Annotated in this window: 103 protein-coding genes (2 of these 103 cut by a window edge); 41 read left to right on the forward strand and 62 right to left on the reverse strand. The window is 57.9% G+C overall.

All coding sequences use genetic code 11. From position 1 onward, the window contains the following. Together hslO and pckA are read left to right on the forward strand one after the other, a co-directional pair. Positions 1-721, forward strand: the 3' portion of a protein-coding gene (gene hslO / locus BBB56_RS09030) for an Hsp33 family molecular chaperone HslO (protein WP_123800627.1). 152 nt of this gene lie to the left of the window's left edge; 721 of the gene's 873 nt are visible here — the last part of the coding sequence; its start codon lies beyond the left edge, outside the window; its stop codon occupies positions 719-721. A gap of 278 nt (positions 722-999) precedes the next feature. Next, the gene (gene pckA, locus BBB56_RS09035; protein WP_123800628.1) at positions 1000-2619 is read left to right on the forward strand and encodes a phosphoenolpyruvate carboxykinase (ATP); all 1620 of its coding nucleotides are present in this window, start codon (positions 1000-1002) and stop codon (positions 2617-2619) included. A 34-nt stretch (positions 2620-2653) separates the two neighbouring features. Here the strand turns inward: pckA and envZ are convergent, their stop codons facing one another. Together envZ and ompR are read right to left on the reverse strand one after the other, a co-directional pair. Further along, positions 2654-4006 carry a two-component system sensor histidine kinase EnvZ gene (gene envZ, locus BBB56_RS09040; protein ID WP_123800629.1) on the reverse strand — a complete coding sequence of 451 codons (1353 nt, stop codon included), beginning with the start codon at positions 4004-4006 and terminating at the stop codon, positions 2654-2656. Further along, positions 4003-4722, reverse strand: a complete 720-nt coding sequence (gene ompR, locus BBB56_RS09045) for an osmolarity response regulator transcription factor OmpR (RefSeq protein WP_001157751.1) — start codon at positions 4720-4722, stop codon at positions 4003-4005. Before ompR ends, envZ begins: the two co-directional genes overlap by 4 nt. 532 nt (positions 4723-5254) lie before the next feature. Between ompR and yjbE the strand changes: the two genes are divergently transcribed. From yjbE to BBB56_RS09065, 4 genes are all read left to right on the forward strand, one after another. After that, on the forward strand, positions 5255-5494 hold the full coding sequence (gene yjbE, locus BBB56_RS09050; protein ID WP_123800630.1) for an exopolysaccharide production protein YjbE: 240 nt from the start codon (positions 5255-5257) through the stop codon (positions 5492-5494). A gap of 157 nt (positions 5495-5651) precedes the next feature. Continuing rightward, complete coding sequence (gene greB, locus BBB56_RS09055; protein WP_123800631.1) at positions 5652-6128, forward strand: transcription elongation factor GreB; 477 nt, start codon at positions 5652-5654, stop codon at positions 6126-6128. A 100-nt stretch (positions 6129-6228) separates the two neighbouring features. Beyond that, on the forward strand, positions 6229-8559 hold the full coding sequence (locus tag BBB56_RS09060; RefSeq protein WP_123800632.1) for a Tex family protein: 2331 nt from the start codon (positions 6229-6231) through the stop codon (positions 8557-8559). Positions 8560-8693: 134 nt separating this feature from the next. After that, positions 8694-10385 carry an alpha-amylase family glycosyl hydrolase gene (locus BBB56_RS09065; RefSeq protein WP_123800633.1) on the forward strand — a complete coding sequence of 564 codons (1692 nt, stop codon included), beginning with the start codon at positions 8694-8696 and terminating at the stop codon, positions 10383-10385. Here BBB56_RS09065 and BBB56_RS09070 read toward each other — a convergent pair whose 3' ends face one another. Both BBB56_RS09070 and bioH read right to left on the reverse strand, forming a co-directional pair. After that, positions 10386-10655, reverse strand: coding sequence for a YdgH/BhsA/McbA family protein (locus BBB56_RS09070; RefSeq protein WP_123800634.1), 270 nt, complete (start codon positions 10653-10655; stop codon positions 10386-10388). 168 nt (positions 10656-10823) lie between these two features. Beyond that, entirely contained in the window at positions 10824-11600 is a 777-nt protein-coding gene (gene bioH, locus BBB56_RS09075) for a pimeloyl-ACP methyl ester esterase BioH (RefSeq protein ID WP_123800635.1), read from the reverse strand. Positions 11601-11635: 35 nt separating this feature from the next. On the opposite strand from bioH, the gene gntX reads away from it, so the two are divergent. Together gntX and nfuA are read left to right on the forward strand one after the other, a co-directional pair. Further along, on the forward strand, positions 11636-12316 hold the full coding sequence (gntX, locus tag BBB56_RS09080) for a DNA utilization protein GntX (protein WP_123800636.1): 681 nt from the start codon (positions 11636-11638) through the stop codon (positions 12314-12316). Positions 12317-12374: 58 nt separating this feature from the next. Next, on the forward strand, positions 12375-12950 hold the full coding sequence (gene nfuA / locus BBB56_RS09085) for a Fe-S biogenesis protein NfuA (RefSeq protein WP_123800637.1): 576 nt from the start codon (positions 12375-12377) through the stop codon (positions 12948-12950). Positions 12951-12983: 33 nt separating this feature from the next. Here the strand turns inward: nfuA and malQ are convergent, their stop codons facing one another. The 4 genes from malQ to glpE form a co-directional block, all read right to left on the reverse strand. Continuing rightward, complete coding sequence (gene malQ, locus BBB56_RS09090) at positions 12984-15056, reverse strand: 4-alpha-glucanotransferase (RefSeq protein WP_123800638.1); 2073 nt, start codon at positions 15054-15056, stop codon at positions 12984-12986. A 240-nt stretch (positions 15057-15296) separates the two neighbouring features. Then, a complete protein-coding gene (locus BBB56_RS09095; protein ID WP_123800639.1) occupies positions 15297-16055 on the reverse strand; it encodes a DeoR/GlpR family transcriptional regulator in 759 nt (252 codons plus the stop codon). Between the two features lie 32 nt (positions 16056-16087). Then, a complete protein-coding gene (glpG, locus tag BBB56_RS09100; RefSeq protein WP_505541173.1) occupies positions 16088-16915 on the reverse strand; it encodes a rhomboid family intramembrane serine protease GlpG in 828 nt (275 codons plus the stop codon). A 29-nt stretch (positions 16916-16944) separates the two neighbouring features. Further along, positions 16945-17271, reverse strand: coding sequence for a thiosulfate sulfurtransferase GlpE (gene glpE, locus BBB56_RS09105; RefSeq protein ID WP_123800640.1), 327 nt, complete (start codon positions 17269-17271; stop codon positions 16945-16947). Positions 17272-17498: 227 nt separating this feature from the next. Between glpE and glpD the strand changes: the two genes are divergently transcribed. Then, the gene (gene glpD / locus BBB56_RS09115; RefSeq protein WP_123800641.1) at positions 17499-19007 is read left to right on the forward strand and encodes a glycerol-3-phosphate dehydrogenase; all 1509 of its coding nucleotides are present in this window, start codon (positions 17499-17501) and stop codon (positions 19005-19007) included. Positions 19008-19895: 888 nt separating this feature from the next. Here the strand turns inward: glpD and glgP are convergent. The 6 genes from glgP to asd form a co-directional block, all read right to left on the reverse strand. Then, positions 19896-22343 (reverse strand): glycogen phosphorylase, encoded by a 2448-nt coding sequence (gene glgP / locus BBB56_RS09120; RefSeq protein WP_123800642.1) that lies wholly within the window; start codon positions 22341-22343, stop codon positions 19896-19898. Positions 22344-22362: 19 nt separating this feature from the next. Next, positions 22363-23796, reverse strand: a complete 1434-nt coding sequence (glgA, locus tag BBB56_RS09125) for a glycogen synthase GlgA (RefSeq protein WP_123800643.1) — start codon at positions 23794-23796, stop codon at positions 22363-22365. Between the two features lie 68 nt (positions 23797-23864). Continuing rightward, positions 23865-25151, reverse strand: coding sequence for a glucose-1-phosphate adenylyltransferase (gene glgC, locus BBB56_RS09130; protein WP_123800644.1), 1287 nt, complete (start codon positions 25149-25151; stop codon positions 23865-23867). Positions 25152-25161: 10 nt separating this feature from the next. After that, on the reverse strand, positions 25162-27141 hold the full coding sequence (gene glgX / locus BBB56_RS09135; RefSeq protein WP_123800645.1) for a glycogen debranching protein GlgX: 1980 nt from the start codon (positions 27139-27141) through the stop codon (positions 25162-25164). Then, positions 27138-29321, reverse strand: a complete 2184-nt coding sequence (glgB, locus tag BBB56_RS09140; protein WP_123800646.1) for a 1,4-alpha-glucan branching enzyme — start codon at positions 29319-29321, stop codon at positions 27138-27140. The genes glgX and glgB overlap by 4 nt, the downstream gene beginning before the upstream one ends. A gap of 358 nt (positions 29322-29679) precedes the next feature. Then, complete coding sequence (gene asd, locus BBB56_RS09145; protein ID WP_123800647.1) at positions 29680-30789, reverse strand: aspartate-semialdehyde dehydrogenase; 1110 nt, start codon at positions 30787-30789, stop codon at positions 29680-29682. A 219-nt stretch (positions 30790-31008) separates the two neighbouring features. Here asd and BBB56_RS09150 point away from each other — a divergent pair, with 219 nt between their 5' ends. Both BBB56_RS09150 and BBB56_RS09155 read left to right on the forward strand, forming a co-directional pair. Then, positions 31009-31602: a YhgN family NAAT transporter gene (locus tag BBB56_RS09150; protein ID WP_033792630.1), complete on the forward strand. Its 594-nt coding sequence runs from the start codon at positions 31009-31011 to the stop codon at positions 31600-31602. A 116-nt stretch (positions 31603-31718) separates the two neighbouring features. After that, positions 31719-32459 carry a carbonic anhydrase gene (locus BBB56_RS09155; protein ID WP_123800648.1) on the forward strand — a complete coding sequence of 247 codons (741 nt, stop codon included), beginning with the start codon at positions 31719-31721 and terminating at the stop codon, positions 32457-32459. A gap of 35 nt (positions 32460-32494) precedes the next feature. Here BBB56_RS09155 and gntU read toward each other — a convergent pair whose 3' ends face one another. From gntU to BBB56_RS09175, 4 genes are all read right to left on the reverse strand, one after another. Then, positions 32495-33835 carry a gluconate transporter gene (gene gntU, locus BBB56_RS09160; RefSeq protein WP_123800649.1) on the reverse strand — a complete coding sequence of 447 codons (1341 nt, stop codon included), beginning with the start codon at positions 33833-33835 and terminating at the stop codon, positions 32495-32497. Positions 33836-33837: 2 nt separating this feature from the next. Beyond that, positions 33838-34374, reverse strand: coding sequence for a gluconokinase (gntK, locus tag BBB56_RS09165; RefSeq protein WP_123800650.1), 537 nt, complete (start codon positions 34372-34374; stop codon positions 33838-33840). A 139-nt stretch (positions 34375-34513) separates the two neighbouring features. Next, on the reverse strand, positions 34514-35509 hold the full coding sequence (gntR, locus tag BBB56_RS09170; RefSeq protein ID WP_123800651.1) for a gluconate operon transcriptional repressor GntR: 996 nt from the start codon (positions 35507-35509) through the stop codon (positions 34514-34516). Between the two features lie 92 nt (positions 35510-35601). Beyond that, positions 35602-36297 carry a pirin family protein gene (locus tag BBB56_RS09175; RefSeq protein ID WP_123800652.1) on the reverse strand — a complete coding sequence of 232 codons (696 nt, stop codon included), beginning with the start codon at positions 36295-36297 and terminating at the stop codon, positions 35602-35604. A gap of 352 nt (positions 36298-36649) precedes the next feature. Between BBB56_RS09175 and BBB56_RS09185 the strand changes: the two genes are divergently transcribed. Further along, positions 36650-37141: a GNAT family N-acetyltransferase gene (locus BBB56_RS09185; RefSeq protein ID WP_123800778.1), complete on the forward strand. Its 492-nt coding sequence runs from the start codon at positions 36650-36652 to the stop codon at positions 37139-37141. A 33-nt stretch (positions 37142-37174) separates the two neighbouring features. Here BBB56_RS09185 and ggt read toward each other — a convergent pair whose 3' ends face one another. Next, positions 37175-38926, reverse strand: coding sequence for a gamma-glutamyltransferase (gene ggt, locus BBB56_RS09190; protein ID WP_123800654.1), 1752 nt, complete (start codon positions 38924-38926; stop codon positions 37175-37177). A gap of 187 nt (positions 38927-39113) precedes the next feature. Between ggt and BBB56_RS09195 the strand changes: the two genes are divergently transcribed. Then, positions 39114-39392 carry a DUF2756 domain-containing protein gene (locus BBB56_RS09195; protein WP_123800655.1) on the forward strand — a complete coding sequence of 93 codons (279 nt, stop codon included), beginning with the start codon at positions 39114-39116 and terminating at the stop codon, positions 39390-39392. On the opposite strand, the gene ugpQ is transcribed toward BBB56_RS09195, so the two are convergent. The 10 genes from ugpQ to BBB56_RS09245 form a co-directional block, all read right to left on the reverse strand. Further along, positions 39389-40132 (reverse strand): glycerophosphodiester phosphodiesterase, encoded by a 744-nt coding sequence (ugpQ, locus tag BBB56_RS09200; RefSeq protein WP_123800656.1) that lies wholly within the window; start codon positions 40130-40132, stop codon positions 39389-39391. The genes BBB56_RS09195 and ugpQ overlap by 4 nt on opposite strands. Continuing rightward, positions 40129-41202, reverse strand: coding sequence for a sn-glycerol-3-phosphate import ATP-binding protein UgpC (locus tag BBB56_RS09205; protein WP_123800657.1), 1074 nt, complete (start codon positions 41200-41202; stop codon positions 40129-40131). The genes ugpQ and BBB56_RS09205 overlap by 4 nt, the downstream gene beginning before the upstream one ends. 2 nt (positions 41203-41204) lie before the next feature. Next, a complete protein-coding gene (gene ugpE, locus BBB56_RS09210; RefSeq protein WP_123800658.1) occupies positions 41205-42050 on the reverse strand; it encodes a sn-glycerol-3-phosphate ABC transporter permease UgpE in 846 nt (281 codons plus the stop codon). Next, positions 42047-42934: a sn-glycerol-3-phosphate ABC transporter permease UgpA gene (gene ugpA / locus BBB56_RS09215; RefSeq protein ID WP_123800659.1), complete on the reverse strand. Its 888-nt coding sequence runs from the start codon at positions 42932-42934 to the stop codon at positions 42047-42049. The genes ugpE and ugpA overlap by 4 nt, the downstream gene beginning before the upstream one ends. A gap of 62 nt (positions 42935-42996) precedes the next feature. After that, on the reverse strand, positions 42997-44313 hold the full coding sequence (ugpB, locus tag BBB56_RS09220) for a sn-glycerol-3-phosphate ABC transporter substrate-binding protein UgpB (protein WP_123800660.1): 1317 nt from the start codon (positions 44311-44313) through the stop codon (positions 42997-42999). 470 nt (positions 44314-44783) lie between these two features. Next, a complete protein-coding gene (livF, locus tag BBB56_RS09225; RefSeq protein ID WP_123800661.1) occupies positions 44784-45497 on the reverse strand; it encodes a high-affinity branched-chain amino acid ABC transporter ATP-binding protein LivF in 714 nt (237 codons plus the stop codon). 1 nt (position 45498) lies between these two features. Further along, positions 45499-46266 (reverse strand): high-affinity branched-chain amino acid ABC transporter ATP-binding protein LivG, encoded by a 768-nt coding sequence (gene livG / locus BBB56_RS09230; protein WP_123800662.1) that lies wholly within the window; start codon positions 46264-46266, stop codon positions 45499-45501. Further along, complete coding sequence (locus tag BBB56_RS09235) at positions 46263-47531, reverse strand: high-affinity branched-chain amino acid ABC transporter permease LivM (RefSeq protein ID WP_123800663.1); 1269 nt, start codon at positions 47529-47531, stop codon at positions 46263-46265. The genes livG and BBB56_RS09235 overlap by 4 nt, the downstream gene beginning before the upstream one ends. Then, complete coding sequence (livH, locus tag BBB56_RS09240; RefSeq protein WP_123800664.1) at positions 47528-48454, reverse strand: high-affinity branched-chain amino acid ABC transporter permease LivH; 927 nt, start codon at positions 48452-48454, stop codon at positions 47528-47530. The genes BBB56_RS09235 and livH overlap by 4 nt, the downstream gene beginning before the upstream one ends. Positions 48455-48525: 71 nt before the next feature. Then, positions 48526-49653 (reverse strand): branched-chain amino acid ABC transporter substrate-binding protein, encoded by a 1128-nt coding sequence (locus BBB56_RS09245; RefSeq protein ID WP_123800665.1) that lies wholly within the window; start codon positions 49651-49653, stop codon positions 48526-48528. A gap of 401 nt (positions 49654-50054) precedes the next feature. On the opposite strand from BBB56_RS09245, the gene panM reads away from it, so the two are divergent. Then, a complete protein-coding gene (gene panM / locus BBB56_RS09250; RefSeq protein ID WP_123800666.1) occupies positions 50055-50441 on the forward strand; it encodes an aspartate 1-decarboxylase autocleavage activator PanM in 387 nt (128 codons plus the stop codon). A 39-nt stretch (positions 50442-50480) separates the two neighbouring features. Here the strand turns inward: panM and rpoH are convergent, their stop codons facing one another. The 4 genes from rpoH to ftsY all read right to left on the reverse strand — a co-directional run bounded on the left by rpoH (position 50481) and on the right by ftsY (position 54688). Continuing rightward, positions 50481-51338, reverse strand: coding sequence for an RNA polymerase sigma factor RpoH (gene rpoH, locus BBB56_RS09255; protein WP_033792649.1), 858 nt, complete (start codon positions 51336-51338; stop codon positions 50481-50483). 242 nt (positions 51339-51580) lie between these two features. Beyond that, entirely contained in the window at positions 51581-52564 is a 984-nt protein-coding gene (gene ftsX / locus BBB56_RS09260) for a permease-like cell division protein FtsX (protein ID WP_123800779.1), read from the reverse strand. Further along, positions 52554-53222, reverse strand: a complete 669-nt coding sequence (ftsE, locus tag BBB56_RS09265) for a cell division ATP-binding protein FtsE (protein ID WP_123800667.1) — start codon at positions 53220-53222, stop codon at positions 52554-52556. The genes ftsX and ftsE overlap by 11 nt, the downstream gene beginning before the upstream one ends. Before the next feature lie 5 nt (positions 53223-53227). After that, complete coding sequence (gene ftsY / locus BBB56_RS09270; RefSeq protein WP_123800668.1) at positions 53228-54688, reverse strand: signal recognition particle-docking protein FtsY; 1461 nt, start codon at positions 54686-54688, stop codon at positions 53228-53230. 235 nt (positions 54689-54923) lie between these two features. Here ftsY and rsmD point away from each other — a divergent pair, with 235 nt between their 5' ends. Together rsmD and BBB56_RS09280 are read left to right on the forward strand one after the other, a co-directional pair. Continuing rightward, complete coding sequence (gene rsmD / locus BBB56_RS09275) at positions 54924-55523, forward strand: 16S rRNA (guanine(966)-N(2))-methyltransferase (RefSeq protein ID WP_123800669.1); 600 nt, start codon at positions 54924-54926, stop codon at positions 55521-55523. Beyond that, a complete protein-coding gene (locus BBB56_RS09280) occupies positions 55513-55785 on the forward strand; it encodes a DUF1145 family protein (RefSeq protein WP_123800670.1) in 273 nt (90 codons plus the stop codon). Before rsmD ends, BBB56_RS09280 begins: the two co-directional genes overlap by 11 nt. A 26-nt stretch (positions 55786-55811) precedes the next feature. Here the strand turns inward: BBB56_RS09280 and BBB56_RS09285 are convergent, their stop codons facing one another. Then, on the reverse strand, positions 55812-56168 hold the full coding sequence (locus tag BBB56_RS09285; RefSeq protein ID WP_123800671.1) for a DUF2500 domain-containing protein: 357 nt from the start codon (positions 56166-56168) through the stop codon (positions 55812-55814). A gap of 157 nt (positions 56169-56325) precedes the next feature. On the opposite strand from BBB56_RS09285, the gene BBB56_RS09290 reads away from it, so the two are divergent. Both BBB56_RS09290 and BBB56_RS09295 read left to right on the forward strand, forming a co-directional pair. Continuing rightward, positions 56326-56955 carry a lysoplasmalogenase gene (locus BBB56_RS09290; RefSeq protein ID WP_123800672.1) on the forward strand — a complete coding sequence of 210 codons (630 nt, stop codon included), beginning with the start codon at positions 56326-56328 and terminating at the stop codon, positions 56953-56955. Between the two features lie 86 nt (positions 56956-57041). Next, positions 57042-59318, forward strand: coding sequence for a zinc/cadmium/mercury/lead-transporting ATPase (locus tag BBB56_RS09295; RefSeq protein WP_123800673.1), 2277 nt, complete (start codon positions 57042-57044; stop codon positions 59316-59318). A gap of 8 nt (positions 59319-59326) precedes the next feature. Here the strand turns inward: BBB56_RS09295 and tusA are convergent, their stop codons facing one another. Then, entirely contained in the window at positions 59327-59575 is a 249-nt protein-coding gene (gene tusA / locus BBB56_RS09300; protein WP_123800674.1) for a sulfurtransferase TusA, read from the reverse strand. A gap of 200 nt (positions 59576-59775) precedes the next feature. Between tusA and BBB56_RS09305 the strand changes: the two genes are divergently transcribed. Together BBB56_RS09305 and BBB56_RS09310 are read left to right on the forward strand one after the other, a co-directional pair. Continuing rightward, positions 59776-60441 (forward strand): 7-cyano-7-deazaguanine/7-aminomethyl-7-deazaguanine transporter, encoded by a 666-nt coding sequence (locus BBB56_RS09305; RefSeq protein ID WP_123800675.1) that lies wholly within the window; start codon positions 59776-59778, stop codon positions 60439-60441. A 117-nt stretch (positions 60442-60558) separates the two neighbouring features. After that, complete coding sequence (locus tag BBB56_RS09310; RefSeq protein ID WP_123800676.1) at positions 60559-61113, forward strand: DcrB family lipoprotein; 555 nt, start codon at positions 60559-60561, stop codon at positions 61111-61113. Positions 61114-61297: 184 nt separating this feature from the next. Here the strand turns inward: BBB56_RS09310 and BBB56_RS09315 are convergent, their stop codons facing one another. Continuing rightward, entirely contained in the window at positions 61298-63211 is a 1914-nt protein-coding gene (locus BBB56_RS09315; RefSeq protein WP_123800677.1) for a bifunctional 5-dehydro-2-deoxygluconokinase/5-dehydro-2-deoxyphosphogluconate aldolase, read from the reverse strand. Positions 63212-63746: 535 nt separating this feature from the next. Here BBB56_RS09315 and iolD point away from each other — a divergent pair. The 4 genes from iolD to BBB56_RS09335 all read left to right on the forward strand — a co-directional run bounded on the left by iolD (position 63747) and on the right by BBB56_RS09335 (position 68780). After that, positions 63747-65687 carry a 3D-(3,5/4)-trihydroxycyclohexane-1,2-dione acylhydrolase (decyclizing) gene (gene iolD / locus BBB56_RS09320; RefSeq protein ID WP_123800678.1) on the forward strand — a complete coding sequence of 647 codons (1941 nt, stop codon included), beginning with the start codon at positions 63747-63749 and terminating at the stop codon, positions 65685-65687. A gap of 57 nt (positions 65688-65744) precedes the next feature. Continuing rightward, a complete protein-coding gene (iolG, locus tag BBB56_RS09325) occupies positions 65745-66761 on the forward strand; it encodes a bifunctional inositol 2-dehydrogenase/D-chiro-inositol 1-dehydrogenase (protein WP_123800679.1) in 1017 nt (338 codons plus the stop codon). A 50-nt stretch (positions 66762-66811) separates the two neighbouring features. Continuing rightward, positions 66812-67708, forward strand: coding sequence for a myo-inosose-2 dehydratase (iolE, locus tag BBB56_RS09330; RefSeq protein ID WP_123800680.1), 897 nt, complete (start codon positions 66812-66814; stop codon positions 67706-67708). A 229-nt stretch (positions 67709-67937) separates the two neighbouring features. Continuing rightward, a complete protein-coding gene (locus tag BBB56_RS09335) occupies positions 67938-68780 on the forward strand; it encodes a MurR/RpiR family transcriptional regulator (RefSeq protein WP_123800681.1) in 843 nt (280 codons plus the stop codon). A 68-nt stretch (positions 68781-68848) separates the two neighbouring features. Here the strand turns inward: BBB56_RS09335 and iolB are convergent, their stop codons facing one another. Continuing rightward, a complete protein-coding gene (gene iolB, locus BBB56_RS09340; protein ID WP_123800682.1) occupies positions 68849-69664 on the reverse strand; it encodes a 5-deoxy-glucuronate isomerase in 816 nt (271 codons plus the stop codon). Positions 69665-69747: 83 nt separating this feature from the next. Beyond that, on the reverse strand, positions 69748-71253 hold the full coding sequence (locus BBB56_RS09345) for a CoA-acylating methylmalonate-semialdehyde dehydrogenase (protein ID WP_123800683.1): 1506 nt from the start codon (positions 71251-71253) through the stop codon (positions 69748-69750). Positions 71254-71652: 399 nt separating this feature from the next. On the opposite strand from BBB56_RS09345, the gene BBB56_RS09350 reads away from it, so the two are divergent. Next, positions 71653-72468, forward strand: a complete 816-nt coding sequence (locus tag BBB56_RS09350; RefSeq protein ID WP_123800684.1) for a TIM barrel protein — start codon at positions 71653-71655, stop codon at positions 72466-72468. A 90-nt stretch (positions 72469-72558) separates the two neighbouring features. Here BBB56_RS09350 and BBB56_RS09355 read toward each other — a convergent pair whose 3' ends face one another. Next, a complete protein-coding gene (locus BBB56_RS09355; protein ID WP_123800685.1) occupies positions 72559-73776 on the reverse strand; it encodes an MFS transporter in 1218 nt (405 codons plus the stop codon). Positions 73777-73969: 193 nt separating this feature from the next. Here BBB56_RS09355 and BBB56_RS09360 point away from each other — a divergent pair, with 193 nt between their 5' ends. Beyond that, positions 73970-75016: an AI-2E family transporter gene (locus BBB56_RS09360; RefSeq protein WP_123800686.1), complete on the forward strand. Its 1047-nt coding sequence runs from the start codon at positions 73970-73972 to the stop codon at positions 75014-75016. On the opposite strand, the gene BBB56_RS09365 is transcribed toward BBB56_RS09360, so the two are convergent. Then, positions 75013-75696, reverse strand: a complete 684-nt coding sequence (locus tag BBB56_RS09365) for a FadR/GntR family transcriptional regulator (protein ID WP_123800687.1) — start codon at positions 75694-75696, stop codon at positions 75013-75015. The genes BBB56_RS09360 and BBB56_RS09365 overlap by 4 nt on opposite strands. Before the next feature lie 168 nt (positions 75697-75864). Between BBB56_RS09365 and uxuA the strand changes: the two genes are divergently transcribed. Continuing rightward, positions 75865-77049, forward strand: coding sequence for a mannonate dehydratase (gene uxuA / locus BBB56_RS09370; RefSeq protein WP_123800688.1), 1185 nt, complete (start codon positions 75865-75867; stop codon positions 77047-77049). A 75-nt stretch (positions 77050-77124) separates the two neighbouring features. Here the strand turns inward: uxuA and BBB56_RS09375 are convergent, their stop codons facing one another. Both BBB56_RS09375 and BBB56_RS09380 read right to left on the reverse strand, forming a co-directional pair. Next, positions 77125-78072: an ABC transporter substrate-binding protein gene (locus tag BBB56_RS09375; protein ID WP_123800689.1), complete on the reverse strand. Its 948-nt coding sequence runs from the start codon at positions 78070-78072 to the stop codon at positions 77125-77127. 9 nt (positions 78073-78081) lie between these two features. Further along, positions 78082-78846, reverse strand: a complete 765-nt coding sequence (locus BBB56_RS09380) for a class II aldolase/adducin family protein (RefSeq protein ID WP_123800690.1) — start codon at positions 78844-78846, stop codon at positions 78082-78084. 238 nt (positions 78847-79084) lie between these two features. On the opposite strand from BBB56_RS09380, the gene BBB56_RS09385 reads away from it, so the two are divergent. Both BBB56_RS09385 and BBB56_RS09390 read left to right on the forward strand, forming a co-directional pair. Then, a complete protein-coding gene (locus tag BBB56_RS09385; RefSeq protein WP_123800691.1) occupies positions 79085-80689 on the forward strand; it encodes an EAL domain-containing protein in 1605 nt (534 codons plus the stop codon). Next, positions 80667-81623 (forward strand): D-2-hydroxyacid dehydrogenase family protein, encoded by a 957-nt coding sequence (locus BBB56_RS09390; RefSeq protein WP_123800692.1) that lies wholly within the window; start codon positions 80667-80669, stop codon positions 81621-81623. Before BBB56_RS09385 ends, BBB56_RS09390 begins: the two co-directional genes overlap by 23 nt. Here BBB56_RS09390 and BBB56_RS09395 read toward each other — a convergent pair. Then, on the reverse strand, positions 81615-82013 hold the full coding sequence (locus tag BBB56_RS09395; RefSeq protein WP_123800693.1) for a hypothetical protein: 399 nt from the start codon (positions 82011-82013) through the stop codon (positions 81615-81617). The two genes, BBB56_RS09390 and BBB56_RS09395, sit on opposite strands and share 9 nt — an antisense overlap. A gap of 438 nt (positions 82014-82451) precedes the next feature. Here BBB56_RS09395 and proP point away from each other — a divergent pair, with 438 nt between their 5' ends. From proP to BBB56_RS09410, 3 genes are all read left to right on the forward strand, one after another. Further along, complete coding sequence (gene proP, locus BBB56_RS09400) at positions 82452-83957, forward strand: glycine betaine/L-proline transporter ProP (protein ID WP_123800694.1); 1506 nt, start codon at positions 82452-82454, stop codon at positions 83955-83957. Between the two features lie 129 nt (positions 83958-84086). Then, positions 84087-85064 (forward strand): porphobilinogen synthase, encoded by a 978-nt coding sequence (gene hemB / locus BBB56_RS09405; protein ID WP_123800695.1) that lies wholly within the window; start codon positions 84087-84089, stop codon positions 85062-85064. Between the two features lie 113 nt (positions 85065-85177). Continuing rightward, positions 85178-86149, forward strand: a complete 972-nt coding sequence (locus BBB56_RS09410; protein WP_123800696.1) for a sensor domain-containing diguanylate cyclase — start codon at positions 85178-85180, stop codon at positions 86147-86149. Here BBB56_RS09410 and BBB56_RS09415 read toward each other — a convergent pair. Further along, entirely contained in the window at positions 86146-87168 is a 1023-nt protein-coding gene (locus tag BBB56_RS09415; RefSeq protein WP_123800697.1) for an alpha/beta fold hydrolase, read from the reverse strand. The two genes, BBB56_RS09410 and BBB56_RS09415, sit on opposite strands and share 4 nt — an antisense overlap. A gap of 414 nt (positions 87169-87582) precedes the next feature. Here BBB56_RS09415 and BBB56_RS09420 point away from each other — a divergent pair, with 414 nt between their 5' ends. After that, complete coding sequence (locus tag BBB56_RS09420; RefSeq protein ID WP_123800698.1) at positions 87583-88074, forward strand: helix-turn-helix domain-containing protein; 492 nt, start codon at positions 87583-87585, stop codon at positions 88072-88074. Between the two features lie 49 nt (positions 88075-88123). On the opposite strand, the gene BBB56_RS09425 is transcribed toward BBB56_RS09420, so the two are convergent. The 5 genes from BBB56_RS09425 to BBB56_RS09445 all read right to left on the reverse strand — a co-directional run bounded on the left by BBB56_RS09425 (position 88124) and on the right by BBB56_RS09445 (position 93488). Then, positions 88124-88789 carry an epoxyqueuosine reductase QueH gene (locus BBB56_RS09425; RefSeq protein ID WP_123800699.1) on the reverse strand — a complete coding sequence of 222 codons (666 nt, stop codon included), beginning with the start codon at positions 88787-88789 and terminating at the stop codon, positions 88124-88126. An 80-nt stretch (positions 88790-88869) separates the two neighbouring features. Then, a complete protein-coding gene (locus tag BBB56_RS09430) occupies positions 88870-89532 on the reverse strand; it encodes an SDR family oxidoreductase (protein ID WP_123800700.1) in 663 nt (220 codons plus the stop codon). A 125-nt stretch (positions 89533-89657) separates the two neighbouring features. Further along, positions 89658-90968, reverse strand: a complete 1311-nt coding sequence (locus tag BBB56_RS09435) for a c-type cytochrome (RefSeq protein WP_123800701.1) — start codon at positions 90966-90968, stop codon at positions 89658-89660. Position 90969: 1 nt separating this feature from the next. Continuing rightward, positions 90970-92742, reverse strand: a complete 1773-nt coding sequence (locus BBB56_RS09440; protein WP_123800702.1) for a GMC family oxidoreductase — start codon at positions 92740-92742, stop codon at positions 90970-90972. A 32-nt stretch (positions 92743-92774) separates the two neighbouring features. Then, a complete protein-coding gene (locus tag BBB56_RS09445; RefSeq protein WP_123800703.1) occupies positions 92775-93488 on the reverse strand; it encodes a gluconate 2-dehydrogenase subunit 3 family protein in 714 nt (237 codons plus the stop codon). A 592-nt stretch (positions 93489-94080) separates the two neighbouring features. Between BBB56_RS09445 and BBB56_RS09450 the strand changes: the two genes are divergently transcribed. Next, positions 94081-95100 (forward strand): LacI family DNA-binding transcriptional regulator, encoded by a 1020-nt coding sequence (locus tag BBB56_RS09450; protein WP_123800704.1) that lies wholly within the window; start codon positions 94081-94083, stop codon positions 95098-95100. Here BBB56_RS09450 and BBB56_RS09455 read toward each other — a convergent pair. From BBB56_RS09455 to BBB56_RS09465, 3 genes are all read right to left on the reverse strand, one after another. Next, positions 95078-95884: a hypothetical protein gene (locus BBB56_RS09455; protein WP_233593009.1), complete on the reverse strand. Its 807-nt coding sequence runs from the start codon at positions 95882-95884 to the stop codon at positions 95078-95080. The two genes, BBB56_RS09450 and BBB56_RS09455, sit on opposite strands and share 23 nt — an antisense overlap. Position 95885: 1 nt before the next feature. Next, the gene (locus BBB56_RS09460) at positions 95886-96083 is read right to left on the reverse strand and encodes a hypothetical protein (protein WP_123800705.1); all 198 of its coding nucleotides are present in this window, start codon (positions 96081-96083) and stop codon (positions 95886-95888) included. Positions 96084-96462: 379 nt separating this feature from the next. Then, positions 96463-97221, reverse strand: coding sequence for a DeoR/GlpR family DNA-binding transcription regulator (locus BBB56_RS09465; RefSeq protein WP_123800706.1), 759 nt, complete (start codon positions 97219-97221; stop codon positions 96463-96465). A 248-nt stretch (positions 97222-97469) separates the two neighbouring features. Here BBB56_RS09465 and BBB56_RS09470 point away from each other — a divergent pair, with 248 nt between their 5' ends. Genes BBB56_RS09470 through BBB56_RS09480 form a run of 3 tightly spaced genes read left to right on the forward strand, consistent with a single transcriptional unit; the run spans position 97470 to position 100763 of the window. Then, positions 97470-98438 (forward strand): SIS domain-containing protein, encoded by a 969-nt coding sequence (locus tag BBB56_RS09470; protein WP_233593010.1) that lies wholly within the window; start codon positions 97470-97472, stop codon positions 98436-98438. Beyond that, positions 98435-99346, forward strand: coding sequence for an ROK family protein (locus BBB56_RS09475; protein WP_123800708.1), 912 nt, complete (start codon positions 98435-98437; stop codon positions 99344-99346). Before BBB56_RS09470 ends, BBB56_RS09475 begins: the two co-directional genes overlap by 4 nt. Before the next feature lie 31 nt (positions 99347-99377). Continuing rightward, a complete protein-coding gene (locus BBB56_RS09480) occupies positions 99378-100763 on the forward strand; it encodes a sugar porter family MFS transporter (protein WP_123800709.1) in 1386 nt (461 codons plus the stop codon). A gap of 148 nt (positions 100764-100911) precedes the next feature. On the opposite strand, the gene BBB56_RS09485 is transcribed toward BBB56_RS09480, so the two are convergent. Further along, entirely contained in the window at positions 100912-102096 is a 1185-nt protein-coding gene (locus BBB56_RS09485) for a BaiN/RdsA family NAD(P)/FAD-dependent oxidoreductase (protein ID WP_123800710.1), read from the reverse strand. Between the two features lie 242 nt (positions 102097-102338). On the opposite strand from BBB56_RS09485, the gene pitA reads away from it, so the two are divergent. Beyond that, complete coding sequence (gene pitA, locus BBB56_RS09490; RefSeq protein WP_123800711.1) at positions 102339-103841, forward strand: inorganic phosphate transporter PitA; 1503 nt, start codon at positions 102339-102341, stop codon at positions 103839-103841. 45 nt (positions 103842-103886) lie between these two features. Here the strand turns inward: pitA and uspB are convergent, their stop codons facing one another. Both uspB and BBB56_RS09500 read right to left on the reverse strand, forming a co-directional pair. Continuing rightward, a complete protein-coding gene (uspB, locus tag BBB56_RS09495) occupies positions 103887-104222 on the reverse strand; it encodes a universal stress protein UspB (RefSeq protein ID WP_123800712.1) in 336 nt (111 codons plus the stop codon). A 33-nt stretch (positions 104223-104255) separates the two neighbouring features. Then, the gene (locus BBB56_RS09500) at positions 104256-104462 is read right to left on the reverse strand and encodes a hypothetical protein (RefSeq protein ID WP_123800713.1); all 207 of its coding nucleotides are present in this window, start codon (positions 104460-104462) and stop codon (positions 104256-104258) included. A gap of 186 nt (positions 104463-104648) precedes the next feature. Between BBB56_RS09500 and uspA the strand changes: the two genes are divergently transcribed. Continuing rightward, a complete protein-coding gene (uspA, locus tag BBB56_RS09505) occupies positions 104649-105086 on the forward strand; it encodes a universal stress protein UspA (protein ID WP_123800714.1) in 438 nt (145 codons plus the stop codon). A gap of 495 nt (positions 105087-105581) precedes the next feature. On the opposite strand, the gene rsmJ is transcribed toward uspA, so the two are convergent. Further along, positions 105582-106334, reverse strand: a complete 753-nt coding sequence (gene rsmJ / locus BBB56_RS09510) for a 16S rRNA (guanine(1516)-N(2))-methyltransferase RsmJ (RefSeq protein ID WP_123800715.1) — start codon at positions 106332-106334, stop codon at positions 105582-105584. Positions 106335-106342: 8 nt separating this feature from the next. Continuing rightward, a complete protein-coding gene (gene prlC, locus BBB56_RS09515) occupies positions 106343-108385 on the reverse strand; it encodes an oligopeptidase A (protein WP_123800716.1) in 2043 nt (680 codons plus the stop codon). Positions 108386-108611: 226 nt separating this feature from the next. Here prlC and BBB56_RS09520 point away from each other — a divergent pair, with 226 nt between their 5' ends. After that, the gene (locus BBB56_RS09520) at positions 108612-109454 is read left to right on the forward strand and encodes a 23S rRNA (adenine(2030)-N(6))-methyltransferase RlmJ (protein WP_123800717.1); all 843 of its coding nucleotides are present in this window, start codon (positions 108612-108614) and stop codon (positions 109452-109454) included. 11 nt (positions 109455-109465) lie between these two features. Here the strand turns inward: BBB56_RS09520 and rnz are convergent, their stop codons facing one another. After that, positions 109466-110377, reverse strand: a complete 912-nt coding sequence (rnz, locus tag BBB56_RS09525; RefSeq protein WP_123800718.1) for a ribonuclease Z — start codon at positions 110375-110377, stop codon at positions 109466-109468. 125 nt (positions 110378-110502) lie between these two features. Here rnz and gorA point away from each other — a divergent pair, with 125 nt between their 5' ends. Then, complete coding sequence (gene gorA / locus BBB56_RS09530; protein ID WP_123800719.1) at positions 110503-111855, forward strand: glutathione-disulfide reductase; 1353 nt, start codon at positions 110503-110505, stop codon at positions 111853-111855. Positions 111856-111919: 64 nt separating this feature from the next. Here the strand turns inward: gorA and BBB56_RS23630 are convergent, their stop codons facing one another. The 4 genes from BBB56_RS23630 to BBB56_RS09550 all read right to left on the reverse strand — a co-directional run. After that, entirely contained in the window at positions 111920-112120 is a 201-nt protein-coding gene (locus BBB56_RS23630) for an Rpn/YhgA-type helix-turn-helix domain-containing protein (RefSeq protein ID WP_199756225.1), read from the reverse strand. 70 nt (positions 112121-112190) lie between these two features. Next, positions 112191-112367 (reverse strand): Rpn/YhgA-type helix-turn-helix domain-containing protein, encoded by a 177-nt coding sequence (locus BBB56_RS23750; protein WP_233593011.1) that lies wholly within the window; start codon positions 112365-112367, stop codon positions 112191-112193. A 70-nt stretch (positions 112368-112437) separates the two neighbouring features. After that, positions 112438-113337 (reverse strand): Rpn family recombination-promoting nuclease/putative transposase, encoded by a 900-nt coding sequence (locus tag BBB56_RS09545; protein ID WP_123800720.1) that lies wholly within the window; start codon positions 113335-113337, stop codon positions 112438-112440. A 232-nt stretch (positions 113338-113569) separates the two neighbouring features. Further along, positions 113570-114172, reverse strand: partial view of a hydrolase gene (locus tag BBB56_RS09550; protein WP_081136670.1) — the 3' portion only. 39 nt of this gene lie beyond the right edge of the window; 603 of the gene's 642 nt are visible here — the last part of the coding sequence; its start codon lies beyond the right edge, outside the window; it ends in the stop codon at positions 113570-113572.

A 114172-nucleotide genomic window follows, 5' to 3' on the forward strand; every position in this document is an offset into this window, starting at 1 on the left:
GACCAGTCTGCTGACCGCGACCCTGAAATTCGACGGCGACATCACTGTACAGCTACAGGGCGACGGCCCGCTGTCGCTGGCGGTCATCAACGGCAATAACCGTCAGGAACTGCGCGGCGTGGCGCGCGTAAAAGGCGATATTCCGGCGGACAGCACGCTGAAAAGCATGGTGGGCACCGGCTATCTGGCGATCACCATTTCGCCGGAGAAAGGCGAGCGCTATCAGGGCGTAGTGGGTCTGGAAGGCGACACCCTCGCCGCCTGTCTGGAAGACTACTTTATGCGTTCCGAACAGCTGCCGACCCGCCTGTTTATTCGCACTAATGAGAAAGGCGCGGCGGGCATCCTGTTGCAGGTTCTGCCCGCGCAGGATACCGAGACGGAAGACTTCAACCATCTGGCGACGCTGACGGAAACCGTTAAAACCGAAGAGCTGATCGACCTGCCGGCGACCGATGTGCTGTGGCGCCTCTACCATCAGGAAGAGGCCACGGTGTTCGATCCGCAGCCGGTGAGCTTTAAATGCACCTGCTCGCGCGAGCGCTGCGGCGAAGTGCTGAAGACGCTTCCTCAGCATGAAGTAGACGAAATTGTTGAAGAGGATGGTCAGGTCGATATGCACTGCGACTACTGCGGCACGCACTATGTGTATGACGCCGTCGATATTGCGGCAATCCGTAAAGGCGGCGCTGACGGCGAAAGCAGCGAAAGCATTCACTGATTTATCTCTGGGCGGCTTTGCCGCCCATTTCTTTCTTCCATATCCCCTTAATTTCTCAAGTAAAATAATCTCTCCTTATTAACTTTACTTTCAAAAGCAGAAGTTTTTGCCGCTTAACGCGCCCTGGTTCGCATTTCTGAAGGACAACGCTTTTCCTGCAGGCTGAGAAGAGTACACTGCGCGCGATCGTGCATCCGCCTGGCAAAGGGCGGCAGTTTTTGTGCGATACCTATAACTATTCGCCTGTGCAGTACCAAAACGATTTAAGGAGCAGTCACATGCGCGTTACTGGCCTGACCCCGCAAGATCTTGCCGCTTTGGGCATCGAGGGCGCCACCGAGGTGGTCCACAATCCCGATTTCGATACGCTGTTTACCGAAGAACTCCGCCCTGAGCTGGAAGGTTATGCGCGCGGCACTCTGACGCAAAGCGGCGCAGTAGCGGTCGATACCGGTATTTTTACCGGCCGCTCGCCTAAGGATAAATACATTGTTCGCGATGACACCACGCGCGATACGCTGTGGTGGAACGATCGCGGAACCGGTAAAAATGATAACCAGCCGCTGTCGCCGGAGATCTGGCAGCAGCTGAAAAGCCGCGTCACGCAACAACTCTCCGGCAAACGTCTGTTTGTGGTCGACGCCTTCTGCGGCGCGAACGCCGACTCGCGCCTGAGCGTGCGCTTCGTCACCGAAGTGGCCTGGCAGGCGCACTTCGTCAAAAACATGTTTATCCAGCCGACCGAAAGCGAACTGGCTGAATTTAGACCTGACTTTGTGGTGCTGAACGGCGCGAAATGCACCAACCCTGACTGGCAGTCGCAGGGGCTGCATTCGGAAAACTTTGTGGCGTTTAACCTGACCGAAGGGATGCAGCTGATCGGCGGCACCTGGTACGGCGGCGAGATGAAGAAAGGGCTGTTCGCCGTGATGAACTACCTGCTGCCGCTGCGCGGCATCGCCTCAATGCACTGCTCGGCCAACGTCGGCAAAGCGGGCGACGTTGCGGTGTTCTTCGGCCTGTCCGGCACCGGCAAAACCACGCTTTCCACCGATCCGGAACGCCAGCTGATTGGCGACGACGAGCACGGCTGGGACGACGACGGCGTATTTAATTTCGAAGGCGGCTGCTACGCCAAAACCATCAGGCTCTCTGAAAAGGCTGAACCGGAAATCTATCGCGCCATCCGCCGCAATGCGCTGCTGGAAAACGTAGTGGTGCGTGAAGACGGCAGCGTTGACTATGATGACGACAGCAAAACAGAGAACACCCGCGTCTCCTACCCTATCGATCATATCGACAATATTGTCCGTCCGGTCTCGAAAGCGGGCCACGCGAAGAAAGTTATCTTCCTCACCGCCGATGCCTTCGGCGTGCTGCCGCCAGTGTCGCGCCTGACGCCGGCACAGACGCAGTATCACTTTCTCTCCGGCTTTACCGCCAAGCTGGCAGGCACCGAGCGCGGCGTCACTGCGCCGACGCCCACCTTCTCCGCCTGCTTCGGCGCCGCCTTCCTGACGCTGCATCCGACGCAGTATGCGGAAGTGCTGGTGAAGCGGATGCAGGCGGCGGGCGCGCAGGCGTACCTGGTGAATACCGGCTGGAACGGCAGCGGCAAACGTATTTCGCTGAAGGATACGCGCGCGATCATTAACGCGATTCTGGCCGGCGAGCTGGACGAGGCGGAGACAGAAACGCTGCCCGTCTTCAACCTGCAGGTGCCGACAGCCCTGGGTCAGCTTGACGCCGCCACGCTCGATCCGCGTCGCAGCTGGGAAAGCGAAGAGAAGTGGCAGGAGGCCGCGCGCGATCTGGCGCAGCGCTTTATCACTAACTTCGAGAAGTACACCGATAACGCGGCGGGCGCCGCGCTGGTGAAAGCTGGTCCTGTGCTGTAACCCTCAGGGCGCGGCGGACGCCGCGCCCCCTGGCCTAGCTTTGCGCGACGCCGACAGAAGCCGACTGCTCAGCCAGCGGCAGCCATGCGCGAATACGTAACCCGCCGCGCTCGCTTTCGCCAATCTCCAGCGAACCCTGATGCGCATCGATAATGCGCTGTACGATCGCCAGTCCAAGGCCGGTGCCGCTGGTGCTGCGCGCGCTGTCGCCGCGCACAAAGGGCTGTAGCAGATGCGTCAGCTGATCCGGTTTAATACCCGGACCGTCATCCTCTACCTGGAACCAGGCGCGATGCAGTTCGCGGCCGCTGCTTACCTTGATCCAGCCATTGCCATAGCGCGCGGCGTTGACCACCAGGTTCGCCACGGCGCGCTTGATCGACAGCGGATTGATATTCAGTATCAGCTCTTCCGGCATCACGGCGTTCTCGATCTCGCGTTCGTAACCGCTTTCAGCCGCGACCACCTCGCCCAGCACGCTGTTGATATCGGCGCGTTCAGTCTGGATCTCCTGTCCGGTGCGCAGGTAGTCGATAAACTGCTCGATGATGGCATTGCACTCTTCGATGTCTTTGTTGATCGACTCGGCAAGATAGCCATCCTCTTCGGCCATCATCTCTGTCGCGAGGCGGATACGGGTCAGCGGCGTGCGCAGATCGTGGCTGACGCCCGCCATCAGCAGCGTACGGTCATCCGCCAGCTGTTTAACGCCCGACGCCATCTGGTTAAAGGCGCGCGTCACCGAACGCACTTCCGATGCGCCGTATTCGCGCAGCGGCGGCGGAATAATGCCTTTACCGACCTGTAGCGCGGCATGTTCCAGATCCACCAGCGGGCGGTTCTGAATGCGGATAAACAGCCAGGCTCCGCCTATCGCCAGCAGCATAATCGCCAGCGTGTAGCGGAACAGCGGGGAAAAGTCGCCCTGATGGATCTCAGTCAGCGGCACGCGCACCCAGATGTCAGGCGACAGCCAGGTCTTTAGCCAGACCACCGGCGAGTTCTTATTGACCTCAACGCGCACGTCGGTGGGACCGCCAAGCTGCTGCCCCATCTGCTCACTGAGAAATTCATAGTGCTGCGCCCAGCGCAACCCGCTCTCTTCGGCCGCCGCGTTGGTGTACAGCGAAATCCCCAGCTCACGATAGATCTCGCGGCGGAACGCGGGCGGCACTTCAAGCTGCGTGCCGTCCTCCAGCTGTAGACGGTCGGTCATCAACATTCGCACTTCATACGCCAGCACCTTATTAAACTGTTGCAGGCTGGGAAGTATGGCGAAGTTGAGCACCACCAGATAGGTCGTTACCAGGCTGACAAACAGCAGGGTAACGATCAACAGCAGGGTGCGAGCGAACGAACTGCGAGGCGAGAAGCGCAGTCGCCTCATGCTTTAGAACCGTCCGGAACGAAGACGTAGCCTAAACCCCAGACCGTCTGGATGTAGCGCGGGTGCGCAGGATCTTCTTCCACCATGCGACGCAGGCGCGAGATCTGTACGTCGATAGAGCGCTCCATCGCGCTGTATTCGCGGCCGCGAGCCAGGTTCATCAGCTTGTCGCGCGACAGCGGCTCGCGCGGATGGCTCACCAGCGCTTTCAGCACCGCAAACTCGCCGCTGGTCAGCGGCATCGGCTCATCTTCGCGGAACATTTCGCGCGTGCCGAGATTCAGCTTGAACTTGCCGAAGGCGATAACGGCCTCTTCCTGCGATGGCGCGCCCGGCAGCTCATTGGCCTGACGACGCAGCACCGCGCGAATGCGCGCCAGCAGCTCGCGCGGGTTGAAGGGTTTGGGAATATAGTCATCGGCCCCAATCTCCAGCCCGACGATGCGATCGACCTCTTCCCCTTTCGCCGTCACCATAATGATCGGCATCGGGTTGCTCTGGCTGCGCAGACGACGGCAGATAGACAGGCCGTCTTCGCCTGGCAGCATCAGATCCAGCACCATCAGATGAAAAGATTCACGGGTCAGCAGACGGTCCATCTGTTCGGCGTTGGCGACGCTGCGCACCTGAAAGCCCTGCTCGGTGAGATAGCGTTCCAGCAGCGCACGCAAACGCATATCATCATCAACGACCAGAATTTTGTAGTTCTCTTGCATTTTCTACTCCCAAAGGCGCGATTGCCTGAGCCGATATTGTTAAAAAAAGTTGCCTGCCTGTGACAGTCATTAATGGTTTATATTCTAGCCGAAATTGTTACAAAGCATATTAAACAGGAGGTTATCTTTAATTTTATCGCTGCGTTAACCATAAAATCACGCTGTTAGCCTGATAATCTCCGTTACGGCAAATCTGAAAGTCTGAGGGATTTTCTCGCTACGCGCGGCCTCAAAATCCGGCCAGCTATTAATCACATAATCAGATCAACCAGTTAACCCGTAATTTGAGTTAAGCGCGTGCGTGACTGACCCCACGCTTGCGTGCTGAACGAGAGCGGCTTAAGCAGACGCCAGCATAAAATATCAGCCATAACGCCTCTTACCGCCGACTTCTCCAGGATTAGCGCCATATTTAGTCTTTTTCAGGCCAATCTAAAATAAAACGCTTTAAATCAATAAGTAAACCTACCTTTTCCACTACGGATTATTACACCACACTGCTTGCACACGCTTCACTACCGGGATAGCAATAATGAAAAAAACGTTGTTAGTGCTGGGTGCGCTGGCCACCCTGAGTCTGAACCCGACCTGGGCGGCGACCGCCACCGGCGAAGCCGCTGGCGCGCAGGCTGCAAGCACCGCGCAGGGTAACTCTAACGCTATTGGCGTAGGCGCCGTGGCCGCTCTGCTCGGCATCGCGCTTGCCACCGCCGGCGGCGGCGATAAAGGCACCTCATCGTCGACCACCACCGCTACCGTAGCGGGAAAATAACGCCGCTCTTCTCTTTCTCTTTATTTTTGTCCTGCCCATTTCGCCACCGGGGAATGCTGTACAGGGTTTTCAACGTTGAAAACCTGTTCCCCGACTCTTTTTTGCTGCGCCTGCTTTGCTTTACACTGCCTGCTTTTACCCGTCTGAGTCGATACGCATGAAAACCCGACTGATCACCCGTGAAGGCTTCAATAAGCTGAAAGCCGAGCTTGACACTCTCTGGCGCGAAGAGCGTCCCGAAGTCACGAAAAAAGTGACCTGGGCCGCCAGTCTCGGCGATCGCAGCGAAAACGCCGACTACCAGTACAACAAAAAACGCCTGCGCGAAATCGATCGCCGCGTACGCTATCTGACAAAAAGCCTGGAGTCGCTGCGCATCGTTGACTATTCGCCGCAGCAGGATGGCAAGGTGTTCTTCGGCGCCTGGGTGGAAGTGGAGAATGACGACGGCGAAATAAAACGTTTTCGCATTGTGGGTTATGACGAGATCTTTGGCCGCAAAGATTACATCTCTATCGACTCGCCGATGGCGCGCGCGCTGCTGAAAAAAGAGGTGGGCGATGCCGCCACCGTCGAGACTCCGGCGGGTCCGGCACTCTGGTACGTCAACGAGATTTCCTATCCGGACGCCTGATTCAGAATATCGCTGAAAGCCGTCCCCATCGCTGGCAATTTCACCTTTCAATCCGTATAACTGTCCCCTGTTTTTTAACCCTGTAAGCAAGACAGAATCGATGATGAAAGATCTCAGCCACATTATTGCCAGTGAGCTACAGGCGCGTGCGGAGCAAGTTGAAGCTGCCGTGCGTCTGCTGGACGAAGGGAACACCGTGCCATTTATCGCACGCTATCGTAAAGAGGTAACCGGCGGTCTGGACGACACCCAGCTGCGCCAGCTGGAGACGCGTCTCGGCTATTTGCGCGAACTGGAAGAGCGTCGCCAGTCGATTCTGAAGTCTATTGACGAGCAGGGCAAACTTACCGGCGAACTCGCCAGCGCCATTAACGGCACCCTCAGCAAAACCGAACTTGAAGACCTCTACCTGCCCTATAAACCTAAGCGCCGCACCCGTGGTCAGATCGCGATTGAAGCGGGCCTGGAGCCGCTGGCCGATACGCTGTGGCAGGATGCGTCGCAGGATCCCGAACAGCTGGCCGCCCGCTATGTCGATGCCGACAAAGGCGTGGCCGACGTGCGCGCCGCGCTGGACGGCGCGCGCTATATCCTGATGGAGCGCTTTGCCGAAGACGCCGCGCTGCTGGCGAAGGTGCGTGACTATCTGTGGAAAAACGCGCATCTGGTCTCGCGCGTCGTTGAAGGAAAAGAGCAGGAAGGCGCTAAATTCCGCGACTACTTCGATCATCACGAAGCGCTCAACACTGTCCCCTCGCATCGCGCGCTGGCGATGCTGCGCGGCCGCAATGAAGGCGTGTTGCAGCTGTCGCTGAATGCCGATCCGCAATTCGACGAGCCGCCGCGCGAAAGCTACGGCGAAACGCTGATCGCCGAGCACCTTAATCTGCGTCTGAACGGCGCCCCTGCCGACAGCTGGCGCAAGGCGGTGGTGAGCTGGACCTGGCGCATCAAAGTGATGCTGCATCTTGAAACCGAGCTGATGGGCACCGTGCGCGAACGTGCCGAAGACGAAGCCATCAACGTTTTCGCCCGCAATCTGCATGACCTGCTGATGGCCGCCCCGGCAGGGATGCGCGCCACCATGGGTCTCGATCCTGGCCTGCGCACCGGCGTGAAGGTCGCCGTGGTGGACGCTACCGGCAAGCTGGTGGCGACCGACACCATCTATCCGCACACCGGCCAGGCGGCAAAAGCCGCCACCGTGGTCGCCGCGCTGTGTGCGAAACATCAGGTCGAGCTGGTGGCGATAGGCAACGGCACGGCCTCGCGCGAGACTGAACGCTTCTTCCTCGACGTGCAAAAACAGTATCCGCAGATCACGGCGCAGAAGGTGATCGTCAGCGAAGCCGGCGCATCGGTTTACTCCGCCTCTGAGCTGGCGGCGCAGGAGTTCCCGAATCTCGACGTTTCGCTGCGCGGCGCGGTCTCGATTGCGCGTCGTTTGCAGGATCCGCTGGCGGAGCTGGTGAAAATCGATCCGAAATCTATCGGCGTGGGCCAGTATCAGCATGACGTCAGCCAGAGCCAGCTGGCGAAGAAACTGGATGCGGTGGTAGAAGACTGCGTAAACGCCGTTGGCGTCGATCTCAATACCGCCTCCGTCCCGCTGCTGACCCGCGTGGCCGGGCTGACGCGCATGATGGCGCAAAATATTGTCAGCTGGCGCGATGAAAACGGCCGCTTTAATAACCGCCAGCAGCTGCTGAAAGTCAGCCGCCTCGGCCCGAAAGCCTTTGAACAGTGCGCGGGCTTCCTGCGCATCAACCACGGCGACAACCCGCTCGATGCGTCAACGGTGCACCCGGAGGCCTATCCGGTGGTCGAGCGCATCCTGGCCGCTACCGAGCAGGCGCTGAGCGATCTGATGGGCAATCCCTCCAGCCTGCGCAGCGTGAAAGCGGTCGATTTTACCGACGAGCGTTTTGGTCTGCCGACCGTGACCGACATTATCAAAGAGCTGGAAAAACCGGGACGCGATCCGCGCCCTGAGTTTAAAACGGCGCAGTTCGCCGAAGGCGTAGAGACCATGAACGATCTGCTGCCGGGCATGGTGCTGGAAGGCGCGGTCACCAACGTCACCAATTTTGGCGCGTTCGTTGATATTGGCGTCCACCAGGACGGGCTGGTACATATCTCTTCGCTGTCAGACAAGTTTGTAGAAGATCCGCACCAGGTGGTGAAAGCCGGTGATATCGTGAAGGTAAAAGTGCTGGACGTTGATCTGCCACGCAAGCGTATCGCGTTGACCATGCGCCTGGATGAACAACCTGGCGACAGCAATGCGCGCGGCAACGGTCGCAGCGCGCCGCGCGACGCCGTCGCCCGTCCGGCTGGCGGTGCGAAGTCGCGCCCGCGCCCGGCCAGTCAGCCCGCTGGCAACAGCGCCATGGGCGATGCGCTGGCGGCGGCCTTCGGCAAAAAACGCTAAACCCTGCGCGCGCCCGATTTATTAGGGATCGGGCGCGCGTAACCTCCTCTGTAAAGTTGAAAATCCCCTCCTGAACGCTACGCTGAAAGCACGCCTGCATAAAAAACAACCCGGGACGTGGCACCCAATTCGCGATGGAAACGATCACAGCGCTGCTCGACAAAATCTATGCCGATACCTTTCCTCAGATAGCGCGCGAGCGCCTGCTGAGCCGTATTATTGCCGCGCGCGACGCCGTTAAGCTGCCGCGTAAAGCGCACTGGGACGAGCAGGACGTGGTGCTGATCACCTATGCCGATCAGTTTCGCGAACCCGCTGTCCCCACGCTGCAAAGCTTTTCCCGTTTCTATCAGCAGCACCTGCAATCCACCTTTCCGCTGGTGCATCTGCTGCCCTTTTTCCCCTACTCGTCTGATGACGGCTTTTCGGTGATTGACTACCATCAGGTCAATCCGCTGTGCGGCGAATGGTCCGATGTCGCCCGGCTGCATCAGGAAACGCGCCTGATGTTCGATTTTGTCTGCAACCATATGTCTTCGCACAGCGCCTGGTTTCAGCACTTTCTGGCGCTCGATCCCGGCTGGGACGACTTCTTTATCAGTATGCCGCCCGCCACCGATCTAAGCGGCGTGACGCGGCCGCGCACCTCGCCGCTGCTGACGCCGTTTGAAATGGCGAACGGCGAGATGCGCTTTATCTGGACCACCTTCAGCGCCGATCAGATCGACCTCAACTTTGGTAATCCTGAGGTGCTGATCCGCATGGTCGATGTCCTGCTCGACTACCTGCAAAAAGGCGCTGACTATATACGCCTCGACGCCGTGGGCTATATGTGGAAAACGCCCGGCACACGCTGTATTCATCTGGAAAAAACGCATCTGCTGGTGAAGCTGTTTCGCGCCATTGCCGATATGGTCGCACCCGGCACGGTGATCATTACGGAAACCAACGTGCCGCATAAAGACAACATCAGCTATTTCGGCAACGGGCACGACGAAGCGCAGATGGTGTATCAGTTTTCACTGCCGCCGCTGGTGCTGCACGCCATCCATTCCGGTTCGGGACGCGCGCTGCGCCAGTGGGCTGGCGCGCTTGAGCACGGCAACGGCGGCACGACATTCTTTAACTTTCTCGCCTCGCATGACGGCATCGGGCTGAATCCGGCGCGCGGCATTCTGTCAGAGGTGGAGATCGTGGCGCTGGTGCGCGATCTGGCGCTGGAGGGCGCGCTGGTTTCCTATAAAAACAACCCCGACGGCACCACCAGCCCTTATGAAATCAACGTCACATACCTCGACGCGCTTAATCGTCAGGACGACAGCGACGATACGCGCCTGCGCCGCTTTCTGCTGGCGCACGCCATTCTGCTGGCTTTTCCCGGCGTGCCGGCTATCTATATCCAGAGCATTCTCGGCTCGCGCAACGACTACGACGGCGTCAAAGCCGCCGGACACAACCGTGCGATTAACCGGCAAAAATTTAGTTTAAAAGAGATTGAAGCGGCGTTGGCAGACAGCAGTGGGCTGCGCCACGCCATTTATACCCGCCTCAGCCAGCTGATTCAGCTACGCACGCGCCAGCCCGCCTTTCACCCGGATAATCCGATGCGGCTTTATGACTGCGATAACGCGCTGCTGATGCTAAAACGCCATCGCCCGGAAGAGGAAGAGAGCGGCCTGCTCTGCGTGTTTAACCTGAGCGGCAAAACGGTGACCACCACGCTGCCGGAAGCGCGACGTTTTCAGGAAGTGATTACAGGGGAGTATATTGATGGCACCCAGCCACTGTCGCTGGATGCCTGGCAGTTTGTCTGGTTGCGCAGCTGATTACTTGTAGACATCCGCAGTGGCGCTGAATTTGCCGTGTTCACGGCCAGCGATCACCAGGAAATATTTGCCGCCTTTTTCATCAGCCAGCTTTGACAGCTCGCGTTTGGCATCCATTGGCGAGGTGGTTTCCGCCGTGGTGTTCACCGTACCAATTTTCTCAAGATTCATTTTCTTGACTTCTTCTCTGGTGACTTCTTTGGCCGCAAACGCTGAAAACGACACCGCGCCCATAACCATTGAAGCGACAACCCATTTCATCACCTTCATACACTACCCCTCATTTATGTCCGTTATGTGAGATGTAAGCAGACGCTGAACACGTCAGGCGAGATGGAACATCATTATCCTCTCCCTGGACAATTCGCATCATTAAGCGGCTATGCTTACCTGAAAAGTATTGTCGCTATTAAGAAATTTGCCAGCCTCGCGCCCGCTTTAACGCCGAAACTCCTGACTGAAATCAAGAATATGCTGGCAGAACGCGTCGGGATGAGAAATAAAAGGCGCGTGGGCGGCTTTCTCCATGATGATGGAAGACGAAGCGGGCAGCGCGTCGTCAAGCTGTGCCGCAATACGGCGCGGCACCAGACCATCCAGCGCGCCGTAAAGGCGTAAAAACGGCAGCGCGAGCTGCGGCAGCCGATCGCGCAGATCGACGTCGCGCAGGATCGCCAGCCCGCCATCCAGCACCTCAACCGGCGGCATCGGCTGCGCCAGCACCACCTCTTTTAAGCGACGCGCATCCTGCCGCGCGCTGTCGGTGCCCAGGGTTTGCAGCGCAAGAAACCGCTCGACAGTGCGCTGAAAATCGCTGTTAAGCTGCGCCCGAAAGGTCTCTAAGGTATCCGGTTTAATGCCCGGCCAGTTTTCGCTGGCGGTAAAACAGGGGGATGAGGCGACGCTAATCAGTCCGGCAATCTGCTGCGGCGCGCGCAGCGCCAGTTCGGTCGCCACCAGTCCGCCGAGGGACCAGCCCAGCAGCAGCGCGCGCGGCGGCAGATGCGGCAGCAGCTGTTGCGCCATCTGCGCCAGGGAGCGCGCGCCCGCCTGCTGGCTGCGGCCATAGCCCGGCAGATCGATCAGATGCAGGCGAAAATGCGGGCTGAGCCGCGGCACGATGCTTTGCCACACTTCGGCATTCAGTCCCCATCCGTGCAGCAGCACAAGATCAATATTGCCTTCTCCGCAGGTGTGCCAGTAAAGCGAGGTCATCAGTTACTATTCCGTAAGACGAAAAGGAGGCCGCTATGCTACCAATGCCCGCCCTCTGTTGGCTATGCCGACTGCCGCTACGGATAGCGGCGCATGGATTATGCAGCGTCTGCCTGCGCGCCCTGCCGCCGCTGCCCGTTCTCTGTCCGCGTTGCGGTTTGCCCGCTGGCTCCGCCGAAGTGGCCTGCGGCCGTTGTCTGGGCGCGCCGCCGCGCTGGCAGGCGCTGGTCTGCGTCAGCGGCTACCATCCCCCGCTGCGCCGCTGGGTGCATCAGCTAAAGTTTTACCGCATAACCGCACTCAGGGTGATGCTGGCGCGCCTGCTTTTGTTAAGCTGGCTGGATGCGCGCCGCACGCGCGGACTGGTGCGGCCAGATTTACTGCTGAGCGTGCCGCTGCATAAAATTCGGGCCTGCCAGCGCGGCTACAATCAGGCTGCGCTGCTGGCGCAGCCGCTGGCGCGCTGGCTCGGCTGTGACGGCCCTGATGGGGTACGCCGCAGCCGGCACGCCACGCCGCAGCACCGGCTCGACGCCTCGCAGCGTCGTCGCAGCGTGCGCGGCGCTTTCCGCCTTGAAATCGCCGTGCGCGGACGCCATATCGCCCTGATTGACGATGTGGTGACCACAGGAAGCACCGTGGGAGAAATCAGCCGCATTTTTCTGGCGCAGGGGGCGGCCAGCGTACAAATCTGGTGCCTGTGCCGTACCTTGTAGAGCGTCGGTGATGGGCGTATTATAACCAACTAAATTAGTCAACTATTGAGCAATTGCCATGATCCGAATTACAGACTCTGCCCAGGAGCACTTTGCAAAACTGCTGTCAAAACAGGAAGATGGCACCCAGATCCGCGTATTTGTCATTAATCCGGGCACGCCAACCGCCGAGTGCGGCGTCTCCTACTGCCCGCCGGATGCGGTTGAAGCCACCGACACCGAGCTGAAGTTTGAGAAGCTTTCGGCCTATGTTGACGAGTTGAGCGCGCCTTACCTTGAAGACGCCGAGATCGATTTTGTCACCGATAACCTTGGTTCTCAGCTGACGCTGAAAGCGCCAAACGCCAAAATGCGTAAAGTGTCTGACGACGCCCCGCTGGTAGAGCGCGTCGAGTATCTGTTGCAGGCGCAGATTAACCCTCAGCTGGCCGGTCATGGCGGTCGCGTGTCGCTGATGGAAATCACCGATGACGGCTACGCCATTCTTCAGTTCGGCGGCGGCTGTAACGGCTGCTCCATGATCGACGTCACCCTGAAAGACGGTATCGAAAAAGAGCTGCTGGCGGCCTTCCCGGACCTGAAAGGCGTGCGCGATCTTACCGAGCACCAGCGCGGCGAGCACTCCTACTACTAATCCTGTCGGCGCGCGATCGTCGCGCGCCGTCGGCTACTCCCCTTTTCTCGTCTGGCTTACCGCCTTGAGCAGCTTCACCACTGTTTTATCCGCAAAGATGATTTCAAGCGGCTGCGTCAGCTTACGTCGCCAGTTGGGATATTGATCGACCGTGCCCGGCACGTTAACCGGCGTGGTCATGCCGATCCAGTCTTCCGGTTGCAGGCCAAGCAGCGCGCTGCCGGTTGCCGCCAGAAATTTATGCATCGCCAGATTAAGAGCGGGCGTCATCGCCAGCCTGTCGGCCTGGCGTGCGCTGCGCGCGGGCATCGCGCCTGCCTGATGCAGCGCGTCCAGCAACGCCTGCTTCTGTTTTGCCCGCTGTTGATGCAGCGACTGTAACACCGCTTTGCTGGGGTAGAGTTTGAGCTTCTCTCCCAGCGCGAAGTCTCCTGCGTTCCAGAAGCCGCTAAGGGTCGGCAGATCGTGCGTGCTGGCGCTGGCGATAGACTGACGCGGATAGTCGTTCGGTTGACGATAGCTGCCGTCGCGCTGCTGCTCGAACCACATCACTTTCCAGGAGAAGACTCCGCTGGCGCGCAGCAGGCCGACAATCTCTGGCGGCACCGTGCCAAGATCTTCGCCAATCACCATGCAGCGGTGACGCTGGCTCTCCAGCGCCAGAATGCCGAGCAGATCCTGCACCGGATAGCTGACATAGGCGCCCTTATCGGCGGTTTCACCTTTCGGCACCCACCACAGACGCAGCAGCGCCATCACGTGATCGATGCGCAGCGCGCCGCAGTCGCGCATATTGGCGCGCAGCATATCGATAAAAGGCTGATAGCCGCGCGCGCGCATCACATGCGGATCCATCGGCGGCAGCCCCCAGTTTTGCCCCAGCGGACCGAGGCGATCGGGCGGCGCGCCCACCGATGCCTCCAGACGGTACAGCTCAGGATCGTGCCATGTCTCGGCGCTGCCCTCCGCTACGCCCACCGCCAGATCGCGATATAGCCCTACCGTCATGTTTAACGCCTGGCTGCGCGCCCAGCACTGGGCGAACTGCGTCTGCGCCAGCCACTGGAGCCACTGCCAGAATGCGATCTCTTCGCTGTGCGCGTCGCACCACTGCTGCACTTCAGGCGTCTGGCTGTTGCGCCAGCCTTCCGGCCACGCCGGCCAGCCCCAGGCCTGGGCATCTTCGGCGCGGCGTTCCGCCTGTAGGCCGTCATAGGCAGCCTGATAGCGCAGACTGTCGCCGCCGTCGCGCACAAAACGGGCGAAATCCTGCTGCTGCGCGTCATCCTCAGCGCGCAGGCTAAACTGCGTCCATGCATGGCGCAGCGCAGCCAGCTTCAGCGCCATGACCGCGGCGTAATCGACAAATTCGCTGTCGCGCGCCTTCGCCAGCGCGCGCTGGGTTTTCGCGCTTTTCCACCATTTCTGCGCCGCCGCGCTGTGCTGAAAATCCTCCAGCTGCGCCACGTTGATATAGATGATATTCAGCCAGCGGCGCGATGACGGACTGTAGGGGCTGGCGAAATCCGGCGTCGCGGGATAAAGCGCGTGAAGCGGATTCAGCCCGACGAAGTCGCCGCCCTGACGCGCCACCTGCTCCAGAAGCTGCTGCAAATCGCCGAAATCGCCGATGCCCCAGTTATCGGCGGATCGCACCGTGTAAAGCTGCACCAGCGCGCCCCAGCGCTTCTCGCCGTTGCGCAGCGGCTCCGGCAGCCAGCAACGGCGCGGCGTCAGGATAATGCGCGTCTGCCACTGCTGTTTGCCCTTGCTTAACGTCAGCTGGTGATAGCCGTGGCCCAGCGGCGAAGGCAGCGTAAAAGGCTCGCCGGCCTGAAGCTCACCGCTGAACTCGCGGCCTTTTTCGCTACGCAGCCGCCACTGATAGAGACCGCGCCCCTCTGGACTGAGCTGCCGCGCTGCGCCGCCGCTAAACACCTGTACTGGCGGCAGCGGCGCGCCCTTCTCTTTTTTTGCGTCGCTCATGACCGCGAGCAGCGCCGTTTTGGTTTCGTCGCTGATGGCTTCCGGCTCGCCGTTGGCGTTGGTATAGGTCAGGGAAATTCCGGCGGCGACTGCCGCGCGATCCAGTGCGCTCTCTTTCATGCTCTCCCCTTCGCGTTGCGATCCAGAACGGTGGACGGGCGATGTGATAAATGCCTGATGCAGGCAAACCGAGCATTAAGTAAAGACGGCTGTGGGGAAAAAATCGACAGGAAACAACGAAAAACGTTACGCAGGGATAAAGAGCGACGCGCTGCGCGCGGGGAACGACTCTGTTGGCAGCGAGCGGCTTGCGGCGAGCAGGCCATCAGGCCGTGCCGCTTGCGCGGCACGGCTGCGCGATCAGCAGAGTTCGAGCTGGACCTCGTGCTGCTCAATGACTTTCATAATGCTGGCAGGCGGCTGCTTATCGGTATAGAGCTGGTCGATCAGCCCCATATTGCCGAGATTCACCATCGCGTTGCGACCGAACTTCGAATGGTCAACCACCAGCATCACGCAGCGTGAATTTTCAATAATGGCGCGCTTGGTGCGAACTTCGTGATAATCGAACTCCAGCAGCGAACCGTCCATATCAATACCGCTGATGCCAAGAATGCCGAAATCGAGGCGGAACTGAGAGATAAAGTCGAGGGTGGCCTCGCCCATAATACCGCCGTCGCGCGTGCGCACCTCGCCGCCCGCAATAATCAGGCGGAAATCGGGCTTGCTCATCAACAGCGTGGCCACGTTGATATTGTTGGTCACGACGCGCAGATTTTTATGATTGAGCAACGCATGCGCGACGGCTTCGGGCGTCGTGCCAATATCGATAAACAGCGTCGCACCATCAGGGATTTCGCTGGCGACGCGTTCGGCGATGCGCGCCTTCTCCGCCGACCACATCATCTTACGCTCCTGCCAGGCCGTATTTTCAGAGCTGGAAGGCAGCGCCGCGCCGCCGTGGTGACGCTGAATTTTATTCTGATCGGCTAGATCGTTGAGATCGCGGCGAATAGTTTGCGGGCTGACGTCAAAATGCTCCACCAGCTCTTCGGTACTGACATATCCCTGACGCCGGACCAGATCGATAATGGCGTCATGACGTTGCGTCTGCTTCACATTACTCTCCTGTTTTCTTTTCTTATCCGGCGCTAACGACGCCGTACCGCACGGGTATCCGCAAACGCCATCGCCAGGCCGACCAGCAGGCCGGTAACGTGGGCGGCGTTGGCGATAGCCAGGCCAAACGCGCCATACCAGCCGATAACCAGCCAGACAATAGCGAAACCAATCAGGCCGCGTTCCAGATAGACGCCGCTTTCGGGATCGCGCTCGCCGCGCAGCCAGCAGTAGCCCATCAGCGCGTACACCACGCCCGACAGGCCGCCGAACCAGATACCGCTAAATTTGGCCTGCACGAAGCCGCTGAGCAGCGCCGAAATCAGCATAATCACAAACAGCTTGCCGCTGCCCAGCCGTTTTTCCACCGCTCCGCCGAGATACCACCACCACATCAGGTTAAACAGAATATGCAGCAGCGAGAAGTGCAGCAGCGCGTGGCTGAACCAGCGCCACACCTGAAAATACTGCCCCGGTCCGTCCGGCCAGCTCAGCCACAGCAGCACGGTCTGGTCGCCAAAAATCTGCATCAGAATAAACACCGCGACGCAGGCGAAAAGCATAGTCATCGTCAGCGGACCGGCACGTTCGCGAATATTTGACCAGAAGTTGCTGCGCTCATAGCGCAGGCCGCTTTTGGTATTGCCGGTATGCCAGCTGGCGGCCTGGTAGCGGGGATGTTCAGGCTGACGAACAAACTGCTGAAGTTCGTTTTCGACCATTGTCAGCTGGCTGTCATTGTCCAGCAGGATGACGTACTGACCGTCATGCTCGATTCGCAGCCTGACGCCGCGCGTCGCCATATAGTCGACAAACGCCTGCGCCATGCGCGGGTTATTAAACTGCGTAATGCGCACCATCTTCACTCTCCTTGTTCACCGCGCGTGGCTCAAAGGCCGCCGTTAACCACTTGCGCCGGAAACGCGGCGCGCCAGGCGTCAAAACCGCCATCGATGCTGTAGGCGGCGCTGAAGCCCTGGCTCAGCAGATACTGCGCGGCGCCTTTGCTGCTGTTGCCGTGATAGCACATCACCAGTACCGGCAGTTCGCGGCTGGCGCTGGCGAGAAATTCGTTGAGGTTATTGTTGCTGAGGTGCTGCGCGTTTTCTGCGTGGCCAAGCGCAAAGCTCTGCGGATCGCGAATATCGACCAGCAGCGCCCCCTGCGCCAGATGCTCGCTGGCCTGCTGAACGTTAATGCATTCGAAGGTTTCCATGGTTCTCTCATTACGACGACACAATGACTGCCTAGTGTAACCCGATACGAGGCGTCAATAACCTGACAAAGAATCCGGCTTTGTATTTTTTTCTCGACAGGAATGTTAGCTGCATCACGCTAAAATGTTTTTAACACGTTAAACACTGGCATCAATGTTGGTTTACGATTATCATTATGCTCGAAAACGAACATTAATGAACTATTCCGAACATCGGAGGAGATGACGTGGAAACCAAAGACCTGATCGTGATCGGCGGCGGCATCAACGGTGCCGGTATTGCAGCTGATGCTGCAGGACGCGGCCTGTCAGTGCTGATGCTGGAGGCGCGGGACCTGGCTTGCGCGACCTCTTCTGCCAGTTCAAAGCTGATTCACGGCGGCCTGCGCTACCTCGAACACTACGAATTTCGCCTGGTGAGCGAAGCCCTGGCGGAACGCGAAGTTTTACTGAAGATGGCGCCGCACATTGCTTTCCCGATGCGCTTTCGTCTGCCGCATCGACCCCATCTGCGCCCGGCGTGGATGATCCGCACCGGTCTGTTTTTATACGATCACCTCGGCAAGCGCACCAGCCTGCCCGGCAGTAAAAGCCTGCGTTTTGGCGCGGATTCGGCCCTTAAACCAGAGATCACGCGCGGTTTCGAATATTCAGACTGCTGGGTCGACGATGCGCGACTGGTGGTGCTGAACGCGCAGGAAGTAGAGAAGCGTGGCGGCGAAGTGCGTACCCGCACCCGCGTGACCCGCGCCTGGCGTGAAAACGGCCTGTGGATGGTGGAAGCGGAAGATGTCGACAGCGGCAAAACCTACACCTGGCGCGCAAAAGCGCTGGTAAACGCGGCCGGACCGTGGGTGAAACAGTTCTTCGACGACGGCCTGAAGCTGAAATCGCCTTACGGCATTCGCCTGATCAAAGGCAGCCATATTGTGGTGCCGCGCGTCCACAATGAGAAGCAGTCCTACATTCTGCAAAATGAAGATAACCGTATCGTGTTTGTAATTCCGTGGATGGATGATTTTTCTATCATCGGCACCACCGACGTGGAGTACAAAGGCGATCCGAAAGACGTGAAAATCGATGAGAGCGAGATCGACTATTTGCTCAAGATTTACAACAGCCACTTTAAAAAGCAGCTGGCGCGCAACGACGTGGTCTGGACCTATTCCGGTGTCCGTCCGCTGTGTGATGACGAATCGGATTCACCGCAGGCGATTACCCGTGACTATACGCTGGACATTCATGACGACAACGGCCAGACGCCGCTGCTGTCAGTTTTCGGCGGCAAGCTGACCACCTATCGTAAACTGGCGGAACATGCGCTTGAGAAGCTGGTGAAATACTTCCCCAATGCCGGTCCGGCATGGACGAAGAACTGCGTGCTGCCGGGCGGTGACTTCGCCGGTACGCGTGAAGATTACGCCGCCAGCCTGCGTCGTCGCTATCCGTTTATTACCGAAGGTATGGCCCGCCATTATGCGCGCACCTATGGCAGCAACACCGAAACGCTGCTTGAAGGCGCGACCCGTCTTGAAGATCTGGGCGAAAACTTTGGTCATGACTTCTATGAAGCGGAGCTGCGTTACCTGGTACAAAACGAGTGGGTTCGCGAGCTTGATGATGCGATCTGGCGTCGTACCAAGCAGGGAATGTGGCTTAATGAGGCGCAGCAGGCGCGCGTGGCGGAGTGGCTGACAACGCACGGTCAGAAGCCCAGCCTGTCGCTGGCCAGCTAAAAGATGAGAAACGGGGCTTCGGCCCCGTTTTTTTTCGCCTGCTGCGCAGGTGACTCTGAGCGGGTTCCGCTTTTTACCTGCTGCGCAGGCGGCTCTGAGCGGGTTCCGCTTTTTGCCTGCTGCGCAGGCGGCTCTGAGCGGGTTCCGCCCGCCAGGCGTCAGGGAGTTTCAGCAGCTGCGCTGCCGGCGTGCGTGTTAAGGGGCTGGCCAGCCCCTTAACAATCCCGGCTTCCGGCAGCCTCCACGCCGCGCTCCGCGCGGTCCCTTCGTTGCTTACGTCGGCCCCACGGACCGCGCGGATTCGACATCCTGTCTCATGCCGCGCTCTCGCCGACGTCCTGTCGGCTCGTCCTGGCCGCCGTGCGCGCCTCAGCGTGTCGGATGCCTCTGGCACTGCCCCGCCTGTGAGTCCTCTTTTTTCTTATTAACGGATGTGTTGGCTGAACGCATGGTTCGCGCTTGCAGCAGTGACGCCGCTCACTGAGATAAAAAACTCACAGCGAGGTTTTGGGGGGCCATCCCATTCGCTGAGCGGAGAAAGGATTTCAGCATGAGGCGACAGGACGTCGCCGAAAGCGCGGGCCAGGCCAGGACGGCCTGTCCTGCGCGGTCTGGCAGAAATCCTGACGCAGCGAAGGCACCCGCGCAGCGGGCGGATGGGCTGGCCCGGAGCGCGGGTGCAGGGCCGGCGCTTACCGGCCCTGCCCGGTCGCCCGCAGCGGGCGAAATGAAACTGCTACGCTGTCCGGCGAACGAAACCTGCTCAGCGTCGCCTGCGCAGCAGGCAAACAACGAAACCTGCTCGGCGCCACCTGCGCAGCAGGCAAACAACCGAACCCGCTCAGCGCCGCCTGCGCAGCAGGCAAAAAGCGAAACCCGCCCTTCCCGCTACAACCGCACCGGCTTGATATGCCAAATCTCGTCCGCATACTCCTGAATTGTCCGGTCGGACGAGAAATACCCCATATTGGCAATATTTAACGCCGCCCGGCGCTGCCACTCTTCCGGCCTGCGGTACAGATCGTCTACCTTATCCTGGGTGTCTACATAGCTGCGATAATCCGCCAGAAGCTGATAGTGGTCGCCAAAATTCACCAGCGCGTCGAACAGATTGCGGTAGCGGCCCGGCTCCTGCGGGCTGAACACCCCGGAAGCGATCTGCGTCAGCACCTGATGCAGCTCAGCGTCCTCTTCGTAATATTTACGCGGGTTGTAGCCGCCGCTGCGCAGCGCTTCGACCTGCGGCGTCGTGTTGCCGAAAATAAAGATATTTTCCTCGCCAACATGCTCCAGCATCTCGACATTGGCGCCGTCCAGCGTGCCAATCGTCAGCGCGCCGTTAAGGGCGAATTTCATATTACTGGTGCCGGACGCCTCGGTGCCCGCCGTAGAGATCTGCTCGGAAAGATCCGCCGCCGGAATAATGATCTGCGCAAGGCTGACGCTGTAGTTGGGAATAAACACCACCTTCAACTTGTTCTTCACCTGCGGATCGTTATTGATCACGCTCGCCACGTCGTTGATCAGGTGAATAATATGCTTGGCCGTGTAGTAGGCCGAGGCCGCTTTACCAGCGAAAATATTGACGCGCGGCACCCAGTCGGCGGTGGGATCGGCCTTGATGCGGTTATAGCGCGTAATAACGTGCAGCACGTTCAGCAGCTGGCGTTTGTACTCGTGGATACGCTTGATCTGCACGTCAAACAGCGCGTTGGGGTCCAGCACAATATCCAGATTCTTCGCCACCCAGTCGGCCAGACGACGCTTGTTATCAAACTTGGCGTCAGCCACTTTTTCAATAAAGGCGGGATAATCGATCTGCTGGTTCAGTTCAGAAAGCTGGCTGAGATCGGTGCGCCAGGTGCGGCCAATTTCCTCGTCCAGCAGCTCTGACAGCGCAGGGTTAGCCAGCGCCAGCCAGCGACGTGGCGTTACGCCGTTGGTCTTGTTGCAGAAACGGCCAGGGAACAGGCGGGCGAAATCGGCAAACAACGACTGCACCATCAGGTTGGAGTGCAGCTCGGAAACGCCGTTGACCTTATGGCTGACCACCACCGCCAGCCACGCCATGCGAATGCGGCGGCCATTGTTCTCATCAATAATAGAGATGCGCGACAGCAGATCCCAGTCGTCCGGGTAATACTCCTGAATGGTCTTCAGGAAGTAGTCGTTGATCTCGAAAATGATGCCGAGATGGCGCGGCAGGATTTTGCCGATCATCTCTACCGGCCAGGTCTCCAGCGCCTCGCTCATCAGCGTGTGGTTGGTGTAGGAGAATACCTGACAGGTCACTTCAAACGCATCGTCCCAGCTAAATTTGTGCTCGTCGATCAGCAGACGCATCAGCTCCGGAATCGCCAGCACCGGATGGGTATCGTTGAGATGAATCGCGATTTTATCCGCCAGGTTGCTCCAGGTTTTATGCATCTGCCAGTGACGGCTGAGAATGTCCTGCACCGTAGCCGACACCAGGAAGTACTCCTGGCGCAGACGCAACTCGCGCCCGGAGTAGGTCGAGTCGTCGGGATAGAGCACGCGCGATACGTTCTCTGAGTGGTTTTTATCTTCAACCGCTGCGAAGTAATCGCCCTGATTGAATTTACCCAGATTAATTTCGTTACTCGCCTGCGCGCCCCATAGCCGCAGCGTATTGGTAGCGTCGGTGTCAAAGCCAGGGATGATTTGATCGTAGGCCATTGCCACAATCTCTTCGGTCTCCAGCCAGCGCACCTTCGCCCCTTCATGCTGAATGCGGCCGCCGAAACGCACTTTGTAACGGGTGTTGTAACGCTGAAACTCCCAGGGGTTGCCGTACTCCAGCCAGTAGTCCGGCGACTCTTTCTGTTCGCCGTCGATGATGTTCTGTTTGAACATGCCGTAGTCGTAGCGGATGCCGTAGCCTCGTCCCGGCAGCCCCAGCGTGGCAAGCGAATCCAGGAAGCAGGCGGCTAACCGTCCCAGCCCCCCGTTGCCGAGACCGGGATCGTTCTCTTCCTCCATAAGGTCGGCAAGATTCAGCCCCATCTCATCCAGCGCCTGATTGAGATCGTCATAAATGCCCATCGCCAGCAGCGCGTTGCCTAACGTCCGGCCCAGCAGAAACTCCATAGACAGGTAGTAGACCTGGCGAACATCCTGCGAAAGCTGCGCGCGACTGGAACGCAGCCAGCGCTCAACCATACGGTCGCGCACCGCCAGCAGCGAGGCGTTGAGCCAGTCATGCTGATTAGCCACAGAAGGATCTTTGCCGATGGTAAACATCAGCTTATAGGCAATCGAGTGTTTCAACGCTTCGACCGTCAGGGTCGGCGAGGTGTAGGTGAAAGGAGCATTCATGTCAGTTATCCCAGTCTCGTTACAGCAAACGTTGATAAAGATCGCGATAAGCCTGAGCGGCTACCTGCCAGCTAAAATCCATCCCCATCGCCTGCCGCTGCACGTAGCGCCAGAGTGAAGGCCGCGACCAGAGAACAAAAGCGCGTCGAATCGCCCGCAGCAGCGACCACGCATTACTGTCTTCAAAGCTAAATCCGCTGGCGATGCCGTCGGCGAGATTCTCCAGCGAACTGTCGTTCACCGTATCGGCCAGGCCGCCCGTGCGCCTCACCAGCGGCAGAGTGCCATATTTCAGTCCGTAGAGCTGCGTCAGGCCGCACGGCTCAAAACGGCTTGGCACCATAATGACGTCCGCGCCGCCGACGATGCGGTGCGAGAAAGCTTCATGGTAGCCAATTTGCACCCCGACGCTGCCCGGATGCTCTGCCGCCGCCGCCAGAAAGCCCTGCTGCAATTCGGCATCGCCCTGCCCAAGCAGCACCAGCTGACCGCCCTGCGCCAGCAGGCCAGGCAACGCCTCCAGCACCAGATCCAGCCCTTTCTGCCGCGTCAGGCGGCTGATCACGGCGAAGACCGGCACGCTGTCATCCACCTTCAGCCCCATTGCGATCTGCAACTGACGCTTGTTTTCCGCCTTCGCTTCCAGCGTGTCGCGGTTATAGCGCGCGCTGAGCAACAGGTCGTGCGCCGGGTCCCAGATGCCGGGATCGACGCCGTTCAGAATGCCGCTCAGACGGCCTTCGCGCAGCCGCTGCTCCAGCAGCGACTCCATGCCATAGCCGAACTCTGGACGGGTGATCTCATGCGCATAGGTCGGACTCACGGCGGTAACATGATCGGCGTAAAAGAGACCGGCCTTGAGGTAGGATATCTGTCCATAGAACTCCAGCCCGTGCATATCGAAGAACGACCTCGGCAGCGCGATTTCGTCCAGATGACGGGCGTTGAACAGTCCCTGATAGGCCAGGTTGTGTACGGTAAACACCGACTTTGCCGGACGCCCGCGCGCCTCAAGATAGGCGCAGGTCAAACCGGCATGCCAGTCGTGCGCGTGCACAATGTCAGGCTGCCAGTACGTATCCAGTCCACAGGCGATTTCACATCCCATCCAGCCAAGCAGAGCAAAGCGCAGATAGTTGTCCACATAGGCGAACTGCGACGTATCGTGATACGGGCTGCCGGGGCGGTCGTACAGCTCCGGCACGTCGATCAGATAGATGCCGACGCCGTTGAAATGGCCAAACAGCAGCCGCGTCGGACCGGCAAAGGTCTGCAACTCGGCGACGACTTCCGTTTCGGGAATCCCTTTGCGCAGATCCGGAAAAGCGGGCAGCAGCACCCGCGTATCCGTTCCATCTGCAATCTGCGCCTGCGGCAATGCCCCAACAACATCAGCCAACCCGCCGGTTTTAAGCAGCGGAAATAGTTCTGAACAGACATGTAAAACCTGCATCCTCGGCCTCTTAATTTGTGATCGGGCGCGATCCTCGCGTCGATAATATGGTGCTTTTTATCGCTGGGCTACGCGCTGGCCAGCCTGGCAAGCATGGCGCGTGTGACCAGAACGATACCCTCTTCTGAACGGTAAAACCGGCGGCTGTCCTCGTCGGGATTTTCTCCTATTACCATACCGTCCGGCAGCACGCAGGCGCGGTCAATCACGCAGTTGCGCAGGCGGCAAGACCGTCCCAGCACCACGTCGGGCAGCAGAACGGCAGAATCTATATTGCAAAAGGAGTTAATGCGCACGCGTGGAAACAGCACAGAATTAACGACGACCGAACCGGAAATAATGGAACCGCCCGAAATCAGCGAGTTCATTGTCATGCCGTGGCTGCCTGAACGATCCTGCACAAATTTTGCGGGCGGTAGCGGCTCCATATGCGTACGGATTGGCCAGGTATGGTCATACATATCCAGTTCTGGCATCACCGAGGCGAGATCGAGGTTAGCCCGCCAGTAAGCCTCCAGCGTCCCTACATCGCGCCAGTAGGGCGGCGAATTTTCATCATGCTGCACGCAGGAGAGCGTAAACGAGTGGGCGTAGCCTTCCCCGCTCGCCACCACCTTCGGCAGAATATCTTTGCCGAAGTCATGGTTGGACCCAGGTTCCTGAAGATCTTCTTCCAGCAACTGATACAGATAATCAGCGTTAAACACGTAGATCCCCATACTGGCGAGCGCTTTAGTGTCATCGCCAGGCATGGCTGGCGGCTGCGGCGGCTTCTCGACAAAGTCGACGACTCTGTTTTGTTCATTCACAGCCATCACGCCAAACGCGGTCGCCTCATGGATCGGCACGGGCAGGCAGGCAATGGTGCACCTGGCGTTCGCATCGACGTGGTCGAGCAGCATGCGCGAATAGTCCATCTTATAAATATGGTCCCCGGCCAGAATCACGATGTACTGCGCCTGATAGCGGCGAATAATGTCGAGGTTCTGGGTTACGGCGTCGGCAGTGCCGCGATACCATTGTTCTGTTGAGGTACGCTGCTGAGCCGGCAGTAAATCAACAAATTCGTTCATCTCCTCGTTGAAGATAGACCAGCCGCGCTGAACGTGCTGCGTTAGCGTATGCGACTGGTACTGCGTAATCACGCCGATGCGGCGGATACCGGAATTAATACAGTTAGAGAGGGCAAAATCGATAATGCGAAACTTACCGCCGAAGTGCACGGCCGGTTTGGCGCGTTTCGCCGTCAGGTCTTTCAGGCGCGTGCCTCTTCCCCCGGCGAGGATCAGCGCAACCGTCTGTGTAGGGAGCTGGCGGGCCAGCATCAGGTGTTCAGTTCTGTCTAACTTAACCATGTCTGACTCCTTATGATTGCTTTTGGAACACGCACACATCGTGTGCGGGACCATGCCAGACAGTCGACAAAATGGGGTTGTCATCCCCGGCGAAAGGAGGAACGGCACGCCATTCTCCGTCTGGTAAGGCGATGTCACTCACCGAGTCCGTGGCGTTAATTGTTATTAACCAGCGGCCGGAGAGCAGAATCTGCATTCTGTGCGCCTTCTGCTCCCACTCCTCTCGCTGCAATGGCTTGCCGCTGGCATTGAGCCACTGCACATTACCGTCCCCCTCTTGCCACCAGCGATCGGCGGTTAGCGCCGGGATCTGCTGACGTAAACGGATCAGGGCGGCGGTAAAATCCACCAGACTGCTCTCTTCTTCCCGCCAGTCGAGCCAGGTCAGCGCATTGTCCTGGCAATAGGCGTTGTTGTTGCCATGCTGGCTGTGGCCGCGTTCGTCGCCGGCGAGCAGCATCGGCGTGCCCTGCGCCAGCAGCAGCGTGGTTAACAGCGCATGTGCGCTGCGGCGACGGCGTTCAATAACGTCGAAGCTGGCGTGCAGCCCCTCGACGCCGTGGTTATGGCTAAAGTTGCTGTTGCTGCCGTCGCGGTTGTCTTCGCCGTTGGCCTGGTTGTGCTTATGGTTAAAGCTCAACAAATCGCACAGCGTAAAGCCGTCATGGGCCGTTATCAGATTAACCGCGGCATGCGGCAGCCTCTCATGGCGCTGAAACAGGTCGCTGGACGCCGCAAAGCGGCGCGCGAATGCGCCATTGCTGACCTCGCGATGCAGCCAGAAACGCCGCATATCGTCGCGAAAATGGTCGTTCCACTCGGCGAACAGCGGCGGATAGTTGCCGACCTGATAACCACCGGGACCGATGTCCCAGGGTTCGGCAATCAGCTTGACCGATGAGAGCAGCGGACAGGCTTTGATGGCCTCAAACAGCGGCGCGTGCGCTGAAAACGCCGGCGTGCGCCCCAGCACCGTCGCCAGATCGAAGCGAAAGCCGTCGACGTGGCAGACGCGCACCCAGTAGCGCAGCGCCTCCAGCATCCAGTTCATGACCTGCGGATCGCTGAGGTTGAGCGTATTGCCGCAGCCGGTCCAGTTCTGGTATTCGCCCTGCTCGTTCAGCCAGTAATAGCTGGCATTATCCACGCCGCGCAGCGACAGCGTCGGGCCGATCTCCTCCAGCTCGGCGGTGTGGTTGAACACCACGTCCAGCAGCACTTCAATGCCCGCCGCGTGCAGATTTTTCACCGCCTGCTGAAACTCCTGTAGCGGCGTCGCCCCCTTTTCTCCGGAGGCGTAGCGCGGGTCGACCGCCCAGAGCGCAAACGGGTTATAGCCCCAGTAGTTGCTCAGGCCCAGCCGTTGCAGGCGCGGCTCGCTGGCAAAATGCGCGATGGGCAGCAGTTCCAGCGCGGTAATGCCAAGATGACGCAGGTAATTCACCATAACAGGATGGCCAAGCGCAGCGTAAGTCCCGCGCAGCGATTCCGGAATTTCCGGATGTCGCTGGGTTAATCCCCGGACGTGCGCTTCATAAATCACCGTGTTGCCCCAGGGCGTGCGCGGCGCGACATCGCCTTCCCAGTCGAAGTCCTCCGCCGCCACCTGCGATTTAGGCGCAACGGCGGCATTGTCCTGCGTATCGGGGTGATCGATGCCGCCATACATACGCGCGTCGTCCGGCACGTCGCCCTCAACCGCGCGGGCGCAGGGATCGACCAGCAGCTTCGCCGGGTTAAAGCGGTGGCCGCGCGCCGGCTCCCAGGGACCATGCACGCGAAAACCGTAGCGCTGACCCGGCTTTAGCGCCGCGGCATAGCCGTGCCAGACATCGCCGGTTCGCGCCGGGAGATCGACACGACGCTCTTCGCCCTCGTTAAACAGACACAGCTCTACGCGCTCGGCATGCCGGGAGAAGAGCGTAAAATTTACGCCCTTGCCGTCGTAACTGGCGCCTGGCGGCTCAGCACGTCCCGGAAGCAGCGTCATTCCGCCTCCTTCACCAGCCACAGCGTTGAGAGCGGCGGCAGCGTCAGCGACAGTGACTGCGGCCGGTTATGGCTGGGGATCTCATCGGTATGCACCACCGGATTGCGCGTGTCGCTGCCGTGATAGCTGTGCTGATCGGTATTGATCACTTCGCGCCAGCGCCCCGCCTGGTTGACGCCGAAGCGGTAGTGATGGCGCGGCACCGGCGTAAAGTTGCTGGCCACGATAATCTCGTTGCCGTCGCGATCGCGGCGCACAAACACAAACACCGAGTTGTCGCGATCGTCGACCACCAGCCACTCAAAACCTGCCGGGTCGAAATCCAGCTGATGCAGCGGCGCGTAGTGGCGATAGGTATGATTAAGGTCGCGGACCAGACGCTGTACGCCGTGATGCCAGTTATCGGCTCCCTCCAGCAGATGCCAGTCGAGGCTGACGTCGTGGTTCCACTCTTTGCCCTGGGCGAACTCGCCGCCCATAAACAGCAGTTTTTTGCCCGGGAAAGCCCACATCCAGCCGTAATAGGCGCGCAGGTTGGCGAACTTCTGCCAGGCGTCGCCCGGCATACGATCGAGAATGGATTTTTTGCCGTGCACCACCTCGTCGTGGGAAAGCGGCAGCACGAAGTTCTCGGTGTAGTTGTACATCATGCCAAAGCTCATCAGATCGTGATGATGGCTGCGGTACACCGGATCGAGCTTCATGTAATCAAGGGTGTCGTGCATCCAGCCCAGATTCCATTTGTACCAGAAGCCAAGACCGCCCGATTCCGGCGGACGCGACACGCCGTCAAAATCAGTGGATTCTTCAGCGATGGTAACGGTGCCGGGCGCCGCGCGCCCCAGCGTGCGGTTGGTATAGCGTAAAAAGGCGATGGCTTCGAGATTTTCCCGGCCGCCATAGTGGTTCGGCACCCATTCGCCTTCGGCGCGGCTGTAGTCGCGATAGATCATCGATGCCACCGCATCGACGCGCAGCCCATCAATGCCGTAGCGCTCCAGCCAGTAAAGGGCGTTGCCCGCCAGATAGTTGCTCACTTCACGGCGGCCAAAGTTATAGATCAGGGTGTTCCAGTCCTGATGGAAGCCTTCGCGCGGATCGCTGTGCTCATAGAGTTCGGTGCCATCGAATTTCGCCAGGCCGAAATCGTCGCTGGGGAAGTGGCCCGGCACCCAGTCGAGCAGCACATTAAGCCCCGCCTCATGCGCGGCGTTGATAAAATAGCGGAACTCGTCGCGCGTGCCGAAGCGGCGCGTCGGCGCATACATGCCGAGCGGCTGGTAGCCCCAGCTCCCGTCAAACGGATGCTCATTGATAGGCAGCAGCTCGATATGGGTAAAGCCCATCTCTTTCACATAGGGCACCAGCTGCTCCGCCAGCTCTTTGTAGCTGAGCCAGAAGTTATTCTCGGTATGGCGACGCCAGGAGCCGAGATGCACTTCATAGATAGAAATGGGCGCGTCAAATTCATTACGGGCTTTGCGCTCTTCGCTCATCTCTACCACAGGCGGCAGGCCGCAGATCATCGACGCGGTTTGCGGACGCATTTGCGCCTCGAACGCGTAAGGGTCGGCTTTGATACGCAGGCGGCCGCTGTTATCAACAATCTCAAACTTATAGAGCTGGCCGTTAAACGCACCGGGCACAAACAGCTCCCAGATGCCCATTTCGCGGCGGAAGCGCATCGGATGGCGGCGGCCGTCCCAGAAGTTAAAGTCTCCTACCACGGAGACGCGCTGTGCATTAGGCGCCCAGACGCTAAAACGCGTGCCGTGTACGTCGTCGATAAGCGCGCCATGCGCGCCCAGGGTTTCATACGGACGGAGATGCGTTCCCTCCGCCAGCAGCCAGGCGTCCATCTCCTGCAACAGCGGGCCGAAGCGGTAGGCGTCATCGATCAGGTTCTGCTGGCCGTGCCAGTTTACCGCCAGCTGATAGCGAAACATGTTTTTGCGGCGCGGCACCACGGCGCTGAAAAAACCGCGCGAGTCGAGGCATTTCAACTGGGCGACTTTACGTCCGGTATTGGTTTCAATCACCCAGACTTCTGAGGCGTCGGGCAGTAGCGCCCTGACTTCCAGCCCGTTGGCTGTCTGGTGCATCCCCAGTAACGAAAAAGGATCGGCATAATTACCCGCGAACAGGGCATTGATCGCCTGGCGATCGGGAAGCTCTGACATGACTTGTTTCCTGTGATTATTTGGCAGGCGAAATGGACGCGGCGTTTACCGCGCATCAGGTGCGCTGCTCTTCATTGAGCCATGCGTACAACGGCAGAGAGAGGAAACCGCTCCGTGGGAAATTATCTTTGCCGTGTACAACAACCATTCAGTGCGTAATGCAAAACAGTCAACAACCGGCACATCATTGTTAAATCATAGCTTGGGCTTGCAAGTTGCCAGGGGCAGAAAGCGAAAAATTATCGGTGGGGACGTAAAAAACGGAAGCCGATCACTTACAGAGGGTAAGTTGTTTGACTTATTTCAGAATAATCATGCAAAAGGCCGGGAAATCCCGGCCTCGCTTCGTTTTATTATCTTAGTCGACTAATAGTCGCAGCATGCGACGCAGCGGCTCCGCCGCGCCCCATAACAGCTGGTCGCCGACCGTAAAGGCAGAGAGATACTCTGGACCCATGTTCAGCTTGCGCAGACGCCCTACCGGCGTTGTCAGCGTGCCGGTCACGGCCGCAGGCGTCAGTTCGCGCATGGTCAGCTCGCGATCGTTAGGCACGACCTTCACCCATTCGTTGTGCGACGCCAGCAGCTGCTCGATCTCAGACAGCGGCACGTCTTTTTTCAGCTTCAGGGTAAACGCCTGGCTGTGGCAGCGCAGCGCGCCGACGCGCACGCACAGGCCGTCAACCGGGATGGTTTTCTGCGTGCCGAGAATTTTGTTGGTTTCCGCCTGGCCTTTCCACTCTTCGCGGCTCTGCCCGTTGTCGAGCTGCTTGTCGATCCACGGGATCAGACTGCCCGCCAGCGGCACGCCAAAGTTGTCGGTCGGCAGCGTGCCGGAGCGGGTCAGCTCGGTAACGCTGCGTTCGATGTCGAGAATGGCGGAAGCCGGATCCTGCAAGGCGGGCGCGACATGGTTGTGCAGCATGCCCATTTGCGTCAGCAGCTCACGCATATGGCGCGCGCCGCCGCCTGAGGCCGCCTGGTAGGTGGCGACGGAGGCCCACTCCACCAGATCCTGAGCGAACAGTCCGCCCAGCGACATCAGCATCAGGCTAACGGTGCAGTTGCCGCCGACGAAGGTTTTGATGCCTTTGTCGAGACCCTGGCGGATCACCTGGTGGTTGACCGGATCGAGAATAATGATGGCATCGTCTTTCATGCGCAGCGTAGAGGCCGCATCAATCCAGTAGCCCTGCCAGCCGCTTTCACGCAGCTTCGGATAGACTTCACTGGTGTAATCGCCACCCTGACAGGTGATGATAATATCGAGCGCCTTCAGCGCCTCAATATCAAATGCATCCTGCAACGCGCCGCTCGACTTGCCGCCAAACGTCGGCGCGGCCTGTCCCAGCTGCGAGGTAGAGAAGAAGACCGGATTGATGACGTCAAAATCACGCTCTTCGCTCATGCGCGACATCAGCACGGAGCCGACCATACCGCGCCAACCAATAAAACCTACATTCTTCATTTTCTGTCCGTCTCAGTCAGCGATAACAGCTGACCTGCTTACCGAAGGGAAGAGCGAAATGGAATATTCCCGCCGCTCTGCGTCATAAATGGATTTACCTGTGACCAACAACTCTACAAAATGCTGCACTTCTGGCAAGTGAATTAATTCGATTGCGCCAACTTTTTCAGCAGCGCAGCTAATAACCTGCGCGCGAATGCATGGGATACCCTGAAACAGATGACCGAAATGATTTCTGCGACCATTTTACTGCTGCTTATTATGGATCCGCTCGGCAACCTGCCGATTTTTATGTCGGTGCTAAAGCATCTGGAGCCGAAGCGTCGCCGTGCGGTTCTCATCCGCGAGCTACTGATCGCGCTGGTGCTGATGCTGCTGTTTTTGTTCGCGGGCGAACGCATTCTGACCTTTCTTAACCTGCGTACCGAAACGGTATCCATTTCCGGCGGCGTAATCCTGTTCCTTATCGCCATCCGGATGATTTTCCCGTCGGGGGAAAGCAGCACCAGCGGATTGCCGGCGGGCGAAGAGCCGTTCCTGGTGCCGCTGGCGATCCCGCTGGTGGCAGGCCCGTCGCTGCTGGCCACGCTGATGCTGCTGTCGCATCAGTATCCTAACCAGATGGGCCATCTGGTCGGGGCGCTGCTGATCGCCTGGGGAGTAACGGTCACCATCCTGCTGCTCTCCGGGCTGTTTTTGCGGCTGCTGGGAGATAAAGGGGTCAATGCGCTGGAGCGTCTGATGGGACTGATTTTGATTATGCTGGCGACGCAGATGTTTCTCGACGGCATTCGCGTCTATCTGAAATTATGATGTAGCGCAAAGTCCGGCCGGATCAATAGCCCTTTGATTAGTATGGTTTTGTATTGATTAACTTTTGGCTGCGTATCATCGCGCGGTTATAAGTGACTTTACACCAGGACCATACGATGAAAGATAACCAACTTACTCAGCCCTCACGCCGCGCCATCCTGAAAAAGACGCTGGCTGTTTCCGCCCTGTCGGTCACCGGCGTCGGTACGCTGGTCGTGCCGACGGTCTCGTTCGCGGCTTCGCTCAGTAAAGAAGAGCGCGATGCGATGACGCCGGAGGCGGTCATTAACCATTTCAAACAGGGTAATTTGCGCTTCCGCGAAAACCGCCCGGCAAAGCACGATTATCTGGCGCAGAAGCGCAAGAGTCTGGCCGGTCAGTATCCGGCGGCGGTGATCCTGAGCTGCATCGACTCACGCGCGCCTGCTGAAATTGTGCTGGACGCTGGAATCGGCGAAACCTTCAACGCGCGCGTCGCCGGTAATATCAGCAACCGCGACATGCTCGGCAGCATGGAGTTCGCCTGTGCCGTGGCCGGCGCCAAAGTGGTGCTGGTGATGGGACACACGCGCTGTGGCGCGGTGCGCGGCGCGATTGATAACGCCGAGCTGGGCAATCTGACAGGTCTGCTGGATGAGATTAAACCGGCGATTGAAAAGACCGATTACAGCGGCGAGCGTACCGGCAGCAACTACGATTTCGTCGATGCGGTCGCGCGCAAAAACGTGGAGCTGACCATTGAAAATATTCGCAAAAACAGCCCGGTTCTAAAGCAGCTTGAAGAGCAGAAGAAGATCAAAATTGTCGGCAGCATGTACCATTTGGCGGGCGGCAAAGTGGAATTTTTTGACGCGTAATAAAAAAGCCGTCACGCCTGCGTGACGGCTGTTATTTACGACAGCAGCGTAAAGGCAATCATGCCGACAATCGCGCCGGTCGTTCCCAGAATGGTTTCCATCAGCGTCCAGGTCTTCAGCGTTTCCCCTTCGGTCGCGCCGGTAAAACGGCCAAACAGCCAGAAGCCCGCGTCGTTAACGTGACTGATGATAATCGAGCCGCCGCCGATGCAGATCGACAGCGCCGCCAGCTGCGCGCCGCTGTAGTGCAGCGGTTCAATCACCGGCATCACCAGCCCCACCGTGGTCAGGCAGGCCACCGTCGCTGAACCCTGAATCACGCGCACCGCGCCGGACAGGATAAAACAGGCCAGCGCGATCGGCAGGCCCGCGCCCGTAAGCGCATGGCCCAGTACCGGACCGACGCCGGAATCCACCAGCACCTGCTTGAATACGCCGCCCGCGCCAATCACCAGCAGAATAATGCCCGCTGGCTGTAGCGCGCTGCCGCACACCTGCATCACCTTCTCTTTATCCATGCCCTGGCGGTAAGCCAGACCATAAATAGCCACCAGGCAGGCGAGCAGAATCGCCGTAAAGGGGTGGCCGATAAACTCCAGCCACTGGTAGAGAGAGGAACCCGGCTCGGTAAAGCGCGCGCCTATGGTTTTCAGCCCCACCAGCAGCAGCGGGAACAGGATAAGCGCCAGGCTGAAGCCGAATGACGGCAGCTTCGCCGCATCCACGTCCGGCTGATGATCCTCCGGCGGCGCGCTAAAGGTCACGCGACGCGCAATCAGGGAGCCAAACAGCGGACCGGCGACCAGCATACCGGGGATCGCTGCGCACAGGCCCAGCAGAATCATCCAGCCGAAGTCGGCATGCATCTGCGAAGCAAGCAGCATCGGGGCCGGGCCAGGCAGCAGGAAGGCCGCCGACGCCGCTACGCCCGCAAACAGCGGGATCACCAGTTTGACCAGATTGTCATGCGTGCGGCGCGCCACTGCGAAGGCGATGCTGATCAGCAAGACCACCGCCACTTCAAAAAACAGCGGCAGCGCGCAAATTAAACCGGCAATGCCCATCGCGTAGTGCGCGCGGCTTTCGCCAAAGGTTTTCAGCATGCGGATAGCGATCTGATCCACCGCGCCTGTTTCATGCAGGATTTTCCCGAACATCGCGCCCAGCGCGACCACGATAGCCAGAAAGCCGAGCGTTCCGCCCATGCCCTTCTGCATGGTATCGGCGATCTTATCCAGCGGCATACCCGAACAGAGACCCGCGCCAATCGAGACCAGCATCAGCGCGACAAAGGCATGCATGCGCGCTTTCATCACCAAAAAAAGCAGCAGCAGGACAGAGCCTGCTGCGGTTAACACCAGCGTTGCGGTACTCATGACTAACCCTTGTTGATGGCTTCCCCGATAGCCGCAACCGTAGCCGCAACAACCTCATCCACTGAATGATTAATATCGACCGTCAGTACGTCCGGCTCGTCAGCGCCTGGCTCTTCCAGAGTGGCGAACTGCGTGACCAGCATCTGCGGTTTGAAGAAGTGGCCTTTACGCGCCTTCAGCCGTGATTCGATAGTGTCGAAATCGCCTTTAAGATAGATAAAGCGCAGATTGTCATTGCCCTGACGCAGAATGTCGCGGTAACGCTTTTTTAGCGCCGAGCAGACGATAATGGAGATGGCCTGGGTGCGCTGCATCGCGAAGGCGGCGTCGTTCAGCGCCTGGAGCCACGGCTGGCGATCGTTGTCGTCCAGCGGATGGCCTTCGGCCATTTTCATAATGTTGGCGCGCGGGTGGAGAAAATCGCCGTCGAGAAAGGCGGTATTCAACTGATGAGACACCTGATTGGCGACAACGGATTTACCGCTGCCTGAAACGCCCATCAAAATAAAGACATGATGCGACGAAGAGTGAGTAGTCATTTTTCTGCTCCGGCAGGTAAATTTGCCAATGTTACCGATAACAATGCTGGTTGCCATTGTGTGAAGCCCATTACAGGCTGGCAACCCTGTTTAACCGGAAAAGCACGAAAGTGTGAACTGACTCATAAAAACGTCACATTCAGATGCTGCCGCCTTCGGAAATGTCAAAACCGAGATCCCGCGGCGCGGAAACGCTGAGATCGCCGCTGATACGCGCCAGCAGCATAGCGGCCGCTTCACGTCCCATGCGTTCGCGCGGCGTCAGGACAGTCGCCAGTTTTGGCGTCACCACCTGACTAATATCATGGCCGTGAAAACCGGCAATCGCCATCTGCGACGGCACTTTCAGCCCCTGACGTTGACATTCGAACATGGCGCCGACGGCCAGGTCGTCGTTGGTGCAAAACAAACTGTCGGTAAGAGGATAGCGGCGCTGCGCCTCGCACAGCAGCATGCCGCCGGCGCTAAATGAAGAGGCCTCCTCCATCATTACGCTGCGCGGCTCCAGTCCGGCTTCACGCATTGCCGTTTCATAACCCTGCTGTTTTTGCAGCGTACGCTCATCCAGGCGCGCGCCGAGATAGACGGTATGCCGATGACCCTTTCTGAGAATAGCGTGCGTCATCTGGCGCGCCGCTTCGACGTTATCGAATCCCACCGCCATATCGAGGCAGGGCGATACGCTGTCCATCATCTCAATCACCGGAATGCCCGCGATCTCCAGCATACGTAAGGTGGCCGGAGTATGCGTGCGTTCGGTGAGAATCACGCCGTCGATGTTCCAGCCCAGCAGCGAGCGCAGCTGTCGCTCCTCTTTTTGCGGGCTATAGCCGAAGTGGGCCACCAGCGTTTGATAGCCCGCCTCATCGGTGACGGTCTCAATGCCGCGCAAAACGTCGGCGAAGACCTGGTTGGTGAGCGAAGGCAGCAGCACGCCAATGGCGCGGCTGGTGGCGTTGGAGAGCATATCCGGCGCGCGGTTGGGTATGTAGCCCAGTTCATCCAGCGCGACGGCAATTTTATCACGCAGCGCCGCCGAGACCTGATCGGGGTTACGCAGGTAGCGGCTGACGGTCATTTTCGTGATGCCGACACGATCGGCAACGTCCTGTAATACCGGTCTTTTCTTCTTCATCGTAGGTGCCCAGGGTCACAATTACGACGAGTCTATCACTATTCCGGCGGAGAATTGTAAGCAGGGCGCGACAGTGCGCGCCCCGTCACCGCTTAAACCGGCGGCAGATCGAACAGCAGAACTTCAGCGTCGCTGCTGGACTCCATCGTCAGACTGCTCTCATCCCAGACGGCGAAGGCATCGCTGGCGCGTGCGGTTTCGCCATTGACGCGGATTTCGCCTTTTACCACCTGGATCCAGACGCGGCGGCCCGTTTCGACGCTGACGCTCTCTGTTTCGCCGGCGCTGAAGACCCAGCGCGACAGCGTCATATCCTGATAGACCTTGAGCGAGCCTTCACGCGCGTCTGGCGTCAGCACAAACTGGCGTCCTTTCACGTCCGGGAAGCGGCGCTGATCGTAGCGCGGTTCAATGCCGGTACGCTCCGGGATAATCCAGATTTGATACAGGTGCAGCGGATCGCTGCTGCTGGCGTTGTACTCCGAATGACGCACGCCGGTGCCTGCGCTCATGATCTGGAACTCGCCCGCCGGGATCTGCTCCTTATTGCCCATGCTGTCCTGATGCTCAACGGTGCCGGAGAGCACGTAGGTCAGGATTTCCATATTTTTATGCGGGTGGGTGCCAAAGCCCTGGCCTGCGGCGACCACATCCTCATTGATCACGCGCAGCGCTGAGAAGCCCATAAAGTTGGCGTCATGGTAGCTGGCGAAAGAGAAAGTGTGCCAGCTTTCCAGCCAGCCGTGGTTAGCGTGACCGCGTTCTTCTGCTTTGCGTAAATAGATCATGTTCAGTTCTCCTCAATGTTTTAGAGCAGTCTGAACCTGAGCGGGCTCTATTGATAGCTGAAAAACTTCACGCCTCTGTTCAAAATTAATGAAAAAGATTTGGTCAGAATGATGAGCCTTGCTGAATAAGGCGACGGGCAAAAAAAAGCCAGCACGCGGCTGGCTAAGAAATACTGGAAGCAATGTGAGCAATGTCGTGCTTTCCGGTTTGTCTGGCGACGTCCCGAAACGCATCGCAATAATAATCATTATCATTCTCGTCTGTAAAGTGTTTTTGCGATCTTTCGGTTGATAATTAATAACGTTTCCTGAACTCTGGAAGGGTTTGCCCGCTGACAAAAGGAGAGGGATGATGAGCGAAATTGTAGTGCGTCACGTTAAACCTGAAGACGCCGCCGCCTTAATGCATATCTACAGCCAGCCGGACACCATGGCGAACACGCTACACCTGCCGCTGCCTTCGCTGCAAAAATGGCAAGAGCGGCTAAGCAACCTCTCCCCAGCGGGACATTCACTCGTGGCCTGCATCGAAGAGAAAGTGGTTGGGCAACTGACGCTGGACGTCATTGCGACCGCGCGCCGCCGTCACTGCGCGACTCTGGGCATGGGCGTCGATCAGACCTGTCGCAACCGCGGCGTCGGCAAAGCGCTGCTCGGCGCGGCGGTCGATTTGTGCGACAACTGGCTACAGGTGACGCGCATGGAGCTAACGGTCTTCACCGACAATGCTGCCGCCATTGCGCTCTATCGCCATTTCGGCTTTGAAATCGAGGGAACAGGGAAAGGCTTTGCCATGCGGCAAGGCGAGATGGTCGATGCGCACTATATGGCGCGCCTGAAGTAACACAGGGACCATAATGGTCCCTGTTGTCGAAGGTTAATACCCCGCGCTTAAATCACCTGGGGTGCGCGGGTCTGACGCGCCATACAGGGTTCCGTCCGGCCCGATCATAATGCTCTGCGTACTGCCCATCGCAGGCAGCACCTTCACATGCTGACCTTTATTCTCCAGCAGGCGCAGCGTATCCGGGCTAAAGCCCTTCTCTACGCGCAGCTGATCCGGCAGCCACTGATGATGGAAACGCGGCGCATTAGTGGCTTCCGCCACGTTCATCCCGAAATCGATACTGTTCACAACCATTTGCAGCACGGTCGTGATAATTCGGCTGCCGCCGGGACTGCCCGTCACCAGCCAGGTTTTGCCGTCTTTCGCCACGATGGTGGGCGACATAGAAGAGAGCGGACGCTTGGCGGGCTGCACGGCGTTCGCCTCGCCGCCGACCAGACCATATACGTTCGGCGTGCCCGGCTTAGCGGAAAAGTCGTCCATTTCATTATTCAGCAGAATACCGCTGTTACCCGCCACGATGCCGCTGCCGAAATTGGTATTCAGCGTATAGGTAACCGCGACGGCTGTGCCCTGCTTGTCCACCACCGAAAAGTGCGTGGTCTGGTTGCTCTCATAGGGTTCCAGCTTGCCCGGCTTTATCTCGCTCGACGGGCGCGCTTTTGCCAGGTCAATCTGCCCGGCAAGCGATTTCGCGTAGGCTTTGCTGGTCAGCGCCTGCCACGGCACCTTCACGAAATCAGGGTCGCCGAGATATTCCGAGCGATCGGCGTAGGCGTACTTCTCCGCCTCGGCGATAACCTGCATCGCATCGGCGCTGCCAAAGCCCATCTTCGCCAGATCAAAGTTTTCCAGGATATTGAGGATCTGCACAATATGGATCCCGCCCGATGACGGCGGCGGCATGGAGAAGACCTCGTAGCCGCGATAGGTGCCGCTGACGGGTTTGCGTTCGACCGCGCGGTAGGCGGCCAGATCCGCTTTGCCGATCAAGCCGCCGTGCTGCGACATCTCACTCGCAATCTCATCGGCGATCTCGCCCTTATAAAACGCATCCGGACCCTGCTGCGCAATCAGTTGCAGGCTGTGGGCGAGATTCTTCTGGACCAGACGATCGCCCTTCTGCCACGGCGTGCCGTCAGGTTTAAAGAAAATGGCTTTGCTGTTGGGGTGGCTGAGCAACACTTCCTTGCCGTAGGTTTTCAGATCGTCCGCCAGCGAGTCATTGACCACATAGCCTTCGCGCGCCAGCTTAATGGCCGGCGCCAGCAGCGTGCTGAGCGGCAGCGTGCCGTACTTCTGCGCCGCCAGCGCAAAGCCCGCGACGCTGCCCGGCGTGCCGGAAGCCAGATGCGACGTCAGCGACAGCTTGCTGTCGGCGTTGCCCTGCTTATCGAGAAACATATCGCGCGAGGCGCGGGCCGGCGCCATTTCACGAAAATCAATCGCGGTCGCGCGGCCAGACGCGGTACGCAGCAGCATAAAGCCGCCGCCGCCGAGGTTGCCCGCCTGGGGATGGGTGACCGCCAGCGCAAAGCCGACGGCAACCGCGGCATCCACGGCGTTGCCGCCCTGGCGCAGAATGTCCACGCCCACCTGCGTCGCCAGCGCATCCACCGACGCGACCATGCCGTGCTGCGCCCTCACCGGGTGGAAAGTATCGTCTTCCACTCCGTAGGAAACCGGCGGCGTACTGGCCGGCGCGGCGTCGGCGACGCCTGCTATCGTCAGACTCATCATCACTGCCCAGCCAAGCTGGCGCATATTTCCTCGCATCACCATCTGTCCACCCTTTTCAGTTGTTTAGATTTGTTATTACGCAGGCAAGTGGTTATGAATACAGCAAAAAAATAACCATTAAGTCAAATTCGGTGCGTTCCTGGGGGAGAACTTTGTGAGATTGCTAAACTTAAAGATGCGGACACGGCTTGTCAGATGCCGTTCAGGCCGCGTTGACGGAGGAAGTCTTATGAAAAAATGGTTAATCGTCTTTGCCGCGCTGCTTCCGCTGAGCGGCATGGCTAATATGCTGAACAATACGAATCAACCCAATCAGCCGGGCTACAACCCAAGCCAGCAGCGTATGCAGACGCAGATGCAAATCCAGCAGCAGCAACAGCAGAGCAAATTGCAGCAGGATCAGCAGCAGCAGAATCAGGAGTTACAGCGCAAATTACAGGAGCGACGCGACAGCGCCCAGCAGCGCGTAATTAACGCGCAGCCGGGACAGCAGCAGAATAGTAATTAATGGAAATCGGGGCCGATGATGTCGATGCGATCGGTGCAGATGGCATCGACGCCCCATTTCAGCAGCGTCCTGGCGCGATCTGCGTCGTTCACCGTATAGACCAGAATATGCAGACCGGCGGCCTTTAGCGCCGACACGCGCCCGGCATCAAGCAGTTTATGGTTGAGGTGGACAGAGACGCACTCCAGCGCGGCGGTCTTTGCCTGCCACGCCTCATCCCACTCATCAAGCAGTAACCCACGCGGTAGATCCGCTTCCGCCTGCATAGCGGCTTCCAGCGCCTCATAAGAGAACGAAGAGAGCAGCGGCGCGGTCATCCCCTGCCACAGCGTTTTCGCCGCCTGGGCGATAGCCCGACCGGTTTCCCTTTCGCTGCCGGTGGTGGGCTTGATCTCGATATTTGCCATCATGCCGTGCTGGCGACAGCGCGCCGCCACGTCAGAGAGCAGCGCCAGCGGTTCGCCGTCAAAGGCTTTACCGAACCAGCTCCCCGCGTCCAGCTGCGCCAGCTTCTCCCAGGGCAGTTCGCCCGCGACGCCCCAGCCGTTGCTGGTGCGATCGAGCGTATCGTCATGCAGCAGGAAGATGCGCTTATCCTGCGACAGTTTGGCGTCGAATTCGATCATGGTATGGCCGAATTTCGCGCCGGTGTCGATCGCCGCAAGGGTATTTTCCGGTGCCAGTTTGCCGCCGCCGCGATGGGCGACGATATGAGGATAGGGCCAGTTGTGCTTGTTCATTCCAGACGCTTCCCGCTAGTTGGATCGAAGTAGTGTAACGCATCCGACGGCAGATGCAGCCACAGCGTGCTGCCGGCCTGTGGACGCTCGCTGTGCGGCAGCCGCACCACCAGCGGCGTCTCGCCGATACGGCCATGCGCCAGGTTATCTGCGCCCAGCAGCTCCAGCGTCTCGACGCGCAGCGGAATGCCGTCGCGCTCGCGCGGGCTGACCTGTACGTGCTCCGGACGAATGCCGAGGGTCACGGCGCGGTTCGCCCACTTCGCCTTGCTGTCGCCGAGCGGCAGCGAATGGGAGTTGTCGATATGAAAACGCGTGCCGTCGCCGCCGATCTGGCCGTGAAGCAGGTTCATTGCCGGCGCGCCAATAAACGAGGCGACAAACTGGCTGGCTGGACGCTCGTAAATCTCTACTGGCGTGCCGATCTGCTCGACAAAGCCCTTGTTCAGCACCATCACGCGCTGCGCCAGCGTCATCGCTTCGACCTGATCGTGAGTGACATAGAGGCTGGTGGTTTGCAGGCGACGGTGCAGCTGTTGCAGCTCAAGCCGCATCTGCACCCGCAGGCGCGCGTCCAGGTTAGAGAGCGGCTCGTCAAACAGAAAGACCGACGGCTCGCGCACAATGGCGCGCCCCATCGCCACGCGCTGGCGCTGACCGCCGGAAAGCTCGCGCGGACGGCGGCTCAGCAGCTGATCCAGCTCCAGACTGCGCGCCGCCTCCAGCACGCGCAGGCGGATATGCTCTTTGCTCATGCCGCGGATCTTCAGCCCGTAGGCCATGTTCTCTTCCACCGTCATATGGGGGTAGAGCGCGTAGTTCTGAAAAACCATGGCGATGCCGCGATCTTTGGGTTCCAGCTGCGTCACGCGCTTGTCAGCGATGTAAATATCGCCGGACGTCACGCGCTCCAGCCCGGCCACCATGCGCAGCAGCGTCGATTTGCCGCAGCCGGACGGACCGACCATAACCATAAATTCGCCGTCGTTGACGGTGACGTTGAGCGGCTGAATAATCTGGTTCTTGCCATCATAGGATTTAGTTACTGCCTGAAGAGTTACGCCTGCCATGCTTATTTCTCACTCTCAACCAGGCCACGCACGAACGCGCGCTGCATGACCAGCACCACCACGACCGGTGGGATCAGGGTTAATAACATTGCCGCCATCACTTCGTTCCACTGCGTCGGCGATCCGCTGGTGGAGATCATGCTTTTGATCCCCGCGACGGCGGTGCTGAGCGACGCGTCGTTGACGATCAGCAGCGGCCAGAGATACTGGTTCCAGCCGTAGATAAAGGTAATAACGAACAGCGCCGCCAGATTGGTTTTCGACAGCGGCAGTACGATGTCCCAGAAAAAGCGCAGCGCGCTGGCGCCGTCAATGCGCGCCGCCTCGATCAGCTCGTCCGGCAGCGACATAAAGAACTGACGAAACAGGAAGGTGGCGGTGGCCGAGGCCATCAGCGGCAGCGTCAGGCCGCTGTAGCTGTCGAGCATATTGAGATCGGCAATCACCTGCACCGTCGGGAAAATACGCACTTCGACCGGCAGCATGAGGGTGATAAAGATCAGCCAGAAAAACAGCGACCGCAGCGGAAAGCGGAACCAGACCAGCGCGAAAGCAGAGAGCATCGACACGGTAATTTTGCCGACGGTTATGCCGAACGCCATGATCAGGCTATTCAGCAGCATCAGGCTAAACGCCGGCCCGCTGCCGTTAACGCCCTGCGTCCAGATGCGCGCGATGTTGTCCCACAGATGGGAGCCGGGGATCAGCGTCATCGGCACCTGATAGACCGCTTCGTTATCCAGGGTGGCGGCGACAAAGGCGACGTAAAGCGGAAACAGAATGGTGAGCACGCCCAGCGCCAGCAGCGTGTGGCTGAAAATATCCAGCCCGCGACGGTTTTCAATCATTGGTAGCGCACCTTACGCTCAACGAAGCGGAACTGAATAACGGTCAGGCCAATCACCAGCAGCATCAGCACCACCGACTGCGCCGCTGACGCAGAGAGATCCAGCCCGGTAAAGCCTTCGCGATAAATTTTATAAATCAGCGTCGTGGTCGCCTGGACCGGCCCGCCGCCGGTTGCGGCGTCAATCACCGGGAAGGTATCGAAGAAGGCGTACATCAGGTTCACCACCAGCAGAAAAAAGCTCACCGGCGTAATCAACGGCAGCGACAGATTAAAGAAGCGGCGTACCGGACCTGCGCCGTCGATTGCCGCTGCTTCCACCAGCGATTTCGGAATCGACTGGAGGGCGGCGAAAAAGAACAGAAAGTTGTAGCTCATCTGCTGCCAGATCGACGCCACTACAATCAGGAACATCGCCTGGCCGCTGTTTTGCGCATAGTTCCAGCCGTAGCCATGCTGATTAAGAAAGTGGCTAATCAGGCCGAGTCCGGGATTAAACAGGAACATCCACAGCACTGCGGCGACAACGGGCGCAACCGCGTAGGGCAGCAGCAGCAGCGTCTGATAGAGCTTGCGCAGGCGAATGACATAGTCCACCAGCGCCGCCAGCAGCAGCGACAGCGCCATGCCGCACACCGTGACCAGCGTGCTGAAGACGATGGTGGTCCAGAAGGCGTCGAGGTAGTAGCTGTCCTGAAACAGTCGGCGGAAGTTTTCAAGCCCGACAAAGGTGCTGGAGATGCCGAACGGATCCAGGCTCTGTAGCGAATACCACAGGGCTTCGCCCGCAGGCCAGAGGAAAAAGATGGCGGTAATCAGCAGCTGCGGCAGCACCAGTAAATAGGGCAACGGGCTGGTGCGAAATACCGGACGAGATAGAGACATAGCATACTCTGTGTGAGAAAAAGAACGGGACCGGCATGCACCGGCCCTTTTAGCCTCACAGGTTATTTCACCTGCTGTTCAAAGCGGCGCAGCAGCGCGTTGCCGCGCTTCACCGCGCTGTCCAGCGCGGCCTGCGGCGACTGCTTGCCGGTCCAGACGCCTTCCAGCTCTTCGTCGACGATGGTGCGGATCTGCGGCATATTGCCCAGACGCATGCCTTTGGTGAACGGCAGCGGATCTTTGTTCAGCATCTGACGCGTGGCGATGTCCGCGCCGGGGTTCTTGTCATAGAAACCCTGCTGTCTGGTCAGCTCGTAAGCGGCGGTCGTAATCGGCAGATAGCCGGTTTTCTGATGCCACTCGGCGGCGATCTCCGGCTGCGCCAGGAACCGCATAAATTCCGCGACGCCTTTGTAGGTACTGGCGTCTTTGCCTTTCATCACCCACAGGCTGGCGCCGCCGATAATGGCGTTCTGCGGCGCGTTGGGTACGGTCTCGTCATACGGCATCATGCCGACGCCGAAATTAAATCGGGCGTAGTGTTTGATGTCGGCCAGCGAACCGGACGACGCGGTGGTCATGCCACAGTCGCCGTTATAGAACTTGGCGGTGGATTCATCTTTGCGGCCAAAATAGGTGAAGTCGCCTTTCTTGTTCATCTCTTCCAGCATCTGGATATGGCGCACCTGTACCGGCTTGTTAAACTCCAGTACCGCATCGGTGCCGTCAAAGCCGTTGTTTTTGCTGGCGACCGGTAAAGCGTGCCAGGCGCTGAAGTTTTCGATCTGGATCCAGCCCTGCCAGCCGCTGGCATAGCCGCAGGTCATGCCCGCTTTGCGCAGGGCGTCGGCATCTTTCGCCAGTTCCTGCCAGGTTTTCGGCGGCTGGTCTGGATTCAGGCCCGCTTTTTTAAAAGCGTCTTTGTTGTAGTAGAGCACCGGCGTAGAGCTGTTGAACGGCTGAGAGATCAGATGGCCGCTTGCGTCGCTGTAGTAGCCTGCCACGGTCGGCACAAACTGTTTTTCATCAAACTGAACGCCCGCGTCCTGGAACACTTGATGCACGGGCACGATCGCCTTTGAGGCCATCATGGTCGCCGTACCGACTTCATAAACCTGCAATATGGCCGGCGCTTTGCCGGTGCGTACCGCGGCGATGCCTGCCGCGAGGCTCTGTTCGTAGTTACCTTTGTAGGTCGGCACAATGTTGTAATCGGGATGGGACTGGTTAAAACGCTGCGCCAGCGAGTCGACTTCTTTGCCTAACTCGCCCTCCATTGAGTGCCAGAAAGAGATGTCAGTGGCGGCCAGCGCGTTGCCGCTGATAACCAGACCGAGAACCGCACTCATCAGGCTTTTTTGATAAGTCAAAACGGACATAGAGTTTTCCTGTGCAGGTAGGTACGCGCGATATCACGCATTTTTTGTTCGCGAAGTAACATGACACGGGAAAATGACGGATTAATAACAGCGAGATGACAGCCGGATGACGGCCCGATGAAAGGATTTTACCTAATCTTTTTTGAATACACGGCAGCCACGGGCCGTCGGCGGCGCAGCCAGATTGCGGGCGGCCAGCGCGCAGTCACCGGAGCGTACACGGAGTACGTGAGGATGACTCGCTGTGCTCGCCCCTTCAGGGTCGCCCTGACGGGCGTACAGGTTGCTAAAGCAACCTGTACGAGCACTGCCCAACCGCAAGCTGGCAAGCAAGCCAGGCCCCACCACAGCCACGGGCCGTCGGTGTCGCAGCCAGTTCGACGACGGCCAGCGCACAGCCACCGGAGCGTACACATAGTACGTGAGGATGGCGAGCACTGCCCGGCGTCGAAATGGCAAGTAAACCAGGCCTAAGCACCCAAATAGGCGCTGCGGACGGCTTCGTTGGAGAGCAGAGCTTCGCCAGTATCTTCGAGCACCACATGCCCGTTTTCCAGCACGTAGCCGCGATCCGCCAGCTTCAGCGCCTGGTTCGCGTTCTGCTCTACCAGGAAAATGGTCATCCCTTCCCTGCGCAGCTGCTCGATGGTGTCGAAAATCTGCTGGATAATAATCGGCGCCAGCCCCAGCGACGGCTCATCCAGTAGCAGCAGGCGCGGCTGGCTCATCAGCGCGCGGCCAATGGCCAGCATCTGCTGTTCGCCGCCGGACATGGTGCCCGCCCGCTGCACTTTACGCTCCGCCAGACGCGGAAAGAGTTCATAGACGCGCGCGATGCGCGTCTGATACTCCTGACGGCTGGCAAAAAAACCGCCCATCGCCAGGTTCTCTTCAACCGTCATGCGCGAAAACACGCGGCGGCCTTCCGGTACGATGGCGATCGCCTCGCGCATAATGCGCGCGGTTTGCCAGTCGGTGATCGTCTTGCCGTCAAAGGTAATGGTGCCCTGAGTGGCGCGCGGCTCGCCACACAGCGTGCCGAGCAGCGTGGTTTTCCCCGCGCCGTTCGCGCCGATCAGGGTGACGATTTCGCCCTGGCTGATATGCAGGCTGACATTATGCAACGCCTGGATCTTGCCGTAGTGCGCGCTGACGTTGTTAACAGATAACATTGGGTTTGCCATGTTACGCCTCTCCTAAATAGGCTCGGATCACATCCGGATTGTTACGTACCTCTTCCGGCGTGCCATTAGCCAGCGGCGTACCCTGGTTTACTACGTAGATACGGTCAGAAATGCCCATCACCAGCTTCATATCGTGTTCGATCAGCAGTACGGAAACCTTGTGCTCGCCGCGCAGTTCGGCAATCAGTTCATCCAGCTCGTGCGTCTCTTTCGGGTTAAGTCCTGCCGCCGGTTCGTCCAGCATCAGGATCTCCGGGCGCGTTACCATACAGCGCGCAATCTCCAGACGACGCTGCTGGCCGTAGGCCAGATTGCCCGCCTGACGGTTGGCCAGGTCGAGCAGTCCGATGCGCTCCAGCCAGGTGGCCGCGCGATCCAGCGCTTCGCTCTCGCCGCGACGAAACGCCGGGGTTTTAAACAGGCCGGAAAACACGCCGCTTTTCAGGTGCTGATGCTGCGCCACCAGCAGGTTCTCAATCACCGTCATTTCACGGAACAGACGCACATGCTGGAAAGTACGCACCACGCCCATACGCGCAATTTTCTGTCCAGGCAATCCTTCCAGATGCTGATCGCGCAGCCTGATGGTGCCGCCTGTAGGTTTGTAAAAGCCGGTCAGACAGTTAAAGACCGTAGTCTTCCCTGCGCCGTTCGGCCCAATCAGAGAGACGATCTCCTGCGGGCGCAGCTCCAGCGCCACGTTATTGACCGCCAGCAGGCCGCCGAAGCGCATCATCAGGCCGTCAACGGCTAATAAAGGCTGACTCATGCCTGCTCTCCTTGTTTCTGCTTCAGTTTCAGATGAGGACGTTTCATCGGCAGCAGCCCCTGAGGACGCCAGATCATCATCAGCACCATCAGACCGCCCAGCACCAGCATGCTGTATTCATTCAGGTCACGCATCAGCTCACGCGACACTACCAGCAGGATGGCGGCGAGGATCACGGCGAACTGTGAACCCATACCGCCCAGCACCACAATCGCCAGCACGAAGGCCGATTCCACAAAGGTAAAGGATTCCGGGCTGACGAAGCCCTGGCGCGCCGCGAACAGCGTTCCGGCGAAGCCGGCAAAGGCCGCGCTGATGGTAAAGGCGGTCAGCTTGATGCGCGTCGGGCTAAGACCGAGCGAACGGCAGGCGATCTCATCCTCGCGCAGCGCTTCCCAGGCGCGGCCAAGCGGCATACGCAGCAGGCGGTTGATGACAAACAGCGTCAGCGCCACCAGCAGCAGCGCCACCAGGTAGAGGAAAATCACGCGGTCGCTGGGATCGTATTTCAGGCCAAAAAATTCATGGAAGGTGCTCCAGCCGCCTTCAGACACTTTGCGCCCAAACTCCAGGCCGAACAGCGAGGGTTTTGGGATCTGCGCAATGCCGTTAGGCCCGCCGGTAATGGCGGTGTTGTTCAGCAGCAGGATACGCACAATCTCGCCGAAGCCGAGCGTCACAATCGCCAGATAGTCTCCGCGCAGGCGCAGCACCGGGAAGCCGAGCAGCAGGCCAAACAGCGCCGCCACCATGCCCGCCAGCGGCAGGCACTCCCAGAAGCCAAGGCCAAAATAGTGGTTCAGCAGCGCAAAGGTGTAGGCGCCGATGGCGTAGAAGCCGCCGTAGCCCAGCACCAGCAGGCCGGAAAGTCCCACCACAACGTTCAGCCCCAGACCAAGCATCACGTAGATCAGCGTCAGCGTGGCGATGTCCACCGCGCCACGCGACACGAAAAATGGCCAGGCCACCGCCGCGACGATTAACGCCAGCATAAACAGCTTCTGCTTTGGCGTAGATCCGTCGATGCCGGGCAGCACCAGCGCCGGGCCGGACATCTTTTTCAGGCCGCGCTGCCAGAACGGGCGCAGCAGCTGAAACAGAAACACCACGGCGCAGCCGACAAAAATCCAGTTCCAGCGCACGTCTCCGGCGCTCTGCACCACCAGCTGCGTGCCATCAAGCCCCAGCCGCATGCCCATAAAGAAGCTGGCCAGCACCAGCAGCATCACGGAGGAGAGCAGCGCATTGATAAAGGAGGATTTCATACTTTTTCTACCTCCGGGCGACCCAGAATGCCGGTCGGCATGACCAGCAGCACGACAATCAGCAGCGCGAACGAGACCACGTCTTTATATTCGGTGCTCAGATAGGCCGAGGTCAGCGCTTCAGCGATACCAAGCACCAGGCCGCCGATCATCGCGCCGGGAATACTGCCGATGCCGCCCAGTACCGCGGCGGTAAAGGCTTTCATCCCGGCCATAAAACCGATAAAGGGGTTAATCGAGCCGTAGAACTGGCCAAGCAGCACGCCCGCTACCGCCGCCATCGCTGCGCCGATAACAAAGGTCAGCGAAATCACGCGGTCGGTGTTGATGCCGAGCAGGCTCGCCATCTTCAGATCTTCGGCGCAGGCGCGACAGGCGCGGCCCATGCGCGAATAGCGGATAAACAGCGTCAGCGCCAGCATCGCCAGGAAGGTCACCAGCCAGATCACAATCTGCATCGTGGACACGGTGGCGGCAAAGCCGTTGCTCTGTCCCAGCGTCCACTGGCCGGTGATCAGGCTCGGCAGCGCGAGGTCGCGCGATCCCTGGGTCAGGCTGACGTAGTTTTGCAGGAAGATCGACATGCCGATAGCGGAGATCAGCGCGATCAGGCGCTTTGAGGATCGCACGGGCTTATAGGCCACGCGCTCAATACTCCAGCCATAGGCGCTGGAGATCAGAATCGCCATCACAAAGCTCGCGGCGATCATCAGCCAGCCGGTGTCGATGCCCATCATCATCAGGGCGGCGATTACGATAAAGGAGACATAGCTGCCGATCATATAAACCTCGCCGTGGGCGAAGTTGATCATGCCGATAATGCCGTAAACCATGGTGTAACCGATGGCGATCAGCGCGTAGGTGCTGCCGAGGGTAACCCCGTTAAGCATCTGCTGAATGAAATAAAGAACTTGCTCGGACATAGTGAGGACCTGCATAAGAACGGGAAAATCCCCTGCCGCTGCGGCAAGGGATTTGTCTGCCGATAGGACGATTACTTAACCGCGGTAGAAGAACCGTCTTTGTGCCATTTGAACACGCCGAACTCGAAGCCTTTCAGATCGCCTTTCTGGTCCCAGCTCAGGTTACCCATCACTGTCGGCACTGGCTCGCCAGCCTTCAGATTTTTTGCAATCTCTTCCGGCTCGTCGCTCTTGCTGCGCTCGATACCCGCCACCAGCGACTGAATAGCCGCATAGGTGGTCCAGACAAATGGACCGGTCGGATCTTTACGGTTCTGCGCGCTGTTGGTTTTGATCGCGTCGACGATCGCCTTGTTCTCCGGCAGCTGGTCGTAGCGCTTCGGCAGCGTCACATAGATGCCTTCCGACGCGTCGCCCGCGATGTTGGAGAGCGAAGCGTTACCCACGCCTTCCGGTCCCATAAAGCCGGCTTTCAGACCCGCAGCCTTCGCCTGGCGCAGGATCTGGCCCATCTCCGGGTAGTAGCCGCCGTAGTAGACAAAATCCACGTTTTCTTTCTTCAGGCGCGCGATCAGCGTCGAGAAGTCTTTATCGCCGGCGGTGATGCCTTCAAACAGCACTACGTTGCCGCCTTTCGCCTTCAGGGTTTTTTGCACCGATTCCGCCAGACCCTGACCGTACTGCTGTTTGTCGTGCACGACGGCAATACGTTTGGGTTTGATCTCGTCGAGAATATAGTTAGCCGCGGTCGGTCCCTGATCGGAGTCCAGCCCGGTGGTGCGCATAATGGTCTCGTAACCGCGAGCGGTCAGCTCTGGCGCGGTGGCGGCCGGAGTAATCATCAGCACGCCTTCGTCGTTGTAGATGTCAGACGCAGGCTGAGTAGAAGAGGAGCAAAGATGGCCGATAACGTATTTGATCCCGTCGTTGACGACCTTGTTCGCCACCGCAACGGCCTGTTTCGGATCGCAGGCGTCGTCATATTCCACGCCCACCAGTTTGTCGCCGTTCACGCCGCCTTTGGCGTTAATGTCCTTGATTGCCTGCGCGGCGCCGGTGAACTGCATATCGCCATACTGCGCCACCGGACCGGTTACGGCGCCGACAATAGCGACTTTGATATCGGCAGCCAGGGCGGCCTGGCTCATCGCCAGCGCAACGCAACCCGCCAGTAATGCGCGGCCTTTACTCATTTTCATGCGGACTTCCCCATCTTGTTGTGTCTGTGATTTGTGGTTTGCTTTGCGTACCAGATAAAGCCGAAAAATGATGTGTTATGAACGATTTAGCGCGCTTTTCTGGTTTTCTTTGCTAATAAGGCTTTATTTTTCAGGTTATTAAACAGGAAGTTTCTTCTGTAAATCAACTGACACATTGGGAAATAGCCCCTGCCTACAGCATAATCATCTGGTTGTTTCGCAGGATTTACCGCCACTTCCCCAGCGCGTTATGCTGGCTTTTGCGTCACTTTTTATGCTTTACCTCCATTATCCTGGCATCCAGACCATCTTTTGACCTGTTTTAACAGCAAAAAAGTGATGGCGCTCTGGCTGTATAAATTCGCTACACTATGCCCTTTCGACTAGTACAGGTGTTTGTTATGAAACTCACGATTCTGCGCCTGACAACGCTGAGCCAGCAGGACCAGATCGATCTGGCTAAAATCTGGCCGAATGAGGATATTGCGGCGCTGGAAAAGAGCCTGAATGAGAACAGCCGGATTTATGCCGCGCGCTTCAATGAGCGGTTGCTGGGGGCGCTGAAGCTGGCGATCGCCGGAACGCAGGGCAAGATTTCTCAGCTGGAGGTGCGCGAGGTGACGCGCCGCCGTGGAGTAGGCCAGTATCTGCTGGAAGAGACGATGGCGCAGAACGGGTCGATTTCTGACTGGTGGGTGGCCGATGACGGCAGCGCGGATCAGAGCGAGCGCGCCGCGTTTATGCAGGCCTGCGGCTTTCGCGCGCAGGCGGATGGCTGGGTAAAATAGCGGGCAAAAAAAAGGGCGACTGCGCGTCGCCCGTTTTCGCTATGCTTCTATCGCCATGCGCAGTTTTTTCATGGCGTTCTTTTCCAGCTGCCGCACACGTTCGGCCGACACGCCGTAGCGATCCGCCAGCTCCTGCAACGTGGTTTTATTGTCTTCGTCCAGCCAGCGGGCGCGAATAATGTGCTGGCTGCGCTCATCAAGACCCAGCATCGCATCGCTCAGCTTATCCGCCGCGTGCGACTCCCAGTTATCTTCTTCGATGCCATCGGCGAAGTCTGAGGTCTTGTCCTGAAGATAGAGCACCGGCGCCATCGCTTTGCCTTCGCCGCTCTCATCGTCGGCGGACATATCGAAGGTCATATCCTGCGCGGCCATACGCGATTCCATTTCGCGCACGTCTTTGCTGCTCACGCCCAGTTCACGCGCGACCATTTCGACTTCATCCTGGTTGAACCAGCCCAGACGCTGCTTGGTTTTGCGCAGGTTAAAGAACAGCTTACGCTGTGCCTTGGTCGTCGCGACCTTCACGATACGCCAGTTACGCAGCACGTATTCGTGAATCTCGGCTTTAATCCAGTGCACGGCAAAAGAGACCAGACGCACGCCCACTTCAGGATTAAAGCGACGCACCGCCTTCATCAGGCCGATGTTCCCTTCCTGAATCAGGTCCGCCTGCGGCAGGCCGTAACCGGAATAATTACGAGCGATATGAACTACAAAGCGCAGGTGAGACAGGATCAGCGTCTTAGCCGCATCCAGATCGCCCTGGTAATGCAGCCGTTCAGCCAGCGCTTTTTCCTCTTCTGCCGACAGCATCGGCCAGACATTGGCAGCCCGAACGTAAGATTCCAGGTTACCAAGAGGAGCAATAGCTAAAGTTTGCATTTCTTTGGTCATTCAAACCCTCACAATGGTTATTAAGTTGCTGCGTCTTCCCTTTGAGCAGACGTTACCTTAAGTCAACGCCGGGGAAAATCCGAAAGCAATCTGTGCTACTGAGAGTAGCAAAGTTATCCACAAGTTCAACTTTAACAGTGAATATTTTACACACAGATGACAACCAGGGAAGAGAGGAGGTTCCTCTGCGCCCGGATCGTCGGCAGCAGAGGAACATTATACCAAAAAAACGTTGCAGGCGGTTACTGGGGCGTAAATCGACGTAAATGTTGCACGGTCGCCAGCCAGGCGGCGATCCAGCCGATGATCGCCGCAATCAGCAGCAGCAGCAGCCCTTCGTCCCAGGCGAAACCTTCCAGCACGAAGGTGGTGCCAAATACCTGCGCCACCTGCGCCACCACGGATTGCAGCCGCAGCACCAGGACTTCGGAGAGGATCAGCGACAGAACCGCGCCGCTAAAACCCAGCAGCGCCCCGCCGTACAGGAACGGGCGCAGAATAAAGCCGTCGGTAGCGCCGATCAGCTTCTGGACGTTGATGGTATCGCGGCGGGCAAAGATGCTGAGCCGCACGCTGTTGCCAATCACCAGGAATACCGCGACGATCATCAGGATGCCGATCATAGAGGCGACCTGGCCGACCAGACCGGTCAGCGCCGCAAGACGGGCAAACCAGCTGTCATCCATCCGCACTTCATCAACGCCCTGCACTTTCGCCACCGTGTCGCGCAGGTTCTGCATGGTGTCGCTGTTCTGGAAGTTCAGCTTTGGCGTGATGATGGCGACCGCCGGCAGCGGGTTTTGCTCCAGCATATCCATCGCGCCGCCGAAACCTGACCAGTTGCGGAACTCATTCAGCGCCTCTTCCCGCGTCAGGTAGTTGACGTTATCCACGCCATCGACCTGCTTCAGCTGCGCCACCACGTTTTCCGCCGCGCTGTCGTCCAGCGTTTTTGACAGATAGACCGTCAGCTGCGGCGCGGGATACCACTGCGTCGCGGCCTGACTGACGTTTTTCCATACCATATAGCAGACGCTGGGCAGCGTCAGAGAGATGGCGATGACCATTACGGTCAGCAGCGTCGCCAGAGGCTGACGGTACATATCCGACAGCGTGCCGCGCCAGGCGTAGCGCCACTGTTCCTGCCAGCCGCCCTTCAGCGCTTTGCTTTTGGACGGCGCTTTCGCTTTTGGCGCTGCGGGGCGCTTGTTGCGTTTATTGACCATCATGGCCTCCATGCAGACGTCCCTGATTGAGCGTCATCACGCGATAGCGGCGACGCGCGATCAGCCCGCTGTCGTGCGTCGCCATCAGCACGGTCACGCCAACGCGGTTGAACTCTTCAAACAGGCGCAGAATATCTTCTGACAGCGCGTCATCAAGGTTGCCGGTGGGTTCATCGGCCAGCAGTACGGCGGGCTTGTTTACCACCGCGCGCGCAATGCCGACGCGCTGCTGTTCACCGCCGGAGAGCTGAATCGGAAAACTTTTCGCCTTGTCGAGCAGGCCGACTTTATCCAGCGCCGCCGACACGCGACGGCGTATATCTTCGCCGCTGGCGCCGGAGATAATCAGCGGGATCGCCACGTTGTCATAGACGGAGCGATCCATCAGCAGGTGGTGATCCTGAAAAATCATCCCGATCTGGCGACGCAGAAAGGGCACCTCGCTGTGGCGCAGTCGCGATATGTCATGTCCGCTAAACCAAATCTGGCCCGCGCTTGGACGCTCAATGCCACAAATCAGCTTCAGCAGGGTACTCTTACCGGCCCCGGAGTGACCGGTAAGAAACGCCATTTCGCCGGGGCGCAGATGAAAATCCACCCCCTGTAGCGCCTGACGCCCACCGAGATATGCCTTACTGACCTCTTCAAAGCGAATCATCCCAATTAGTCCTCTCGGGCAAACAGTGCCTCAATAAAATCCTCAGCCTTGAAGGGCCGTAAATCCTCAATGCCTTCACCCACGCCGATATAGCGGATCGGAATACCGAACTGATCGGCCACCGAGAAGATCACGCCGCCTTTCGCCGTGCCGTCCAGCTTGGTCAGGGTAATCCCGGTCAGGCCTACCGCTTCATGGAACAGCTTCGCCTGGCTGATGGCGTTCTGGCCGGTGCTGGCGTCGATGGTGAGCATGACCTCATGCGGCGCCTCTTCATCCAGCTTTTTCATCACGCGGGTGATTTTCTTCAGCTCTTCCATCAGGTGCGATTTGTTCTGCAAGCGCCCTGCCGTATCGGCAATCAGAACGTCGATGCCGCGCGCTTTCGCCGCCTGAATGGCGTCGAAGATCACCGAAGCAGAATCTGCGCCGGTATGCTGCGCCACCACGGGAATACTGTTGCGCTCGCCCCACACCTGCAACTGTTCGACCGCCGCCGCGCGGAAGGTATCGCCCGCCGCCAGCATCACCGATTTGCCCTGCGCCTGATACTGGCGCGCCAGCTTGCCGATGGTAGTGGTTTTACCCACGCCGTTCACGCCGACCATCAGAATGACAAAAGGCGTTTTGCCGCTGATGTCGAGCGGCGCATCGACTTTTGCCAGAATGCCGGACATCTCTGCTTTCAGCAGGCCATAGAGCGCTTCCGCGTCACGCAGCTGCTTGCGGTTCGCCTGCTGGGTAAGATTAGTAATAATGCGGCGCGTGGTTTCCACGCCGACGTCGGCGATTAACAGCTGCTCTTCCAGCTCTTCGAACAGCTCATCATCAATTTTTTTACCGCGGAACAGGCTGATAAAGCCGGAGCCGAGATTCTGTCGGGTTTTTACCAGACTGCGCTTCAGGCGAGCAAAGAAGCCCTCTTTGGTGGGGCGCTCCTGTTCCTGAACGACAACGGGCGCGGCGGCGAGCGGCAGATCGCTGACGGTGCTCTGCGCCTCTTCTTCCGCGTCTTCTGCGATGATCTCTTCCGCCGCTTCATCCTGCGGCGCTTCCGCCAGCGCCAGCGCGGCCAGCTCTTCTTCATCCAGCGGCTGCTCGTCTTCCGGCAGGAAATCTTCTTCTACCGGCGCCGGCATCAGCTCCGGCTCTTGCTCCGGCACGATTTCGTCCAGCGGGGCGATAACCTCAGCGTCCTGCGCCGCCTGCGCGGTTTCTTCAACGTTCTGCGCGATCTCTTCGCCGTTTGACTCCGCAGCCGTCGGCTCTTCAGTGCGCGCTGACTCTTCACGCTGCGCCTCAGCGACCTGCTCGGTGACCTCAACGGTGTGCGCCGCGTCAGTTTCCGCCTGCGTTAACGCCGCGTCCTGCGACGCGGGTTCTGCTGTTTCAGCAGGCTGTTGCTTTTCTTCTTCTTTGCCAAATCCCAGCCAGGAAAAAAAGCCACGTTTCTTCTCTTTTGCCATTGTGTGACCACACTCCTCGATGGCTAAATCCCGGTCGCTCGCTGTTCCCAGGGGATAAAAATTAGCTCTGGTTTTTACCGCCAAAAGGGCGAAAAACGGCAGAATTATGTATGACTTCAGCAACTCACTAGTCTAACACTTTCCAGCCAGCGCACCACAGCACCCTTTTTTACCGTTTCTTCTCACCGATTCGCCCGTTAAACTACGCAACAAATTATGACGAGTTGTGAGCAAGATGAGTAAAACTCCCCGTGGCACAGGCGGTGCCGGACAAATCCGCATTATCGGCGGCCGGTGGCGTGGACGAAAACTGCCGGTGCCAGACAGCGCCGGGCTGCGCCCGACCACCGATCGCGTGCGTGAAACCCTGTTTAACTGGCTGGCGCCGGTCTTGCAGCAGGCGCGCTGTCTCGACTGCTTTGCCGGCAGCGGCGCGCTTGGACTGGAAGCGCTGTCGCGCCATGCCGCCTCGGTGACGCTGCTGGAGCTGGAACGTCCCGTCGCGCAGCAGCTGGAGAAGAACCTGGCTACTCTGAACGCCAGCGACGCGCAGGTTATCAATGCCAATACCCTTAACTGGCTGGCCGGTTCCGGTCAGCCTTACGATGTGGTCTTTGTCGATCCGCCGTTTCGCAAAGGTTTGCTGGAGCAGACGCTACAGCTGCTGGAGCAGAACGGCTGGCTGGCGGAAGAGGCGATGATTTATGTTGAGAGCGAAGTCGAACAGGGCACGCCGCCCGTCCCGGCTGGCTGGACGCTGCATCGCGAAAAAATCGCCGGACAAGTGGCGTATCGTTTATATCACCGACAACAGGAGACATCTGATGTTGCTTAATTTAGGTCGCCTGTTGATGCTGTGCGTCTGGGCTTTTTTACTGTTTAACCTGATCGATCCTTATCCAAAGCCGCTGCGCTACTTTATTCACGTCGCGCTGTTCTTTATGGTGCTGATGCACGGCCTTCAGCTGACGCTGCTGCGCGCCACGCAGCCGAAAGAGGCGCCGCCGATCGATCGCTGGACGCAGACAAAAATTTTCCTGTTTGGCGTATTTGAACTGCTGGCGTGGCAGAAAGCCCATTTCCCCAGGAAGAAGTAACGAAAGCGGGCGAAACGGCCCGCCTCTTACGGCACCGGCGTAAAGCTGACAAAGCGCGAGCCTTGCATCTTTAGCTCACCCTTTGCGCCGGTATCCAGCTGGTTGTAATCCCTCTCTTCTACTATCGCCTTTATGTCGCTGGCCCCGTTCAGCGGATGAAACCAGGCTTCATAGCGCATCTCTTCCCCCGCAATCACTTCCCGCTGACGCGTCCGACGGTTCGGCGCGGGGTATTCGCGCTTGGTTTTCACTTTCACCGTAAGCGTGCGCACCGGCGAGGCGTCGTTGACCGCGACTTCCCGCCGCTGTTTGATGAACTGGCGGGTCGCCAGCACGGCGATAACGGCCAGTACGATAAAAAAGAGTAGCGGTGGTTTGCTCATGGTTTTTCTCGTCTCGTTAAGCCCTGAAAAGCAATGCGGGTGAAGCATACAACCAGAGTTGCCTCATTGTCACATTGTGAGGCCGTAACCTAAACTGGGATCGACTTATTGGGAATTTTCACCATCTGATGGACAGGTTGTCCTTAAGGGAGCAGCAATGCTTTGGTCATTTCTTGCCGTACTTTTCTCCGGTTGGCTCTATGTAGACGCCTCCTATCGCGGTCCTCAGTGGCAGCGCTGGCTGTTTAAACCGATCACCCTGTTACTGCTGGTCGGCTGGGCCTGGCAGGCCCCCGTACTGAAACCTACCGATTATCTGATTATCGCCGGGCTGGTCGCGACGCTGGTGGGCGATGCGCTGCTGCTGCTGCCGCGCCAGCAGATGCTCTACGCGCTGGGCGCGTTTTTCCTTTCGCATCTGCTCTACACCCTCTGTTTTGCCGCCAACATGACGATGACCTTCTACTGGCCGATCCCGCTGACGCTGCTGATCGTGGGCGCCGTCACCATCGCGGTGATCTGGAGCCGGCTGGAAGCGCTGCGCTGGCCGGTTTGCACGCTAATCGGCATGACGCTGGTGATGACGTGGATGGCCGCCGAACAGTATTTCTTCCGTCCCAGCGATGACAGCTTCACACTGATCGTGGGGGCGAGTTTGCTGCTGCTGGCCAATATTATCTGGTTCGTCAGCCACTATCGCCGCCGTTTCAGCGCCGACAGCGCCATCGTTGCCGCCTGCTATTTTGCCGGGCACTTTATGATTGTTCGCTCGCTGTGGCTCTACTGAGGTAAAAACCGTCTTGACTCTGGAGTCGGCTCCAGAGTGTAAGATGCCATAACGGGCGGCCCTGCCCGTCCGTTACTGGAGGTTACATGCATCAACATCACGCTTGCGGCTGCGGCCGACCACGCGCCGCCCATTCAGCGAACAAACCCTTATGCGCGGTTCGCAGCGCGCCTTCGACGCCCCTGACTATCAGCGCCGCTGCCCCTGTTCAGGCCGACAGCGCGGGCTGCTGCTGCGAGGCTAACAGCAGCCCCGGCGGTGACGCCGACGAAGAGGGCGAGCGACGCGGCGCCTGGCATTTTAGCTGGCGCGTCAAGGGTATGGACTGCCCCAGCTGCGCCCGCACCGTGGAAACAGCGGTCAGTCAGCTGCCGCAAATCGTCAACACGCGCGTTGTCTTCGCCAGCGAAAAACTGCTGGTAGACGCCAGCGCCGATGTTACCGCCGCGGTCGAGCAGGCGGTGGCGCGCGCCGGTTTTACCCTCGTCAGCGAAACAGCGCCGCCGCCAGCAGTCCCTTCCCGCTGGCGCGAAAACCGCGCGATTCTCCTGCTGGCCGCTATGCTGCTTGCCAGTTTTACGCTGAGCCAGTTTGCGCCGCGCTGGGGTGACAGGCTGTTTATCGTCACCACCCTGCTCGGCTTATGGCCGGTGGCGCGCAGCGCCTGGCAGCACGCCCGCAGCGGCTCCCCCTTTACTATCGAAACCCTGATGACCGTCGCCGCCGCCGGGGCGCTGCTGATTGGCGCGCATGCCGAAGCGGCGATGGTCCTGCTGCTGTTCTTAGTGGGAGAGCGCCTGGAGAGCTTTGCCGCCGCTCGTGCGCGTAGCGGCGTCACGCAGCTGATGGCGCTGCGGCCAGAGCGCGCGACCCGTCTGAGGGCCGGCGTGCGGGAAACCGTGGCGCTGGCGGCCCTGCAGCCTGGCGATGTCATCGAGGTGGCGGCAGGTGGACGTCTGCCCGTTGACGGGCGCTTGCTGAGCGAGCAGGCCAGCTTTGACGAGAGCGCGCTGACCGGTGAATCCCTTCCGGTGACGCGCGGCCGGGGCGAGGCGCTACTGGCTGGTGCGACCAGCGTCGATCGTCTGGTACAGCTTGAAGTCACGTCAAAACCGGGCGAAAGCGCCATTGACCGTATTCTGACGCTGATCGAAGAGGCCGACAGCCATCGCGCGCCGGTTGAGCGCTTTATCGATCGCTTCAGCCGTCTCTATACGCCGCTGATTATGCTGCTGGCCGCGCTGGTGATGATTGCCCCGCCGCTGCTGGGCTTCGGCGACTGGCTGACGTGGATCTATAAGGGACTGACGCTGCTGCTGATCGGCTGTCCTTGCGCGCTGGTGATCGCCACGCCGGCCGCCATTACCTCCGGCCTTGCCGCCGCCGCCCGTCAGGGCGCGCTGATCAAAGGCGGCGCCGCGCTGGAGCGTCTCAGCAGCGTGCGTGCCATCGCGTTCGATAAAACCGGCACCTTAACTCAGGGCAAACCCCAGGTGACGGCCGTGCTCCGCTTTGCCGACGAATCCGAAGAGGCGCTGCTGACGCTGGCCGCCGCCGTAGAACGCGGCTCGACGCATCCGCTGGCGGCCGCTATCGTCGCGGCGGCCGAGGCGCGACGGCTGACGCTGCCCAAGGCAAGCAACCAGATGACGCTGGCAGGCAGCGGTATTGCCGCGCAGATTGCCGGCGCGCAAACAGAACTCCTCTCCCCCGCTCGCGCGACGGCGCTGAGCGCCGCGCAGCGCGCGCAGATCGCCGAACAGGAAGAGCTGGGGCAGACGCTGGTGGTGGTTTTGCGCGACGGCGAAGCGCTGGGCGCGCTGGCGCTGCGCGATAACCTGCGCGACGACGCGCAACCCGCGCTGGCGGCGCTGAAGAAAATGGGCGTTGAGAGCCTGATGCTCACCGGCGACAATCCGCGCGCGGCGGCCGCCATTGCCCGTGAGCTCGACATCGACTTCCGCGCCAGCCTGCTGCCTGCTGACAAGGTTGAGGCGATTCGCGAACTGGGCCAGCAGGCGCCGCTGGCGATGGTCGGCGACGGCATCAACGACGCGCCTGCCATGAAAGCCGCCACTATCGGCATCGCGATGGGCAGCGGCAGCGACATCGCGCTGGAAACTGCCGACGCCGCGCTCACGCGCGACGCGCTGCCTCTGCTGCCGTCGCTGCTGATGCTGGCACGGCGCACACGCGCCACGCTGCGGCAGAACATTGCGATTGCGCTGGGGCTAAAGGCGCTGTTTCTGGTGACGACGCTGCTGGGTTTTACTGGCCTGTGGCTGGCCGTGGTGGCCGATTCCGGCGCGACGGTGCTGGTAACGGCTAACGCGCTGCGTCTGCTACGCGCGCGCCGCGGCTAAGCGATAAATCAGTCGCCGAGCCCCTTCTGGATCAGATAGTGATACGGCAGGGTCTCGGTCTGCTGCGCCAGCAGGCGGTGCTCCATAAAGCGGCAGAAGCCGGGAATATCGCGCGTAGTCGCCGGATCGTCGGCAATAATCAGCAGCGTTTCTCCGTCCTGCATGGTGCGGACCGTTTTGCGCACCATCATTACCGGTTCAGGGCAGCGCAGGCCCAGCGCATCCAGTTGACGATCGGCCTGGGAGAAGTTGTCCATAGGTTACTCAGTTTCAAACAGGGGCGCTCATTTTAGCGCGCCCCTATACAGACGCAAGACGAGAACGATTGCGTTAAAATTAACCATTGCGTAAATAGCACAACGCGGTAATATGCCGCGGTTTTTTACAACTGGTACCGTCGCGCGGGCTTTTTTGCGCGGCAATGGGTTCCCTCACCCCAATACGAAAAAGGTCCATTATGATCGCATTTTCTTCGCGTCAGCGTCAGCATGCGCTGATCTGGCTATCGCTGTTTCATCTGCTGGTGATTATCTCCAGTAACTATCTGGTGCAGCTGCCGGTTTCAGTATTTGGCTTCAACACCACCTGGGGCGCATTCAGTTTTCCGTTTATCTTCCTGGCAACCGACCTGACCGTGCGTATTTTTGGCGCGCCGCTGGCACGCCGTATTATCCTTGCCGTCATGGTGCCGGCGCTGTTTGTCTCTTATCTGGTGTCGAGCCTGTTTTATCAGGGCGAGTGGCAGGGCCTGGCCGCGCTGCAAAACGTTAACCTGTTTGTCGCGCGCATCGCCTGCGCCAGCTTTATGGCCTATGCGCTGGGGCAGATCCTCGACGTCCACGTCTTTAACCGTCTGCGCCAGCTGCCCCAGTGGTGGATCGCGCCGGGCTGCGCAATGTTTCTCGGCAATATCAGCGATACGCTCGCCTTCTTTTCCATCGCCTTTTATAAAAGCTCCGATCCCTTTATGGCTGCGCACTGGGTAGAGATCGCGCTGGTGGATTACAGCTTTAAAGTGCTGATCTGTCTTATCTTCTTCCTGCCTGCCTACGGCGTGCTGCTGAATGCCGCGCTGAAGCGCCTGGCAGCGCGTTCGCCCCGCGCGCAGATCAATTTCGGCTAACCGGCCATAGAGCCTTTCGCGCTGACCCGCTAAGATCTGCTGACAATCCGGCGGTTGCTTTTGCCGCCGGATTCACGTTGTATGAACGCCTTACTGGAATCAAATAAAGGGATTCAGATGCGAAACTTAGTGAAATATGCGGGTATTGGCCTACTGGTGCTGGGCCTCGCGGCCTGCGATCAGAAAAAAGATGACGCGACCGGCAGTAACGGCACCAGCGCCAGCCAGTCGGCGCAGAATGTGACGCTGATGGACGGTAAGCTGAGCTTCTCGCTGCCGGCGGGTATGTCGGACAAGAGCGGCAAGCTGGGCAATCAGACCACCAATATGCACGTCTATGCGGATGAAAGCGGCGCGCGCGCCATTATCGTTATCGCGGGCGACACCACGAACGAAGGGCTGGATGTGCTGGCGCAGCGCCTTGAACAGCAGCAGCGCAACCGCGATCCGCAGTTGCAGGTGGTGTCTGATAAAGCGATTACCCTGAAGGATCAGCCTGCGCAGCGTCTGGACAGCGTGGTGTCGGCTAACAACCAAACCTCCTGGTCCTCAGTGATCCTGGCGAAGGTCGATGGCAAGCTGCTGACGTTGCAGATCACGCTGCCGGGCGACAACCAGCAGCAGGCCCAGAGCGATGCGGATAGCATCGTTCAGAGCATTACCCTGAAATAAGCTATTGAAATGAAAACGACGGGATTATTCCCGTCGTTGAGTTAGCCCTATCGCGCAGAGACGAGAGGCCTGAACCGAGCGCAAAGTCGCTCATGCATCCATGCTGACGCGCCATGCTTTGCTCTTCGGTTTAAGCCTCCCGCGCTTTACGCTTTTCAGGCCATCTGTATAACAGCGCGGCCTTTCAACCGCGCGCGGCGCGCCAGTAGTCGATGAGCCGCAAATAGTTCCCTTTCACTTTTTCTACCAGCGCCTCATCATCCAGCTCGCCCTGCAACCACTGCCGCGAAGGCTGGCCGAAAATGGTGCGCCCTACCGCAAATCCTTTCACCCAGGGCGACTGCGCCGCCGCAGCGAATCCGGCTTTCAGCTTCTCTTCCGGCGCGTCGAGTCCCAGCAGCAAAATACCGCGACAGTAAGGATCCTGCTGCTCAATCAGGCCGCTGATGGCCTGCCAGCTCTCCGCCGACAGCGGCGGCAGTTTCCACCAGTCGGGCTGAATCCCCAGCTGATAAAAGTGGCGCAGGATCTCCAGATAATAGGACTCGTTATGATCGGGGTTGCTTTCCGGCAGAATCACCTCCAGCAGCAGTTCGTGCCCGCTCTTGTTGCAGGCTTTCCACACGTCGAGCACCATATCGTCCTGCTCTTTGCGCATCTCCGCGCTGTCGTGCGGATGGTAGAACACCAGACATTTCACAACGTGTTCGGCAGGCCAGTCGATCAGCTGCGAGCCGATATTGCCGTGCTCAAGGCGTAGCGGTCGGGAGCCAGGCAGCTCAACGGGACGGCCAATCCACCAGCCTTTGCCGGTAATGGCGTTCAGCGCCTTCTGCCCATAAGTGGTATCCGCCAGAATACCGCTTTTGCTGTCCAGTCCCGCATCGCGCGCGGCCTCTTCCGCCGCCCTCAGCAGCAGCACCTTCAGCGCCGGAATGCTGCTCTCGTCTACGCCGGCTTCCTGCGCCATGTCGGCCAGCTGTTTACGGTGGTCGAAGGCGAAAACATTCAGTTCCGGCCATTGCTGCTTACGCGTGGTGACGCGATGCAGATGATTAAGATGCGTATCCAGATCGGGGCGTTTTACCGCTTTGTCTCGGCTGAGAAAATCATCCAGCTCCGCTTTGGTGGGCATCGCCGGCGCGCAGCCGTGACGCGACACCACCAGCGCGCCGCAGGCGTTGGCGTAGCGGCAGGCCTGTTCCCAGCCTTCATCGTTAAGCCAGCCGCGCAGCAAACCCGACATAAAGGCGTCGCCCGCGCCCAGCACGTTTAATACCTCTACCCGCACGCCGCTGTGCAGCTGCGTCTGCTCCCAGGCGTCCGGAATATCGCCTTCAAACACCACGCAGCCCAGCGGACCGCGTTTGCACACCAGCGTCGCCTGAGTCGCCTGACGCACATTTTTCAGCGCCGCAAGCGTATCGGTGCTGCCGCCTGCGATATGAAATTCCTCTTCCGTGCCGACGATTAAATCGAAATAGTGCACCACTTCCTGCAACTGTCGCGTCACCTGATCTGACTCGATAAAGCGGGTTTCGCCGTCGCCGAGCGACGTCAGGCCCCACAGCACCGGACGATAATCAATATCCAGCGCGGTGCGCAGGCCGTTGCGCCGGGCAATATCCAGCGCTTTAAGCACGGCGGCGCGCGTTTGCGGATGCGACAGATGCGTACCGGTAACGGCGACGGCGCGCGACGAGGCAATAAAGGCTTCGTCGATGTCCTCTGGAATTAATCCCATGTCGGCGCAGTTGTCGCGGTAGAAGATAAGCGGAAACGTCTCTTCATCTTTAATGCCCAGAATCACCAGCCCGGTCAGTCGCTGCTTATCGGTAATCAGTCCATCGGTATTGCATCCTACGCGGGTTAACTCTTCGCGGAGAAAGCGACCATTATGCTCATCGCCTACGCGCGCCAGCATCGCCGACTTCAGCCCCTGAATGGCCGTGCCGTATGCCACGTTGCCGGAGGAGCCGCCAAGATATTTGGCGAAGGTGCTCATATCCTCCAGTCGCGATCCGATTTGCTGACCATAAAGGTCAACGGCAATGCGCCCGATACAAATCACATCAAGCCGCTTCTGTTGTGTACTCATACCTGTGGTTTCCTTCTGTGATAAGCAGACACGGCGGGCAACAGCGCAGAGATCCCGACGTGCGTCTGGTTGCTATCTGTCCAGACTGACGATGAAGGGAGTATGGGGAATAAAAATTCCAAAAACAATATGAAATGAAATATCTGACGCGATTTTGTGAACCAGGTAAAACTCTGTGCGGTCTGCGCATGATGTCGGCAACTTCCCCTCTGTTTCGCAGGCGTTCAGCGCCATAGCGCGGCGCGCGCTCAGGGCTGAAAAGGCAAAGGAAGCTATTGAAGTAAAATGATTTTTTCCAGATTTCCGATGCCTGTTGCCTGCTGTTTCACTTAGCCCGCCCCACCCTCCGGTTATTGCCGCGTTTCACAGGTAAATTTGATCTCAATCGCAAAATGAAATGTTTCTTCTGTAATCGTGTTTTATGAAAAATATATTTGTTTATAATCGCTTCACGTTTCAGTCACCTGCGGTCGCTTCTCGCGATACGCCGCGTCGCCAGCCTGTTTAGCAGGTTGCAGCAAGTAAGGAAGAGCATATGGGCACAATCAGAATGACCACTGCGCAGGCGCTGGTTAAGTTTCTTGATAATCAATACATCAACGTCGATGGCGTGGAAACAAAGTTTGTGAAAGGCCTGTTCGCGATTTTTGGTCACGGCAACGTGCTGGGGCTGGGACAGGCGCTGGAGCAGGACAGCGGCGATCTGATTGTGCATCAGGGCCGCAACGAACAGGGCATGGCGCACGCCGCGATGGGCTTCGCTAAGCAGTCTCTGCGCCGCCAGATTATCGCCTGTAGCTCGTCGGTGGGTCCGGGAGCGGCCAATATGATTACCGCCGCGGCCACGGCCACCGCGAACCGTATTCCTCTGCTGCTGCTGCCGGGCGACGTTTTCGCCACGCGCCAGCCCGATCCGGTGTTGCAGCAGATTGAGCAGAGCTACGATCTCAGCATCAGCACTAACGACGCTTTCCGCGCGGTAAGCAAATACTGGGATCGCGTCAGCCGTCCCGAACAGCTGATGAGCGCCTGCATCAATGCGCTGCGCGTGCTCACCGATCCCGCCGAGACCGGCGCCGTCACCCTTGCGCTGCCGCAGGACGTGCAGGGCGAAGCCTGGGATTTCCCAGACTACTTTTTCCAGAAGCGCGTGCACCGTCTTGACCGTCGTCTGCCCACCGCCGCGCAGCTGGAGGATGCGCTGTCGCTGATTACCCGCAAGCGTAAGCCTCTGATTGTGCTGGGCGGCGGCGTAAAATATTCCGAAGCGGGCGAGGCGCTGCGTCAGTTCGCCGAGCGCTACCAGATCCCCTTCGCTGAAACCCAGGCAGGAAAAGGCACCCTTGTTTCCGACCACCCGCTGAACGTGGGCGGCGTAGGCGAAACCGGCTGTCTGGCCGCCAACCTGCTGGCGAAAGAGGCGGATCTGGTGATTGGCGTCGGCACGCGCTACACCGACTTCACCACCGCCTCAAAATGGATTTTCCAGCATCCGGACGTCAGCTTCCTGAACGTCAACGTCAGCAATTTCGACAGCTATAAGCTCGACGGCGTGCAGCTGCTGGCCGACGCGCGCGAAGCGCTTACCGCGCTGGAAGCCGGACTGGCCGATAAGTCCTACAGCAACGACTGGGGCAGTCAGATTGAGCAGGCGCAGAGCAAGCTGCTGAAAGAGACACAGCGCGTCTATCAGGTGGAATACAGCGGCGAAGGTTTTATCCCTGAAATCGCTGACCATATCGACCGCGATGCGGTATTTGCCGAGTTCAATCGTCTTACCCAGTCAGTGCTCACGCAGAGCCGCGTGCTCGGCACGCTAAATGAGCAGCTCCCAAAGGATGCGGTGATTGTGGCGGCAGCGGGCAGTCTGCCGGGCGATCTTCAGCGCGTCTGGCGCACCCGCGACTACAACTCGTATCACGTTGAGTACGGCTACTCCTGCATGGGCTATGAGGTAAACGCCGCGCTGGGGGCGAAGCTGGCGCAGCCCCATCGCGAGGTCTATGCGCTGCTGGGCGACGGCTCTTTTATGATGCTGCACTCCGAGCTGGTCACCTCTATTCAGGAGCGCGCCAAGATCAACGTGGTGCTGTTCGACAACATGACCAACGGCTGCATTAACAATCTGCAAATGGAACACGGCATGGACAGCTTCAGCACCGAATTTCGCTTCCGCAATCCGGAAGGCGGCAAGCTGGACGGCGGCTTTGTGCCGGTAGATTTCGCCGCCATCGCCGCGGGCTACGGCTGCAAAACCTGGCGCGTTACCACGCTGGAGCAGCTGAAGACCGCGCTGGAAGAGGCGCGCCACTCGCCGGTTTCGACGCTTATCGATATCAAGGTGCTGCCGAAAACGATGGTGCACAAATATTTCAGCTGGTGGCACGTCGGCGTGGCGCAGGCCTCGGATTCTGAACGCACCCAGGCGGTGGCGGACAAGCTTAACGCCCATCTCGACCAGGCGCGTAAATACTGATTTCCGGCCGGGAAATCCGGCCCTTTTTCTCTCGATACGAACCCTACAGGTGTAATTATGACTCTGAAACTTGGCGTTATCGGTGCTGGCGCAATCGGCCAGGAACACATTCGTCGCTGCAATAACGTTTTGCAGGGGGCGAAAGTGGTGGCGGTGTCGGACATCAACGTTGACGGCGCGCGCGCCGCGCTACAGCGCCTGAATATTCAGGCAGAGGTTTACGCCGACGGCCATCAGGTGATCCAGTCGCCGGAAGTCGACGCAATCCTGGTAACCTCATGGGACCCTACCCATGAAGAATTTACGCTGGCGGCGATTGCCGCCGGTAAGCCGGTGTTCTGTGAAAAACCGCTGGCGATGAGCGCCGAAGGCTGCCGCCGCGTGGTCGACGCCGAAATCAAACACGGCAAGCGCCTGGTGCAGGTCGGCTTTATGCGTCCCTACGACGCAGGCTACCGCGCCCTGAAAAAAGTGATCACCGACGGGGGCATTGGCGAGCCGCTGATGCTGCACTGCGCGCATCGCAATCCCGCCGTGCCGGAAAGCTACACCACCGATATGGCGATTACCAGTACGCTGATTCACGAGCTGGACGTGCTGCGCTGGCTAACCAACGACGACTATAAGAGCGTGCAGGTGGTGTTTCCTCGCGTGACGTCAAAATCCCATGCGCGCCTGAAAGATCCGCAAATCGTGCTGTTTGAAACGCAAAAAGGGATGCGCATCGACGTCGAAATCTTCGTTAACTGCGCCTACGGCTATGACATTCAGTGCGAGGTGGTGGGTGAAACCGGTATCGCTAAGCTGCCTGAACCCGCCTCGGTGCAGCTGCGCAGCGAAGCTAAACTCTCAACCACCATTCTGACCGACTGGAAAGATCGTTTTATCGAGGCCTACGACATCGAGCTACAGGCCTTTATCAACGATGTGAAAGCCGGCGAGCTGACCGGGCCGTCAGCCTGGGACGGCTTTGCCGCCTCCGTGGCCGCCGATGCCTGCCTGAAAGCGCAGCAGAGCGGCGCGATCGAGCCAGTCGAGATGCCGCCGCGTCCGACGTTTTACGACAAGAAATAAGCCTTTCCTTGCGGGCGGCCGCCGCCGCCCCGACCTGTCGGGACTAAAACATGAACAAACAGAACGTAAAACTGGCCATCGCGCCGATTGGCTGGACCAACGACGATATGCCGGAGCTGGGCAAAGAGAACACCTTTCAGCAGACCGTCAGCGAGATGGCGCTGGCAGGCTTTACCGGCAGCGAAGTCGGCAGCAAATACCCGCGCGATCCGGCGATTCTGAAACCGATGCTGGATATTCGCGGCATTGAGATCTGCAACGCCTGGTTCAGCACCTTTTTCGCCAACGGCGACAAGGCAAAAACCATTGACGAATTTGTCAACCATATGAACTTCCTGCACGCCATGGGCGCGCGCGTTATTGGCTGTTCCGAACAGAGCAAAAGCATTCAGGGCACCACTCTGCCGGTGCTGGAGCAGAAGCCGATCTTCAGCGATGAAGAGTGGCGTCTGACGGCTGAAGGCTATAACGAGCTGGCGGAGATTGCGGCGGAAAAAGGAATGCGCGTCACCCTGCATCACCATATGGGCACCGGTATTCAGACCGTAGAAGAGATTGACCGCTTTATGGCGCTGACCAACGACAATGTCGGCCTGCTCTATGACACAGGCCATATCTACTACTCTGAAGGGTCGCAGCAGGCGATGCTGGATGTTCTGCAAAAGTATCTGCCGCGCATCTTCCATGTGCATCTGAAAGATGTGCGTGACGAGGTAGTGGCGCAGGTACGCGAGCAGCATCTGTGCTTTCTTGACGGCGTCAAAAAAGGCACCTTCACCGTGCCGGGCGATGGCGTAATTGACTTCAGACCTGTGTTTAAGATTCTGGACGACTATGGCTACCAGGGCTGGATGGTGGTTGAAGCGGAGCAGGATCCGGCGCTGGCGAATCCATTCGAATATGCGGTGAAGGCGCGTAAATATATTCGTGATAACGCAGGGCTGTAAGCGCCCTTGCCGTCTCTGTCCTGCGCGACCTCAGCGCGCGCAGGATCGTTCACATCGCTTTATCTCTGGGTTTCACCTCTTTTTCCCCCACATTCCCTGCATAATGTGAGGTAATTCATAAACCCATGAAATAAAGCCCACGATGGGCGCAAACGAATGAAATTTTCCATTCATCTGGTACTATAGCGCTCATTATCCAGCCATAATTCCTTTTTAACGGGCCGAAGTAATGACCAATAATAACCCGACTCAACTTTCCCTGTTACAGGATGATATTCGTCGCCGTTACGAAACGCTGAGCAAGCGCCTGAAACAGGTGGCTCGTTATATCCTTGATAACAGCAACAGCATTGCCTTCGATACCGTGGCCTCTATCGCCGCACAGGCTGATGTCCCGCCATCAACACTTATTCGCTTTGCTAACGCCTTCGGCTTCAGCGGCTTTAACGAGATGAAACAGGTCTTTCGCCAGCATTTGATGGAAGAGACGGTGAACTATACCGAGCGTGCGCGCCTGTTCCGCCAGACCGCGACGGATGACGCGGCGACGTCGCCGGAAAGCCCGATGGAGATCCTGAACGTCTTTACTATGGTGAATAGCCAGGCCTTACAGCAGCTGGCGATGCAGGTGAATCCCGACCAGCTTAATAAAGCCGTGCAGCTGCTGAACGACGCCGAGAACATCTATGTTATCGGCCTGCGCCGCTCGTTCAGCGTCGCCTCCTATCTGGTCTATGCGCTGCGTCATCTTGAGCGCCGCGCTTTCCTGATCGACGGCCTGGGCGGTATGTTTACCGAGCAGCTCAGCCTGGTAAACCCCAAAGACGTGGTGATCGCCATCAGCTATTCGCCTTACGCGCGCGAAGCGGTGGAGCTGGTCGAGATGGGCGCGAAACGCGGCGCGCATCAGATTGCTATTACCGACAGCCAGGTCAGCCCGCTGGCGGCGTTCAGCGACGTCTGCTTTGTGGTGCGGGAAGCGCAGGTTGACGGCTTCCGCTCGCAGGTCGCGTCTCTCTGTCTGGCGCAGACGCTGGCGGTGTCGCTGGCGTTGAACAACGCTAATGCTTAACTTCCGCTTGTGACAGTAAAAAGGGCAATCAATGGATTGCCCTTTTTCGTCTCTGCCCGCCGCCTCTGCTAAGCGCGCGGGTAGCTGTCGCTGTTAACCCAGGCGTGATCTTTCTCCCAGGTAAATTTCCACAGGCGCACCGGACCAGCCATCACGTTCAGGTAGTAGTTGTTGTAACCGGCAATGGTCGCTACCGGGTGGTAGCCGCGCGGCACCATCACGACATCGCGGTTGTAAGGAGCCATACATTCATCCAGCGAGCGGTCGTCGGTATAGACGCGCTGCATGGCAAAGCCCTGTTCAGGATCGAAACGGTGATAGTAGGTCTCTTCCAGATAAGTCTCTGCGTCGCTGTTTTCCTGATCGTGCTTGTGGCTGGGATAAGAGCTGGTATCGCCTTCACTGGTATAGACCTCAACCACCAGCAAGCTGTCAGCCGGCTTATCGTCCGGCAGAATATTGTGCACCAGCCGCTGATTGCGTCCTTTGCCGCGATGCTCAACGCCAACGTCGGCCGGGGCGATCAGGCGCGCAGGCAAATTACCCTGACCCGGCGCATTGCATACCGCCAGCTCCAGATCGCTGTCGGCGGTCACTTCGACTTCGTCGTTGTGCGGCACATAGACAGAGTAAGGCGGTACGCGCTCGAACGGCGACATGCGATTACCAATGCCGGGAAACTCCGCGTGACGCGTTTTTACCGACGCCAGTCCCGCGACCAGCACCAGGCAAAGCTCTTTATCACCGCTGCTCAGCCGCAGCGTTTCCCCTTTTTTCAGCAGATAGGCGTCAAAGCCCACATAGCGCCAGCCCGCGCTTTCCGGCGTCACATGCTGGATACGGCCGTTGCCGTCCGGCTGCTGTGCTTTTGAAAGAAAAGACATCCTCACTCCTCTTTTTAGCCTGCAAACAAGCCGCTACAGGCGCGCTGCCGCGGACCTGTAGCTGAGTTGATAAAACAGCGCGCTTAGCTCAGCGTCGGCATACTAAATTCCGACACCGTCTGCTGGCCGCTCGGCCAGCGCGCCGTGGCGGTTTTCATGCGGGTATAGAAACGCACGCCGTCCGGGCCGTGTACGTTGAGCGCGCCGAATACGGAACGCTTCCAGCCGCCAAAGCTGTGAAACGCCATCGGCACCGGCACCGGCACGTTGACGCCGACCATGCCCGCCTCGACATCCTGCACAAATTCCCGCGCGGTGTGGCCGTTGCTGGTAAAGATGGCGCTGCCGTTGCCAAATTCATGGCTGTTGACCAGCTGAAGCGCGCTGCTATAGTCCGGCGCGCGCATAATGCTCAGCACGGGTCCGAAAATCTCTTCGCGCCAGATGGTCATCTCCGACGTGACGTTATCGAACAGCGTGCCGCCGACATAGTAACCTTCCGCATGGCCGGGCACCTGGAAGTTGCGGCCGTCAACTACCAGCTTCGCGCCTTCCTGCTCGCCTTTGTCGATATAGCCCAGCACCTTTTTCTGGTGCGCGGCGGAGACCACCGGTCCCATCTCATTCTCTTCCGCGCCCTTGTTGATGCCGGGACCGACGCGCAGCGCCTTGATCAGCGGAGTCAGCCGGGCAATCAGCTTGTCGGCGGTATCGTCACCCACTGCGACTACGACCGGCAGCGCCATGCAGCGTTCGCCTGCGGAGCCAAACGCGCCGCCCATAATGGCGTTTACCGTGGCGTCGAGATCGGCATCCGGCATCACGATGGCGTGGTTTTTCGCCGCGCCGAACGCCTGCACGCGTTTGCCATGCGCGCTGGCGGTTTTGTAGATGTGCTCAGCCACGCCAGAGGAGCCGACAAAGCTTACCGCCGCAATGCGCGGATCTTTATACAGCTGTTCGGCATCTTCGTTTGAAGAGTGGACCACGTTAAAGACGCCGTCCGGCAGACCGGCCTCTTTGAGCAGCTCAGCCATACGCACTGACGCAGAAGGATCGAGCGCAGGCGGCTTCAGCACAAAGGTATTGCCGCAGGCCAGCGCGATCGGGAACATCCACAGCGGCACCATCGCCGGGAAGTTAAAGGGCGTAATGCCCGCCACCACGCCCACCGGCTGCATCAGCGAATAGCTGTCCACGCCGGTGCCGACGCTGGCGGAGTACTCGCCTTTAATCAGATGAGGGATGCCGCAGGCAAACTCCACCACTTCCAGCCCGCGCGTCAGCTCGCCCTGCGCGTCTGACCAGACTTTGCCGTGTTCAGAGACGATCAGTTCGGCCAGCTCGTCGCGATGCTGCTCCATGAGCGCCTTAAAGTTGAACATCACGCGAGCGCGGCGCAGCGGCGACGTTTTTGACCAGTCCGGAAAAGCCTCGTGCGCCACTTTAATCGCCTCGGCCACTTCCGCGCCGGTGCTCTGCGTTAGCTCGCGCACCACTTTGCCGGTTGCCGGATCGTAAACCGGAATCGTTTCGTTGCTGGCGCTGTAAGTGATTTGACCGCCAATGAAGTTTCCTGTGATGTTCATTCTGTCGCCTCTTTAGATGGGTGAGTTGTCTGGCGCCTCAGTGACGCAATGTCATCCGGCCAGACAAAACCAAAAGCATGCAATGAAGCTATTACAGTGAAATAAATTTTTCAAATGAAAGTTTTTGGAAGATTCCTTTTTAGCGGCATGGATCGCATTTTTTCGACTGGCCTTAAAAAGCGTGTGCCGACAAGGCTTACCGCGCGTCGGACTGCCTGTTTACAGAGGAGGTATCGCGCTGGCGAAAGCGGTAAAAGAGGCTGCCACAGCGCGAAAAATGAAATTATTGCGAGGCAGATCTCAAGCCTTAAATTTCACAATTCACTATTGATGAAATAAATGTTCTCTTTGGCGGCAGATTATTTCCTCTGTCCTTTGCCTCGCTACAGGAGCCGCAGCATGGCCATCGATCCAACCCGTTTCTGTATTAACCGTAAAATCGCCCCGAACCTCTCTCTGGAAGCCTTTTTCCAGCTGGTTCAGCGTCTGGGTTTGCACAAAGTAGAACTGCGTAATGATATGCCGAGCGGGAAGGTGTGCGATGACCTGACGGCCGGCCAGACGCGCGATCTGCTGGCGAAATACAACATTGAAGTGGTGACTATCAACGCCGTCTATCCGTTTAACCGCGTGGATGAGGCGCTTCTGGCGAAAACCGACGCGCTGTTGCAGGACGCGCAGGCCATTGGCGCTAAAGCGCTGGTGATGTGCCCGTTAAATGAAGGCGTCGCCATCTCGCCTGAAGAGACGATGGCGGCGATGAACACGCTGGCTCCGCGCTTTGCGCAGCACGGCATACAGGGTCTGGTGGAGCCGCTGGGCTTTCCGGTCAGCTCGCTGCGTTCGGCCGTGCAGGCGCAGCAGCTTATCCGCGACGCGCAGGTGCCGTTTAAGCTGGTCATCGATACCTTCCACCATCATCTGTACGAACATGCTGAACAGGAATTTCCTGCGGAAATCGACGTTGGCATGATTGGTCTCGTGCATCTTTCCGGCGTGGAAGATACGCGCGCGACGGCTGAACTGACCGATGAAGAGCGCATTATGTTGAGCAATAAAGACGTACTTAACAGCGTCGCGCAGGTGAAGCGGCTGGAGATGCTCGGCTACAAAGGCGTCTATGCCTTCGAGCCGTTCTCCTCTGAGCTGAACAGCTGGACGCCCGCCGAGATCGAACGCCAGATCCGCCACAGTATTGAACTGCTTCAGGCCTGAATGTTGCGCGGCGGTCAGTGGCCGCCGCGTCGCCCTACCCTTATCTGTGTCTTACGACACGTTTTAGGCCTCGGTCGGAGGCCGCTTTTTTTAGTTCTCTTCCGCCTTTGCTGGCGCCTGCGACAAACGCCGCGTTAGCCGCAGCGTGCCGAACAACCCCACGCAGACCAGCAGCGCCGTCAGCAGATAGACCAGCGGCACGCCTGCAAAGCTCATAATAAAGCCCGCCACCGGACCGGTAATCCCTAGCGCCAGATCCATAAAGGCCGTATAGGTCGCCAGCGCGCTGCCCTGATTCGCCTGCGGCACCGCTTTCACCGCCACCACGCCGAGCGCCGGAAACACCAGCGAGAAGCCTGCGCCGGTGAGCAGCGCCCCGGTTTTAGCCATCCAGGGTTCGAACGCGCCCGCCACCAGAAACAGGCCGATAGCCTCGACGGCCAGACAGGCGCTGGCAACGCGCAGCCCGCCGAGACGGTTAATCGCGTTGGGAAACAGAAGACGCGTGCCGACGAAGGCGACGCTGAACAGCGTGAGCGCGAACGCCGCGCCGTCCCAGCCTTTCGCCTGATAAAACAGGGTGATAAAAGTGGCGATCACGCCAAACCCCGCCGAGCCAGCGGCCAGAATCAGGCCGAAACCATAGATTTTTCCCAGCACGTCGCGAAACGGCAGCGGCCGGGCGCGACTGCCTTTTGCCGCCGGACGCGGCAGCGCCAGCAGGATCGCCAGCGCGCAGATAGCGATAATTACCCCGGAAAGCAGCAGCAGTCCGCCATGACGGTAAATAATTACGCCAAGCGGGGCGCCCAGCGCCATCGCGCCGTAGGTGCAGATGCCGTTCCATGAGATAACGCGACCGATATGCAGCGATCCGACGCGCGCCACGCCCCACAGCGACGTGCCGGTGCCGGTAAAACTCTGACCAATGCCGAGGATCACGCGCCCGATGCACAGCAGCGCCAGGCTGGCAACCGGCGAGACCGCCAGCCACGCCGCCAGCAGATAGCAGAGACCGCTCAGCAGCACGCCCACCAGCCCCAGCACCACCACGCGCTTTGGTCCCCAGACGTCGGCGTAGCGCCCGGCGTGGGGGCGACTCAGCAGCGTCGCCAGATATTGCAGGCTGATCACCACGCCCGCCCAGAAGGCGCTGTAGCCAAGCTGGTCATGCACCATGCCGGGCAGTACCGCCAGCTGTAATCCAATGGTGAGATAGCTGGCGAAGTTGTAGATTACGATAGAGATAATCAGGAGGGTTAATCCGATGCCCTTATGAGCAGGTTCCGCTGCGGGTTGATCTGGCATGACAAATTACGCTCGTGGTTGACTAATTTTTATATGCAGGAAACCTAACTATACGCGCTTTCGCCGCGCGCGCACCCGTCAGGTCGCTCAGGGTTAATTTCTCTGATTCTTATTGCGCTTTTAGAGACGAATCAGGCGTTTAATTGCCTGTCAGCTACACTACTCACTGCGGTCTGGCTTTTCAGGAGAGGGAATGAGCGAACTACAGCAGGAAAAAATAGGGCAAAGTATTCTGATTAAGCTGGCGATGCTGGTGATTATTCTCGCCGGTATCCGCGCCGCATCCGATATTATGGTGCCCTTCTTACTGGCCGCCTTTTTTGCCATCGTACTCAATCCTATCGTGACCTTTCTGATGCGGCGCGGCTGGCGGCGCGGGCTGGCGATCACGGTGGTAATTACGGTGATCTTTATCGTTATCCTGCTGCTGGTCGCGGTGCTGGCCAGCTCAGTCAGTGAGTTTTCCGACATCTATCCGCAGCTGCGCGCGACAATGGAGCAGAAGATGGCCGTGGTGCAGCATCTGGCGTCGGGCATCGGCATTCACGTCTCCACCAATACGCTGGTGCAGCGCTTCGATCCCAATATGCTGATGTCGTTCGCCACCGTCGCGCTGACGCAGTTCTCCGGCATGATGAGCAACTTTGTGCTGCTGATCCTGACGGTAGTGTTTATGCTGTTTGAAGTGCATCACCTGCCCTACAAGATGCGTAACGCGCTGACCAATCCGCAGATCCGCATCGCCGGACTCCATCGGGCGCTGAAAGGCGTAACGCACTATCTGGCTCTGAAAACGCTGATCAGCCTGATTACCGGCGTGGCCGTGTGGGCTTCGCTGTTTCTGCTCGACGTTAAGTTTGCGCTGCTGTGGGGCGTGGTGGCCTTTATTCTTAACTATATCCCTAATATCGGCCCGATCATCGCCGGTATTCCTCCCGTGCTCCAGGCGCTGCTGCTCAACAGCGGCTACGATGCGGCGCTGGTAGCGGCGCTGTTTATCGCCATTCATATGGTGTTCGGCAACATGCTGGAGCCGCGCGTGATGGGACGCGGTCTGGGGCTGTCGACGCTGGTGGTGTTTCTGTCGTTAATCTTCTGGGGCTGGCTGCTGGGACCGGTCGGCATGCTGCTTTCCGTGCCCTTAACCAGCATCACCAAGATTCTGATGGAAACCACGCCGGGCGGCAGTCGACTGGCGATTATGCTCGGCGCGGGACGGCCTAAACGGCATAAAATCTAACCCAGCAGCCGCTGCTGCACCTGCCTGAGATGAGCCGTCATCGCGGCGCGCGCGGCGTCGGCATCCCCGGCGCAGATAGCGGCGGCAATCTGCTGATGGTCGCGGTTCATCTCTTCGGCGAAGGCGTTATCCGCATAGTGGCGCTCCAGCCGCCGAAAGTGCGCGCTGTCGCGCTTGTTCCACAGGTACTCCATCATGTCGCGCAGCACCTCGTTGCCGCTCATCTCGCCGATCAGCAGATGAAAGCGCTTGTCCTGCGCAAGAAAGGCCGCGTCGTTGGTATTGTAGTGCAGCAGCGACTCCGCCAGCGCGCGCAGCCGATCGCGCTGCGCCGGGCTGCCGTGGCGCGCCGCCATCTCCGCCAGCATTCCTTCGAACGCCAGCCGGGCCTGAAGCAGATCTTCCAGGCCGAAATCCGCCTCGTCTGCGGGCGCGCCTGTCTGCGGCAGCGGCTGCATCACAAACACGCCGTTGCCGGTGCGTATATCTACCCAGCCGGTCATCTCCAGCGCAATCAGCGCCTCGCGCACCGATGAACGGCTGACGCCCAGCTGCTTCGCCAGTTCGCGCTCCGGCGGCAGCGCCGCGCCAGGCGCAAATTCTCCGTGTTGAATACTCTCTACGATCGCACTGGCGATCTGGCGATAAAGACGTTCCGTTTTCAGCACTGACAGCGCCATGTTTTTCTCCTCATCAGCAGCGGTGCAGCGTAGCGCAGGCCCCGTGGCCTTTCCGACCCGCGCAATTCATTGCGCTGCGATCGCGATCACGGCCTTTCTCGTCAGGCTAGCATACTCTTGGTCCAGCGGCCTGACCACTGGGCCAAATTTTGCGGCTAAGGAGAAACAATGGAACAGACATGGCGCTGGTATGGTCCCAAGGATCCCGTTTCGTTAGATGACGCACGCCAGGCAGGCGCAACCGGCATTGTTACGGCTTTACACCATATTCCCAACGGCGAAGTCTGGCCTGTGGAAGAGATCAAAGCGCGCCAGGCGCTGCTGGCGGAAAAAGGGCTGGTCTGGTCAGTCGTGGAAAGCATCCCGGTACATGAGGCGATTAAAACCCAGCGCGGCGACTATCAACGCTATATCGCGAATTACCAGCAGTCGATACGCAACCTGGCGGCCTGCGGCATTGATACCGTGTGCTACAACTTTATGCCGGTCCTCGACTGGACGCGTACCGATCTCGCCTGGACGCTGCCTGACGGCGCAAAAGCGCTGCGCTTCGACGCCGACGCCTTTGCCGCGTTTGAGCTGCATATTCTGCAACGTCCGGGCGCGAAACAGGCGTATTCCGCCGCCGAACAAGAGGCGGCCGCGCGCTGTTTCGCCGCCATGAGCGACGACGAAAAGACGCAACTGACGCGCAATATTATCGCTGGCCTGCCGGGCGCCGAAGAGGGATATACGCTGGATCAGTTCCGCGCGCAGCTGGCGCAGTATGACGGTATCGATAAGGCCCGGCTGCGCGAGCATATGGCCGCGTTTCTGCGCGCCATCGTGCCGGTCGCTGAAGAGGTCGGCATCAGGCTGGCGGTGCATCCGGACGATCCGCCGCGTCCGATTCTCGGCCTGCCGCGGATTATCTCCACCGAGGAGGACATGCAGTGGCTGAAGGAGACGGTGGACAGTCTGCACAACGGCTTCTGTTTCTGCACCGGCTCCTACGGCGTACGCGCCGACAATAATCTGACGCAGATGGCGGAGCGGTTCGCGGATCGCATCAACTTTATTCATCTGCGCGCCACGCAGCGCGAAGCCAATCCCAATAGTTTTCATGAAGCGGCGCATCTGGCGGGCGATGTGGATATGGTCGGCGTGATCAAGGTGATTCTGGCGGAGGAGCAGCGTCGGCGGCGCGCGGGCGAAAAACATGCCATTCCAATGCGCCCCGACCACGGCCATCAGATGCTTGACGATCTGCACAAGCGCACCAACCCAGGCTACTCCGCGATTGGCCGCCTGAAAGGGCTGGCGGAGCTGCGCGGCGTGGAGCTGGCGCTGCGCCAGACGCTGTTCAGCGACTAGTCTGACTTGCAGGCGGCCAGCAGAGCCAAAACGCAGACAGCCATGCGCTCTGCGCCGCCTTTTAACCGGTTCGGCTTATTGAGGAAATACACTACGGTCGGTAATGGCCGCGACATCCACCTTGTCTGGCAGAATTTTCAGCTCGCTGAACAGATCCGACACCTTCTGCACCTTCGCAATATCCTCTGACGACACGGCGCGGATGCCGTGCGAGATGCGCGCGGTAATCTTCTCAGCATCCGCAGGCGGCAGGCGCGTCAGCTGCGCATACACCTGGTTGTACTCCTCTTTATGCGTCAGCGCCCATTCGCGCGCTTTCGCCAGCCGCTGCGCAAAATCGGCAATGGCCGCCCGTTTGCCTGGGTCCTCCAGCGACTGCTGGGTGGCGGTGACGAACGATAGCGCGGTCGTTAGCCCTTTGCCGTCGCGCAGCAGGCGCGCGCCGTGCTGCTCGGCGATGCCGAGATAGGGATCGAACGTCGCCCATGCGCCAATTTGCCCGGAATTAAAGGCGGCGCTGGCGTCGGTCGGCAAAACAAAGCGTACCGGCACTTTGTCGCGCGGCACGTTCGCCTCTTCCAGCGCTTCGTAAAGCAGATGCTGCGAAATGCTGCCGCGCGCGGATGACACCACCACTTCTTTGCCCGCGAGATCTTTTACGCTGCGCACTGGCGAGTCGGCGGGCACAATCAGGCCGTTAGACCCCGCATCGCCAACGTTGGTCGCAATGATTTTCAACGGCACGCCGCCGGACGCCGCCATCAGCACCGGCAGATCGCCTGCGTAAGAGGTATCCACCGCGCCGGCGCGCTGCGCCTCGAACAGCGGCGCTGCCCCCTGAAAATTAGCCCAGCGATACTGGTAGGGCGCGTCCTTCAGCACGCCGGACGCCTCTACCAGCGACCGCAGGTTGCGCGCCTGATCGCCCAGCACCAGCGTCACCTTGCTGAGATCTGGCGCGGCCTGCGCCAGGGTGGCGGCGCTCAGCAGCAGCGCTGCCGCAAAACCTTTTAGTCTGTTCATTGAGGTTCCTTAGAGGGCGTTGCGGTTAAGCTGGCGAATATAGGCGTCCCAGTGCAGCTGATATTTTTTATTGCGAATGCTGTTATCGAACGCCTGAGCGGCCTTCTCGGCCACCGCATCCGGCAGAATAATCAGCTCCGCTCCGCCGGACTGGGCGGCCAGCTGCGCCTGACAGGCGCGCTCAAGGTAGTAGAGGTTGTAAAACGCCTCTTCGATGCTGCCGCCGGCGGTCAGCAGGCCGTGATTGCGCAGGATCAGGGCGTTGAGGCTGCCGAGATCGGCCACGATGCGCTGCTGCTCGTCGAGATCGAGGGCGATCCCCTCATAGTCGTGGTAGGCGACACGCTGGTGAAAGCGCGTACTGTGCTGAGAGATCATCAGCAGTCCCTGCTTTTGCGCCGACACGCCGATGCCCGCCGCCGTATGGGTATGCATCACCGCATGGGCGTCGGGACGCGCGCGATGGATAGCGCTGTGAATAACAAAGCCTGCCGGGTTGATCCCCAGGCCGGTCGGGTCGTCGATGATATTCCCGTCAATGTCGATTTTTACCAGGGTATCCGGCTGGATTTCGTCGAAGGTCTGCCCGTAAGCATTAATTAAAAAGTGCGGCTCATCGCCCGGCACGCGTAGCGAGAAATGGGTGTAGATATGATCGGTCCAGCGCAGTTTCGCGGCCAGGTGATAGGCCTGCGCCAGCCTGACGCGCGCCTGCCATTCCGCGTCAGAGAGCCGTTGTTGCAGAGAAGGGGATGCCAGCGTTGCCGTACTCATATGCGCCTCTTTTTTTAGGTTATTCAGTGTGGCGTCATCGTTACACAGCGTTTTCACCGGTGGGAAATATCAAAAGCGGCAAAACAATGTCAATAAATGCAAAGCGCGGTCGATACTTGATCTACATCACCTGCTCGCCTGAGCAAAACGCTACCCTGCACGGCCTGAGGGCGTGCTATGCTGCGCTGACTAAATTTGCACCTCCTCACAGACACGCCAACATTCAGAGGAATTTGCGGTGCCGCCGTTAAAACGAAAACGCGACTACGCCAGAATCATTATTGTCTTATCGGGGGTGCTTCCTCTGTTACTTGGCATTATGTTTACTGCAATTGATGCGCGGCATACCCTCCAGCAACAGCAAATCAGCGCCGCGAATACCCTTCTTTCACAGGCGGAAAAGATGAGCGACAGCGCCTGGGATATGATTACCTGGCTCCGTCAGTATCACTACCAGTCCTGCGATAATATTGAAGGCAAGCTGCAACGCGCGGGCACGCTTAACGCCTATTTTCGCGCCATTGGCAAGCTAGAGGGGCAGAAGATCACCTGTTCCTCGGCGTATGGCCTTAATCCCGGCACGCTGAGCGATATGATGCAGCGCGCGCCGCCCGTGACCGGCAAGGCCTGGTGGAGCCTCTCCCTGGCAGGCACCGCTGGCGTGCCAAACCGCCCGGCGGTGATCTTCGTTCGCCAGCTGCCGGATACTAAAGGTTTCTGGGCCATTATTGACGGCCAGTATCTGATGGACTTTATGAGCGCTCTGGGCGAGGCGCGCGGCTACCGGTTTACTATGCGCTTCAATGACGGCGCGCCCATTGTTGTGGGCAAAGAGAGTCCGCCCTCCTCCAGCCTGTTTAACACGCAGCGTTATCAGGCGCAGTCGAGCCGCTATCCCATCAGCGTCACAATAGAAACGCCAGGTGCAGAACTGATGCGCGCCTGGCGGCAGGTGATGTTTATTTTTCTGCCGATGACGGCCATTCTCTCTGTGCTGCTGATGGTGCTGACCGCCAACTGGTTACAGCGCCGCATCTCCTGGCGCGATGAAATCCGCCGCGCTATCAATGCCCGTCAGTTTTCGGTGCACTACCAGCCGGTGTACAACAATAATACGCAGACGTGCGGAGGAGCCGAAGCGCTGCTGCGCTGGACGCTGCCGAACGGCGAGCCTGTCCGCCCGGATATTTTTATCGGCGCTGCGGAAGCTGAAGGCATGATTGTTCCCCTGACGCGTCATCTGCTGGATCTCGTTGCCGATGATGTGCAGGAATGGGAGGTCGCGCCGGGCTTTCATATCGGTATCAACGTCGCCGCCGAGCACCTGCAACATCCCGCATTTATTCAGGACATGCTGAATTTCGCGGAAAAAATTAAGCATAAGCAGCTGCTGATCACGCTGGAGCTGACGGAGCGCAGTCTGATTAAAGAGGGCGAAGATGTGGCGAAAAAGCTCGATCGTCTGCGAAGCGAAGGCATGGTGGTGGCGATTGATGACTTTGGCACAGGGCACTGCTCGCTAAGCTATCTGCAAAATTTTGCGCTGGACTACCTGAAAATCGATCGCGGCTTTATCAACGCCATCGAATCGCTGTCGGGCGAAACGCCGGTGCTCGACGCTATTATCACTCTCAGCCACAAGCTACAGCTGGAAGTGCTGGGCGAAGGGGTAGAAACCGCCTTGCAGTATCTCTATTTACGCCAGCGTGGCGTGACCTTTATTCAGGGCTACTATTATGCCAGTCCGATGGAGAACGGCGCGCTGATCGCCTGGCTCGCTGAATATGGGCAGCAGCCGCTGCACAGAGAGGAATTGCACGATGCTCAACTGCACCCTTCTTGATGACTACCAGAACGTGGCCCTTAGGCTGGCTGACTGGACTTCGCTCCAGCCCGCCGTACAGACCCGCTCATTGCAGCAGCCGATCGCCGACGACGACGCCCTTACGGCCGCGCTTGCCGACAGCGATATTCTGGTGGTGATGCGCGAACGTACCCCGCTCACCGCCGCTCGCCTGGCGCGACTGCCGCGCCTGAAGCTAATCGTCACTTCCGGCATGCGCAACGCCGCCATCGATCTTGACGCCTGCCGCGCGCGCGGCATCGCCGTGTGCGGCACGGCCAGCAGCAGCGCGCCGCCGCTTGAGCTGACCTGGGGCCTGCTGCTGGCGCTGGCGCGTCATATCGTGGCGGAGAATCAGGCGCTGCGCGCTAACGGTCCCTGGCAGCAGCATCTTGGCATTGCGCTTGAAGGAAAGACACTGGGGCTGATTGGACTGGGCAAAATAGGCGGCGGCATGGCAAAAGTGGCGCAGGCGTTTGGTATGCAGGTCTGCGCCTGGAGTCAGAACCTGACGGATGAGCGCGCGGCAGAGTGCGGCGCGCGGCGGATGCCATCGCTACAGGCGCTGCTGGCGGCAAGCGACGTCGTGTCGCTTCATCTGGTACTGAGCGAGCGCACGCGCCATCTGCTGGATGCGGCGGCGCTGGCGCAGATGAAGCCGGGCGCGCTGCTGATCAATACCGCACGCGCCGGGCTGGTGGATCAGCAGGCGATGATCGCGGCCTTGCGTTCAGGCCAGCTGGCGGGAGCCGCGCTGGATGTGTTTGATACCGAGCCGCTGCCTGCCGATCATCCGCTGCGCCAGCTGCCGAACGTGCTGGCCACGCCTCATCTGGGCTATGTTGCTGACGATAACTACCGGCGCTACTTTACTCAGGCGGTCGAAGACATCGCCGCCTGGCTGCGCCATCAGCCGCTGCGTTCGCTACTTTAGCCGCGCCGCGCGCTGTTTTCTTACCACGCGCAGCGCCACCTCTACGCTCTCATCCTGCGCGCTGGGCTGCGCCGTCTGGCGGGTTCGCGCCTGAAGCCGCTGGCTAATACGGGCCAGCGTCGGCAACAGCTCCAGCTCCTGATACGCCTCAACCGGAGGCGGCGCCGGCTCGGCGCGCTTTCTCTCTCCGGCAACGGCATAGCAATGGTTTACATATCTGGACGGTTTTCCAGCAGCGAGAGCCTGCGGGTGGTGTGCAAACCAGAGGCTGCCCGGCCTTTCTGACGCGAAATGTCGCTGGCTGAACAAGGAACGGGTAAGTTTCTTTTCGGTGCTGTCGATCGCTGACAGCCAGGGATTATCAAAGGGCGCGGTCTCTTTGCTTACCATTGATCCTCCATTAACAATAAAGCGCAAAGCATCATTGAATACTGCATTAGCAGTAAGTTCAGCTATATCTTGCCCCTTTACCAGTATTCCCGTCTACCCCACAGCAAAGAGACAACGGCTTCGCGACAGGTTGAGCCTCTTCAAATTTTGAGAAAAAACCGTCAGGGGAACGAGGCTTATTTGCCGGTTCTTCTGTCGCTTAACCCGGCGGCGAAAAGCGGTGAAACCGGTCAATATCAGACCAAACATGACAAATATCAAAGAAAAACGGTATACTCTGCCACCTGATGCGATAATTTCAACACTAATTATCGCTCATTGTAGCCAGTGGAAAATTCTGCCAAAGGGCTATGCTTTAATTTTCTCAATGCCGCGAACTGCTCTCTTCATCCGGTTCGCGACCTTGAGGAATTTCATGTGCTATTACAGGGTAACTCTATGAAACTACGTAGGAAGCGTGTCAAACCTATCGGGCTGGATGATGTCACTATTATCGACGATGCCCGTTTGCGTAAAGCCATTACCGCCGCCTCGCTGGGAAATGCGATGGAGTGGTTTGATTTCGGCGTATACGGCTTTGTTGCTTATGCACTGGGTAAGGTCTTTTTTCCGGATGCGTCGCCAGGCGTGCAGATGATCGCCGCGCTTGGGACCTTCTCTGTTCCCTTTCTTATTCGTCCGCTGGGCGGCCTGTTCTTCGGTATGCTGGGCGATAAGTATGGTCGCCAGAAAATCCTGTCGATTACCATCGTCATTATGTCGATCAGTACCTTCTGTATCGGCCTGATCCCCTCTTACGCCTCTATTGGTATCTGGGCGCCGATTCTGCTGTTGATCGCCAAAATGGCGCAGGGCTTTTCGGTCGGCGGCGAATATACCGGCGCGTCAATCTTTGTGGCGGAGTATTCCCCTGACCGCAAGCGCGGCTTTATGGGCAGCTGGCTCGACTTTGGCTCTATTGCTGGTTTCGTGCTCGGCGCGGGCATCGTGGTGCTGATTTCCGCTATTATCGGCGAAGCGAAATTTATGGAATGGGGCTGGCGTTTGCCGTTCTTCCTCGCGCTGCCGTTGGGCATTATCGGTCTCTATCTGCGCCATGCGCTGGAAGAGACGCCGGCGTTTCAGCAGCACGTTGATAAGCTGGAGCAAGGCGACCGCGAAGGGCTGCGCGATGGTCCTAAAGTGTCGTTTAAAGAAATTGCCAGCAAGCACTGGAAAAGCCTGCTTGCCTGTATCGGTCTGGTGATTGCCACCAACGTGACCTATTACATGCTGCTGACCTACATGCCGAGCTATCTGTCGCATAACCTCCACTACTCGGAAGATCACGGCGTGTTGATCATCATCGCCATTATGCTGGGCATGCTGTTTGTCCAGCCGGTGATGGGTATGCTCAGCGACCGGTTTGGCCGCCGTCCGTTTGTTATCGTCGGCAGTATCGCGCTGCTGGTCTTCGCTATCCCGGCCTTTATGCTGATTAACAGCGGCGTGCTGGGCCTGATCTTCGCGGGTCTGCTGCTGCTGGCGGTGATCCTCAACGCCTTTACCGGCGTCATGGCGTCGTCGCTGCCGGCCATGTTCCCGACCCATATCCGCTACAGCGCGCTGGCAAGCGCCTTCAACATCTCCGTGCTGATCGCAGGTCTGACGCCGACTCTGGCGGCATGGCTGGTGGAAGCGACCAGCAACCTCTATATGCCCGCCTACTATCTGATGGTGGTCGCGGTGATCGGTCTGATTACCGGCATCTATATGAAAGAGACGGCGAACAAACCGCTGCGCGGCGCGACGCCTGCGGCTTCTGACCTCGAAGAGGCGCGTGAGATCCTGCAAGAGCATCACGACAACATCGAGCAGAAAATCGAAGATATTGATGCCGAGATCGCGCGTCTGGAAGAGAAGCGTAAAAATCTGGTGCAGCAGCACCCCAACATTAACGAGTAACCTGCATTCTCCCGCCGTCCGGCGGGAGAATTTTTTTGGCGCGCCACGCCGCCGCCGCACACAATCTTCATTGTTACCCGGTAAAAGGAGTAAACTAACGCTACTTTTTTCACCTGTGTAAGAATGAATATGTCTGACTTTTCTCTGCTCCAGCGTCCAAGAAGGCTGCGTTCCAGCCCGGCGATGCGTGAACTCTTCCAGGAAACTTCTCTCAGCCTGAACGATCTGGCCCTGCCGATTTTTGTTGAGGAAGGCGTTGATGATTACAAAGCGATTGAAGCGATGCCGGGCGTGATGCGCATTCCGGAAAAACGTCTCGCCTATGAGATTGAGCGCATCGCCAAAGCGGGCATCCGCTCGGTGATGACCTTCGGCATCTCCCACCACACCGATGCGACCGGCAGCGATGCCTGGAACGAAAACGGCCTGGTGGCGCGTATGTCGCGCATTTGTAAAGACACGGTGCCGGAAATGATTGTTATGTCCGATACCTGCTTCTGCGAATACACCAGCCACGGCCACTGCGGCGTGCTGTGCGATCACGGCGTCGATAATGACGCTACGCTGATCAACCTCGGCAAACAGGCGGTGGTCGCGGCAGCGGCAGGCGCGGATTTTATCGCTCCCTCAGCCGCGATGGATGGCCAGGTGAAGGCGATCCGTCAGGCGCTGGACGCGGCGGGCTTTACCCAGACCGCCATTATGTCTTACTCCACTAAGTTCGCCTCCTCGTTCTACGGCCCGTTCCGCGAAGCCGCAGGCACTGCCTTAAAGGGCGATCGCAAGACTTATCAGATGAATCCGATGAACCGCCGCGAAGCCATTCGCGAGTCGCTGATCGACGCTGCCGAAGGCGCAGATTCCCTGATGGTGAAACCTGCCGGCGCGTACCTTGACGTGCTGCGCGAAATCCGCGACCGCACTGAGCTGCCGCTGGCTGCGTACCAGGTCAGCGGCGAGTACGCCATGATCAAATTCGCCGCGCAGGCGGGAGCGATTGATGAGCGTAACGTGGTGCTGGAAAGCCTGGGCGCCATTAAGCGCGCCGGCGCGGACCTGATTTTTAGCTATTTTGCCCTTGATCTCGCCGAACAAAAAGTGCTCTGATTGTCCCCAACATCCTGTGGTCGGCCATCGCAACGATCGCAGGATGCCTTTTTAAGCCCTTGTAGCTACACCAGTTTCGCTTCACCTGTCTCACTAACTATAAGAGTAACGCGATGAGAGCACCTCAACATCCTGCTAATGAGGCGCAACGCCTTGTCCAGCTGCACGACATGAAAATCCTCAATACGCCGCCGGAAGAGCGTTTCGACCGTCTTACACGGCTGGCGCGCCGTCTGTTCAATGCCCCCATTGCGCTGGTCAGCCTGGTAGAAGCCAGTCAGCAGTGGTTTAAATCCGTGGCTGGCGCTTACAGCGCATCGACCACGCCACGCGACATCTCTTTTTGCGGTCACGCGATTTTGCAGGACGACGTGATGGTGGTCGAAAACGCGCTCAACGACAGCCGTTTTCATGACAATCCGCTGGTGACCGGCGAGCCGCATATTCGTTTTTACGCTGGCTGTCCGCTACGCGGACAGGGCGGCATTAACGTGGGTACGCTGTGCATTCTTGGTCACGAATCGCGTGAATTTAGCGCCGACGATCGCGCGACGCTGCGCGATCTGGCAGCCATGGCCGAAGCGGAACTGGCAGCCTTTCAGACTGCAACCTGCGATGAGCTGACGCAGATTACCAACCGACGCGGTTTTATGACGCTGGGCCAGCTGGTGCTCAACGACTGCATGTTAAAACAACGTCCGGCCTGCCTCACCTTTCTCGACCTTGATAAGTTCAAGCAGATTAACGACACCCTTGGTCATCGCGAAGGCGATCGCGCGCTGATGGATTTCGCCGATGCGATGAAAGTCTGTTTCCGCCACTCCGATCTGTTTGCCCGACTGGGCGGTGATGAGTTCGTGGTGCTATTCAATGGGCTGCATCAGCCGGAAGCGGACGCGCTGCTCAGCGAGTTCAGACACTATCTGCAACAGCAGACCAGCAGCCTGAATCGTCGCTATGCGCTGCACTTCTCGTCAGGCATCGTCGAGTTCGCCAGCGCCCATCCGCAAAGTCTGGAGCAGATGCTGGAAGCCAGCGACGCACGCATGTACGCCGCTAAAAAAGAGAAGAAAGCGCCTTTTTAACCCTGTGACAGCGCCGCGATAAGCGACTGGTTAAATTTTGTCGGCGCTTCCATCTGCGGCGCGTGACCCATGCCGGGAAACTCAATCAGCCGCGCACCAGGGATACGCTTCGCCGCCTCTTTGCCCAGCACCTCATAGTGCCCCAGGGTGGCTTTTACCTCAGGCGAAGCGATATCGCTGCCGATAGCGGTGGTATCGGCGGTGCCAATCATCAGCGTGGTCGGCACTTTCAGATCGCCAAATTCATAAAAGACCGGCTGGGTAAAGATCATGTCGTAGATAAGCGCGGAGTTCCAGGCCACCTTTTCATGTCCCGGTCCGGCGTTCAGCCCCGCCAGCATATCTACCCATTTATCATATTCCGGCTTCCACTGGCCGCTATAGTAGGTGTGCTGCTCGTATTTTTTAATGCCTGCGGCATCAAGCTTCAGCTCGCGCTGATACCACTGATCGACGCTGCGCCACGGCGCGCCTTTAGCCTTCCAGTCTTCCAGCCCGATAGGATTCACCAGCACCAGCTGCTGCGTTTCGTCGGGATACATCAGCGCATAGCGCGTGGCGAGCATGCCGCCGGTGGAGTGACCTACGATAACCGCTTTCTTTATGCCCAGATGCGCCAGCAGCTGATGGGTGTTGTCCGCCAGCTGCTGGAAGCTGTACTGATAGTTAGCCGGCTTACTGGCGCTGCAAAAGCCAATCTGGTCCGGCGCGACGACGCGATAACCGGCCTGACTTAGCGCGCGGATGCTCTCTTCCCAGGTCGCGCCGCAAAAGTTTTTGCCGTGCAGCAGCACGACGGTTCGCCCGTTAGCCTGACCGGCTGGCTTTACATCCATATAGCCCATGCTGAGCGGCTGCTGCTGCGAGGAAAAGTTGAAGCGCTGAAGCGGGAAAGGATACTGAAACCCTTCCAGCTGCTCGCCGTAAGTTGACGCCGCCATCGTGGGGGCGGCGCTGAGCAGGGCGATCGATGTGAGCAAAGCGGCAAGGGGTTTCTTCAGACCAGATGCCAGATTCATGCGGTGACCTCCATTCAGGCAAAAGAGCAGCAGTGTGACACGCGCCCGAACCCTGCGTATTGTTGCGCTGTGTCATCCTGGTGATGTTTTTTAAAACAAGCGTAGCCTGCCTGCGCTATTTTGCCTGCCGTTATTTAACAGACGCAGAAGCGTCATGCGCCATTTCTGCTGTGAAAACCACAATAAGGTTAAATATTCATGCTTTCAGAAGACAAATACTTTACCTTTATTTTCTCTCTTTGCCTGGATTCTACAACCTTTAAGCAACACTCATCTCTTTTTGATAAAATTTATATATTCCACACCTCTTGTAAAAAAATAAAAATGCATTTTCTGATAATTCTTTACGACAGACCTATATAGCGAAAGGTTAACTTCTCTACACTGTGCGCACTTTGTGGATGAGGGTGAAATATGCGCGAGAAAAAATATAATGAAGAAGTGATCGATACCATTACCGAGTGGATTGATAGCCATCTCGACCAACGGCTCAGCATTGATGATATTGCTGAAAAGTCAGGATATTCAAAATGGTATTTACAGAAACTTTTTGCACGCTGCCGTAATGAAACCCTGGCGCGCTATATCCGTAAACGAAAGCTGGCCGCCTGTGTTTATGCGCTGAAAAGCAGTTCCGTACCTATTATTACGCTGGCGGTAAAATACCATTTCGAGAGCCAGCAATCTTTTACGCGCTCTTTTAAGCAGGTGATGGGCTGCACGCCCCATGTTTGCCGCAAGCACAAGCTGGATGCGCAGACTCAGGCGCGGCTGGAGGGCAATATTAATCCCTGCGCGCTTTGCCGCCAGGCGCAGCCCGCCAGTCATGCGGCTAAACGCTATACGGCAGGCCGCCTGAATATTCGCACTCTGGATGTCGACGAGTCCTGCCACGCGCTGCGTTGACATCATGCTTCAGCGTGAATAATAAAGGGCGAAAGGTTCGCCCTTTACATTATGACTCTTCGCTATCCGGCGCATAGTATTGCACGCCGATTTTAATACGTTCGCGTCCGCTGGCGACGCGATGACGATTGGAATCGCGCAGCGAATAGATACAACCGCAATACTCCTGCTGGTAAAAACGCTCGCGCTTGCTGATTTCAATCATACGCGCCGAACCGCCGCCTTTGCGCCAGTTTACGTCCCAGTAAAGCATATCGGGATAGCGCGATGCGGCGCGCGCGCCACAGTCGTTAATTTGCTGCATATTCTTCCAGCGAGAGATGCCCAGCGAACTGGTAATCACCGGAAAGCCATGTTCGTGCGCATAGAGCGCGGTGCGTTCAAAGCGCATATCAAAGCACATGGTGCAGCGTTCGCCGCGTTCCGGCTCCCATTCCATCCCTTTCGCGCGCTCAAACCAGTTGTCGCGATCGTAATCGGCATCCACAAAGGGCACGCCGAACTTTTCAGCAAAGCGGATATTCTCCTCTTTACGCAGCTCGTACTCTTTCAGCGGATGAATATTGGGATTGTAGAAAAAAATGGTGTAGTCGATGCCGGAAGCCAGCATCGCTTCCATCACTTCGCCGGAACAGGGCGCGCAGCAGGAGTGCAACAGCACTTTATTGTGGCCGCCCGGCAGCGGCAGCGGCTTACGCTGAACGGATTGAGACATACTAACTCCTTGTCAGAATATGCCGCGAGTGTAGTATTTCAGCGATAAGGATGCAAAAAAGGCGCTGGCGCGCCTTTGAATTACCACTGCAACAGCTGCCCGGCGTAGTCGACGTAGTGATGGCCGCCGCGTCCGCGATAGGTCTCAAGCTGTTTCACCAGCCCTTCTCCGCTCTGCTCTACCGTCACCGGCGCGGATTCACCGCCCATATCGGTTTTTACCCAGCCCGGATGCAGCGACAGCAGCGTCGCGTTATGCTCGTCAATCTGCGGCAGCAGCGCGCGGCTCAACATATTCAGCGCCGATTTGCTGGCCGAATAGATCGGCATCGCCGCCGTATCATTCTCATTCAGGCTGCCAAGAATAGACGTCGTAAAGCCAATCACCCCGTTCTGCTTCGTCAGCAAGGGCAGCAGAGTTTCGGCGCTGCGCACCGGCGCGATGGCGTTAGTCATAAACAGCTGCGCCAGCTCTTCGTCGCTGCTCTGCAACAGATTCTGATGCGATGGCCCGGAAATGCCGGCATTGATCAGTATCACGTCAAACTGTTCGCCTTCGAGCTGGTTCGCCAGCTGCCGAACCTCGTCCTGATGCGTCATATCCAGCGCGTGCCATTGCGCCTGCGCCTCAGGCGTGCTGCTGCGGTACGTTGCCGTAACCTGCCAGCCTTGTGCCGCCAGCGCCTTAACCACCGCCAGACCTATGCCGCGCGAGGCGCCAATCACTAATGCTTTGCCTGCCATGTTCGTTCCTCTCTGATGAAGTGACCTAATCAGCTTAGAGTCTGCCGCGCGGAAGGTGATGTCGCGCGTGCGTTCAGCGACGGTGAGAGCACAAGGTGTAAAAAAGGCGGCTTACGCCGCCTGTTTTAATGCGCCGCCATCTGGTCAGGCAGCTTCAACAGCTTGCGTTTGCCCGCCACCTCTTTGGCTTCTACCTGCGTCGCGGCGTTGCCCCAGCTGTTACGGATATAGGTTGATACGGCTGCGACCTGTTCATCCGACAGCTTCCAGGCAAAACTCGGCATAGCACCGCTGGTCGGATTGCCCTGGGTCACCGCGCCACGCCCACCCTGCAATACCGTGGTGATAATGGAAGAAGCATCATCCGCCAGCAGACCCGGATTGTTCACCAGACTGGCGGCCAGGTTCGGGATCCCTTTGCCGTCGCTGTTGTGGCAGGCGCTACAGTTGGCGCTGTAGACATTCTCTCCGCTCTTCATCAGCGCGCTGTCAGGGTTCTGCGGCTGCGGCGGCTGCGTCGGTGACGCGGGCTGCGCTTTCAGGAAGGTGGCAATGGCACGCAGATCGGCGTCATTAAGATGCTGCGTTGAGTTGGTCACCGCCTCCGCCATCGGGCCGGACGCCACAGCGACGTGGTTGCTGCCCAGCTTCAGGTAATCGACAATTTGCTCTTCGCTCCAGCCGCCAATGCCGACGTAGCGGTTCGACGTCAGGTCCGGCGCATGCCACTCGCTGAGGTTGCTGCCCTGCAAAAAGTCGCTGGTATCGCCGCCGAGCAGGTTTTTCGGCGTATGACAGGCACCGCAGTGCTCCAGCCCCTCTACCAGATAGGCGCCGCGATTGAACTCAGCTGACTTGCCCGTATCGCTTTCAAAGCCGCTGTTGCGGAAAAACAACAGATTCCAGCCCATCATCGCCAGGCGAATGTTGTAGGGAAAACCGAGGTTCGTTTCCGGTACCTTGTAGCGCACGGGTTTCACCGAACGCATATACATCCACAGGTCATGCATGTCCTCGTCGCTGACTTTCACATAGGCGTTATAGGGCATAGCGGGATAGAGATGCTCGCCCTCTTTGCCTTTGCCATGACGTACTGCCCGATAAAAATCGCGCTCGGTCCAGTTGCCGATACCGGTTTCTTTATCCGGCGTGATATTGCTGGCAAAGATGCCGCCAAACGGCGTGCTGATTGAGTAGCCACCCGCAAAGGCATCTTTGCTGCCCGGCGCGGTATGACAGGCGACGCAGTCGCCCGCGATGGCAATATATCTGCCACGCGCCACTGCGGCAGCATCCGTCGCGGCTGGAAGCTGACTGGTCAACGTCTGGTTATCCGCCACGTTATCGGCTGAGGTATCGCCGTTTTGCCACAACAGACCGGCTGCGATAATGCCGGCGATCACTGCCGCGCCGCCTGCAAGGGTTGTCTTTTTCATATCACACCTTCACCAGGGGGCCAGGGTTTTTCAGGTATTGATCGATGATCGCCTTTGCCGTCCAGAGACTGAGCGCGCCGATAGTGCCGGTTGGGTTGTAGCCCGCGTTATTCGGAAAGGACGATGCGCCAAGCACAAACAGATTGTGCATGTCCCAGCTCTGCTGATAGCGGTTGAGCACGCTGGTTTTCGGATCGGTGCCCATCACTGCGCCGCCGATGGTATGGTCGCTGGCGAAGTTGTAGGGAGAATATTTTCCGGCGGCTGAGTTGGTGCCGATAACGGTTTTCGCTCCCATGGCTTTACCAATTTCGACGCTCTTTTCTTCGATAAACTTCGCCGAGCGACGGTCGTTATCGTTGTAGTCAAAGGTAACGCGCAGCAGAGGGTTGCCGTTGTCATCTTTATATTCCGGGTCCAGGTCGAGATAGTAGTCTTCATGTGAGAAGCTGGTGCCCTGACCAAAAATAAAGGTGGCGTTCTGAAAAGCCTGGGTATAAGCCTTTTTCCATGCTTTGCCCCAGCGCGGCGTGCCCGGCGGCAGCGCGTCAGCGTTACCAATAGGGCGCGCGCCGCGCGCCACCACCAGAATGCCCGCGCCACCAATGAAGTCTTTATCGCTGTGGTCAAAGTTATCGCCATTCCAGTCATCGACCTGCTGCGACAGCGCGCCCGCACCGATAAAGGGGTTGAGGTATTCGTCCTCAAAGAACAGGCTGGCTCCGGAAACGGTCTGGAAGCTGTAGGCGCGCCCTACCGTGCCGGTTTTGGTTTCCGGATCGTAGGGCTGGCCGATTTTCGACAGCAGCAGCAGACGCACGTTCTGCATCTGAAACGCCGACAGAATGACGATGTCTGCTGGTTGCACCCACTCTTTCTTGTTCTTGTCGATGTAGGTCACGCCAGTGGCGGTTTTACCATCGTCCGCTTTGTTAACGCGCACCACCGCGGAATCCGTCAGCACCGTAAAGTTTTCCCGCTGCATTAGCGCCGGGATCACGCAGGCGTTCGGGCTGGATTTAGAGAAGTTGCCGCAGCCGTAATAGAGGCAGTAGCCGCAGTAGGTACAGGGGCCCATACGTACACCGAGCGGATTGACGTAGGCGCGCGAAGTCTGACCGGCAGGCACCATAAAGGGATGCTGGCCAAGCGATTTCGCTGCGTCGCGGAACAGGTCGGTCAGGCGCGTGCTTTCCAGCGGCGGCAGCGGATACTCGCTGCTGCGGTTGCCTTCAAACGGGTTGCCGTCGGCAATAATCTCGCCGTTAAGTTTGCCTGCTTTGCCGGATACCCCTGCGATCTTCTCAAAACGATCGTAAAACGGCTCCAGTTCGTCATAGGTGACGCCCCAGTCTTGCAGGATCAGCCCTTTAGCAATCTGCTGCTTGCCGTAGCGCTGTACCGTCTGGGTATAGGGTTGAAAATCCCACGGCGTGAATCGCCAGGCCATGCCGGCCCAGTGAGTGCCCGAACCTCCCACGTTGTAGCCCAGTTCATTCAAATTCCATTCACGGGTCGGCAGCGCGGTTTCACTACGGTGATTACGGAACGTCGTGGTTTCCACCGCTGGCGGCAGCAGCATGCTGCGACGGGTATCCCAGCGCAGTTCATCGGTGTCAATGGAGGGCGGAAAATCGGTAGCGGTCTCAAACCAGGGGCCACGTTCGATGGCGACCACATTCAGACCTGCGCGGGTCAGCTCTTCGGCAATCAACGAGCCGCACCAACCCAGGCCGACGATTACAGCGTCAGCGTTTGGACGAATATTTTGCATGTGTTAACTCACTGCTCAGTCAGACTGAAGAGTCAAAGGGTGTTATCAATCAGGCTGGTCGGGATGATGTGCAGCTTCTTCCCTTTTTTGCCAATCAGATCGCGGAAGTCGTAGCGCGCGCCGGGAAAACCGAGCATTTTCCAGCTGGCCATCTCTTTGTTGCCGCCGTAGATCGGATCGGATAAAAAGCCTTCCCGCACGTTTTGCAGCAGCAGCTCAAAGAAAACCCTGGTCTCTACGTTTGGACCAAGATTAAGCTGATCCGTCTCCATGCGATGCAGAAGATCGTCCTGCTGTTCGCCGCTCAGTGCGACAAAACTTTTATGGAAGTGTTGATGCGCGAACTCTTCAAGCGCGGCGAGTCCCTGACGATAGCGCTGTGCGGGCGTCAGCGGCGATTGCGGTCCCTGCTCCGGCGTGCCTTTAACGAAGCGGCCCAGTCGATAAATGGCGACAGCGTTGCCATAATCGCCTGCCAGCTGACGGTCGATAAAGGTGGCGCAGCCTGCCTCTTTGCCGCTGATGCTTAGTTCGTCAGCGGGGATAAAGCGTTCAGCAATAGCCCCCAGCATATCGAACTCCTGCTGCGTCAGATATTGCAGTCCGCCCTTGCGCGGCGCAGGCGGGGTATTGATTTTGCCCGCTTCCCAGGGTTGACCGCCTTGTACGGTTTCGGCTTTTGCCACAGGCAGCGATGACGCCATGCCCAGCGCAGCCACGGAGGTGAGAAACTCTCTGCGTTTCATTTTTTTCCCTGCCAACGAATTAATCACATTAAATTATTTAACGATATAATCGCGCCGCCCTTAGTTATATTCAGGCGATCGCTCTCCCCTGCACGCCATAATTTTTAACTGGCGACAGGGTTATTATTTTTATCAGGATTGATACTTAACGACGGACGCATCCGTTTTCTCAGAGGTCGGGTGTTAACATCCCTAAAATCATTTTCCATTTATTACCAACAAAATAATCATAAATTTTTAACCTACTTTGGGAAAGCGAGGCGTTGATGAAAAACCATCATAAACCCCTTAAAATCCTTACAAATCAGATTATTAAACTGGAAACACCTTGAGCCATTATTGACATTTCTAATTATCAGCCAGTGATAAAAATTTCGCAGCGTTATTAGTTATTAACTATCTGCTCTTTTTTTCGCCTTATCTACTGCGCTTTTTATAGGCAACATAAAATGTGCTTAAAAATAAGCTGGAACAACAGTGAGCGCAGTCATTAAAATAGCACTGACGCAGCCAGGCGCTATTTTACGCCAGCTGAAAAATGGTTATTAATATCAGGAAGGTTATGGCAAATAAGGCCATGCGTGGAGCAAGAATGAAAAAGCTCACCCTTGAGACGGTGGCAAAAATAGCAGGCGTCGGTATTGCCACCGTCGATCGGGTATTAAACGAACGCGGCGGCGTGTCGCCTGAAACGACGCGTAAGGTGCTGAAAGCCGCGCGAGAAATCGGGCTGAAAAGGCTGCTGCCGGAAGAGTATCGCCATGCCTGGCAAATTGAGGTGTTCCTCAGCAATAACGGTTCTTCGTTTTTTCAGCAGCTGGTGCGCTATTTTAGCGAAGTGGCAGGCGAGCTGGGCTATCGACGCATTACGCTGCATAAAACGCTGGTTGCCGAGTCGCAGCCGGAAAAGCTGGCGCAGAGCATTATTGCGCGCAGCGCCACACGCGACGGCATCATCGTTTTTGGACATGACTATCCGCCAGTCTATCGCGCACTGGCACTCTGTCGCAGCCGCGGCGTGCCGGTGGTGACGATTGTAACCGATCTGCCCGACGCCGAGCGTCTGTGCCATGTCGGCATCGATCAGTATCAGGCGGGACGTACTGCGGGTCTGTTGATGAGCAAAATCGTAAATCAGCCGGGCGATGTCCTTATGGTAAGCGGTCGCTTCGATTACCTGGCGCATCGTCAACGCATCGCTGGATTCCGTGAAGTCATGATGCAGCGTGCGCCGCAGCGCCATTTGCGTGAAGTTCTGTTTGGCCTGGACCAGCGCGATACCATCCGCACGCTGCTGGATAGCAGCCTGTCCCGCTCCCGGCACGTGGCCGGTCTTTATAACACCGGCATGGGCAATAGCGAGGTGAGTGAAATGCTGCGCCTGCACCAGCTGCTGGGACGGTGCAGCTATATCACTCATGAGCTTTATTCCGTAACGCACCAACTACTGCGCAACGATGAGCTGGCTTTTGCGCTGGATCAGAACGCGCAACAGCACGCACGTCTGGCGATCGACCTGCTGCTGCGTCATCTGGAGAACGGCTACCAGCCCGATGTTTACCAGGATGGCAAAGTCGCTCTGCGGCTGTTTACGGCGGAGAACCTGGAGTAAAAGAGCCGTGCACCTCCATCGGAACGCCGTCGTGATGGGTCATCGCCAGCGAACTGGCGCTGGCGGGATCGAACAGCGACAGGCTTTCGATCTGATCCACCATCAGCACCTTACGGAACGCCATAGCGTTTTTGGGTTCAGAGGTTAGCGTAATACCGTGCTCGGCATACCAGCGGCTGTAGTTGTGTTCAATCGACATGCTGAGCGTTTTACTGTCGCGATAGCCGCTCAGCATCGGGATTAGCACAATATTCGCGGTATTTTCATACTCAAAGGTGGCGGCATGCACCATGCCGACATAGATGCGACGTGACTTTAGCGTGATCCATGCCAGCTCTCCCTCCTGCATACACTGATAGAGCAGCTGCTCGACGCCATTGGACTTCGAGAGCTGCTGATAAAGATCTTTCCGCCCGCTGCTGTTGAGGCGCGCGCTTGCCGACCAGTTTGAACGGTACATGCAAAACATGACCGCAAAGGCCAGCATCACCACCACAGGAGCCTGAATGCCAAGAAAGCTCCAGTTCATAAATTCCATCTGCCAGCGCAGATGTTCGCCAGGCATTAGCTGCAAGCTATTGGATATGCTGGAGATAATCAGCAAGACCAGCCAGATAATCGCCGTGGCCAGCATGCCCTGCAAAACAAAGATGCAGCCATACAGCGCGACCAGAAAGTAGACGTCCCAGCCGAAGCTGCGGCGTATTTTGAAGCGGCTGGAGAGATCGCGGCTGGTGTACCAGTAGCCGCAGACCATCAGCACCATGAATATCGCCGTACCCATGTTAAACCCCTTTCAGTGATTCAACGTGGCGGGCGAAATCCTCATGCACTTCCTCACTCAGCACGTTCACCGAAGCATTGCCATCTTCATCAATAATGATGCGTTCGCCATCGGCGATGGAATCATTGATGTCCTGGCGTGACATGCCTCTGATAAAGCTTTCGGGGCTGGAAAACAGGGAACGCAAAAAGGTGAGCATGGGGGATGGATCTCCTCTGTGATAAATCAGAAGTATGAAATCCAGCCGACAAACGCGCCAGGCGGAATCGTCTAAAAGTGTTGCGGCTCAGGGAATTAGCGAAGCGGTATTCAGGCCGTCCTGCGGCAAAACCGCATTTTTGCAACGAAAAGCGCTGTGTCGCCAGGCTTCCAGCCTGGTCTCATACATGCCGCGACGCAGCCTGACATTCAGGCATGGGGCCAGAAGCGCATCCGGCGGGTTTCATGCTGGATTCAGCAGAGAAAGCAGGAAATCGAAGAGGCCGTTTCCGTTGCCCTTCAGCTAGCAATATCTATGTAAATCAATTCAATAAAACGCTTCATATCAGATTTTACAGAAGCATTTTGAATCAGGTAACTTACTGTGCGAAGTAAATTTTTCCGTTATAGCCTGCGGATATTTTTTCATTTTTCCTCTTATCGGTAATAACCATATCGATGCTATCGAGATCGCAGACATGCGACAAAGCCCGATAACCGATTTTGGATGAATCCGCGAGGATAACTTTTGTTCGCGCCGCGCTGAGAATCGCTTTTTTAGTTGGAATTTCAATGGCATTAACGTTGGTTATACCCGCTTCGGCATGGACCCCCTCCGCACCCATAAACGCCCAGTCGGCGTAAACTTCGCTGAATTTACGTGTAGCATCAGGGCCGACAAGCGTAAATGAATTGCCTGCGACGACACCGCCCGTCACGTTCAGATTAATCGCCGGATATTGACTGAGCAGCAAGGCAATATTGAGATCGTTGGTGATAACGGTCAGATCTTTTTTTAATGTCAGATGGACAGCAAGTTCATAAACCGTTGAGCCATTATCCAGGATAACAGAGTCACCGTCCGCAATAAGCGAAGCCGCATATTTCCCAATGGCAACTTTCTGCTCGTGGTTGCGACCCTTGCGAATATTGTAAGGGGTATCCTGACCCTCCGTAGAGAGAACGGGCAGAACGCCGCCATGCGTACGAATGATTTTGCCGTTTTTTTCCAGATGAATCAGGTCTCTTCTTACCGTAGAGCTGTCCACGTTGAATTCTTCCGCCAGTTGACTGGCATGGAGATAACCCGTGGAAACCAGCATCGAAAGAATTTTACTACGTCTCTCATTTGCCAGCATTTTCTTCCTCCCTACACGTTTGATTGCATTCGATCTTATCACGAAAAAAGCATCATGCACCGTTAATATTTTAAATATCATCAAGTTAATAAACAAACCTTAAAAATATGAAACTCATATCACACGCATGAAATCGCGCATTGACATGCACAATATCGTGCATGTAGGTTGAACAGGTCATTCACATTAATGTCGAGGTGCTTGTGTCTAATCCGTATGAAAACGATATCGCCATGCAGCCTGAAGCCGTGCTGGCTCAGCTAAAAAACCCCCTGCCTGAATCCCTGAAAACACTAAAACTGCACGAATACGATCGCATTGTTTTGACAGGTATGGGTTCGTCAGATTATGGGCTGATCCCCATTGAACGTGCCTTGATTGCTAAGGGATACCCGGTATGGCGGGTGGACGCGGGCCGTTTGCTGGATATGCCCAACCTTGTTACAGAAAAGACGTTGTTATGGATGACCTCACAGTCCGGTATGAGCGGCGAGATCGTGGCGCTGCTGAAGGAGGGAAACCGTCCAAAAACCCTTATTGGCTTAACCAATGATGAAAACAGCACACTGGGTAAAAGCGCCGATATTTTAATTACTCTGAAAAGCGGTGATGAAGCGACGGTCAGTTCGAAGAGTTATCTTAATACGCTCATTGCCGGCTATCGCACGCTGGCTCTGCTGCTGGGTGAGGATGAGCAGAGGATCTGCGCTGCGGTTACGGATACGCTGGGTGATATTCGTCGACTGGTGCAGGAAAAAGAGGCGGTCGCACGCTTTGCGGACACCCTTTTTACTTCTGCTCGTCCTCGCGTTGCCTATATTGCTACAGGCTCGTATGCCTCCAGCGCGCTAACAGGCGCCCTGATTACCAAGGAAGCCTCTAAAGTCAGCGCCGAAGGCTTTATCGGTGGCGAATTTCGCCACGGGCCGCTGGAAACCTCGGGCCAGGGTATGCTGGCCGTGCTGCTGGGTAAAGCCGGTGATGAAACGCTGGAAAGACTGGCTACAGAATTACTGGCTAACGGAACGGATGTCGTCACCATTGGTGAACGCCCTTTCGCGGCATCTGCCCTTCTCCCGATCTCGGCTGGCCATGAGCTTAGCCAGCTGCTGTGCGGATTTATCTATATCGAACATCTGACCGTCGCGCTGGCCCGACACAATGGCTTTATTGCTGGCCAGTTCCTGTATGGCCAAAAGATCACGGTAGCCGTATGACAGGCCGGGTAAAAGCAGGGATAGATATAGGCGGAACAGGAACCCGAATCATCATTCAGGACAGTGCGGGTACGCTGAACAGCAAAACCGTTGCCACAGCTGAGTTTGCAGGCATCAGTAAAGAGAGACGTTCCGACGCTCTGGCCGATCACGTTCTCTCTCTGATCCCGCAAGGGATGACTTTAGCCAGCCTTGGCATCGGCGCCAGCGGACCAGTCGACACGACATCCGGTGTCATTTACAACAAAGATACGCTTGAGTGCTTCTCTTTTTTTCCGCTGGCCGATGAGTTGAATAAAAAACTCGGCGTAAAAGTGGCGATTGATAACGATGCGGTCGCCGCTGTTCTTGGCGAGTACTACTTCGGTGCGGGCAAAAACAGCAAACGCCTCCTGATGGTGACGCTGGGGACGGGAATTGGTGTTGCGCTGCTTGATAAGGGCAAGCCCTTCCGCACGAGTGGCGGGCAGCACCCAGAAGCGGGTCATATTCCCATATCAGGAAATGCCCTGACCTGCTATTGCGGCCTGAAAGGATGCTGGGAAACCCTGGCATCCCGAACCTGGCTTCAGCAGAATCTGGAGTCCCTTTTACCGACTATCGCTTTTGAAAAGCATGATGTGCATTTTTATGAGAGAGCCGCTCAGGAAAAAGAAGAGGTCGCAAAGGTCTTCCATCGTTACGGCAATTATCTTGGACGCGGGTTAGTGACATTACTGACGCTTTACGGTCCCGATATAACCATCCTTAGCGGAAGTGCCGCTCACTATTATCCACTTTTCAAACCTGGCCTTGAAGAGGCGCTGACGCGTTCAGACGCTTATGCCATTAATAAATGGATCGTACCGTCTCAGTTAGGCGATGTCGCGGGCGCGCTCGGAGCCACGGTAATTCCAGAGTTAACTTAGACTTTATTATTATAAACGACGGGGTAACATCATGGTTAATGCAGAAATAAGGGAAGGGCAACACAGCACAGGGAAATCAAAAAACATTAGCATATTTATTATTATGTCAATTATTATCTCCTCTGTAGGAGGAATAATATTTGGCTATGACACCGGTATTATTGGAGGTGCAATCGTATTTATTGGCAAGCAATTCCATATTACTGACTTTATGCAGGGAATAATTGTCAGTATGTCCTTGCTGGGCGCAATGATCGGTGCGCTGTTAGCCGGGCCTTTGGCAGATAAATATGGTCGTAAGATTAACCTGTTTATTTCAGGCATCTGCTTCGCGGCTGGCGCAGTGCTGTCAGGTTACAGTAACAGCATTGAGCTTTTAACCTTTGCTCGTATCCTTCAGGGGATCGGCGTAGGCGCATCATCTGTTCTGGTCCCCGTCTATATTGCCGAGCTGGCTCCGGCAAAAGTTCGTGGGCTTCTGGTCACCTCGTTTCAGCTCATGATTACCGTCGGCATCGTGATTGCGTATGGGGTAAACACGGCCGCAGAGAGTCAGGGATCGTGGCGCTTTCCGGTAGGCATTGCCAGCGTGTTTGGCATTGCCCTCGCACTTGGCGTGCTATTCGTTACGGAGTCGCCGCGCTGGCTGATTGCCACTAATAAACATGCCGCTGCGCGTCGAACGTTGATTAAGCTGCGCGGAACGGATGATGTTGATGAGGAAATCAAAGAAACCGAGCGCTTGAATGCACTTGAGCAGGACGATATCAAATGGCGCGACTTACTGAGCGGACATATCCGTCCAATGATCGTCATTGGCGTGCTGGTCGCGTTTTTCTCTAATGCTTGTGGCATTAATCTGGTTATTTATTTTGCCCCGCAAATCCTTCAAACCAGCGGTTTTACTTCCTCCGCCTCCTGGGCAGGCACCGTTGGCTTAGGTCTGACCAACGTCATTTTTACCGTGGTCGGCATGTTGATTGTTGATAAGGTTGGACGTCGTCCGCTGCTGATCGCGGGGGCAGCTGGATTAACCATAAGCCTGGTGATACTGGCGCTGATCTTTTCCGTGCCCGCATTTGAAGGCAGCAGCTGGCTGGCGCTGGCATCGCTGGTGTTTTATGTCGTGATGTACGCGGTGAGTCCTGGCATGCTGGGTTTTCTGATTATTTCGGAAATCTCGCCGTTAAGAGCGCGGGCAAAAGCGACCAGCCTGTCGATTTTTATTATTTTTGCTACAAATCTGGTTATTGCGCTGGTTTCATTGCCCATGCTTAATGGAATGGGCGCATCTGCAACCTTCTGGCTCTTTGCCGCAATATGCGTGGCATTCACCATTTTCAGTTTTTATGTGCCGGAGACAAAAGGAAAAAGCCTGGAGGATGTTGAAATCTATTTCAAAGAAAAATATCAGTAAATTCCTTTCGCCCGCCAGATTTTAGTTTAATGACAAACGGGTTAAGCCCGGTACGGCAAACTATTGCCTGGGCTTAACCTGTTTTCTGTTTCTGTAATGGCGAATGAGTCGTTAAGTCAGGTCGCTCGCCTGCTGCTGAATTCGTGCATCAAATTGCCTGCGCACACGCCCAGGCCGAACTCCAGGCCCACTGGAAGTTATAGCCGCCCAGCCAGCCGGTGACGTCCACCACCTCGCCGATAAAATAGAGTCCCGGCACATCCCGCGCTTCCATTGTCTTTGACGACAGCTGCGTAGTATCGACGCCGCCCAGCGTGACTTCCGCGGTGCGATAGCCTTCGGTGCCGTTCGGCTGCACGCGCCACTGATGCAGCGTCTGCGCGAGCTCGGCCTGCTGCCTGCTGTTGAGCTGTTTCAGCGACACATCGGGTATCTGCTCCATCTCCTGCAACACCTCAACCAGACGCTTCGGCAGCAGCTTCGCCAGACTATTTTTCAGGCTCAGATTGGGATGGGCTTCGCGCTGCGCATTAATAAATTCATCGATCGAGGTGGAAGGCGACAGATTCACGGTGATATGTTCGCCTGGCTGCCAGTAGCTGGAGATTTGCAGCACGGCCGGGCCGGAAAGACCGCGGTGGGTGAACAGCATCGCCTCTTTGAACAGCGTGCCGTCCTGCGCCTCGATAGTGGCGTCAACCGCCACGCCGGAGAGCGTCTGAAGGCGTTCCAGCAGCGGCTTGTGCAGGGTAAAAGGCACCAGCGCGGCGCGCGTCGGGAAAACCGTCAGGCCAAACTGCCCGGCGATTTTATAGCCGAAAGGCGTGGCGCCGAGTCCCGGCATAGAGAGTCCGCCGCTGGCAATGACCAGCTTCTCTGCCTGCACCGTCGCGCCATTGAGCTGAAGCGTATAGCCAGCCTCACTGCGGGCGACGCTTAGCACCTCGCTGCGCAGACGCAGAGTGACCTGACCTTTATCGCATTCAGCCATCAGCATATCGACAATCTGCGCCGCTGAGTCGTCGCAAAACAGCTGGCCCAGCGTTTTTTCGTGGTACGCAATGCCGTGCTGATTGACCAGATCGATAAAATCCCACTGGGTGTAGCGCGCCAGCGCCGATTTGCAGAAGTGGGGGTTGTGCGACAGGTAGGCGGCCGGTTCGGTATACATATTGGTAAAATTGCAGCGGCCGCCGCCCGACATCAAAATTTTACGGCCAGGCTTTTTGCCGTTATCCAGCAACAGCACGCGTCGGCCTCGCTGCCCGGCCTGCGCCGCGCAGAAAAGTCCCGCCGCACCGGCACCCACGATAATAACGTCAAATTTTTCCACTGCGTATACCCTGCCTGTCTCACGAGGCGCTGATTGTAAAGATCTGCCCTGCGCGACGCCAGCATCAAAAACTTGTCGCAAATATGTCATAATGTAACTGTTTAATTTTAGGGCACTTTTGACTTAAAAGAAGCGTTTCGCAATATTTTTAAGTCAAAACAAGGCTATATTTTGCTTTCCCATATAGTGCGTTGTCGCAGATAATGCGCCGCGCTCATGTCCTCAAAAATGGCGTAATGTTTATGCTACATTTGTTCGCTGGTCTTGACCTCAGTACCGGCCTGTTATTGGTTCTTGCCCTGCTGTTTGTATTGTTCTACGAAGCAATCAACGGCTTTCACGACACGGCCAACGCAGTTGCGACGGTTATCTATACTCGCGCCATGCGTGCGCAGTTAGCTGTAGTAATGGCAGGCGTGTTCAACTTCCTCGGCGTGCTGCTCGGTGGTTTAAGCGTTGCTTACGCCATTGTGCATATGCTTCCTACCGATCTGTTATTGAACGTTGGCTCCGCGCACGGCCTGGCAATGGTCTTCTCTATGCTGCTGGCCGCGATTATCTGGAATCTGGGAACCTGGTATCTGGGGTTGCCGGCGTCCAGTTCGCATACGCTGATTGGCGCGATTATCGGCATCGGCCTGACCAACGCGCTGATGACCGGCACTTCGGTTATCGATGCGCTGAATATCCCGAAAGTGATCAACATCTTTTTGTCGCTGATTCTGTCGCCGATTGTCGGTCTGATCATCGCGGGCGGCCTGATTTTCCTGCTGCGTCGCTACTGGAGCGGCACGAAAAAACGCGCGCGTATCCATATGACCCCAGCCGACCGCGAAAAGATCGACGGCAAGAAAAAGCCGCCTTTCTGGACGCGTATCGCGCTGATTGTTTCTGCTATCGGCGTCAGCTACTCGCACGGCGCTAACGACGGTCAGAAGGGCATTGGCCTGATTATGCTGGTGCTGATCGGCGTTGCGCCGGCGGGCTTTGTGGTTAACATGAACGCCAGCGGCTATGACATCACCCGCACGCGCGATGCGGTTAACCATCTTGAGCAGTATTATCAGCAGCACGGCGACTCGCTGACGCACGTTATTCAGATGGCTCCGCCTGCTCTGCCGACGCCGGAAGAAGCGCCGTCAGGTCCGAAAGAGTTCCACTGCGACAGCGCACGGGCCTTGCAGGCCGTTCAGCGCGCGCAGGGCCTGCTGAATAACAATCTGCAAAGCTATGACCAGCTCACCGTTGAGCAGCGTAGCCAGATGCGTCGTCTGCTGCTGTGTATCGCGGATACCGCCGACAAAACGGCTAAGCTGCCCGAAACCAGCGCTGAAGATAAGCGCTTCCTGGGACGGCTGAAAACCGATCTGCTGGGCACCATTGAGTACGCGCCGGTCTGGATTATCATGGCGGTCGCGCTGGCGCTGGGCATCGGCACCATGATCGGCTGGCGTCGCGTCGCCACTACTATCGGCGAAAAGATTGGTAAAAAAGGCATGACCTATGCGCAAGGAATGTCGGCGCAGGTCACGGCGGCGGTCTCTATCGGTATCGCCAGCTATACCGGAATGCCGGTCTCCACCACGCATATCCTGTCGTCCTCTGTGGCGGGCACCATGCTGGTCGATGGCGGCGGCCTGCAAAGCCGGACGATCAAAAATATCGCGATGGCGTGGGTGTTTACGCTGCCGGTCTGTATCGTGCTGTCAGGCTGCCTCTACTGGCTGGCGCTGAAGCTGATATAACCGTTTTTACTGGCTAAAGGGCGACGCAGGTCGCCCTTTTTTATTTCAGTGCCAGATCGCCATGCAAATCAGGCTGAGGATGACCAGGCCGCACAGCGCGCTGGTTAACATGAACTGGCCGCGTACGCGTTCGCAGCGGCGGATAAACTCATCGTCATGATGGTCGAGATAGCGTCTCGCCCAGATATAGCGCACCAGCCGCACCTGTTTACCTGGCTGACCGTGCGAGGTAAAGAAGCCTGCGCCATCAACATATTGATAGAGCAGCGGATCGCAGCCTCGCAGCACCGCCAGCAGCGCGCGCAGAGATGAAAAATAGCGCGCCATATTCACAATACATACCACACACAAAGCCCAGAAAAGCGCGATAGTGCTGATCATATTCCCCTCCCGGCTGGAGCCGTAGAGACAGATTTAGCGCGGCTGCGCTTTACGCTCCACGGGAAAGAGCCAACCTCTGAATGACCTGAAGCGATCTGTTTTTTTGACGAAATGTTGTGCGGTCAGCGCCAGGCGAAAGTGACCGTTAATGTGTAGTGTAGAGGAAGATTTTAAATTTTTTCCAACGATGATTTTCGTTCGCCATAAGCGAAACCGCTTATTAGCCTTGATCTTATTCACATCCACAGCCTGTGCGGCAGCATTTGTCGCTCGTCGCCGCTATACTTATGGCATAACAATAATCTGTCGGCAGGGTCGGCAGAACATCTGGTGACAGACATCGCCCGTTCGCGTAAAGGATTTCGCAGATAACAACGCGACAGGAAGACAGGTTGCCATCCTGAATCTTGTGAAAGGAGTTATATCATGGCTTACAAACATATCCTGATTGCAGTAGACCTTTCTCCGGAAAGCCAGTTACTGGTGGATAAAGCCGTTTCGCTGGCGCGACCCTATGACGCCAAAATCTCGTTGATTCACGTTGACGTTAACTATTCCGACCTCTATACCGGCCTGATTGATGTTAACCTGGGCGATATGCAGAAACGCATCTCGGAAGAGACGCATACGGCGCTACGCAGTTTGTCGGACGCGGCGGGCTATCCGGTCAGTGAGACCCTGAGCGGTAGCGGCGATCTTGGCCAGGTTCTGGTTGATGCGATAAAAAAATATGATGTGGATTTAGTGGTATGCGGCCATCATCAGGATTTCTGGAGTAAGCTGATGTCCTCGGCGCGCCAGCTGATTAATACGGTGCATATCGATATGCTGATTGTTCCGCTGCGCGATGCGGATGATGAATAAGAGTTAACAAAAAGCCGGTGCAAACCGGCTTTTGCCCTGAAAGGATTTTGCAGGCACGGCATTGTCTCTCCGCCTGGATTAAACCGCCGGGAAATAATGGGATCTCTCTGCTGCGCCGCGCTGGATAAAAAAGCCAGACAGGCTGATAACGTTGTAATCAGCTTCTCGTCTTTACTCTTCTCTGCAAATCAGAATATCCCGCCGCCTGTTTGCATGGAGCGCTATTTATTTTCAATCCCTGCTCCAGGCGTATGTATTATTTTCACCCAACCCGGCCTGTCGCTCTTTTCAGGCGGCGTCATCGTATGCATCCATAATGAGAAAGCGCGTTATAGCGACGTCAGTATTTAACAGGCAGGGTGATGAAAGCAATGAACCAGGCTAAAGCGGCTGGCGTTTTCAGCGCCCAGATCTGTTGCAGGACAGCGAAAAATACAGCGGCCCGAAACCGCTGTACATCCTGTGATAAGCCGTTGATATTTCCCTTCTCGCCCGTCAGGCGCTGAGCGGCGGATAAATATCGAAGCGGTGGCTTTTGGTCACCACCGCCGCCTGCGTGGCGATGCCCGCTAACGGCGGCGCATAATCAGGCCGCTTCACCACAATACGCTTCCTGGCCAGCCGTCGCGCCGGTTCCAGCAGCGCGTCGGCGTCGTCATCGGCGCCCACCAGCGACTGAAACACCCGCATCTCCTTTTTCACCATCGCGCTTTTCTGCCGGTGCGGATACATCGGGTCAAGGTACACCACGTCCGGCGCAGGCGTAATAGCGCCGAGCGCCTGCGCGCTGGGCGCGTGAATAAGCGTCAGCCGCTCGCGCAGCCAGCCGCCGATTTCCGCATCCTGATAGCCGCGCTGCAATCCATCCTCCAGCAGCGCCGCCACCACCGGATGGCGCTCCAGCATCCGCACCCGGCAGCCGATCGCCGCCAGGACAAACGCATCACGTCCTAACCCGGCCGTCGCATCCACCACGTCCGGCAGGTAATCGCCTTTAATACCCACCGCTTTCGCGACCGCTTCGCCGCGTCCACCGCCGAAACGACGACGATGCGCCATCACGCCGGAGACGAAATCGACAAAAATGCCGCCCAGTTTCGGCTCGTCGCGCTTGCGCAGTTCAAGATGCGTCGGCGTCTGCACCAGCGCCAGTATGCAGGCGTCGTCATGTTCAAGCTGCCAGCGCTGCGCCAGATGCAACAAGGCGCCGTCACCGGCGCCTGATTCATCGATTAAACAGATTTTCACTGCCGCCGTTATCCTTTGATGCCGTAATGTTCCAGCATCGCATCCAGCTGCGGCTCACGGCCGCGGAAGCGTTTAAACAGCTCCATCGGCTCTTCTGAACCCCCGCGCGTCAGGATGTTATCAAGGAACGACTGGCCGGTCTGACGGTTAAAAATGCCCTCTTCTTCGAAGCGCGAATAGGCATCCGCCGCCAGCACGTCAGCCCACAGATAGCTGTAATAACCTGCCGCGTAGCCGCCAGCGAAAATATGGCTAAAGGCGTGCGGGAAGCGGCCCCATTCCGGACTCGGCACCACCGCCACCAGCTTTTTCACTTCTCGCAGGGTTTCGAGGATCTGCGCGCCCTTCGCCGGATCAAACTCAGCGTGCAGGCGGAAGTCAAACAGGCCAAACTCCAGCTGACGCAGGATAAACAGCGCCGCCTGGTAGTTTTTCGCAGCCAGCATCTTGTCGAGCAGCGCTTTCGGCAGCGGCTCGCCCGTCTCATAGTGACCGGAAATAAAGGCCAGCGCTTCCGGCTCCCAGCACCAGTTTTCCATGAACTGGCTCGGCAGTTCGACCGCATCCCACGGCACGCCGCTGATACCGGACACGCCCGGCGTTTCGATGCGCGTCAGCATGTGGTGCAGGCCGTGACCAAATTCATGGAACAGGGTGGTGACTTCGTCATGGGTAAACAGCGCCGGTTTGCCATTCACGGGACGGTTAAAATTACAGGTCAGATAGGCGACCGGCTTTTGCAGCGTGCCGTCGGCCTTGCGCATCTGACCGACGCAGTCGTCCATCCACGCGCCGCCGCGCTTGTGCTCGCGTGCGTACAGGTCGAGGTAGAAACTGCCGCGCAGTTCGCCGCTCTCATCAAACAGGTCAAAGAAACGCACGTCCGGATGATAGACATCGACGTCGGTACGCTCTTTGGCGGTAATGCCGTAGATGCGCTTCACCACTTCAAACAGCCCGTTCACGGCGCGCGCTTCCGGGAAGTACGGACGCAGCTGCTCGTCACTGATGGTGTAGAGATGCTGCTTCTGTTTTTCGCCGTAGTAGCTGAGATCCCAAGGATTCAGTTCGCTGATACCATACTCTTTCTGGGCAAAAGCGCGCAGCTGCGCCAGCTCTTTTTCAGCCTGCGGACGGGCGCGTTTCGCCAGATCGTTCAGGAAGTCGAGCACCTGCGCCGGATTTTCCGCCATTTTAGTCGCCAGCGATTTCTCGGCGTAGGAGCCGAAGCCCAGCAGCTGCGCCAGCTCGTGACGCAGCGCCAGCTCTTCCGCCATGATCGGGCCATTGTCCCATTTACCGGCGTTCGGACCCTGATCGGAGGCGCGCGTAGAGTAGGCGCGATACATCTCTTCACGCAGCGCGGCGTTATCGCAGTAGGTCATGACGGGCAGATAGCTGGGAATATCCAGCGTCAGCAGCCAGCCCTGCTGCTCTTTCGCTTCGGCCTGCGCTTTAGCCGCCGCCAGCGCGCTTTCCGGCATACCGGCGAGTTCGCTTTCGTCAGTAATCAGCTTGCTCCAGCCCATGGTCGCGTCCAGCACGTTGTTGCTGTAGGCCGAACCCAGCTCAGAGAGGCGCGCGGCGATTTCGCCGTAGCGCTGCTGCTTCTCTTTATCCAGACCGATGCCGGACAGCTCGAAATCGCGCAGCGCGTTATCCACGGCTTTCTGCTGCGCCACGTCGAGGGCGGCGAAGCTTTCGCCTTCTTTCAGATCGCGATACGCCTGGTACAGCCCTTCGTGCTGACCGACCCAGGTACTGTATTCAGACAGCAGCGGCAGCGTCTGCTCATAGGCCTGACGCAGCTCCGGGCTGTTTTTCACCGAGTTGAGGTGGCTTACCGGCGAGAAGATGCGGCCAAGACGATCGTCCACTTCGGCCAGCGGCTGCACCAGATTGTCCCAGGTGTAAGGCGCGCCCTGCGCCACCACTTTTTCTACCGCAGCGCGACATTCGTTCAGCGCCTCGGTCACGGCGGGGACGACATGCTCAGGCTGGATAGAGGAAAAAGGCGGCAGCGTAAAAGGCTGGAGTAATGGATTGGTCATAGCGCAGTCCTTGTTCAATGTGTGGGGCGCGACAGCGCGCGCAACGCAATCTTACTAACATGCGGCTAAGTGTAGCGAAAATCAATGCCAGGCAGGCTGAGCGATGAAGAAACGGCTCGACCAGAGCCGCAGCTGAGAATCGCCCAGCATTTTTCCCCTTCAGCAGGTATAATCCTGCTCACTTGCAGTACGCTTTTTTTACGCCAACCGCGGAATCCCCACAGTTATGCTGAGCTATCGCCACAGTTTTCACGCCGGTAACCATGCCGACGTGCTGAAGCACACCGTTCAGAGCCTGATCATCAGCGCGCTGAAAGAGAAAGAAAAACCCTTCCTGTATCTCGACAGCCATGCGGGCGCAGGCCGATATTTGCTGAGCGGCGAGCATGCCGAACGCACCGGTGAATATCTGGAAGGGATCGCCCGTATCTGGCAGCAGCCGGACGCGCCGGAGTTATTAAAGCCCTACTTCAACGCCATTCGCGATCTCAACCCAAACGGCACGCTGCGCTACTATCCCGGCTCGCCGCTGATTGCGCGTCACCTGCTGCGTGAAGAGGACAAACTTCAGCTTACCGAGCTTCATCCCAGCGATTTTCCGCTGCTGCGCGGCGAGTTTCTGAAAGACAGCCGCGCCCGCGTCGAGCGCGCCGACGGCTATCAGCAGCTCAAAGCGAAGTTGCCGCCGCCGACCCGTCGCGGCCTGATACTTATCGATCCGCCTTACGAGCTAAAAAGCGACTACCAGGCGGTGGTAAAAGCGATCCATGAAGGCCATAAGCGCTTCGCGACCGGCATTTTCGCGCTGTGGTATCCGGTCGTGCTGCGCCAGCAGATCAAGCATATGCTGCGCGATCTGGAAGCGACCGGCATTCGCAATATTTTGCAGATTGAGCTGGCGGTGCGTCCGGACAGCGACCAGCGCGGTATGACCGCGTCGGGCATGATCGTTATCAACCCGCCGTGGAAACTGGCGCAGCAAATGAACGACCTGCTACCCTGGCTCCACCAGAAACTGGTGCCTGCCGGAACCGGACACACCAGCGTGACGCAGCTTGTACCTGAGTAATCTGTCGGCGCTTACAGCGTAAACACCGCCAGATCGTATGCCAGCTCGGTGTCGGGAAACACTGAGCGGCACTCCTCCAGCAAACGCGGCATATCCTTCGGCAGATAGCGCGAGCTGAAGTGTGTCGCAATCAGGCGCTTTGCGCCTGCCTCTTTCGCCACCTGCGCCGCCTGAAGGGTGGTTGAGTGACCCCGTCCGTTCGCCTTTTCCTGCAACGCCGCCTCAAGCGTGGCTTCATGCACCATCACATCGACGTTCGCCGCCAGCTGAAGCGCCGTCGGCGTCGGCGCGGTATCGCCAAAAATCGCCAGGCTTTTGCCGGGCGTAGAGGGTCCCAGATAGTCTGCGCCGTTAATCACGCGTCCATCCTCCAGCGTCACGGTCTCACCCGCTTTCAGCTGCTGATACCAGGGGCCGCGCGGCACGCCTTCGGCTTTCAGACGCGCGGCGTCGAGAAAGCCCGGTTTGGCATGCTGCTCAATGCGGTAGCCGAAACAGGGCAGCGGGTGCACCAGCGGCCAGGCGCTGACGCGAAATTCGCCCTCATCGAGCACCAGGCCAGCTTCGATCTCAACGATGTCCAGCGGGTAATCGGTATAGGAGCCGCTCAGCGACAGCGCGGTCTCGACAAACAGCTTAATGCCTTTAGGTCCATAAATGGTCAGCGGCTCGCTGATGCCGCCCATCGACCGGCTGGTCAACAGGCCCGGCAAGCCAAAAATATGGTCGCCATGCAGGTGAGTGATAAAAATTTTGTTCATGCGGCCCGGCTTCAGCGGCGACCGCATGTACTGAATTTGCGTCCCTTCGCCACAGTCGAACAGCCAGGTGTCGCCGCGCAGGGTATGGGTAAAAGCAATCGAGGTGACGTTGCGTTGCAGGCTGGGCGCGCCGCCGCCGGTGCCGAGAAATGTTAGCTGCATATGATGCTTCCCTGTCAGTGGAGAAAGGATTCAACCCTATTACAATCATAGGTGCAATCTTTGCGCCGTTTCGCCTCTCAGCGTTACAATCCTGAACCAAACTTTCGTAACCGGATGGACACACAATGACACGACATTATGACTATCTCGCCATTGGCGGCGGCAGCGGCGGTATCGCCTCCATCAACCGCGCCGCGATGTATGGCCAGAAATGCGCCCTGATTGAAGCTAAAGAGCTGGGCGGCACCTGCGTAAATGTGGGTTGTGTTCCTAAAAAAGTGATGTGGCACGCGGCGCAAATCGCCGAGGCGATTCATCAGTACGGTCCGGATTACGGCTTCGATACCACGGTCAACCATTTTGACTGGAAGACGCTGGTAAAAAACCGCAGCGCCTACATCGACCGCATTCACACCTCCTACGACAATGTGCTTGGCAAAAATAACGTCGATGTGATCAAGGGATTCGCCCGCTTTGTTGACGCACACACTGTGGAAGTGAACGGCGAACGCATCACCGCCGATCATATCCTGATCGCGACCGGTGGCCGCCCCGTGCATCCAGACGTGCCGGGCGCGGAATACGGTATCGACTCTGACGGTTTCTTCGAGCTGGACGCGCTGCCGAAGCGTACCGCCGTGATCGGCGCGGGCTATATCGCCGTTGAGCTGGCAGGCGTAGTTAACGCGCTGGGTTCTGAAACGCACCTGTTCGTGCGTAAACACGCTCCGCTGCGCAGCTTCGATCCGCTAATTACCGAAACCCTCGTCGAGGTGATGAATGCCGAAGGTCCGACGCTGCACACTCATGCCGTGCCGAAAGCGGTGCTCAAAAACGCCGACGGCAGCCTGACGCTGCAACTGGAAGACGGCCGCGAGCAGACGGTGGATTGTCTGGTCTGGGCGATAGGCCGCGAACCGGCGACGGATAACCTTAATCTGGCGGTGACGGGCGTCGAGCTGAATGAGAAAGGCTATATCAGCGTCGACAAATATCAGAATACCAACGTTAGCGGCATCTATGCCGTTGGCGATAATACGGGCGCGGTGGAGCTGACGCCGGTCGCCGTCGCAGCGGGTCGTCGTCTCTCTGAGCGCCTGTTTAACAACAAACCAGACGAGCATCTGGATTACAGCAATGTCCCGACGGTGGTATTCAGCCATCCGCCGATCGGCACCGTGGGCCTTACCGAACCCCAGGCGCGCGAGCAGTATGGTGACGAGCAGGTAAAAGTGTATAAATCCTCTTTCACCGCCATGTATACCGCCGTGACGCAACACCGTCAGCCGTGCCGTATGAAGCTGGTTTGCGTAGGCGCAGACGAGAAGATTGTAGGCATCCACGGGATTGGTTTTGGTATGGACGAGATGCTGCAAGGCTTCGCGGTGGCGCTGAAAATGGGCGCGACGAAAAAAGACTTCGACAACACGGTGGCGATTCATCCAACCGCAGCGGAAGAATTTGTTACCATGCGTTAAGGATTATCGGGCCAGCCGATGCTGGCCCTGTTGATCTTTGACCTGGGGCAGGTCAGGCGCTTCGTTAGTCTGTCTGAATTTGGTTCAGCTCGTCTTCAGTCAGGCCGGTGGCCTGCATAATTGCTTCGCGCGGCATCTTCATTGTCAGCAGGCTGAGCGCGACTCTACGTGTGCTTTCACGCTTTCCCTCAAGCCAGCCTTCAAGCCAGCCTTCAAGCCAACCTTCAAGCCAGCCTTCCTGGTTAAGCTGTTCTGCAATGGTCATTAGCACCTCCTTGTGTTGCGGCATCCGCTGCGCCCGTTCGTGAAGAAGCGCGCTGGCGTCCGACATTGCCTCAGGCCGGCTGGATGCGGTTCAGCTCGTCTTCAGTCAGGCCGGTGGCCTGCATAATCGCTTCGCGCGGCATCTTCATTTTCAGCAGGCTGAGCGCGACTCTACGTGTGCTTTCACGCTTTCCCTCAAGCCAGCCTTCAAGCCAGCCTTCCTGCTTAAGCTGTTCTGCAATGGTCATTAGCACCTCCTTGTGTTGCGGTATCCGCTGCGCCCGTTCGTGAAGAAGCGCGCTGGCGTCCGACATTGCCTCAGGCCGGCTGGATGCGGTTCAGCTCGTCTTCAGTCAGGCCGGTGGCCTGCATAATCGCTTCGCGCGGCATCTTCATTTTCAGCAGGTTGAGTGCGAATTTAAGTGTGCATTCACGCTCCCCTTCGAGCCTGCCTTCCTGCTTAATCTGTTCTTCAATGGTCATCAGTGCCTCCTTGTGCTGCGGCATTCGCTGCGCCATTTCGCGGAGAAAGGCGCCACCGTCGGCGGTCTCCCCTGCCTGAACAATATAGTGTACCAGCGATACTATCTGGGATGAAGAGAGCCAGCCCGCCAGTAAAACCGACGTCAGTTTGTTCATAATCTTCGCCACATCTCGCTGATGAATATGCTTTTGCAGCAGCGTAAGCGCCGCCATGCTGCGATGCTCAGCGATCTCTTCATCCGGAATCACGGTAACATCCACCAGCGGAAACGCGCTGCCATAGACGCTTTCCGCCAGCGCCGGGTCGCTAAATTCGTCCAGCCAGCGGGTAGAGAACGGGTAAGGGCTGCGCTTGCCGGCGTAAAACAGCAGCGGAACGACCAGCGGCAGCTTTTTGTGCCCTGCGTCCAGATGGCGCTTCATGGCCGCCACCGCATAGCGCATCAGCCGAAACGCCATGTGCTTGTCGGGCGTGGACTGATGCTCAACCAGCACATGCACGTAGCCGTCATCGCCGCGGCGGGTTTTCAGGCTGTACAGCACGTCGCTGAAGTACTGACGCAGGTCATGCTCAACAAAAGAGCCGGACTCCAGCTTCAGGGTGCTGAGGTCGCACAGGGCGCGCAGTTCGGCAGGAAGGTGAAGCTCCATAAAGTCGCGCGCGACGCTGGGCTGGCTGAGAAACTGCCGGAAGGTCGCATCGTGCGGGGTCGGGATTCTGTTTTTCTTCTTCATCTTTCCTGACTCTGAAAAAAACATGCGCAGAGCCTGCCACAGAAGAAAAAACCAGTCATTAGCGAGACCGGTAAAGACGAGCAGAGAGAAGCGTATTTTGAGAGTGAGGCCGCACTATGCGGCCTTGTTTATCGCGCGGCGGCTAAGGTCGCATGCTCAGCAAAAACAGGTAAAAGTCCAGCGATGGACTTTTACCTGCTCAATCCTTATCGCTGCCTGGCGACGAAGAAACTCAGGCCTGACGCGCCGGCGCTTTATGCACCATCGTATAGGCGTAATCCACACCCATGCCGTAAGCGCCGCTGTGCTCGCGCACCAGATCCATCACCGCGTCGTAGGTCTCTTTGCGCGACCAGTCACGCTGGTACTCAAGCAGCACCTGCTGCCAGGTGACAGGGATCGCACCAGCCTGCACCATACGCTGTACCGAGCGCTCATGCGCATCGACGCTGGTGCCGCCGGAGGTATCCGTCACCACGTAAACCTCGTAGCCCTCTTTCAGCGCCATCAGCGCCGGAAACGTCAGGCAGACTTCGGTCCAGAGCGCAGAGATCACCAGCTTCTTGCGACCGGTTTTTTCTACCGCTTCGACGAATTTTGCATCTTCCCAGGAGTTCATTGAAGTACGCTCAATCGGCTTCGATTCCGGATGCACCGCCAGCAGTTCCGGCCAGATATAGCCGCTAAAGCTTTCGGTTTCTACAGAGGTGTAAATCACCGGCACGTTAAAGATTTTTCCGGCTTTGGCCAGGGCCACGGTGTTATTTTTAAGCTGCTGGCGATCGATATTTGCGACACCAAAAGACATCTGCGGCTGATGGTCGATGAAAATCAG

Origin of the sequence: Candidatus Pantoea deserta, assembly GCF_003813865.1 — a bacterium.
GTDB classification, from domain to species: domain Bacteria; phylum Pseudomonadota; class Gammaproteobacteria; order Enterobacterales; family Enterobacteriaceae; genus Pantoea; species Pantoea deserta.

Excerpts from the sequence above, each read along its gene's own strand:
- BBB56_RS09420 (WP_123800698.1), top strand. The coding sequence starts at position 87,583 with ATGCGCGAGAAAAAATATAATGAAGAAGTGATCGATACCATTACCGAG.
- gorA (WP_123800719.1), top strand. The coding sequence starts at position 110,503 with ATGACACGACATTATGACTATCTCGCCATTGGCGGCGGCAGCGGCGGT.
- BBB56_RS09375 (WP_123800689.1), bottom strand. The coding sequence starts at position 78,072 with ATGAACAGACTAAAAGGTTTTGCGGCAGCGCTGCTGCTGAGCGCCGCC.
- BBB56_RS09520 (WP_123800717.1), top strand. The coding sequence starts at position 108,612 with ATGCTGAGCTATCGCCACAGTTTTCACGCCGGTAACCATGCCGACGTG.
- bioH (WP_123800635.1), bottom strand. The coding sequence starts at position 11,600 with ATGACCTCGCTTTACTGGCACACCTGCGGAGAAGGCAATATTGATCTT.
- nfuA (WP_123800637.1), top strand. The coding sequence starts at position 12,375 with ATGATCCGAATTACAGACTCTGCCCAGGAGCACTTTGCAAAACTGCTG.
- ugpB (WP_123800660.1), bottom strand. The coding sequence starts at position 44,313 with ATGTCCGTTTTGACTTATCAAAAAAGCCTGATGAGTGCGGTTCTCGGT.
- BBB56_RS09335 (WP_123800681.1), top strand. The coding sequence starts at position 67,938 with ATGACCAATAATAACCCGACTCAACTTTCCCTGTTACAGGATGATATT.
- BBB56_RS09445 (WP_123800703.1), bottom strand. The coding sequence starts at position 93,488 with ATGAAACGCAGAGAGTTTCTCACCTCCGTGGCTGCGCTGGGCATGGCG.
- gntR (WP_123800651.1), bottom strand. The coding sequence starts at position 35,509 with ATGAAGAAGAAAAGACCGGTATTACAGGACGTTGCCGATCGTGTCGGC.
- ftsX (WP_123800779.1), bottom strand. The coding sequence starts at position 52,564 with ATGGTCAATAAACGCAACAAGCGCCCCGCAGCGCCAAAAGCGAAAGCG.
- BBB56_RS09315 (WP_123800677.1), bottom strand. The coding sequence starts at position 63,211 with ATGAGTACACAACAGAAGCGGCTTGATGTGATTTGTATCGGGCGCATT.
- BBB56_RS23630 (WP_199756225.1), bottom strand. The coding sequence starts at position 112,120 with ATGACCATTGCAGAACAGCTTAACCAGGAAGGCTGGCTTGAAGGTTGG.
- gntK (WP_123800650.1), bottom strand. The coding sequence starts at position 34,374 with ATGACTACTCACTCTTCGTCGCATCATGTCTTTATTTTGATGGGCGTT.
- BBB56_RS09070 (WP_123800634.1), bottom strand. The coding sequence starts at position 10,655 with ATGAAGGTGATGAAATGGGTTGTCGCTTCAATGGTTATGGGCGCGGTG.
- BBB56_RS09345 (WP_123800683.1), bottom strand. The coding sequence starts at position 71,253 with ATGAACATCACAGGAAACTTCATTGGCGGTCAAATCACTTACAGCGCC.
- livF (WP_123800661.1), bottom strand. The coding sequence starts at position 45,497 with ATGGCAAACCCAATGTTATCTGTTAACAACGTCAGCGCGCACTACGGC.
- iolD (WP_123800678.1), top strand. The coding sequence starts at position 63,747 with ATGGGCACAATCAGAATGACCACTGCGCAGGCGCTGGTTAAGTTTCTT.
- BBB56_RS09435 (WP_123800701.1), bottom strand. The coding sequence starts at position 90,968 with ATGAAAAAGACAACCCTTGCAGGCGGCGCGGCAGTGATCGCCGGCATT.
- iolG (WP_123800679.1), top strand. The coding sequence starts at position 65,745 with ATGACTCTGAAACTTGGCGTTATCGGTGCTGGCGCAATCGGCCAGGAA.
- gntX (WP_123800636.1), top strand. The coding sequence starts at position 11,636 with ATGCTACCAATGCCCGCCCTCTGTTGGCTATGCCGACTGCCGCTACGG.
- BBB56_RS09310 (WP_123800676.1), top strand. The coding sequence starts at position 60,559 with ATGCGAAACTTAGTGAAATATGCGGGTATTGGCCTACTGGTGCTGGGC.
- livH (WP_123800664.1), bottom strand. The coding sequence starts at position 48,454 with ATGTCCGAGCAAGTTCTTTATTTCATTCAGCAGATGCTTAACGGGGTT.
- uspB (WP_123800712.1), bottom strand. The coding sequence starts at position 104,222 with ATGATCAGCACTATCGCGCTTTTCTGGGCTTTGTGTGTGGTATGTATT.
- BBB56_RS09150 (WP_033792630.1), top strand. The coding sequence starts at position 31,009 with ATGACCGAAATGATTTCTGCGACCATTTTACTGCTGCTTATTATGGAT.
- gntU (WP_123800649.1), bottom strand. The coding sequence starts at position 33,835 with ATGAGTACCGCAACGCTGGTGTTAACCGCAGCAGGCTCTGTCCTGCTG.
- asd (WP_123800647.1), bottom strand. The coding sequence starts at position 30,789 with ATGAAGAATGTAGGTTTTATTGGTTGGCGCGGTATGGTCGGCTCCGTG.
- BBB56_RS23750 (WP_233593011.1), bottom strand. The coding sequence starts at position 112,367 with ATGACCATTGCAGAACAGCTTAAGCAGGAAGGCTGGCTTGAAGGCTGG.
- BBB56_RS09295 (WP_123800673.1), top strand. The coding sequence starts at position 57,042 with ATGCATCAACATCACGCTTGCGGCTGCGGCCGACCACGCGCCGCCCAT.
- pckA (WP_123800628.1), top strand. The coding sequence starts at position 1,000 with ATGCGCGTTACTGGCCTGACCCCGCAAGATCTTGCCGCTTTGGGCATC.
- iolB (WP_123800682.1), bottom strand. The coding sequence starts at position 69,664 with ATGTCTTTTCTTTCAAAAGCACAGCAGCCGGACGGCAACGGCCGTATC.
- BBB56_RS09410 (WP_123800696.1), top strand. The coding sequence starts at position 85,178 with ATGAGAGCACCTCAACATCCTGCTAATGAGGCGCAACGCCTTGTCCAG.
- rnz (WP_123800718.1), bottom strand. The coding sequence starts at position 110,377 with ATGCAGCTAACATTTCTCGGCACCGGCGGCGGCGCGCCCAGCCTGCAA.
- glgP (WP_123800642.1), bottom strand. The coding sequence starts at position 22,343 with ATGAATGCTCCTTTCACCTACACCTCGCCGACCCTGACGGTCGAAGCG.
- ugpQ (WP_123800656.1), bottom strand. The coding sequence starts at position 40,132 with ATGAACAAGCACAACTGGCCCTATCCTCATATCGTCGCCCATCGCGGC.
- uxuA (WP_123800688.1), top strand. The coding sequence starts at position 75,865 with ATGGAACAGACATGGCGCTGGTATGGTCCCAAGGATCCCGTTTCGTTA.
- prlC (WP_123800716.1), bottom strand. The coding sequence starts at position 108,385 with ATGACCAATCCATTACTCCAGCCTTTTACGCTGCCGCCTTTTTCCTCT.
- proP (WP_123800694.1), top strand. The coding sequence starts at position 82,452 with ATGAAACTACGTAGGAAGCGTGTCAAACCTATCGGGCTGGATGATGTC.
- rpoH (WP_033792649.1), bottom strand. The coding sequence starts at position 51,338 with ATGACCAAAGAAATGCAAACTTTAGCTATTGCTCCTCTTGGTAACCTG.
- yjbE (WP_123800630.1), top strand. The coding sequence starts at position 5,255 with ATGAAAAAAACGTTGTTAGTGCTGGGTGCGCTGGCCACCCTGAGTCTG.
- BBB56_RS09460 (WP_123800705.1), bottom strand. The coding sequence starts at position 96,083 with ATGCTCACCTTTTTGCGTTCCCTGTTTTCCAGCCCCGAAAGCTTTATC.
- BBB56_RS09365 (WP_123800687.1), bottom strand. The coding sequence starts at position 75,696 with ATGGCGCTGTCAGTGCTGAAAACGGAACGTCTTTATCGCCAGATCGCC.
- livG (WP_123800662.1), bottom strand. The coding sequence starts at position 46,266 with ATGAGTCAGCCTTTATTAGCCGTTGACGGCCTGATGATGCGCTTCGGC.
- BBB56_RS09205 (WP_123800657.1), bottom strand. The coding sequence starts at position 41,202 with ATGGCAGGCGTAACTCTTCAGGCAGTAACTAAATCCTATGATGGCAAG.
- ggt (WP_123800654.1), bottom strand. The coding sequence starts at position 38,926 with ATGGTGATGCGAGGAAATATGCGCCAGCTTGGCTGGGCAGTGATGATG.
- BBB56_RS09235 (WP_123800663.1), bottom strand. The coding sequence starts at position 47,531 with ATGAAATCCTCCTTTATCAATGCGCTGCTCTCCTCCGTGATGCTGCTG.
- glgX (WP_123800645.1), bottom strand. The coding sequence starts at position 27,141 with ATGACGCTGCTTCCGGGACGTGCTGAGCCGCCAGGCGCCAGTTACGAC.
- BBB56_RS09285 (WP_123800671.1), bottom strand. The coding sequence starts at position 56,168 with ATGAGCAAACCACCGCTACTCTTTTTTATCGTACTGGCCGTTATCGCC.
- BBB56_RS09290 (WP_123800672.1), top strand. The coding sequence starts at position 56,326 with ATGCTTTGGTCATTTCTTGCCGTACTTTTCTCCGGTTGGCTCTATGTA.
- envZ (WP_123800629.1), bottom strand. The coding sequence starts at position 4,006 with ATGAGGCGACTGCGCTTCTCGCCTCGCAGTTCGTTCGCTCGCACCCTG.
- BBB56_RS09390 (WP_123800692.1), top strand. The coding sequence starts at position 80,667 with ATGCTCAACTGCACCCTTCTTGATGACTACCAGAACGTGGCCCTTAGG.
- glpE (WP_123800640.1), bottom strand. The coding sequence starts at position 17,271 with ATGGAAACCTTCGAATGCATTAACGTTCAGCAGGCCAGCGAGCATCTG.
- BBB56_RS09360 (WP_123800686.1), top strand. The coding sequence starts at position 73,970 with ATGAGCGAACTACAGCAGGAAAAAATAGGGCAAAGTATTCTGATTAAG.
- BBB56_RS09395 (WP_123800693.1), bottom strand. The coding sequence starts at position 82,013 with ATGGTAAGCAAAGAGACCGCGCCCTTTGATAATCCCTGGCTGTCAGCG.
- BBB56_RS09355 (WP_123800685.1), bottom strand. The coding sequence starts at position 73,776 with ATGCCAGATCAACCCGCAGCGGAACCTGCTCATAAGGGCATCGGATTA.
- BBB56_RS09545 (WP_123800720.1), bottom strand. The coding sequence starts at position 113,337 with ATGAAGAAGAAAAACAGAATCCCGACCCCGCACGATGCGACCTTCCGG.
- BBB56_RS09280 (WP_123800670.1), top strand. The coding sequence starts at position 55,513 with ATGTTGCTTAATTTAGGTCGCCTGTTGATGCTGTGCGTCTGGGCTTTT.
- BBB56_RS09475 (WP_123800708.1), top strand. The coding sequence starts at position 98,435 with ATGACAGGCCGGGTAAAAGCAGGGATAGATATAGGCGGAACAGGAACC.
- BBB56_RS09455 (WP_233593009.1), bottom strand. The coding sequence starts at position 95,884 with ATGGGTACGGCGATATTCATGGTGCTGATGGTCTGCGGCTACTGGTAC.
- pitA (WP_123800711.1), top strand. The coding sequence starts at position 102,339 with ATGCTACATTTGTTCGCTGGTCTTGACCTCAGTACCGGCCTGTTATTG.
- BBB56_RS09305 (WP_123800675.1), top strand. The coding sequence starts at position 59,776 with ATGATCGCATTTTCTTCGCGTCAGCGTCAGCATGCGCTGATCTGGCTA.
- ompR (WP_001157751.1), bottom strand. The coding sequence starts at position 4,722 with ATGCAAGAGAACTACAAAATTCTGGTCGTTGATGATGATATGCGTTTG.
- glpG (WP_505541173.1), bottom strand. The coding sequence starts at position 16,915 with ATGGTGCGCATTACGCAGTTTAATAACCCGCGCATGGCGCAGGCGTTT.
- BBB56_RS09195 (WP_123800655.1), top strand. The coding sequence starts at position 39,114 with ATGAAAAAATGGTTAATCGTCTTTGCCGCGCTGCTTCCGCTGAGCGGC.
- BBB56_RS09175 (WP_123800652.1), bottom strand. The coding sequence starts at position 36,297 with ATGATCTATTTACGCAAAGCAGAAGAACGCGGTCACGCTAACCACGGC.
- iolE (WP_123800680.1), top strand. The coding sequence starts at position 66,812 with ATGAACAAACAGAACGTAAAACTGGCCATCGCGCCGATTGGCTGGACC.
- ugpE (WP_123800658.1), bottom strand. The coding sequence starts at position 42,050 with ATGATTGAAAACCGTCGCGGGCTGGATATTTTCAGCCACACGCTGCTG.
- BBB56_RS09430 (WP_123800700.1), bottom strand. The coding sequence starts at position 89,532 with ATGGCAGGCAAAGCATTAGTGATTGGCGCCTCGCGCGGCATAGGTCTG.
- BBB56_RS09415 (WP_123800697.1), bottom strand. The coding sequence starts at position 87,168 with ATGAATCTGGCATCTGGTCTGAAGAAACCCCTTGCCGCTTTGCTCACA.
- rsmD (WP_123800669.1), top strand. The coding sequence starts at position 54,924 with ATGAGTAAAACTCCCCGTGGCACAGGCGGTGCCGGACAAATCCGCATT.
- malQ (WP_123800638.1), bottom strand. The coding sequence starts at position 15,056 with ATGAAAGAGAGCGCACTGGATCGCGCGGCAGTCGCCGCCGGAATTTCC.
- BBB56_RS09380 (WP_123800690.1), bottom strand. The coding sequence starts at position 78,846 with ATGAGTACGGCAACGCTGGCATCCCCTTCTCTGCAACAACGGCTCTCT.
- hemB (WP_123800695.1), top strand. The coding sequence starts at position 84,087 with ATGTCTGACTTTTCTCTGCTCCAGCGTCCAAGAAGGCTGCGTTCCAGC.
- BBB56_RS09465 (WP_123800706.1), bottom strand. The coding sequence starts at position 97,221 with ATGCTGGCAAATGAGAGACGTAGTAAAATTCTTTCGATGCTGGTTTCC.
- uspA (WP_123800714.1), top strand. The coding sequence starts at position 104,649 with ATGGCTTACAAACATATCCTGATTGCAGTAGACCTTTCTCCGGAAAGC.
- BBB56_RS09450 (WP_123800704.1), top strand. The coding sequence starts at position 94,081 with ATGAAAAAGCTCACCCTTGAGACGGTGGCAAAAATAGCAGGCGTCGGT.
- glgA (WP_123800643.1), bottom strand. The coding sequence starts at position 23,796 with ATGCAGGTTTTACATGTCTGTTCAGAACTATTTCCGCTGCTTAAAACC.
- BBB56_RS09245 (WP_123800665.1), bottom strand. The coding sequence starts at position 49,653 with ATGAAAATGAGTAAAGGCCGCGCATTACTGGCGGGTTGCGTTGCGCTG.
- BBB56_RS09155 (WP_123800648.1), top strand. The coding sequence starts at position 31,719 with ATGAAAGATAACCAACTTACTCAGCCCTCACGCCGCGCCATCCTGAAA.
- BBB56_RS09480 (WP_123800709.1), top strand. The coding sequence starts at position 99,378 with ATGGTTAATGCAGAAATAAGGGAAGGGCAACACAGCACAGGGAAATCA.
- ugpA (WP_123800659.1), bottom strand. The coding sequence starts at position 42,934 with ATGTCTCTATCTCGTCCGGTATTTCGCACCAGCCCGTTGCCCTATTTA.
- ftsE (WP_123800667.1), bottom strand. The coding sequence starts at position 53,222 with ATGATTCGCTTTGAAGAGGTCAGTAAGGCATATCTCGGTGGGCGTCAG.
- panM (WP_123800666.1), top strand. The coding sequence starts at position 50,055 with ATGAAACTCACGATTCTGCGCCTGACAACGCTGAGCCAGCAGGACCAG.
- glgC (WP_123800644.1), bottom strand. The coding sequence starts at position 25,151 with ATGGTTAAGTTAGACAGAACTGAACACCTGATGCTGGCCCGCCAGCTC.
- greB (WP_123800631.1), top strand. The coding sequence starts at position 5,652 with ATGAAAACCCGACTGATCACCCGTGAAGGCTTCAATAAGCTGAAAGCC.
- ftsY (WP_123800668.1), bottom strand. The coding sequence starts at position 54,688 with ATGGCAAAAGAGAAGAAACGTGGCTTTTTTTCCTGGCTGGGATTTGGC.
- BBB56_RS09425 (WP_123800699.1), bottom strand. The coding sequence starts at position 88,789 with ATGTCTCAATCCGTTCAGCGTAAGCCGCTGCCGCTGCCGGGCGGCCAC.
- BBB56_RS09350 (WP_123800684.1), top strand. The coding sequence starts at position 71,653 with ATGGCCATCGATCCAACCCGTTTCTGTATTAACCGTAAAATCGCCCCG.
- BBB56_RS09065 (WP_123800633.1), top strand. The coding sequence starts at position 8,694 with ATGGAAACGATCACAGCGCTGCTCGACAAAATCTATGCCGATACCTTT.
- glgB (WP_123800646.1), bottom strand. The coding sequence starts at position 29,321 with ATGTCAGAGCTTCCCGATCGCCAGGCGATCAATGCCCTGTTCGCGGGT.
- tusA (WP_123800674.1), bottom strand. The coding sequence starts at position 59,575 with ATGGACAACTTCTCCCAGGCCGATCGTCAACTGGATGCGCTGGGCCTG.
- BBB56_RS09185 (WP_123800778.1), top strand. The coding sequence starts at position 36,650 with ATGAGCGAAATTGTAGTGCGTCACGTTAAACCTGAAGACGCCGCCGCC.
- BBB56_RS09060 (WP_123800632.1), top strand. The coding sequence starts at position 6,229 with ATGATGAAAGATCTCAGCCACATTATTGCCAGTGAGCTACAGGCGCGT.
- BBB56_RS09440 (WP_123800702.1), bottom strand. The coding sequence starts at position 92,742 with ATGCAAAATATTCGTCCAAACGCTGACGCTGTAATCGTCGGCCTGGGT.